This is a genomic window from Acinetobacter sp. RW6 (genome assembly GCF_041956835.1).
Classification (GTDB): domain Bacteria; phylum Pseudomonadota; class Gammaproteobacteria; order Pseudomonadales; family Moraxellaceae; genus Acinetobacter; species Acinetobacter calcoaceticus.
Window position 1 is genome coordinate 2,937,493 of the sequence record NZ_CP167121.1, and the last position, 115,343, is coordinate 3,052,835.

The window sequence follows — 115,343 nt, forward strand, 5'->3', positions numbered from 1 at the left end:
ACGCAAGTCCCAACATTTAAAAAACTAGTGATTTTAATTATTACGCTGCTTATTTGTATTGCGCTATATCAATACCAACCACTGCCGTTAGATACGATTTTGATGTTTACTGGAACTGGCGTTATTTTTTTAATCTGTCGTTACTTTAAATTTCACTTTGCTCAAAGCAACCCAACTGGTTTACTCTACCGTCTATTTACTTGGATCCCTATTGCCCTTTTGTTTGCTCTTATTTTTGTTAAAGCGATGCCGAACTTGCTGATCTGGGGTGTGCAAGGAATTGCTTTTATGGCACTTGCTGCTTTTATTTTTTCACCTCAATCGCTTTTTAAGAAATAGGTTTGGTTTTCATGTTGGCTTATTGGTACAACGCTCCGCGCCATATCAAACTCATCTTCATTGTTGCCGTTTGTGTGGCAGTTTACGTCGCTAATCAAGTTCAGCCCCTATCTCCTGTTTATACTGTACTCAGCCTTATTTTCGGTTTTGGTTTACATGCTGGACATTACTTAAATAGCAAAATTTCAAATAACAAATCATATAAATCGAGCTTTAGACTTTTAAGCAGCATCTACCCTATTTTTATCGTTGTTATTTTGATGTATCTGCTTCCTGCTCAGGACAAATGGATTCTTGCGATGCAAGCTTTAGGCTTTGTACTGGTTGGCTTTTTTCTTGTTTCGATTTATCAAAATCGTGCCAAGCGATTTGATTAATTACACCCATTGAAATGTCATAGAACCATTTTTAGATTTTCATCTTGAGCTACAACAGGTATCATCTTCAGTGGTTCATGATGAAGCAGCTCTATTGCGTAATTATTTATCGTTGAGCTATCTCCCCCTTTATTTTATGGAATTAATCCGAACTCGAGAGTGTTATGCGTGCATATTTAGACCTACTACAACATATCCTTGATAATGGCGGTGACAAAGGCGACCGTACAGGCACAGGAACCCGTTCTGTATTTGGTCATCAAATGCGTTTTGATCTCTCTAAAGGTTTTCCTTTACTCACCACAAAAAAAGTTCACTTCCGTTCTATTGTGATTGAGTTACTTTGGTTTTTAAAAGGCGATACCAACGTCCAATATCTAAAAGATAATAAAGTATCAATTTGGGATGAATGGGCGACAGCAGAACAAACTGCCCGTTTTGGCCGCCCAGAACATGAACTTGGCCCAGTTTATGGTCATCAATGGCGTAATTTCGGCGCAACCAAAAATGCCGATGGCACTTATAACCAAGATGGTTTTGACCAAATTAAATGGTTAATTAATGAAATTAAAACCAATCCGAATTCACGCCGTTTAATTATTTCTGGTTGGAACCCGAATGAAGCTGGACAAGTAGCCTTACCACCTTGCCACACGCTTTTTCAATTTTTCGTACAAGATAACAAATTGTCATGCCAGCTTTATCAACGTAGTGCAGACGTGTTTTTAGGCGTGCCTTTTAACATTGCCAGTTATGCCTTACTCACCCATATGATTGCTCAAGTGTGCGGTTTAGGAGTCGGTGACTTTGTTTGGACAGGCGGTGATACGCATCTTTATGTCAATCATTTTGAACAAGCACAACTTCAATTGACACGTGAACCTTTACCACTATGCCAATTGAAACTGAATCCAGAAGTAAAAGACTTATTTGATTTCAAATTTGAAGATGTTGAAATTGTAGGGTATGAGTCACATCCTGCAATTAAAGCACCAGTTGCAGTATAACGACGACTCAAATTTCATTAGGTTACGGTTTAGAGAATAAGATTATGGCATGGCAAAATGTAGAAGTTGTTCACGTTGTGGCAATGGACAAAAACCACTGTATTGGTAAAGGCAATGCGTTGCCATGGCATATTTCTGCCGACTTAAAACACTTTAAAGAAATCACACAAGGTGGCGTGGTCGTGATGGGCCGTAAAACCCTTGAGTCTATGGGCCGTGCTCTACCAAACCGTGTAAACTGGGTAATTACCCGTGACATTAACTGGCAATTTGACGGTGTTAAAGTTGCCTATTCAATTGAAGATGCTTTAAACGCAGCATTAGAAGATGTAAAAAATACTGAAAAGCAGGCATTGTTCATCATTGGTGGCGGTGAGATATTTAAGCAAACTTTGTCGATTGCAGACCGTCTTGAACTCACTCATGTTGACTTAGATGTGCAAGGTGATGCACATTATCCAACAATACCGAGTGAATTTCATAAAACTGCGAGTGAACAGCAAGTTGATGAAAAATCAGGAACTTCATTCGAATTTGCCACATATAAAAAATAATTCTATGGATGCCTATGCACAATATCGGAACACGTGAATTTATTACTGCCCTACTTTTGGGGCTATTACATAGTCTATTCACGCTGTTTATTGTGCTCTCCAGCATTTGGATATGTGTAGCGCTCTGGGTCCAACAACCTTTTGGCTGGTTAGGCAGCCGCATACTCATTGGCATCTGGATTGCTTTTGCGCTCAGTATGGCTGGCTTATATGTTGAAGGCCATATTATTAGTCGCCGTACAGACATCCTGATTTATCTTTTGGCATTTGCCTGCTCTCTTGTTTGGTATTTTTCGATTACTGCACGCCAAGACCGCGACTGGAACCCTGAAGTTGCCAATATGCTGAGCTACGAAAAGCATGGCGATGTGATTACCCTGCATAATGTTCGTAACTTCAACTGGCATCCCGATGGTACTTATGATGTGCGGTGGGAAACTCGAACTTTTGACCTTAACCAGTTGAATGGCATAAACATCATTGCCTCTTACTGGATGGGACCACAAATTGCTCATACATTGGTCAGCTTTGAATTTACCAATCAGCAACCTTTAGTCTTCTCAATCGAGATTCGTAAAGAAAAAACCGAAGAATTTTCGGCAATTGGTGGATTTTTTAGGAAATATGAACTTAGTCTAATTGCTTCTGATGAAAAAGATATTGTGTACACGCGCAGTAACATCCGCAAAGAGCAAGTTTATAATTTCCCTATCAACATGCCACGTCGCGAGCAAAAAGCTTTATTTTTAGAATATCTAAAGAAATCAGATGAACTTCGCGCAGAGCCTAAGTGGTACAACACCCTCACCAGTAACTGCACCACCTTAATTTTTGATATGGTTCAAGCCATTAACCCATATCAGCTTCCTAAAGATTATCGTCTAATCGCTTCAGGTTACTTACCTAATTATTTATATGATCTTAAAGCCCTTAATCAAACTATCAGTTTAAAACAGTGGTATCAAATTGCACACATCAACCCACGTACTGAAAATTTTGAACAGCTTTCAGATCAGAGTAGCGAACATTTCTCTCAAATCGTTCGACAAGGTTTACCAAAACCGAAATAAGTAATGCACTTTTCTTTACTTTTTTATACATGCTTTACTTTGTATTTTAAATACATAACCCCTATTGTAATAGGCAGGAAATAGAGGAAAAAACAATGCAACAAGCCTTATTTGGCGGCGGCTGCTTTTGGTGCGTCGAAGCCGTTTTTTTACAAATTCGTGGTGTAGAAAAAGTAACTAGTGGTTATGCGGGTGGGCATACAACTCATCCAACTTATGAGCAAGTCTGCCAAGGAGATACTCAGCATGCTGAGGTGATCTTGGTTGATTTTGATGAAGAGCAAGTAACATACTCCCAGTTACTCGATGTGTTCTTTGCGACTCACGATCCAACGACTTTAAATCGCCAAGGTAATGATATTGGCACGCAATACCGCTCTGTTATTTACTATTATAATGAAGAGCAAAAGCAGGCAGCAGAACATACGATTCAAACTCTAAAAGATGACGAGCTTGATATTGTGACTGAGTTGTCTCCTGTCCCGACATTCTATCCAGCCGAAGAATATCATCAGAATTACTATGCAAAGAATCCTTCACAAGGTTATTGCAACTTTGCGATTCCACCTAAGTTGCTCAAGCTATATAGTAAATTCCAACATCTTATGAAAGATCAATAAATTAGAGCAATAAAAAAGCAACCGATTTGGTTGCTTTTTTATTAGGTAAACTAAATTTTAGTTTTCACTGACAAAGGCAATATCGCTCAGTCCGGCTTCACTTGCGCGAGACATTACCTGTGCAACAGTATCGTACTTCGACTCTTTATCAGCACGAAGTTGAACTGTTGGTTTAACATCACCTTGACCTGCTTCTTGAAAACGTTTTTGAAGCTCATCTAGGCTAATTATTTGAGTATCCCAAGCCACTTCACCATTTGCATTAATACTAATCGTAATTGCTTTTGGTGGTGGATCAATAATTTCAGCAGTTGTTTTAGGAAGCGTTAATGGAATCGATGGGTTGGCAACTGTTGCTGTGACCAAAAAGATGATCATTAACACCAACATAATGTCGATTAGCGGAATGAGGTTCATCTCATTTATGCCACTATCGTGGTCTTCACCCAATTGAAAAGCCATTAAGCTTGACCTCCAACATAACTTTGCTGTGCAGTTTTAACATCAGACTTTACAGTAGAATCTTGCTGCAACATCGTGTCAATTAACAAGCTGTGTGCTTGATCTTGTAAATCATGAGCAAGACCACGGTTAGCACGTACACAGATGTTGTAAGCCAATACCGCAGGAATCGCAACTGCAAGACCAAGGCCCGTCATAATAAGCGCTTCACCTACTGGTGTAGCCACTTGAGCCAAACCTGCTTGTCCACTTTTACCTACGGCAACAAGTGCATGGAAAATACCCCATACCGTACCAAACAAACCAACGAATGGTGCAATTGAAGCAATTGTTCCTAAAACAGAAATACCTTTCTCAGCATTGACTTTTTCAGCAGAAATTTGACGAAGTAGCGCCTGCTCTGCAACCGCTTTACGTTGCTCAAAACTTAATGGTTGTAACTTTGCTTTTAGCGAAGTAATAGCCTGAGAAAGTTGAGCATAAGCTTGTTGCTTTAATTGGCGAGTCCCCATCAAACGTAAGATGAAAACTGTCCAAGTAGCAATCGACATTGCCAATAAGATGAAATACAGGGTTTTACTCACTGCATCTGCATGTTGCCAATAGATTGAAAAGTTCATATGAACTCCTGATTAAGGTTAGCCGTTGGGACTCAAATTCATTTAAGGGGTTAAATCAAAAGGTTGCTCTGCTTTTATTGGGTAAGCAACCCCGTTTTCCATATAAGGTTTAAATTTCGCACCGCGAACAGCACGGACAACTTTGTCATCTAGACTTGAAATACCACTACTTCTGGTCACTCGCACATTAATAATCTTGCCTTTTTCATCGGCTTCAATCAGTACCATGATAGAGCGTGCTTCGCCTTGTAAATCTTTTGAAGAAACTGTTAATCGTGGTGAACGACTCCACTGTACACCCGAACCACCAATCGAAACTCGTTTTGGTGATGGATCTGGAGCAGGTTGAGCTTTAGGCGCTTCTTGTACCACTGGCTTTGGTTTTTCAACGACTTTTTCAGTGACTGTTGTGGTCGTTGTCACCACTTTGGTTTCAACTTTAGGTTCTGTCTTTACCGTTTGTTTTGGTGTCTCAGCCTTTTTCACCTGTTGAATCTTTTCCACTTTTTTAGGTGGAGTCACAGGTTTTTCAACAACTTTAACTTCTTTTACCTCTTTCTTAGGTTCCGGTTTTTTTGGCGGTTCCTTTGGTTTAGGAGGTAAAGGTTTTGGCTGATCTTGAATTTTTACAAAACGTACCTGTAAAGGTTTTTTCTCGATTGGCTTTAATTCAGCAGGCTTAATATGGCTAACTGCCCATAAGACCCCGATATGACCAATTGCAACCGCAATTAGTGCTGTGATGACTTTCTTTTTCATCGGATTGGGAGCGTTTAAGGCTGCGGAAGATTGACTCATAAGAATCTAATTACCTAATGGATGATGATTTCAGCTTTCTATTTATAGAAACGATTTCAAACATCGGATAGAACAATAAAGTGCCACAATAATAAATGAGAAGTGTTTTCATTTGCAACTATTTTTTGAGAAAAACATTTACTCTGTGTCATAGCTTTGTGCCTGCTGAGTGTCTTTGCTTTAGTTTTCTCATAGTTACATGAATAGATACCTCCTGTTCACAATTTGTTTAGTCAAACTTAAATAGTTAGACTAATTACACTATGAACAGATTGAATCCTATCATGAATTCACTCAATAATGATATGTTATATCATTTCAATCACATTTTAGATATAAAAAAACACGCAAGAAGCGTGCTTTTTTAGAATACGTGTTATTTAAAAAACAACCGTCTTATTACCATCAACAATAATACGGTCTTCTAAATGCCACTTCACTGCGCGAGCCAATACATTGCGCTCTACATCTTCACCAAGCTCACGTAATTGCTCAACATTATAGTCATGACTCACACGCTCAACGTCTTGCTCAATAATTGGGCCTTGATCAAGGTCAGCAGTCACATAGTGAGCTGTCGCACCAATCAACTTCACACCTTTTTCATAAGCTTGCTTATATGGATTGGCACCCACAAAAGCTGGCAAGAAAGAATGGTGAATATTGATGATTTTCATTTCCCATTTCGCAACAAAATCTTCGCTTAAAATCTGCATGTAACGTGCAAGAACTAATAAATCATTGCCTTGCATCATTTCATCAATTTGCGCATAAGCTTCAGCTTTATTGTCTTTAGTGACTTTAATTACAGAAAATGGAATACCGAAGTTTTCGACAGATTCACGTAAATCTTCATGATTTGAAATGACATGAGTAATTTCACAAGGTAACGAACCGCGTGCATGACGCCATAACAACTCAAGCAATGCATGGTCAACTTTAGAAACTAAAATACCAACTTTTTTAACATCCCCTACGAAAGCAAGACGCCATTGCATGCTATAACGCTCCGCAACGTTCGCAGCAAAAGTTTGAATTAATGCATCTTTACGCGACTGTAAATGATCAAGTTCAAATTCAACACGCATGAAATAACGTCCGCCCTGAGCTTCCGTCGCATACTGATCAAGCGCGGTAATGTTTGCACCTTGATGATACAAAAAGCTCGATACCGCTTGTACGATCCCTGGCTTGTCTTCACAAGTAATCAGTAAACGGGCTGTATTGGCAGTGGTCATATTCATTTGGTTAATATCACTTAATTGAGATAAATTTTTTAATAGGCCGAGTATTCTAGCGCCCTAAATAAACAAGCACAACTATTCGTCTTTTAAGGACGATAAGCTAGCAAATAGATCTGAAGGTCCAAGAGATTCAAGCAACTGCTCATAAGTTGCTCGGCTTTCACCCATAAGATAAGGGCCTTCAAGGAAAACCATTTGACGTAATGCTTGCCAAACCCATTTTTCTTCTAAATGGTTATTGTCACTAATATGACCAGACATATACAAAAAGTTTGTCCAGTTTGTTAATACAATCCAGAGGTTAATAATAAGTGCTTCAATTTCCGATGGCGTCATTTTCATAAGGCCTGCATCTACAAAGGCTTGATAAATTCTTTGCCCCTGCTGCATGACTTGCCCTGCAAAACGTGGATAAATCTTTTTAAAGTCTTCGTTACTTTCAACTAAATGATAAACATCACGATGAATAAAACGGTAACTCCATAACTGGCCACTTAACACTTGAAAATAGTTGATTTTATCATTAGTTGTTAATGGTCTATCGTCAGGTAAAGAAAGTACTTCCAAAGTCTCGGCCTGATATTGATACATTAATTCCTTAATGATTTCATGCTTATTCCGGAAATGATAATACAAGTTTCCGGGACTGATACCTAACTCCGCAGCAATATGATTGGTTGTAACCGACCGTTCACCTCGCTCGTTAAAAAGCTGCAAACTGATTTGTAAAATCCGGTCTTTTGTCTTCAGAGCTTTAGGTTGAGACATTTTAATAACCTTTAATAATTCAAATGGTTAAGACTTGAACACATAAACTGACTTGACTATTTAGAGTATTTACTCTAAAAAATAAACATATCAATGTATTTGGTAAGTACCGATGAACAGTCAAACAAAAACAAATCCAGAGACTCAGCTTCCTTATGATGTTAAGCATTTACATGACTTGCTTGAACATCAAAAGCTTGCTTATTTACGTCATCCGGTACCCACTGCTAAAGAGCGTATTGATCGTTTAGCTCGTCTTAAAAGAGTCTTGGTAAAATATCAAGATCAGATTGCCGACGCAATTAACCTTGATTATGGCAATCGTGCAGTTATGGAAACAAAAATTGGTGAGTTACTCACCAGTTTGGAACAAATCAAATATTATAGTAAACATCTGACAGCGTGGATGAAACCTTCAAAACGCCATATCAGTGTATTACATCAACCAGCAAAAGGTTGGGTACAATATCAACCTATGGGTGTAATTGGTATTATTACACCATGGAACTACCCATTGCTGCTTTCAGTTGGACCATTAATCTGTGCGCTGGCAGCAGGCAACCATGCCATGATCAAGATTTCTAGTGCCTCTCCAAATTTTGGGCGAGTCCTTGAAAGTGTATTAGCAGAAGCCTTTCCACAAGAATTAGTTGCTGTGGTGAATGGTGGTGGCGTTATTTCAGACGCTTTTAGTCACTTGCCTTTTGACAAAATGATTTTCACAGGCTCAACCTCTGTTGGTAAAACAGTGATGGCAGCCGCAGCTCAAAATCTGGTTCCTGTTATTCTTGAGTTAGGTGGGAAATCTCCTGCACTTGTGCATGCATCTATGGATATGAAAGATGTGGCTCAACGTATTGCTGTAGGTAAATTATGGAATGCAGGACAAACTTGTGTTGCACCTGACCATATTTTCTTACCACGCGGGAAAACTGCTGAGTTCATCGAAAACTTTAAATTGATTGTGGCTGGTATGTACCCACATTTCCGCAATAATCAAGATTACACTTCTATTATTAATGACAAGCAATACAACCGCATTCAGGGCTATCTTGAAAATGCCCGCGATCAAGGTGCTCGTATTGTTGAAATTAACCCTCAAAATGAAATTTTAGATGATGTACGCAAAATTCCACCAACTTTAGTGACTGGAGTCACTACGGCAATGGATATTATGCAAAATGAAATTTTTGGTCCCGTTCTACCAATTTTAGAATATGACCAAATAGAAGAAGTCATCGAATTTATTAATAGTCGTCCACGTCCTTTAGCTATGTATTATTTCGACTATGATCAGGCGCGTGCTGATTATGTTGCACAGCACACCCACTCAGGGCATTTCGGAATCAACATGGTCATTACCCATGTGGCTCAGGATGATTTACCCTTTGGAGGGATTGGGGCATCAGGTATGGGTAAATATCACGGACCAGAGGGCTTTTTTAGCCTTTCTCATGAACGTTCGGTGATGTCAAATCCAAAACTTTATAGTCTTAAATACATTCTTCCACCGTTCAATAAGCCCATTCATCGTTTCATTTCGAAAACCTTGTTGCGCTAACTGATCAAGGCATGATCTGTTATACTAAATCATGCCTCGTTTTTACCAATTCCGCTTGTCTTTTAATCGTATTTTTGGTATAAAACGCCCCTTGAATGAATTCATCCGTTTACATTTAGTATGACTGGCCACAGATTTGCTGTTGGCTGAATCAATGGAGTTACACCATGTCTAAGGTTTGCCAAGTTACCGGCAAGCGTCCAGTCGTTGGTAACAACGTCTCACACGCCAACAACAAAACCAAGCGCCGGTTCGAGCCGAACCTGCACCACCACCGTTTCTGGTTAGAAAGCGAAAAACGTTTTGTACGTCTTCGTTTAACCACTAAAGGTATGCGTATTATTGACAAATTGGGTATCGAAAAGGTTGTTGCAGACCTTCGTGCTCAAGGTCAAAAGATCTAAGGAGTCTGAACAATGCGTGATAAGATTCGTCTCGTTTCTACAGCTGGTACAGGTTATTTCTATACCACGACTAAAAACAAACGTACTATGCCGGAAAAAATGGAAATCAAAAAATTTGATCCAAAAATCCGTCAACACGTGATTTTCAAAGAAGCTAAAATCAAATAATTTTAGCCTCGAAAAAAACGACTTCACAATGAGGTCGTTTTTTTTTGCATTTTTTTTATACCTGGCTTTTTTTTGTTAAACTTTCCACATATTTCGCCTTGGCATTTTTTATGCTTGTCTTTAGCCTAACTCACGTAAAAGGAGTTTTTAGTGCCGCATGACGTAGATTTAATTGTTTTACTTGCTGTTGGTTTCGGTGTTGCCCTCTTCTTTGGTTATCTTGCAGCCCGATTACGACTTCCCCCTCTTATCGGCTATTTAATTGCCGGAATTATTATTAGTCCAAATACACCCGGCATAGAAGCTGATATGCATCTTGCTAACCAGCTTGCAGAACTCGGGGTCATGTTTCTGATGTTTGGTGTAGGAATGCACTTTTCATTAAATGACTTATTGCTCGTTCGCCGTATTGCTGTACCAGGCGCGATTTTACAAATTGCGGTCGCTACCCTATTAGGAGTTGGCGTATCCATGCTATGGGGATGGAGCTTTGGTTCTGCACTCGTTTTTGGCTTAAGTCTGTCATGTGCAAGTACTGTTGTATTATTAAAAGCTTTAGGAGACCGAGGTCTTTTAGATTCAGTCAACGGTAAAATTGCTGTAGGTTGGCTGTTAGTCGAAGATTTAGTCATGGTACTTGTTTTAGTACTCCTTCCAGCTACAGCAGTTTTACTCGGCGGAAAAGCACCAGAAGGTGCAGATGGTAATATCTGGTTAACCCTTGGGCTCACTTTATTAAAAGTAGTTGGCTTTATTGCCTTTATGCTGATTGTAGGTAAACGCGTTGTTCCTATTATTATGCAGTTTGTTGCTCGTTTAGGTTCAAGAGAGTTATTCACCCTCACCGTTGTTGCGGCTGCTGTTTCAATTGCCTACGGGTCTTATGCCATTTTTGGGGTTTCCATGGCATTAGGAGCTTTCTTTGCGGGGATGGTTGTTAAAGAGTCAGACTTTAGCCACCGCGCAGAAGAAGAAACGCTTCCATTACGCGAAATTTTCTCAATTCTGTTTTTTGTCTCTGTGGGAATGCTTTTTGACCCAAGTATTCTTGTAGAACGTCCACTACATATTTTGGCCGTTATCGCCATTATTATGGTGGGGAAAACAATAGCGGCAATGGCTTTGGTTTTATTCTTTCGTTACCCCATCAATACAGCCCTTACAGTTGGCGCGAGTTTGGCCCAAATTGGTGAGTTCTCATTTATTTTAGCAACTCTCGGTGTCTCATTAGGTTTATTAACTTTAGAAGCACAAAACCTAATTCTAGCTGGTGCTTTATTTTCAATTACGCTGAACTCTTTTATATTCTCTGCAATTGAACCAGTACAACGCTGGATTCGTGAGCGCTCTCACTTAGCTCGTCTTCTTGAACGTAGTGGTGACCCATTAGCAATGTTACCTGATGAAGTCGATCAGGCTTACTTACGCGATCAAGTCGTCATTGTGGGGTACGGCGGTGTGGGGCGACGTATCACTGAAAATTTAATTAATGAGAATATTAAGGTCGTTATTGCCGAAGAGAATCGTGAAATCGTAGAAAAGCTACGTCATTCGAATATTGCAGCAGTTAGTGGTGTTGCGACTGAACCAAGTGTTTTAATTCAAGCACATATCATGCATGCAAGACTCTTGGTGATTTCACCTATGGATATTCTAGATATTCACCGTATTGTGGCGATTGCTAAGCAATTAAACCCTCAAATTCAGGTGTTAATTTGCGCAGAAAGTAAAGAAGAAGCGGCTATCATTCGAGATGAGAATATTGGTGAAGTGTTCTATGCTAAAGAGGAAATGGCAAAGAATATGAGCCATCATATAGTAAATCAGATCGAGCTTGCCCATCAGTCAACTATTCATTAACTGATATAAAAAGCGTACTCAAGAGTACGCTTTTTATTAGCTCAAGAATTTAGGCTGTTCGTCTACTACCTCAGCCTGCCACTCATTTACCTGCTTCTCAAGCAGTCCAAACAATGCAGCCTGAATCATATGTTGGGCAACCACAGGTGTTTGTTCACCTAAGATTGCTTTTACTTCATCGCTAAATTGAATTTTGACCAAGGGTTCATTCTCAGAACCGGCATTACGCAAGGCAAGTTCACCACCTTCGAGTTGGACTAATTCCAACACTGCTTCTTGATTTCCAAATAACTCTTTCAATTGCTGTATAGACATATACTTCCTCCATGTTTCAACATGGTGGCAAAGCACCCTTGCACTTTGCATCTCTTGTCTTATTTATATAGGCACATCCACACCAAATTTCAAGCACTAGGGCAGTTTAATTTTAGAACTCGACCATTTCATTACGAAAACCATCAATTAAATGGGTTAATTCTCGATGCCATTCACGCAAAATTTTGACATCAGGCAACCAAGATTGAGGACCTTGAGTTACTTTGATAATCAGGTTAGACGATGTCTCTTCTTCAGGGGTCGGCTCTTTTGGTTCCGGCGCATATTGGCACATACGATAAGCTCGCTTTAACTCAGCAACAAAACCATCTTTTGCCAATTGCTGCAAAACAGAGACTTCAGGAGAAACCTGCCCTTTTGCCGCCATATGTTCCTCAATAGATTTTAAGGTAGGTTGTAAATCATTTAAACGATAATAACGTACCAATTCTTGCAAGAAAGCTAACATTGCACCATGTAGGTGGAATACAGCTGCTTCACGGTGAGCTTGTATCTGCTGCACATGATCGGTCTGTTCAGCCTGTTGACACGCTAAGCGCGCAAAATAGAGCTTCTGATTGGTACGATCGGCATGATAACGAGCAACACGTGACATAACTAAACTTTCCTGTTTTTAAATCGCCATTTCAACGGCTATTCTTAGCTTAACGGCTCCATTGATAAAATCAACGTTATTTATGGTAAATCCAGCTCAACTTGATAAATTTTACGTTTAGCTAAAGTTTTTAATGGCTGCCTTATAGGACGAACATTACTTAAAACCCAAGCAAAATATCCCTCACTCCAAGCAGTTGCACATGCGGGCTCAATTTCATCATTTCGCCAAGCATGAATAGAGTCGATATCAACCAAAGCGACAGCAACTCCCTGTTCTTCAACAGTATCTTTGACCAAAAAATTTTGGTTCTCGACAATTAATAGATCTTTGATTGGCAGTTTTGTAGGTACCCATGAACGCACTTCAAGTGTTTTTATACCTTCAGCGATACGAGTACCATTTGGCGCGACAATCGAAAGAGCTAAAAACTGTCTTTTCACACTGAAGACTTATTCTTCAGCTGCTTTAACGCGAATTCCATTGCCTTTAACTTTAAGCAGGTTTAAGCCTTTAATTGCCTTAATTGCTTCACGTGGGTTAGGCATTTCAACAAAACCAAAACCTTTCGATTTACCTGTGTCTTTATCAGTAACAAGAACACACGTTTCAACTTTACCAAATGCTTTGAATAACTCTAAAATTTCAGTTTCACTCACAGCACGATCTAAATTACGAACTAATATCTTCATTTTCTAACCTTAATTGGCAATAAAAGGGAGCAGCCAATATATTTAAGTAATCACAATGTCTTATACAGTAGTTTAATCCAGATCGATACCAAAACCTAAATTTACTGTTGGGGAACGGTTCCATTGCTTTTTAGCAAATGGCTGAGGTACTTGCCTATGAATCTTTGCCTGAACCAAATGTGCAGGAAGATCATTTAGGAAATAACTTTCGATTTTACGACCTTGCTCATCGTAATTGTTTTCTGACCATGTATTGAGGTTTTGCTTGGTCAAAATTAATTCATTTTCTGCACGTGTTAATGCAACATACAATACGCGGCGCTCTTCTTCGACATCATCAAAATCGCCCTGTGCCCTTGCATAAGGATATTGATTTGGCGATACATGAGGTACATAGCAGACTTTCTGTTCAGCACCTTTAGCTGAATGGATCGTAATTAAAGTGACTAAATCCTGATCAGCTGCTTTTTCAATTTCAGAAACTGAAATAGGTTCAAGAACATACTCTTCAAGGAACTCACCTAACGATGCATGTTTACGCGCAAGTTGCTTGACCAAATCAAAGTCTTTTAAGCGGCGTGACCAATCTTTAGTTTTATAATTTTGCTCTAGCTGTTCACCTAAAGCATCGAGTGCTAAGCCAATACTTGCTTCAACATGCTGTTGTAATACATCTAGCTGTTTTAAAATTAGAATCGCTTGTAAAGGTACTTTGCCATGACGTTCTAGACGATTGCAGCGCTCCTCAACATCAGCAATTCCCATCAGATCTTGAGCGAGCTTACTTGCACCAACATCACCAATACCATCCCACAAGGTTAAAAAACGCATCCACGCCAAATCATCGTGAGGATTGCTCACAATACGTAGCAGGCTAAGTACGTCTTTCACATGAGCAGACTCAAGAAGTTTTACCCCACCAATAAAACGGTAAGGTAATTCAGCAGCAATAAAAGCCCCTTCCAGATATCGTGCACTATAGCCAGAACGCACTAAAATCATATGGTCGTGCCAGCTTGCACCTTGCTGATGTCGCGTTATTAAATCCTGTGCAATCCAATTTGCTTCTTCATACTCATTACCAAACAAATGTAGCTGTGGCTTTTGGCCTTGACCACGATGTGCTTGTAACTGTTTTTGATAATCAATTGGACTGTGTTCCAATAACCAGTTTGATAAATCCAGAATTTCTTGAGTCGAGCGGTAATTTAAATCCAGTGTATGAATGACTGCGTCAGGTATCCGCTCTTTAAAAGAATGGATATTTTCAAAGTCTGCACCGCGAAAACCATAAATCGACTGGGCATCATCGCCAACACAAAACAACTTCACTTTGCCAATTAACGGCTGCAATAAAGCCCATTGTAAAGGGTTGGTATCTTGCATTTCATCAACCAGCAATGCCTGACAAAAGCCTGCCACCCAGTTGGTGAGTGCTTCAGAATTTTGCAAATGGACAGCTACAATTGAGAGAATATCGTCGTAATCCAAAAAATTACGTTCTCTTTTACGCTGCTCATACGTTTTCATCAAATCTGCAATTTGAGTCTTATGCTCATAGGCTTCTGGAAGCTGTTTGATTAATGCTTCAGAAAGTTTTGTTTGAGTATTTCGGGCATAAGAATATAAATCACACAGCTCTGCGGCTTTAGGCAAGACATTATCTTTATCTTTGCCTCTTAATAAACGAAACATGAGCAACTGATCATCACGATCAATAATACTAAATTGATTTAAGCCAAAAGCTTGTGGATTACGGCGCAGTAAATACATACAAAAAGTATGAAAAGTTGAAGCTCTCAGACCCTTTGCCTGTGCTCCGACGTGCTGTTCTACTCTTGCAACAATTTCACTCGCAGCACGTCGAGTAAACGTTAAAATCTGAATTTGGTTCGCTGGCAAGCCTTGATCAATTAAATAGGCTGCACGCGCAACAATCGTTTTAGTCTTGCCACAACCAGCACCCGCCAAAACTAAACAGTTCTGCGCAGACGTTGTTGCTGCTTTTTTTTGCTGAGCATTTAGTTCATTAATTAATTTTGCAAGACTCATAACACATATCGCTAACACACCAAGGCATAGTTTAACAGAGCCCAGCAAAGATGGGTCTGCCCGTCCTAAAAACAAAAAGAGCACTTAAAGTGCTCTTTGAGTCGATATTATTTTTTAAGATACTGTTTCTGAACTAGATGGAAGATGTTTGATGGCTGAAGCTAGGCCAAGGAAATTAATTCCCTGAAATAAGATATCAACAGCAAGGAACATTCCCAGCACCCAAAAAGGTGAATCTTTAGAAACCAAAATTAGAATACCAGTAAATAAGGTGAGCAGTCCTGAAAACAAGGTCCAGCCCCACCCTGTAATGGGCTTAAGTAAAATTGCATTTATAGTACGTATAGCACCCGCAATGATAAGCGCTATAGATAATAGGCTTGTTAAAACCACAGCTGTAGTGACTGGAGTAGAAAAAGCGTAATAGCCTGCCATGAGATAAAGCACACCAAACAGTGCCCATAACCATCGGCTTGCACCTTTAAAAACACTCATAGCTGCGACGAGATGCAAGACACCACCGACCATCATAAGTATTCCAAATAAAAAAACGACAGAAAAAGTCGCAAATGGCAAGGAACTAAATAAAATCAGCCCAAAACCAATAAGTACAAAGCCTAATATCAAATACCATTTACGGTCAGCATGTAACTGATTACGTACCAAATCATTACCTACAGTTTTCATCATGGCTACTCTTATTATCAGGTATTAGAATTTCATCTACCTAATAATAGTGATGCATTTCACATTTTTTGTCTGTATAAAATCTGCATCGTTTTTTAACAATTGATGTGGATAAAGCAGTATTTATCCACAGTTTTATTTCACCCAGCCAATTTCTCGGGCAGTAGGTAAACCTATGATCGTTTCTTGTAAATTATTGGGCATTTTACTACTCTGCTCGAATAAGGCAGTACGGCCTCCCATAATTTCAGCTTGAGTTTGCGGATAAAGAGGAATTTTTTCTGGTTGAGCAAAACCTAGGGGATAAACTGGCTGTCCTGTTTTTAAATCATATTTGTCCTGTGCTCCAAAGCCATGCAATAACTCATGAACGATGACGACTTGATTTTGTGAAGCTTGTGTTTTGGTCGCAAATAAATTAACACTACCAATACGACCCTTTTCTAAAGCAGTCGAGTGAATCAAGACTTTCTGATAATTTGGATCATAATAATTTAAGTAAAGTTTGAGTGATGCTCCACTATCCCCGGGTTGTGTTTGTCGCCATGCATAAAAACGAAACTTTAGACTCCACCACATAACATGCAAGATATTGGCATTTTCAGGAACCTCAGGTGGTCGTTGCTGTAACTGTTGTCCTAAGCGGATTACAAAGTTTCCTGTTTGCCCGCGATAATGCTGTGACCATTCATCTAGATAGTTTTTAATTGCCCAAAAATCTTCGTTTTTCAACTGATGAATATAGCTCTGCGTTGATTGTAAACCATCAGCATTCACTGGATGTAGAACGACTACAACTGTGTGATTCCAATCTTGATTCTGATCTCGCCATGCCTGAACAGCAACAATCAACAAAATAATTAATAAGCATAAGACCCGAATGTTTTTCCACATTCTTATTCCCCGTAAAATTAAAATTTTCTTTTATTGTTTTAGACATAAAAAATGCTAGCTGAGCTAGCATTTTTTATAGTGGGCTTGTTTAACCCTCAACCCATTTACCATCTTGATAAATCAGGCTCCATTTGGTTTGTTTACCCTCTGGTGTTTCCGAGCCTACATATTGTGATTGATTCTTACGACTGAATTTCACAACTGCTGGATTACCTTCTGGATCTACATCGGGTGCTTGCAAAATAAATTGATATTTTGGATCAAGCTGAGCTGCAACACTACGTAACTCAGCAACTTTTGGTGCGCGTGTTTCACGAATTTTCGGGAATTTACTCGCTGCCAAGAATAAACCTGCTGCGCCATCACGTAACACAAAGAAGTCATCATGTTTCGCTGAACGTAGGTGTTCCATCTTGATTGGCTCTACACGTGGAGGTGCAGGTTGGCCGCTCTTCAAGACTTTACGTGTATTGTCACAACTGGTACAAGCGAAATATGGACCAAAACGACCCGTCTTAAGCTGCATTTCACCATCACATTTATCACATGGGATCGTTGGGCCATCATAACCTTTAATCTTGAACTCACCTTCTTCAAGCTCAAAACCATCACAGTCTGGGTTATTACCACATACGTGCAGTTTACGACCACCATCAATCACATAGCTGTCCATGGCTGTGCCACATTTCTCACAGCGATGCTTTGACATCAAGTCTGCTGTTTCTGCACCATCATCATCAGATAGCGCAGCTAACGACTCAACAGGTGTTAAGTTCAGTGTACCTTTACAACGTTCTTTAGGCGGTAGGTTATAGCCAGAACATCCTAAGAATACACCAGTTGTACCCGTACGAATCTGCATTGGACGTGAGCATTCAGGGCAGTGTACTGCTGGTACTTCAACCGGTTGGTTACGGCGCATTCCCTGCTCACCCTGAGCATTAGTTAAACGTTTTTTAAAGTCGCCATAGAAAGCATCCAGCAACTCTTTCCAGTTACGCTCCCCCGTTGCGACTTTATCAAGCTGACCTTCAAGATCTGCCGTAAAGGCATAATTCATCAGGTTATTAAAACTTTCATCAAGACGATCCGTCACAATTTCGCCCATTTTTTCGGCGAAAAGACGACGGTTTTCTAACTTAACGTAACCACGTTCCTGAATGGTAGAAATAATAGCTGCATAGGTCGAAGGACGGCCTATACTACGCTTTTCAAGCTCTTTAACTAAAGATGCTTCAGTAAAACGTGCAGGTGGTTTAGTAAAGTGCTGACTTGGATCTAACTTTTCTAATTTTAAAATTTCGCCTACTTTAATTGCAGGTAAAATAATATCGTCATCTGACTTATTCGCGCCACGTACTTTAGTGAAGCCTTCAAATACAAGCGTACGGCCTTTCGCCTTTAACTCAACATTCGCTGCTTCAACAATCAAAGTAGAAGATAAATATTCTGCTGGTGTCATTTGACACGCAACAAATTGACGCCAGATCAAATCATATAGACGTTGAGCATCACGCTCTACACCCGCAAGCTGATCGCCAGTAAGGGCAACATTTGATGGACGAATCGCCTCATGGGCTTCTTGAGCACCCGCTTTGTTACCATAGCGGTTTGGCTTTGCAGGTATATATTTTTCACCATATTGGCTTTCAATATGTGCACGTACCATGCTTACTGCATCATCACTCAAGAATGTTGAGTCAGTACGCATATAGGTAATAAAACCTGCCTCATACAAACGCTGCGCCAGCATCATGGTTTTCTTTACAGAAAAGCCTAAACGCGTACTTGCAGCTTGCTGTAACGTTGAGGTGATATAAGGTGCACTTGGATTGACCTTAGTCGGTTTATCTTCACGCTGTGCAACTTTATATTCAGCACCTTTTAGAACATCTAATAAAGCATCAGTTTCAGCTTTGTTTTTCAGTTTAAGGGTTTTACCAGCCTGTCTAAATGCTTCAAGACGAATATCATCTTTTTTGGCATGAGTATCTGCAAAAACTTGCCAATATTCTTCTGGAATAAACGCACGAATTTCACGCTCACGCTCTACAACCAGTTTCACTGCTACTGACTGCACACGTCCGGCAGATAAACCACGGGCAATTTTTTCCCAAAGTAATGGCGAAACCATAAAGCCCACTACACGGTCTAAGAAACGGCGTGCTTGCTGAGCATTCACACGATTTAAATCTAGGCGTGTTGGCTGTTTAAATGCTTCTTGAATGGCATTTTTGGTAATTTCGTTAAACACCACGCGGTGATAACGGCTGTCATCACCACCAATAACTTCTCTTAGGTGCCAAGCAATCGCTTCCCCTTCTCTATCCAAGTCCGTTGCGAGATAGATTGCATCGGCATCTTTGGCGAGTTTTTTGAGTTCAGCTACAACATTTTCTTTACCAGGCAGAACTTCGTAATGAGCTTCCCAATCATGTTCAGGATCAACCCCCATACGATTAACTAAAGCCTGACTAGCTTTTTGTTCTTTTTCGACTTCGGTGAGTTTAGTCCGGGCAGCCGGCTTTTTCTCTGTTGATTTACTGCCGCCTGTTGGCAAGTCACGTACGTGACCTACAGAAGACTTTACAATGAATTGCGAACCCAAATATTTATTGATGGTTTTCGCTTTGGCAGGCGACTCCACAATCACTAAGGCACGTTTAGGTGCAGCAGGTGCAGTAGATGCTGTGCTTTGAGATGCAGAGCGCGAGGTATTCGCCATATAAAATGTTATTCCTATACCAATAAATTTAAAAATCAGGCTTTAGCCAAGGCCAACAGATAAGCCTTCATCTCATCTAATTGTGTCGCTCTTAGGTCTGATTCCTCATCCCAATAAAGCCCTACACAGTTTGCCTGCATATCAATAGCATAAATCCCTTTTAATGCAATGGGAGAATCATTAAATTTCTCATCACCCTGAATTACTTTTAACTTGCCGTCTATAACGCGAGCACGCATTAAAGATAAACGGGCATCAGGAATCAATACACTATAATAAGCAACCATGCTGGCACGTTTTTCAGTAGCCATTGGAACATGTGTCCATTCAGGTGCAACAATTACACGTGGATGCAACCCTATTTTACGGGCTTTATCTCGCATAATACCAAGTGCCTTTTCACGTGGGCTCACTCTTAAACCAAAAATGGAGCCTAGTACGAAAAGAACAATGATAACGGTAACCCAAATTCCCATATTGTCCATAGCAAAACCTATTAATCTCTTTTATTAGAGTTGCATAAGCTGACCAGAAAACGCAAGTTACATCATAAAAATAATGCCCGATAAGATCGCAAGGCCCAAAATATCGGTATTTCAAGGTGCAAATTGCCGTGAGATTATTTAAATATGTTTAAGGGTTCTGATCGCTCGCAACCAATGTTAATTTACCGAATTGATCAAGATGGGCATCTCCCCATAGTTTTAAAGCAAACAAAATTTGCTCTAGACTCCGCCCTAAATCAGTTAGAGAGTACTCAACCTTAGGCGGAACTTGAGGATAAACTTCCCGATGGATAATTCCGTCTTGTTCTAACTCACGTAACTGATTTGTCAGCATTCTTTGAGTAATGCTTGGAACACGCTTTCGAATTTCATTAAACCTTAAGGTGCCTTCATTAAATAAATGCCAAAGAATGACGCACTTCCACTTTCCGTCAATCAAACTAATGGCTGCCTCAACTGAACAACCTGGAGAACAATCAAAACTTGAATGCCGTGCTTTTGCCATTTTACAGTATCCTTTTTGACACTATGAGCGTTATTTGTCTGTAGTCACCAAATTTAAGCTTACGTTATGATCAAACTCCCAACAAGAGGAATTATTATTATGAAAGCTGTGGCATATCAAAAAGCAGGTCCCATTACATCACCAGAGGCACTGGTTGACGTCGGACTAGAGACACCTGTTGCAGAAGGTCATGATCTACTTGTCCGTGTCCAAGCGGTCTCTGTGAACCCTGTAGACACAAAAATTCGCAGCAACGTAAGCGCAGATAATAATCAGTGGAAAACTCTTGGTTGGGATGCGGTAGGTATCGTTGAAGCGATTGGAGATCAAGTCTCACAATTTAAAGTCGGAGATGCAGTCTGGTATGCAGGTGCACTCAATCGCCAAGGTAGTAATAGTGAATTACAGTTGGTTGATGAACGCATTGTGGGTCATAAGCCAAAAACCTTAGAACCAAGAGAAGCAGCGGCCCTTCCTTTAACCGCAATCACGGCGTGGGAAATGCTATTTGATCGGTTACAGGTCCCAAAAGTTGCCCCAGAAAATACATCAATATTAGTGATTGGGGGAGCTGGTGGAGTAGGCTCAATCACAATTCAGCTACTCAAACAGTTGACTAATATCACTATTATTTCTACTGCATCACGAACCGAAACTAAAGAATGGGTTAAGCAACTCGGTGCTGATTATGTGTTAGATCATCGTCAACCTTTAACGGCACAAATCAAGCAATTAGGTTTAAATGCACCTTTATATGTGTTCTCGACCACTCAAACAGACCAACATTTATCAGACATCGTAGAGTTGATTGCACCGCAAGGTCATTTTGGCTTAATCGATGATCCGGCACAGTTAGATATTAAACCTTTTAAATCTAAGTCTGTATCAGTGCACTGGGAGTTTATGTTCACTCGTTCTATGTATCAAACCCAAGATATGGTTAAACAAAGTGAATTACTCAGTGAGGTTGCCGAACTTGTTGACGCAGGTAAAATCAAGACAACTGTTTCGCAAGTTTTAAGCCCAATTAATGCTCAAAACCTAAAACTGGCTCACCAACAAATTGAAAGTGGTATGACGAAAGGGAAAATTGTATTGCATGGTTTTTAAGCAAAATTCATAAATATCCCCTAATAAAATGGCAAGTATTGAACTTGCCATTTTATTAATAGTGAGGAGGTTTATTGGTTAATGGGTCAAAAGCGGCAATACCTTCTGATAAATCCGATGATTCCATACGTTGATAAAGAAATTGCATTTGTTTTTTTAAATCAGCTATTTCTTGAGTCTGAATAGCGAGTTGTTGATTTAATTCTTCAACTAAATCATCCAAAAATGTAATTCGCACTTGCAAATCTTCAATGGGTGCGGACAATGACGCTTGATCATCATGATATGGTGGTTTAGTCATTTAAATCCTCATTTGAGATTCTGGAAAACATTATGGCCTATATTACCCTAAGGGATGTCCAACTTGCTTTTGGCGGACCTGCCTTGCTCGATGGCGCGAACTTTAATCTAGAACGTGGCGAACGAGTCTGTTTAATTGGTCGTAATGGTGAAGGTAAGTCTACTTTACTTAAACTGATCGAGGGAAGCCTATTACCAGATTCTGGTGAAGTTTCCATTCAAAATGGTCTAACTGTTTCAATGTTAGCCCAAGACGTTCCCATGGACTCTGGCAAAGTAGCCGACATTGTGGCAGATGGTGCAGGAGAAGCGGCAGAAGTACTCAGAGCTTATCATGAAGCGACAGACGCTTGTATGCTAGGAGATATGGAAGCCTGTGACCGTATGGGCAACCTACAGCATAAGCTAGACCAACTAGACGGTTGGGCACTCGAAAATAAAGTAAATGCTCTTCTAAGCAAAATGGGTCTCGATCCAAATGCCGACTTGGCAGACCTGTCTGGTGGACGTAAACGCCGTGTTTTATTAGCTCGCGCTCTTTTGACACAACCAGATGTATTACTTCTAGACGAACCAACGAACCATTTAGATGTTGAAAGTATTGAATGGTTAGAAAAATTTTTACTAGATCAAAATAATTTAACGCTTCTGTTTATCTCGCATGACCGTTCTTTTGTAGATAGCATTGCAACTCGAATTGTAGAACTCGATCGTGGCATTTTACGAGGCTATGAAGGAAATTATTCACGTTATTTAGAGCTAAAAGCTCAGCAAATGGAAGCCGAAGAAAAACAGAATGCTTTATTTGATAAAAAACTAGCTGAAGAAGAGGCTTGGATTCGCCAAGGTATCAAGGCACGTCGTACGCGTAATGAAGGCCGTGTTCGCGCCCTAAAAGCTTTACGAGAAGAATCTAAAGCACGCCGCTCACAACAAGGCAAAGTGAGTATGGCAACTCAAGATGCAAATCGTTCTGGTAAATTAGTATTCGATATCGAACATTTAAGCGTCGCTTATGATGACAATTTACTCATTAAAGATTTTTCTGCCCTTGTCATGCGCGGTGACCGTATTGGTTTAGTCGGCGATAATGGTGTTGGTAAAACGACATTGATTAAAGCTATTTTAGGTACAATCGAACATGGCGGATCAGTTAAAACAGGCACACAGTTAGAAGTTGCTTATTTTGACCAGTTGCGTAATGCTTTAGACCTTGAAAAAACGGTCATGGCCAACGTTTCAGAAGGCTCTGACTTCGTTGATGTGAATGGCAACCGTCGTCATATCTACAGCTATCTACAAGACTTCTTATTTTCACCTGAACGTGCACGTACTCCAGTAAAAGCACTTTCTGGTGGTGAACGAAATCGTATCTTACTGGCTAAATTGCTGCTCAAACCGTCAAATCTGATTGTAATGGATGAGCCAACCAATGACTTGGATATGGTAACCCTTGAGCTACTTGAAGAAATGTTAGCTGAATACAAAGGCACTTTGCTTCTCATTAGCCATGACCGTGCGTTTATGGATAACGTAGTAACATCGACGTGGGTATTTGATGGTAAAGGTAACATTGCAGAGTACATCGGTGGCTATCAAGACTATTTACAACAGCGTCCAGATGACAAAGTAGTAGATCAGAAATCTGATGTAAAAAAAGCTCAGGCAAAAGCTGAAGCTGAAAAAGCCGCAGCTCAGAACAGTGCTAAAAAAGTCAAACTTAGTTATAAAGATCAGCGTGAACTTGAACAATTACCCGCTGAAATTGAAAACTTAGAAAAGGAGCAAGCAGAACTTTCTGAGAAACTTGCAGATGGTTCATGGTTTGTTAAAGATGCTGACGCAGCAACAAAAGCGAGCCAACGTCTTACAGAAATTGACGAGTTATTACTTGAAAAATTGGAACGTTGGGACGTGCTTGAACAAATGAGCAAAGGAAACTAATCAGCTTTACTTTGCTAAAAAGAACGTAAAAAAAGAGCCTCCTTAAATTAAGGGGGCTCTTTTTTATATTGCGAATATTAAGCTTTTTAAAAATCAAAGCTTATACATCACATAAAGGTAATCGATTATATCGTAGCTATTTTTCGTATTTTAAAAATAGCCTTGTGCTTGAATATAAGACTTCTAAAAATAATTATGTTATACCTAACAACATAATAATATTGGAGTGTTTTCGCATGCTAGAGCTTTCTCAAATTTTGGCATTTGGACTAATTTGTTTGGCGATGGTACTCACTCCTGGTCCCAATATGATTTACCTTATTTCTCGTTCGATTTGCCAAGGAAAAACAGCAGGATTTATCTCTTTAGGTGGGGTAGCTGTAGGCTTTATCTTTTATATGCTTTGCGCATCTTTTGGTATTACGGCGTTAATTGTAGCTGTTCCCTACGCCTATGACACTATTCGTATTGCGGGTGCAATTTATTTACTCTGGCTTGCATGGAAAGCATTACGCCCAAACGCCTCCCCTATTTTTAATGTAAAAGATTTATCAGTAGACTCTCCAGCTAAACTTTTTTTAATGGGTTTTGCTACAAATTTGCTTAATCCTAAAATTGCCATTATGTATTTATCTTTACTGCCACAGTTTATTCACCCACAACAAGGCAGTATTTTATGGCAATCAATCCAACTTGGTACGATCCAAATTTTTGTAAGCGTTTCAGTAAATGCTCTTATTGTACTTTCTGCGGGTAGCATTGCACTTTTTCTACAAGAAAAGCCTCTTTGGGCAAATATACAACGCTGGCTCATGGGAACTGTATTAGCCGGACTCGCTGTTAAAATTCTTTTAGAAAATCGCCGATAACCCAGCCTTCTTATTTCAAAACCTCTTAACACTCAATTGAACAGTGTATTACGACGATAAATTCAGTTCGTGATACACTTTTGCCAGTTTTAATTTTTTGAAATCTTTATATCGTTATGAGCAAAAAGCAGCCCTATACGCCCGGTGAATTTCAATGGTCCTTTTTATTGCCTAAATATTGGGGTGTTTGGATTGCTATTGTCTTTTTAATGCTTTTGGCCATTTTACCTTGGACCATACAATGGCGTCTGGCGCACAGCGTAGCTCATCTGGCTTGGAAATATCTAAAATCACGTCGTAAAACGACTATTCGTAATTTAGAAGTCTGCTTTCCTGAATGGTCTGCCGATAAAGTTCAACAGCAAGCTCAACAAGTTTTTGTCGATATGATGCTTGGCGTGTTTGAAACCTTAAATGCATGGTACAACCCGCGCTGGTTTAAAAACCGAGTCACTATTGAAGGTTTAGAGCACATTACCAATGCCCAGTCTCAAGGCAAAGGTGTTTTATTACTGGGGACTCATAGCACGCTTCTTGATGCAGGCGGCTATCTTTGTGCTCAATATTTTGAACCTGATGTTGTCTATCGCCCTCAAAATAATCCATTACTCGATATGCTTATTTATCGTTGCCGTGCCACCATCTATAAAGCACAAATCGATCATGATGATATGCGTGGTTTAATTCGTCATCTTAAAGATGGCGATGCAATTTGGTATAGCCCAGATCAAGACTTCGGACTCAAACAAGGTGTTATGGCACCTTTCTTTGGTGTACCTGCTGCCACAGTCACTGCACACCGCCGCTTATTAAAAATTTCAAAAGCAGTCGCCGTGCCTTTATATTTTTACCGTCATGGGGACATTAAAAACCCCAAATATCATGTTCTGATTGAACCCGCAGTCGACAATATGCCAAGTGATGATGAAGTCGATGATGCAACACGCGTCAATAAAATTATTGAAAATCAACTTCGAATCGCACCGACTCAATATATGTGGTTCCACCGCAGATTTAAGACACGTCCTGAAGGATATGAAGAAATCTATTAAATAATCTTCTGTAATTACCGCATCATAGTTATAAACATCTAAATAATATCCAGTATGTACTATCGTGCGAAGGCGACAAGGATGTCGCCCGTTGGACTACGACATCATGGATGTGTCGTTAGTCCAACAAATGGTTTTGTTACTTTTGCCAAAACAAAAGTAAGGAGTAAACTCCAAATATTGAATGAATAAACTGCAAGACTCCGCTTTGCTACAACCTAAAGGCAAAAAATAATGAAAGTGATGCAACTTCTCCCAGAACTCAACAGCGGTGGCGTAGAACGCGGCACACTGGAAATTGCACGTGCGCTTGTTGCACAAGGACATCAGTCTTTAGTTGTGTCTAATGGCGGGCGCTTAGTCTCACAGCTCGAAGCTGAAGGTTCTACTCACTTAACGCTACCGATTCATAAAAAATCACTTTCAAGCTTGTGGCAGATCCGGCCTTTACGCCAGCTTATTGAACAGCATCAACCTGACATTGTTCATGTACGCTCTCGTGTACCTGCATGGTTAACTCATTTTGCTTTAAGAAAAATACCTACACATAAACGCCCTCACCTCATTAGCACGGTACATGGCTTCTACTCAGTCAATCGTTATAGCGCAATTATGACTCAAGCCGAGAAAGTTATTGCTGTTTCTGATAGCGTGGTCAAATACATCACTGACCATTATAAAAATTGCCCACCACAAGATATTGTGCGGATTTATCGAGGGATTGACCCAGCTGCTTTCCCGCATAACTATCACCCTCCAGCACAATGGTTTAATCAAGTTTTTAATGATTTTCCTGAGCTCGAAAATAAGTTTTTACTTTGCTTACCTGGCCGTATTACGCGTTTAAAGGGCCATGAAAGTTTAATTGAACTGATGCAACAGCTTCAGTCACAATATCCTCAACTACATGCGGTTGTTGTCGGCGGTGCTGATACAAAAAAACAGGCCTATTTAAATGAACTGCAAAGCACCATTCAAAGTAAAGGTCTCGCAGATAAAATTACCTTTGTAGGACATCGCTCAGATATACGTGAATGGCTCGCTTTTAGCGATATTGTGCTCTCTCTATCCAATCAGGCAGAAACATTTGGCAGAACAGCCTTAGAAGCGCTCTCAGTAGGTACGCCAGTCATTGGCTGGAACCGTGGAGGTGTTGCCGAGATTTTATCTAATGTGTATCCACAAGGTCTTGTTGAAGTAGGAAATGAAAAGATTTTACTGGAAACTGTTGAACAGCATATTGAACAGCCTCAAGTCGTTGCCCCAGTCACCATGTTTAGCTTGAAAGACATGTGTGATCAGACACTGGCACTATATGAATCTATACTGAAATAACCTCATAAAAAAACCCGCGATCAACGCGGGTTTTTACTACAATAACAAGGCAGATTATTTATAAGTTGCCTCATAAGCTGCTGCTTTCTCGCTGTCGTATTGTTTTTCCCATTTACTAATCACAAGTACTGCAAGTGCATTACCTACAACGTTCAATGCGGTACGCGCCATATCCATGATACGGTCAACACCAGCAATAAATGCTAAGCCTTCAAGTGGAATACCAACTGTATGTAACGTAGCTAATAACACCACGAATGATACACCAGGAACACCAGCAATACCTTTAGAAGTAATCATTAAGGTTACAACTAAAAGAACTTGTTGACCAATTGACATGTCAATACCATAAAGCTGTGCAATAAAGATAGCTGCAATACTTTGGTAAAGTGTTGAACCGTCAAGGTTAAATGAATAACCCGTTGGAATTACAAAACTAGAAATTGCTTTTGGTGCACCGTAGTCTTCCATTTTTTGCATAATACGCGGTAGAACAGTTTCCGAGCTCGCTGTTGAGTAAGCTAAGATCAGTTCATCTTTCAATATTTTCATTAGAATAAGGATATTGATACCGAACATTTTTGCAGTGATTCCTAAAACCACAAAAGCAAAGAATAAGATAGCTACGTAAACTAATACCACTAATTTAGCTAATGGAATTAATGATGCGAAACCGAAGTTCGCAACAGTTACAGCGATCAAACCAAACACACCAAATGGTGCATATTTCATAATGATGTGTGTCACACGGAACATTGTTTCTGACACAGCATGAAATACGCTTAACAATGGATCTTTGGTCTTCTCTGGCAATGAAGATAAACCAATACCAAATAACACGGCGAAGAAAATCACTGGCAACATTTCGCCATGTGCCATCGAGTTAATAATATTGGTTGGAATCATTGACAAAACTGTCTGTACCAAACCATGCGATTGAGAACCAACTTCTTCAGCTGTACTCTTATATTGAGAAATATCGGTTTGAACCAGTTGAGACATATCAATGCCTGAACCAGGATGGAAGATATTTGCCGCAACCAAACCAACTAAAATGGCAATCGTGGTAATAATTTCAAAATAGAGAATGGTTTTAAAACCAAGACGCCCTAAACTTTTCGTACTGCCAACACCTGCAATACCTAAAATTAAGGTAGAGAAAACGATTGGAATAACAATCATTTTGATCAGGCTAATAAAGATCTTACCCATTGGCGTAAGAACATTATTCACAATACTATCTTTTATTTCAGGCTGATTATGTAAAACAGCCCCTACAGCTATCCCTAGGACTAAAGCAATTAAAATTTGCCAAGCAAGGCTAAATTTAAAATTCTTCATAAGACAATCCTTATGCACCGCAAAGTATCAAATATGAGAGGGAGAAGACCACTAACTAAGAGTGAAACCTCAATATGTACAATAATTTCCAAACAGAAATTTAAATGCACAAACAAATCACAACTCGCCGATCCGGCGAAATAAACAACAATGCCTGTTGACGATCCAACATGTCAACGATCGGCACATTCTATTGAGATTTGCCAATTAAACAACCCCAATTTATATCTAAATAGATCAAAGCCTATATTTATTCATCAATAATCTATAAAAACAAAAACTTATCAAAAAAAAATTTTTATCTATTTTTCATTTAAAATTGCTCAGATATATAAAGAACTTATGAACTATTACCTATGGTTAAATAGATTTTTAAATTAAGATTAACTTAACAATATTTCTTATATTTGCAATGAACTAAATAGGGTATATATAAAATATTAACCCGAGTTCTGCGTCCTGCAAAACTCGGGTAAATGAGGTTGTGCTTTCAGGTTAATCGTTATTTTTATCGTTTCCGTTCCAACATCTGATCCGTGATGCTATTCCATATCAGCTTAGTGTATCCTTACGTGGGATCGTCCATTCCCGTTTCCGTGTGCCGATGAATGTAGAATAAGGTTTTTGTAACCCTCTGCCTATTCGCCCTAGACTCAAATCTTTGTACGATATTGCTTACATTTAATCTTTATATACTTTTCTCTTTATAAGGCTGTACGATTTCATCAGTCACTATTTTTTCTTCTTTTTCAGCCTTTGCAATTCCTTCTTGTATAGCACTTTGGGCCTCTTCTTCATCGTTTTGAGTTTGTTCCAATTCTTCTTGAATTTGTTCAAATACCCGACCGGTCTGCAAAACGACATATACTGGAAAATGATCCGATCCAATATGTGGCAACCGTTTCATTTTGACCAGACCAAAATCGGTACTATGAAAAATATGGTCTAAAGACCACCGCAATAATGGATAATTGGCATGAAAAGTATTAATAAAATGACGACCAACGCGTGGATCAAGTAATCCGCTAATACGTTGAAATAAACGTGTAGTACGTGACCATGCTACATCGTTTAAATCCCCCATCACAATACAGCTTTCATCTAAGTCTTTAATCTGATCTCCAACAATTAAAAGCTCTGCATCACGTAAAGTCGAATCTTTCGCCTCAGTTGGACTTGGTGGCTTGGGGTGCAGGCAATATAGCTGAACTGGCATGCCTGAACGTAAAGTTACAGTGGTGTGAATTGATGGAATTTCATCACTCAAAATAAATTTAACTTCGGTATTTGATAGAGGTAAGCGACTATAAAGATGCATTCCATATAAGTTATCTAAAGGCACAGGAACACGATGAGGATAATCTTCTTCAATTTCTTTTAAAGCATTTTCCCATGTCTTGTCACTTTCCAATGTAAGCAATAAATCTGGTTTCAATGTATTGATCTGTTCAAGAAGTAAATGATATTTATCATTAGGGGTTAGAACATTCGATACAATTAATGAAATTTGCTTTTGCGGGTCTAATTGAGATGATTTCACCTGTTTAACCTGTTTTTTCCAGAACAAGGTATAAGGCAAAACCATTTTAAGCTGATAGGCGATGGCAGCAATGAGCACAGCAAGCAATATTTCACGCCATAGATTCCATTCGGTAGGCCAAAACAGCATACCTACAAAGGCTAATAGTCCAACAAATAGAATCTGCAAACGGGGGAAATCAGCACCTCGAAACCACCACTCATCACGAGGAATAAGTGACCAGAAACTTAACCAAATCACCAGACCGGCTAGAACTTCGATATAAATCATTGAATTTTCTCTTTTAAGATGATTTGGTTTTTAAAGTTTTTGTCATCTTTATCAATTTTGTATGTAACATAAACAAGATATTCTACTCAATAAACATGGTGTTTTGTTTCTGTAACGCTTGCAGTTGTGGACACTTTTGATACACTCAACTCCCCCTAACAATTTTAACGCACCGAGGCAAAATGACATGAAAGTAGGTCTGGTCGGTTGGCGCGGGATGGTCGGTTCCGTCCTTATGCAACGTATGGTTGAAGAGAATGATTTTGCTCATATTGAGCCATTTTATTTCTCTACCAGTAATGCAGGTGGTGAAGCTCCTTCATTTGGTGGTAAGACTGCCCCAGCACTTATGGAAGCTACAGACATTAATAGTCTGAAGCAAATGGATGTCATTATTACCTGTCAAGGTGGTGACTATACGTCTGAAGTTTTCCCACAGTTAAAAGCAACTGGCTGGAATGGCTACTGGATTGATGCAGCCTCTACTTTACGTATGTCAGATGATGCAATCATCGTTCTTGACCCAGTAAACCTTAACGTTATCAAAGATGGTTTGGCTAACGGCACCAAAACTTTCGTAGGCGGTAACTGTACTGTATCGCTTATGTTGATGGGTTTAGGTTCACTTTTCCAAAACAATTTGGTGGAGTGGATGACTGCTATGACTTATCAAGCAGCATCAGGCGCTGGCGCACAAAACATGCGTGAGCTAATTACTGGTATGGGCTACTTATATAACAATACCAAAACGTTGCTAGATGACCCTAAATCTGCAATTTTGGATATTGACCGTCAAGTTGCCGAGTTACAACGTGGCGAAGGTTTCCCATCTGCTAACTTTGGCGTGCCATTAGCTGGATCGTTGATTCCTTACATTGATAAGCAACTTGAAAGCGGTCAGTCAAAAGAAGAATGGAAAGGTCAGGTTGAAACCAACAAGATCTTGGGTAATTCACAAATTGTTCCTATCGATGGCCACTGTGTCCGTATTGGAGCGATGCGTTGTCATTCTCAAGCATTGACGATCAAGTTGAAAAAAGATGTCCCACTTGATGAAATCGAAGATATGATTCGTACTTCAAACCAATGGGCGAAAGTTGTACCAAACACTCGTGAAGCGTCTATGACTGACCTTACACCTGTTGCTGTAACAGGCACCTTAACTGTACCTGTTGGCCGTTTGCGTAAACTTAACATGGGTAAAGAATATTTAGGCGCATTCACAGTAGGTGATCAGTTACTTTGGGGTGCTGCTGAACCTTTACGTCGTATGTTACGTATCTTAGTAGAATACAAAAGCTCATAATTTGGTCTGAATTATTCAGTCAAAACAAAAAGCCGATCACATTAGATCGGCTTTTTCGTAACTGGTTTGTGAAAAATTTACAATTTATTTACATTTCATTATTGTATAATTTTGAACGACTTTACGACTTATTAGGTCATGGATTGAGATGACTGTTTATAACAAATTAAAAATTGCCATTTTCACCATTATGTCTTCGCCATCTCTTTATGCGATTACATTAGACCCTATACAAATTCAGTCCGCACCCGGCGATTTGTTATATGCAGAAATGAACTTCCAGCAAGCTGATCCCAACTCTACCTTGCAAGTCAGTTTAGCAACGCCAGAAGATTTAAGTGCTTTGGGTGTAACTCATCAACCTCCAGGAAATCTTAATTTTTATACACGCCAAAATGGTCAAGGCTCTGGGGTTATTGTTATTACCTCATCCCGTCCTGTTAATGATTCTGAGCTCAATATTGTTGTAAAAATCAGTGAAGGTTCTGCAACTCGTTTACAGCATATCAAGACTGTAATTAAGCCTTCTACTATAAAAAAGACCGAAAATAACGAAAGTACTTTATCGCCTCAGCTTATTGTGAATGAAAAAGATATTGCTTTAAATCTGCCGGAAAGTACCCGATATACTTCATCTGCTCCTGCCCTAGCTACCACTAACTCGAATAGTGAACAAAACCTGAATATCAAGTCTGGGACTGTCCCAGCGATAAATACAAATTCATCTGCCCCACTTAGCAAAAACTCTTCGGCTCAACAAGTTGTAACAAGCACTATTCCTGATCAGGCAGCAACAAAAAATCAAATTACATCTACTATTAATAAGTCAGATGCAAATAATTCGCCAAAAACACCAGTTAAAAAGTTAGCAGTACAAAAGAAATCTGTTCCATCCAAAAATCTCAGTCAAAATGCTGCAAAGAAACAAACCCTAAGTCCGTCTAGAGGACCAGTAACTTCAGGTAAATATGTAGTACAACACAATGAGTCTCTATGGAGCATTGCTAATCGTATTGCAGCGAAAACCAAACAGCCAGTTGCGAAAGTCATGCACGATATCCAAAAACAAAACCAGCATGCTTTTATCCAAGGTGATGTAAACCGTCTACGTCAGGGAATTGCTCTAAAACTCGCCCATACTCCTGTCTCTAAATCTCAGCAAAATAAATCAAAAACAGAAATAACGCATACTGCAAAATCACCTTCTGGCAAAGCTAAATACCGTTTGCAACAAGCAGAAATGAGTATCGTGGCTGAAAACAGCCAAAATTCTACACATGGAAGTGCTAAAAAGAGCACACAACAAAGTCAAAACAATACTGAGTTAGCAGTAAAAGTTATGACAAAAAGAGAAAAAACCGTTACATTACAAAGGAATGTAACCAAATTAAATCAAACTTTACGGTTAAAAGACCAACGTATTCAACTTTTGAATGCGCGTTTGGCAGAGTTACAACAGCAGTTACAAGCACAGCAAAACACTCACAAGCAAAAACATTAAGTTAAAACCAGAGTTAGCTCGCTTTATATTGCAAATATTTATTTTTTAAGGGGAAAGTAATGTTATATGTGATTCCGTTCATCATATTGCTCGTGGTCGCTTTTATTTTAAAAAAACGCGAGAATAGCCAGAAACAAGAGGCCACCTCCCCTAAAACGGTAAATAAAAAAACCAATAAAAAGGCAAACTCTAAATCGAGTAAAAACTCGCGTGAAAAAAGTAAAGTAAATGTGGTAGAAGAAACTCTTCCACCTATTCCACAAAGCACCCCTGTTCCAGAAGCTGTACGTCAAAAAATCAAACAGCTCATTCAAGAAAAGCAATATTCAGCCGCTGAAGCTCAAGTAAATCAGGCGCTAAAAAAAGATAATACTCAACATGAGCTTTATTTATTATTGCTTGAAGTCCATATTGCACAGAAAGATGAATTTGCCATAACACAACTGATTAGTCATATTCGAAGTCTGGCATTACATGAAATCGCGACTCAAGCTGAAACTAGACAAAAAGAATATGAGTCATCAAGACAACCTGATGCTATCGATTTCCCTCAAGCTCAAACATACGAAGAGCAAAAAAATACACCAGACACAACAGCTCAGTTTGACCAGTTAACAACAAGTTCTTCTGAAGCTTCTTTTGATGACTTGCAGAAAGACTATACACCTGTAAAGCAAGAACCTGCTGTTGAAGTTGAGCCTCTGGAATTTAATTTCTCATTTGAGCAAAAAACAACAGAAGTCGATTCTGCTAAACCTGAAGATAAAATTAACACTGAAACAGCCAGTAAAACAAATGACTTAAATACTTTAGAGTTTTCATTTGATTTAGAGTCTATCCCAAATAAAACAGAAAAGTCTCTTGAGACTAGCTCTGAATTGACTGTTGAAACAATCAAAATTGATACAACCGCTACGCCAGACATTGATCTTGATTTTAGTAATTTTTCAATAGACAAAGACTCTGCTTCACAAAGCAATAACTCTCATGAAATCGACTTAGAAGAAAATATTCAAACTCAACCGTTATCAGTTGAAACCCTTGAGTTTTCTTTAAATCCTATAGAGGCTGAAGATAATCAACCGAATTTAAATGAATCAGAACTTAGCCTTGAAAACAACGATCCACTTGTTCAGGCTTTTCCAGAATTAAAACAGTTAGATGAAAATGAACTCGACTTAAAACTTGCAGAGCAATATATCAGGTTAGGTGCTTACCCAGCAGCGCACGCCTTGTTGGCAAGTAATGAGCGAAAATTCAACACAGAGCAACAACAACGCGCGAAAAATCTACTAAATCGCATAGCTTCTTAAGGCTGATCGTTTTACCATAAGCAGTCAAAGATGACTGCTTTTGTGCCTGAAAAAGATGAAAAAAATAGCCTTATTTTATATGGGTGGTACTTTTGGCTGTGTAGGTGAACCTTTAGCACCTATGCCATATGACCAATTCTTACCTCAACTTGAAAAAGTTATACCACCTCACTTAACGGTCGACTGTTTTGCTGCCCCAAATATTGTAGATAGCAGTGCTTGTACAGCGCCCGACTGGCTACGTCTTATTCAACGCATACAACAACTACAACTTGAAGGCTATCAGCACTTCGTCGTTATTCATGGTACAGATACTCTCAGTTATGCTGCTGCGACTCTAGCTCGTTTTCTAGGACAAAGTTGCCATGTGGTTATTACTGGTAGTCAATATCCTCTCCTTAATATTCAAGGGAATGATACCCGTGAGTTTACTGATGCAATTGATAATTTATATCTTGCATTAGAACAGGTGATTAGCTTACCTGTGGGTGCTTATCTTGCGTTTCATCATCAAGTATTTCATGCTCAAACTGTTTTAAAGACACATACGACTGAACTTGACGCTTTTTCTGGCCTTAAAGCTGAGTCTGAATTTACACCTCAGCAAAACGGGTTAATTCTGCAAGATACGCAAATCGAACGTGCAGCATCTTTTCAAATTTTGAATTGGATGATGCAACCTATTGCGACTACTCAGCTCGTTCAACAATTACGAAATTTACTGCCAGCCCCACCTCAATTTTTAGTATTGCAAGGTTTTGGTACTGGAAATATAGCTGTTAATCAGGAACTACTCGCAACATTAGATGAGCTCTATACACATGGCTGCGTTCCGATTCTTACGACTCAAGTTACGTTTGGTGCTATTGATCAACGCTATGCAATTAGTGAGTGGACGAAAACTGCAAAAATTGTTATTAGTGATGCACACAGTCATGCAGATCTCTATGCAAAAGCACTTCAAATCTATTTAAAATACTCAACCCCAGAACAGTGGCTCAGCCATTGGAACGAAAATTTGCATTAAATAGAGGTAAAGCCATGCAACGTTATGCAGTCGGTATTGAATTTAGCGGAGTTCAATATCGAGGTTGGCAAACACAACAGCCAGGCGTTGCCAGCGTACAAGAAACCATTGAACGTGTGCTTAGCAAAGTCGCAAATGAGCCTATAGCACTTCATGGTGCTGGTCGTACCGATGCAGGAGTACATGCGACAAATATGGTGGCACACTTCGACACGCATGCCATTCGCCCAGAAACAGGGTGGTTAAGAGGGGCAAACAGCCAGCTACCTAAAGATATTTCCATTCAGTGGATTAAACTGATGGATGAAAGTTTTCATGCTCGTTTTAAAGCGACTGCTCGACGTTACCGCTATATTATATATAACACTCCTCATCGCCCTGCACTATTGCATAAACAGGTTACTCACATTTACCAACAGTTAGATGTGAAAAAGATGATTGAAGCTGCTAGTAAATTTGAAGGTACTCATAACTTTGAAAGCTTCCGTGCAGCGGCCTGCCAGTCAAATCAGCCTGTTCGACATGTAAAACATTGCCGTTTATTTGAACATGGACGCTATTTGGTTTTAGATATTCAAGCAGATGGTTTTTTACACCATATGGTTCGCAACATTGTTGGATGTTTACTCGAAATTGGTCAAGGCATGTATGAAGTTGATCATATCGATGCAATGTTTGCTGCACAAGATCGTAAAGCGGCAGGAGTCACCGCCCCACCCGACGGTCTTTATTTTATTCAGTGTAACTATCCTGAGCAGTTTGATTTGCCTCAGCCGCCACTTGGGCCACATTGGCTAAACTTACCTGAGTAAGCTTAGCCTGTTCTATATATACTTATTTAGCGATGCTGTTTACGTTTCCGGTATTCAACAGGTGTCTCATTTGTCCAGCGTTTGAATGCGCGATAGAAAGTACTCGGTTCAGAGAAGCCTGTTAAATACACAATACGTTCAACACTTTCATTGGTATTTGCCAAAAGTTTTTTAGCTAAACGGCAACGATAGTCAGAAAGTATTTGCTGAAAACTGGTATTCGCCTCACTTAGCTGAGTGCGTAAGCGACGTGGGGTAATATTCAACTGAGCAGCAACCGTTTCCAAGGTTGTTTCTCCGCTTTCTAACGTTGAACCAATTGCTCTACGAACTTCACCCACTAAATCATAACGCGCTAATTCCTGTAGTTTTTCAATCGCAAGCTGCTCATGCAATTGCAATAACTCAGGCTCTGCTTGCCAAAGCTGAAAATCTAGAATAGCGGGATCAAAATATAAACGTGTTTCTTTTTGACCTAAACTAACCGGACAGCCATATACGCGGAAATATTCATCCTCAGCTGCTCCTTCGCTGAAGTTAAAATCGATAAAGATTGGATGAAATTGCCCTTCGGTAATAAATTTAAAAAATCTAAGTATCCCTGAAATTGCACATTCAGAGAAATGGCGATTAACAAGATTATCAGCACCGATCTGCTCGCCATTGGTTAAATAACAACGCCCTTCTTCAATCACTAGCTTTGCATCAAAGGCATCACTAATGAGTCGCTGATAAGCCAAAGCCCGCTTTAGGCCTTCACCAAAGGTATCACTACTAATAAATAGATGTTCAATGACCTGACCACGATACAAAGGCAAATGCTCGCCTAAATGCAGACCGATATCTGGATCTTTACTGACTTCCTGAGCGGCAGTCCAAAAGGCATACTGTGCACTTAACGGTGTACGTGCATTCGTATCAACCTGATTTAAAGCAACTCCCGCTTTGGTTAATATTTCTTCTGTTGGCAATCCCGCACGACGAATCGCTTGATAGCCAAAGCGTAATACAACTGATGCATCTGTTAGCTGACCCACGCAGTGCCCTTCCATGTAGATACTTCATTGATATTTAGGGCCGTTGACTTTTACGCAATTAACAGTCCCTAATAACTATGATTTTAGATTAGCGTTGATTGACCAAACTGACAACAGAATTACACTTCTTTTGTGAAAAAAATTACATCTTTTTTTATTAGTCATACTTTAACCAGATGCTTGAGTAGAAGTATGTCTATCTTGTTTTTTTTAAATAAATTGACTATAATTTGCGCCTTTCCAATTTGATCATCAGGTAGGCTATGGCCAATAAAGAGGAACTCATTGAGTTCGAAGGCGTTGTCACCGAAACGCTTCCTAATACGATGTTCCGTGTACGTCTTGAAAACGGTCACGAAGTTATTGCACACATTTCTGGTAAAATGCGTAAACACTATATTCGTATTCTTACTGGCGACAGTGTAAAAGTCGAAATGACTCCATATGACCTCACTAAAGGTCGTATCACGTACCGTGCTCGCTAATTAGTGAATGCAAAAAAGCCACTTCATGATGTGGCTTTTTTATTGCGTTGTTTATTCACTTAAGCGACTGGTTTTACATCCCACCGTTTGGCATTCACGCAATCTTTCTTGCAGCCAATGGTTTCTTTCCTGCGTTGTCTGTAAACGGCATTGCACGTCTACACTATTTCTATTTGAATCTGTACACTCAGCATCACGTTGACGTATCCATGCGAGCTGAGATTTCTTAAGAATATTTTTTTGCGTGGTATTTAACTTTACTCGCAATGCTTGATAATTCTTATTCAGATCCGCATCAGCACTCGCATAGATTTTATTTGTACAGTAAATATCATCATAAGTATTGCGGGCACTATCACAGTTATCTGCATAGACGACAGTCATTCCTAAACTGCATAAAAATGCAAAAGCAATTTTTCTCATCGTATTTTCCCTTCGTTTTCTACAAAATTATTATTAGAACGGTTTGAATGTAAGAATAAGTCTAAAGGTAAGTTCACCTTTCATTTATCATAATCTTCCTTTTTTACTTTACAAGTATTCAAATCCAACCTATTGTTCTTTAATAATAAATATAATTTTTTATTGAGATAAAAATGAATATAGATACCCGATGTAAAATTGGCCTACTTTGTTTGATCATAATGAATGTGAACGGTTGCACTAGCCATCCACGCCAATCTATAGATTTACAAGAGTATTTAAAGAGCTTTCTAGGCAAATCTTCTGCGACCATTCGACAAGACATCAATCTACGTAGTCTTGGTTTTCAAGTCGCTAATGCTCCACAGAAAACACCCAATCAACTCATCTATACGATTTTACGTCCATTAAACATCCCAATCCCGATGGTGACTAATGTCGATATGAGAGGTAACTCTGTCGCTATACAGTCAGGTAATCTGGGTGGCAATTCTTACGATGTGAATTTCAACTGCAAAGTTATTTTTCAGCTTAAAAATGATATTGCCGAATCTATTCAATATGAAGGCAAAGCCTGCTAAAACATAACCATAAAAAAACGCAGCTTAAAGCTGCGTTTTTTAGCGAAGTATTTTTTAAGCAAGCACAGCAACAACTGCTTCGCCCATCTCGGCTGTACCCACTTTTGTCATACCTTCAGACATAATATCTGCTGTACGTAAGCCTTGATCAAGTACTTGACCTACAGCGTCTTCAATTGCTTTTGCAGCAGCTTCTTCACGGAATGTATAACGAAGCATCATTGCAACAGAAAGAATAGTTGCTAATGGATTGGCAACATTTTGGCCAGCAATGTCAGGTGCAGAACCATGACAAGGTTCATACATACCTTTGCCATTTTCATCTAAAGAAGCTGATGGCAACATGCCGATTGAGCCTGTAAGCATTGCCGCTTCATCAGATAAAATATCGCCAAACAAGTTACCTGTTACGATCACGTCAAACTGTTTTGGTGCACGCACAAGCTGCATTGCAGCATTATCCACATACATATGTGAAAGCTGAATGTTTGAATAACTCGCTTGCTGCAAGTCAGTAACTGTTTGCTTCCAAAGTTCTGTTACTTCTAAAACATTCGCTTTATCGACTGAACAGACTTTACCACCACGCAAACCTGCAAGTTCAAAAGCAACTTTTGCAATGCGCTTAATTTCACTTTCAGAATAAACGTCAGTGTTATAGCCTTGTTTTTCGCCGTTTTCGAGTTCACGAATACCACGTGGCTGACCGAAATAGATACCGCCAGTAAGCTCACGAACAATCAGAATATCTAAACCAGCAACAATTTCAGGTTTTAAGCTAGAAGCATCTGCCAATTGCGGATATAAAATCGCTGGGCGTAAGTTAGCAAACAAGTTGAGTTCACTACGAATTTTTAAAAGACCACGTTCAGGACGGATAGAACGCTCAATCGCATCCCATTTTGGTCCGCCTACTGCACCCAGTAAAATTGCATCAGCTTTTTTTGCCTGTTCACTCGTTACAGCTGGATACGGTTCGCCATGTGCATCAATTGCCGCACCACCCAATAGGCCATGTTCCCAAGTCAACGATAAATTAAATTTTTCATTTACTGTATTTAATACTTTTTCTGCTGCCCCAACAATTTCAGGACCAATACCATCACCAGCTAAAATTAAAATCTGTTTAGACATGAACTTTTTCCATTTTCCAAAAACAAGCAGTGTTATGACGACCGCGGTGTTAGTTTTTTCTGTTCAAGGAACTCGCCTAGCCCTGTTGTTACATCAAATGGTCGACAAAAACGGCGAATAACACGCTCATCTTGCTCTAAGTCGACACATAATGGATCTGGTACAGAAACATTCAGCAAACTACCCGAACGGTTAGTTTTGTCTCGGTACATTTTAAATGTATAGCGATGGTTAGCATTAAACTGGTGAATCACATGGATTGTTTCGGCCCGATCTGGAGAAATCGGATAGAAACGGATCACCACTTCATATTGTTTCGCAGGCACAGATAAATATAAACTGTTGGTTTGCCCGAGCACTGAACCGTGCAACCGTACAATTCCTTGATGAATTGCTTGATTACTAATTCGTCGTGTTTGCGCATCCACTACAGTAATATCATTTAGTCGTTCAAATTCACAACTCTTCGCGCCCGAACAATATATTGCTGCATTCTGCCCCAAATTTTCCTGTTCAGCCTGCTTAATACGGACAGTATCCACTACATTGTACGTGCTCTGACAAGCACTGAGTGTTATTGCGCACAGGCTCAACAAAAAGCTATGAGTAACGTTCCTCTTCATTGTTCAAGCCCAATCCTCATCTAGTGCATAATTTTAAGGTGTTTTTATGCTTTAGCATGTTAGCAAGAGTTTGAACACTACGCCATGGCTATGTTTAAAATGTACCAAAAGGTTAATTTAACTCTTGGAATACCCAAGGACGAACCTGTTTAGTTTTTTCTTCATAAGCGCGAATTGCATCCGCATTTTGAAGCGTTAAACCAATATCATCCAAGCCATTTAACAAGCAATGCTTGCGAAATGGGTCAACTTCAAACTTAAAAGCTTCACCTGTTGGGGTACGCACTTCCTGAGCCGCTAAATCAATTGTTAATTGATATCCTTCATTGGCAGCACATTCTTTAAATAACTGATCAACAATTTCTTCTGACAAAATGACAGGTAACATGCCATTTTTGAAACAGTTATTAAAGAAAATATCAGCAAAACTTGGCGCAATAACAGTACGGAAACCGTATTCATTCAATGCCCAAGGTGCATGCTCACGACTTGAACCACAACCAAAGTTAGTACGAGCAATTAAAACATTTGCTCCTTGATAACGTGGTTGATTCAAAACGAAATCCGGATTTTTTGGACGAACTGAATTATCTTGTCCCGGATAGCCTTCATCTAAATAACGAAGTTCATCAAATAAGTTATCGCCAAAACCAGTACGTTTGATTGATTTCAAAAACTGTTTTGGAATAATTAAATCTGTATCAACATTGGCACGATCTAATGGTGCAACGATACCTTGTTCAACTGTATAAGCTTTCATGGTTTGCTCCAGACCGAATTAAAATGAACGAACATCAACAAAGTGACCTGCGATTGCAGCCGCTGCCGCCATTGCTGGGCTCACCAAGTGAGTGCGACCACCATTGCCTTGACGACCTTCAAAGTTACGGTTAGACGTCGATGCACAGTGTTCACCTGGTTGTAATTTATCTGCATTCATTGCTAAACACATTGAACAACCTGGTTCACGCCATTCAAAACCAGCTTCCAAGAAGATTTTATCTAAGCCTTCTTTTTCTGCCTGTTGTTTAACTAAACCTGAACCCGGAACAATCATGGCTTGCTTAATGCTAGATGCCACTTTACGGCCTTTAACCACCTCAGCCGCAGCACGGATATCTTCAATACGAGAGTTAGTACAAGAACCAATAAAAACACGGTCAAGTTGAATATCAGCTAATGCTTGACCTGCGTTTAAGCCCATATATTGATAAGCACGCGTCCAGTCATTACGTTGAACATCATCTTTGGCTTGTTCTAAGGTTGGAACAGCTTCTGTGACCGGAATAACCATCTCAGGTGAAGTTCCCCAAGACACTTGTGGTTCGATCTCTGCACCATTTAATTCAACTACAGCATCAAAGGTAGCATCTTCATCTGAATGCAAAGTGTCCCAGTAAGCAACTGCTTGTTCCCATTGCTCGCCTTTTGGTGCATAGCTACGGCCTTTCACGTATTCAACGGTTTTGTCATCGACAGCAACCATGCCTACACGAGCACCCGCTTCAATCGCCATGTTACATACCGTCATACGTCCTTCAATCGACATATCACGGAACACCTGACCACCAAATTCAATGGCATAACCCGTACCACCTGCGGTACCAATTTTAGCAATAATTGCCAACACCACATCTTTTGGTGTCACACCTTTGCCTAATACGCCATCTACACGGATTAACATATTTTTAGATTTTTTCTGAATCAAACATTGTGTTGCTAACACATGTTCAACTTCAGAAGTTCCAATACCATGTGCCAAACAACCAAAAGCACCGTGTGTTGCTGTATGTGAATCACCACAAACTACGGTCATGCCAGGTAAAGTTAAGCCTTGTTCTGGGCCAACGACATGCACAATACCCTGACGGATATCATTAATATTAAATTCAACAATATTAAAGGCTTTACAATTATCATCTAAAGTTTGAACCTGAATACGAGATGTATCATCTTCAATACCCGCGATGCCTTGCTCACGTTCCTTTTTAGATGTTGGAACGTTATGGTCTGGTGTAGCAACGTTTGCACTTAGACGCCATGGTTGACGACCAGCAAGTTGCAAACCTTCAAATGCTTGTGGACTAGTCACTTCATGCAATAAATGACGGTCAATATAAAGTAAACATGAGCCATCATCACGCTGTGAAACAACGTGGTCATCCCACAATTTGTCATATAAAGTTTTGCCTGCCATGTCGTCTTGCTCCATTGGACTGGGTAATTCTAATCTTTCTTCGATTATAGCCAGAGTTTCACATAAATCTAATTTATCATTTTTATAAATTAGAAAACTTTTTGGAATTAATCATAATCCCTTCTATACACATCAAATTTAATAAATCGTTTTTGTTAATGATTATCATTTGCATAATCAATTTTTAATCTTATACTCTCATCTCTATACTAAAAATATCTAAAGTGGCTAAAGAGAATGATCATGGCTAATATTCAAAAATTCGTTGTAAATAATCAACGTACCTTAAAGAAAACCTTCAGCTATTACATTATGCATATTAGCGTAGCTATGATAGTTGCCTACTTTGTAACAGGTAATATCTGGATGGCTTTAACATTAAGTATGCTTGAACCAACCGTACAAGCTTTTGCTTTTTTCTTTCATGAAAAAGTATGGGCTGCTAAAGACCGCCGCATTTCAGCCTTAGCTGAGAAAGAGACAACGGCTTAGGCGAAGATTAGTGCGGTAATTCATAACTTTCTAACTCGTTTTGCTGCAAGCATGATACGATTTTGGCTTGGCAACTTTAGCCCCTCGATTTTTTATTCCAAGTTGAGTTGTATTATGAATCTTGCAGCCTTTGAAGCTTTTGTAAAAGTTATGGAAACAGGGTCTATCTCTGTGGCAGCAGATCAATTATTTATTACTCAACCTGCTGTAACCAAACGGATTCACAGCTTAGAAGAATATTTTGGTGTCAAACTATTTGAGTCCGCAGGCCGAGGCGTTCAAGCAACACATGCTGCTCATTCATTATTACCCAAAGTTAAAAACTGGCTAAATGAGCTTGGAGATATCCATCACACCCTAAGCCATGAGCAGACACAGATACAAGGCCGTTTAAAAATTGGAACCAGTCACCACATTGGTTTGCATCATTTACCCGCGCCCCTTAAACACTTTGTTCAGCAATTTCCGCAAGTCACTTTAGATGTGCATTTTGTTGACTCAGAGCAAGCGCATGAAAAAGTGCTTGCCGGTGATTTAGAGTTAGCATTTTTAACACTTCCCCCTTCAGGTGATGAGCGCCTTAACTACATTACCATCTGGAATGATCCTTTAGTTTTTGTTGCTGCCCCTTTTCATCCATTGGCACAAAAAAAGAATCTGACCTTACAAGATTTAATTGAATATCCGAGCTTGTTACCCGCTGCACAAACTTACACTGCTCAAATCACTTTAGCCGAGTTTGAAAAACAAGGGCTTAAACCAAAAATCACCATGAGCAATAACCCACTTGAGTCTATTCGTATGCTGGTGTCTATTGGTTTAGGTTGGTCAGTTTTACCAAAAACTCTGTTGAATCAGGATATGCAGCAGCTTGATTTAGATGTAAAAATGAATCGTCAATTAGGCATGGTATGGCATCCTGCGCGCACTCAATCTAGAGCTATGCAGGAACTAATTAAAATGATGCAAGAGTAGTTGAATGATTAGCGACTATATTTTTTAAAAAGGATATAAACCAGGACAGCAAAAGGTAATAGTAAAAATAATACGCCCCAACCAAAGAAAATAGCGGCAAAGATAATACCGAGTAAAGTGCCTGAAAATAATAAAAAAATAATGTAAATAAAGAGTTCACCAATGAGTGTGATGAAACCGTCAATCAGTTGCCCACCAAATTCTTCAAGAAGATTGCCACTACGGGTCTTCTTTTCTTCGGTCTCATTCTGATTATCCATCATATCCTCCACACATCATCACGACCGATTTAAATCGCCCTCACTCTCAATGCAGCAAAGGCGATTTAAATATAAGGCTCTTTTCAAGTTGATAAAAAAACTCTCATTTGATGCGCAGAATTTAAATTATACAAGCTGCAATAGGCTTCGAATTTGTTGCACAATTTGATTTTCATCAAGCATATGATGCGGAATAGTCATCGTTAAGAGTTGATCTGATCGAAAATGACGGTCAACTTCAAGCATAACGTGAGTTTGATTAGGTTCAGCCACGAAAGAAACCTCAACCTCATTAAATCCACTAAACATATGTGAAGAGACAAATTCAAGCTCTTGGTAACAACCAATTGTTGATCTAAAGTTTCGTGCAGTAAGTTGACCTTTTTCTACATCAACTGTTGATAAAATAAAGCTACATCGCTGCATGGCCTGTAAAAACATTTGCATAGCGGGAGTTGGCAGCACCTTTAGATAATCACGATCAGTTGCATCTAATCCCCAATCAACATCCATATGAGTTTGAATCCAAACACGTGTACCATTTCGTCGACAGGCAACTTCGGTAATCGGTGTCTCAAATGGTAATTGAATACTGAAAGGGAAAGAATGAGCTTGATGTGCTGGCAATAAAAAACGAGAATTTACTAACCACTCTTGTAAGACCAAAGGTTGATTAAACTCATGGTCACTAGATTCAACTTCTGCCATTGTCATCAATTTCAAATAAAGACCATTAATCTCTTTATCAGATGATCCCCCCTTGAAGCTAATTTCCCCATGCAGTGTCTCACCTGCTTGCAAGTTTGGATTGTGTAAAACGGTTTCTACCGTTACGCCTTGAAGGCCCAAACCAGACATAATTTTATTAAACATTTTCTCTCTAACCTTTCGAATTATTTCATGTCATCTGTAGCAGCATACTTATTCTTAAAGTGCATCATCTCCAGCGAGCTGAATATTACCCTCTGCAACTTCATTCATAAATTGCTGATAGTCATTTAGATTGCGCTCTGCATACCCCTCTGCATATGTTTGCAATACTTCTACGATCGTACAGCCCTCTCCCAGATATCCCATAAGTACATCAGCATTTCCAGACTTAGCATGGGCATGAGCTAAAGCCAAACCACAACTTTCAGCATACTCATAGAAATACTCATCATCCATATCACTAAGATCAACCGAGATTTTCATATCACGTAACTGACGTACATGAAAATGTTGATTGGGGGTTGAAGAAAATCCAAGGAAGATGTCACTGGCGGCTTGCATAAGTTGCTGGCCGTGTATCACGCGCTCGCCTTCATGTTTTACTTTTTCTACAAATAACGGACTAAGAATCGATGGATTCGCTTCTTTCATTTGTAAAATTAACGGTTCCCGATCTGCGTCCTGAAATAATGCAATCGCGGATCGCGTACCCACACTTCCGACACCAACCACTTTCAAAGCCACATCGGTCCGTTGATAACGATCAAAAAGTACTTGGCGATCATATTTCAAAGAATCACGATATTGCTGAAAGAATACATCAACATCTTTACTGAACGGTTCATCTGCCTTGGGATGCCATAATAACGGCGCATCATCCACAAAATGGCGAGATCCCGTATCTTGATCTTGCTGTGTGAGCTTCGGTAAAACAGAATATGCATTTCTCTTTTGTGCTGAATCAAGATGCTTCGCGCGTTTCTTTCTCAGTTTTCGGCATTCAGTGTTTTCTAATAAGGTACTGGCATCAACTTTTTCATACCAAACTTGTAGAGGCGAAAGTTTCGTATTTTCTAATAAGTGCTGACGATAACTATTCAACATCGTTTTAATTGCTTTTAAACCCACTTTATCTGCAAGATCAATATCACGAGCCGCAATCAAAAAACTGGTTGCTAAACGCTTTAAATCCCATTCAAATGGGGCAACCAAAGTCTCATCAAAATCATTGATTCCAAACAATAGATTACGCTCTGGACTAGCAAACCCACCAAAATTACTTAAATGACAATCACCACAAATCTGTTGAAATAAACCTGAGTTTACCTGCTCCCAAACCTGATCAAACAGCATCAAAGAAGGCATACCACGATAAAACGTAAACGGTGAAACGCTCATTCGTTTTGCACGAATCGGTTTAAGCTGCTCTAAACGCCCTTGATTACTCCAATCATAGATTGTTAAAGCAGTTATACCTTTGGGTCGCTCAGAAAGCTCTGACAGTTGTTCTCGTGGAACTTTTTTACGTTGAGCCTTACCTAATTTGAAGCCTTCGCTTTTATTAAGTAATTTCCCCTGATAGCTATGACGTGTTAAATCAATACTTTCACCATTCCAAAGTTGTTTTGGTAATTTAATTTGTGTTGTTTTTGGCATTATTCCCTCATTTTTAAATTAGAATTTTTTATATTCTTAAACCTTTACCAAGATAAAATTTATTTTTTATTAGACATACTCATATCTACTTTTGGAACAAGATTTATAAAAAACATTCAAAAAATGATTTTTAAATATAATTAATTAAGAGTTGGAAGACCTCAAAGCTTTGCAAGCTACTCTTCCAACTCCACAATCTTAAATCGACCAGTCTTGAATTTCCCAGCTATTTTCTTGAGCCAGCTTTTCAAGGCGATCATCAGGATTTACAGCAATCGCATGGGTTGCATATTCAAGCAAAAAGCGATCGTTGATTGAGTCTGAATATGCCCAAGATTCAGATACGCTGCGTCCAGCCAACCAGTCGTCGAGACGTGCAAGTTTACCTTTTTGATAACATGCCAAGCCCGCAACTTTACCTGTGTATTTCCCATCTGCAACTTCAGCATTCGTTGCCAAAATTTCGGTAATGCCAAATTCACGGAAAATTGGCGCAGTAATAAAATCACTTGTTGCCGTAATCCCCACAATTGTATGTCCAAGGTCCTGATGCTTTTTGATTGCATCAAAACCTTTTGGACGCATTTGTGGACGAATCACTTTTTGCATGAACAATTGGTGAAGCTCAGTTAAGTAGTTATTGTCGTGCTTTGTTAAAAATCCAAAGACAAATTCATTATAAGCATATGGGTCAAGTTGCCCTGCTTTGTAATCTTCATAAAATTTATCATTCATCTGACGATGATGAACCGGATCAACCAAACCTTCATTGACTAAAAATTCACCCCACGAGTGGTCTGAATCCGTATTTAACAAGGTATGGTCTAAATCAAACAACGCCAGTTTCATGAAAATTCTCGTTTAAACTGAAATTTAAGAAAAAAAATGTAAATCTATCTCCGCTAGTCGATAGAAATTCGTTAAGATCGTAGCAATTTAAACATTTTACTTTGATCTTTTCGAGCTGGACATAAAAAAGTGTTTGTCCCCGCGATTAAAGTCAACGATATAGACAATATTTAGGTAGCCAAATGATCGATTCAGAAGGTTTCCGACCGAATGTCGGGATCATTTTGGCAAACGATGATGGACAGGTTTTATGGGCAAAGCGCATTGGTCACAATGCTTGGCAGTTTCCACAAGGAGGCATTCAGTTTGGAGAAACCCCTGAACAGGCACTTTTTCGAGAACTGAGAGAAGAAATCGGCTTATTGCCCGAACATGTCCAGATTATTGCGCAAACCAAAGGATGGCTGCGTTATCGTTTGCCACATAGGTACATTCGGTCAGACTCTGATCCCGTATGTATCGGACAGAAACAAAAATGGTTTTTACTGAAATTAACTGCGCATGCAAGAAATATTCAGTTAGACCTCTCTGACCCACCCGAATTCGATGAATGGCAGTGGGTTAGCTATTGGTATCCTCTTGGACAAGTGGTGAACTTCAAGCGTGATGTTTATCGCAAAGCCATGGTGGAGTTGTGTACACAGTTGCCGATGCAACAATTACCCTAAAAATCATTTATCTAGCAAATGATTTTTATTGAAAGTGCTGTTATAAATACATTCATAGTCTAAAAAAATACTGGAGTATACATCCATGTCAAACATGCAACTCGACACTCTACGGCGCATTGTCCAAGAAGTTAATGCGTCCGTCAGTTTGCATGAATCATTAGACACCATGGTCAATCAGGTTGCTGAGGCCATGAAAGTGGATGTTTGCTCTATTTATTTACTCGATGAACGCAATCAGCGCTATGTATTGATGGCCTCTAAAGGCTTAAATCCAGAATCTGTAGGCCATGTTTCACTGCAACTCGGTGAAGGCTTGGTCGGTCTGGTCGGGCAACGTGAAGAAATAGTTAACCTTGACAATGCCCCAAAACATGAGCGTTTCTTGTATTTACCTGAAACTGGCGAAGAAATTTATAACTCCTTCCTTGGCGTACCTGTCATGTATCGCCGTAAGGTTATGGGTGTTTTGGTTGTACAAAACAAACTTCCTCAAGATTTTAGCGAAGCAGCCGAGTCATTTTTAGTTACTTTGTGTGCCCAGCTTTCCGGTGTTATTGCCCACGCTCACGCAGTTGGAAATATTGACGTATTTCGTAAACCAAGCAATGGACCTGCCTATAAAACCTTTCAAGGTGCTTCAGGTGCAGGCGGTGTTGCTTTAGGTCGCGCTATTATTTTATATCCACCTGCAGATTTAGCTTCAGTACCTGACCGTGAAGCAGAAGATATTAGTCATGAACTTCGACTTTTAGATCAAGCTATTTCATCAGTTCGTTCAGAGATTCGCTCTCTGGATGAAAAAATGCATGATTCATTAATGGCAGAAGAACGCGCTTTATTTAGTGTTTTCTTAAGAATGTTAGATGAAAATGCATTGCCGGCAGAAATTAAAGAACTCATTCGTGACGGGCATTGGGCACAGGGTGCAGTACGTCGTGTGATTGAAAAGCACACTGCCCTGTTTGCACAAATGGAAGATGACTATCTTCGTGAGCGAGTTTCTGATCTTAAAGATTTAGGCCGACGTATTTTAGCCTCTTTGCAAGAAGAAGACTCTAGCCACCGTGAACTCAGTCCAGACAGTATTTTAATTGGTGAAGAAATTAGTACTGCGGCACTAGTCGAACTGCCTGTAGACAATATTGCAGCGATTGTGACCTCAGAAGGTGCAGCAAATTCACACATGGTGATTGTGGCTCGAGCATTAGGAATTCCAACTGTGGTTGGCGTAACTGAACTGCCAGTTAACACACTTGATGATGCAGAAATGATTGTGGATGCCTATCAAGGCCGTATTTTTGTAAATCCTCCACGTCGTTTACGCCAACGTTATAAAGAAATTCAAAAAGAAGATGAGCAGATCGCAAAAGATCTCAAACAATATGAGACAAGAGAAGCGATTACTCCAGATGGAGTGTCTGTTCCACTTTATGTAAACACAGGCCTCATGATTGATGTGGTTCGCGGTGTACAACGCGGAGCTCAAGGTGTGGGTCTATACCGAAGTGAAATTCCATTCATGTTAAGGGAACGTTTCCCGGGTGAAGAAGAACAACGTGCAATCTATCGTCAACAATTGAGTCACTTTGCCAACAAACCTGTGGTGATGCGAACTCTGGATATTGGTGCTGACAAAGACTTACCTTATTTCAGTATCGAAGAAGAAAACTCGGCATTAGGATGGCGTGGTATTCGTTTCACGCTCGATCATCCCGAGATTTTTTCGTCACAAATTCGCGCAATGCTCAAAGCAAGTATTGGTTTAAATAATTTGCATATTTTATTGCCAATGGTGACTACAGTAAGTGAAGTCGAAGAAGTACTTTATTTACTTGAGCGTGACTGGATGGCAGTGCAAGAAGAAGAGCAAGTTAAAATTACCAAGCCAAAAATTGGAATTATGGTTGAGGTACCAAGTGTACTACTACAAATTGATGAGTTTGCTGAACTTGTCGATTTCTTCTCGGTCGGTTCAAATGACTTAACTCAATATTTACTTGCAGTTGACCGTAATAATCCACATGTGGCAAACGTTTACTCGCACTTCCACCCATCCGTTCTACGTGCTTTAACTCGCTTAGTTAAAGAATGTCATGAATACAAAAAACCTATTAGTATTTGTGGTGAAATGGCAGGAGATCCATTATCTGCAATTTTGCTCATGGCGATGGGCTTTAACACCCTTTCAATGAGTTCGAGTAACATTTTGCGAGTACGAAAAGCAATTTGTCATGTACCTATGACAGATGCACAAAAACTACTTGATGATGTCATGAAAATGAATAATCCACTCATTGTGAAAAGCTGGCTTGAGTACTACTTTAAAACTCACGGTTTAGCAGATATGGTCAAATCAAATCGAATCGTAAATGTTTAATATATAAAAAATAAAGGAGAGCAATGCTCTCCTTTATTTATTTTAGATAGCTTCTACAATCACTGAATATAAAAATTTCTTTTCACTCTCAGTTCTACACTACTTTTTAAATTAAACAAAAACACAATCGGTTTTTCAAATCAATACTGACAGTTTAATCCATTTGAAAAATAAGACTTCTACTTCTAGTATATTTAAAGAGCGTTATTAAAAGATCTTACGTTGTTCCAACAATTGAAGAGGTAATTCTATGCATCATTATTTACAGCCTTCAGCTTATTTTTCCTCTTGTTTTTTCACCTTCATACAGTAAATTGGAGGAATAACAATTAAAGGAATCTGATGCATTATTAAATAAAAAATAATGAGCTAACATCTCAGTGAAAAGAATTTTTAAACGGTTTCTCTCACCATTTGTTCACTCATTTCTTTATTTGATAAACATGAGTTTTTAACCCAGAAGTCCAGGAAAATGAGCCCTACTAGTTTATCAAGAGCTCAATAATTATTACCCAGAGAGAATATAGCCATGTCAGACGAATCAAAATGTCCTTTTTCAGGTCATAACTCAAAACCGGAAGTAACGGTCGGTGGTGGTACACCTAGTTTACATTGGTGGCCAAAACAATTACGCGTTGACTTGCTCAATCAACATTCAGAACGCTCTAATCCACTTGGTAAAGATTTTAATTACCGCGAAGAATTTAAAAAAATTGACTACTACGCACTCAAAGCTGATATCAAAAATGTGTTAACCGATTCCCAAGATTGGTGGCCAGCCGATTGGGGAAATTATACAGGCTTATTTATTCGTTTAGCATGGCATGCTGCTGGTACATATCGTATGGGTGATGGCCGTGGTGGCGCTGGTCGCGGCCAACAACGTTTTGCACCATTAAATAGTTGGCCTGACAATGCGAGCTTAGATAAAGCACGCCGCTTGCTATGGCCAGTTAAACAAAAATATGGTCAAAAAATATCGTGGGCAGATTTATTTATTCTTGCGGGTAACATTGCGCTTGAATCTTCTGGCTTCCGCACCTTTGGTTTTGGTGCTGGTCGTGAAGATGTTTGGGAACCAGACAACGATGTAAACTGGGGCGATGAAAAAGAATGGTTAGCTCATCGAAACTCTGAAGCATTGGAAGGCAGCAATCTAGCTGCAACTGAAATGGGTCTAATTTATGTGAACCCTGAAGGTCCACAAGCCAGTGGCGATCCAAAATCGGCTGCACCATTTATTCGTGCGACTTTCGGCAACATGGCAATGGATGATGAAGAAATTGTTGCATTGATTGCTGGCGGTCATACCTTAGGTAAAACTCACGGTGCTGGCTCTGCTGACCATGTTCAGGCTGATCCTGAAGGAGCACCAATTGAACAAATGGGCTTTGGCTGGTCAAATAGCTTTGGCACAGGTGTTGGTAAAGACGCGATCACTTCTGGCTTAGAAGTTATTTGGTCACAAACTCCAACACAATGGAGCAATTACTTCTTTGAAAACCTATTCAAATACGAGTGGGTACAAGAACGTTCACCTGCTGGTGCAATTCAATGGGTAGCAGCAGATGCTGAAGCGATCATCCCAGATCCATTCGACCCATCAATTAAACGTAAGCCAACAATGCTCACTACAGATTTGACCTTACGTTTTGATCCTGAGTTTGAAAAGATCTCTCGTCGCTTTCATAACGACCCACAAGCTTTCGCTAATGCTTTTGCCCGTGCATGGTTTAAATTAACTCACCGCGATATGGGTCCAAAAGCACGTTATTTAGGTCCAGAAATTCCTGCAGAGGACTTAATTTGGCAAGATCCATTACCGACTGCCAGCGCTATACCATCTTCTGCTAGCATTGCTGATGCTAAAGCAAAAATTGTTGCGCTGGGACTATCTGCTGGAGAGTTGGTTTCTCTTGGTTGGGCTTCAGCCTCAACTTTCCGTGGTGGAGACAAACGCGGTGGTGCAAACGGCGCCCGCATTGCTTTATCGCCACAACGTGATTGGGAAGTAAACCAAAAAGCGGTTGAGACTTTAACTAAAATTGAAGAGATCAAAGCATCAACTCAATTGTCATTAGCTGATTTAATTGTTCTTGCAGGTAACGTTGGTGTAGAGCAAGCTGCTCAAGCGGCAGGTTTCAATATTAGCATTCCATTTGCCCCTGGTCGTGTTGATGCTTTACAAAGTCAAACTGATGTTGAATCATTCCAATTACTTCTCGGCCTTGCTGATGGTTTTAGAAATTGGAAAAAAGAGAGAATCAGTGCGCCAACTGAAGCATTATTAATTGATAAAGCACAACAACTGACTTTGACTGCACCAGAGTTAACTGCATTGGTTGGTGGTCTACGTGTACTGGGTACCAACTGGGATGGTTCGCAACACGGCGTATTCACTCATCAAGTTGGTGCACTCAGCACAGACTTCTTTACGAACTTACTCGACATGTCTACGGTATGGGCACCTGTTGATTCGTCAAACGAAGTATTTGAAGGCAAAGACCGTAAAACAGGCGCAGTAAAATTTACTGCAACACGTAATGATTTAGTCTTTGGCTCAAACTCAATCTTGCGTGCCTTAGCAGAAGTTTATGCTCAGGCAGATGGTAAAGAAAAATTTGTTCAAGACTTTGTAGCTGCATGGACTAAAGTCATGAATCTTGACCGTTTTGACTTAGCTTAATTTAAGTCAAAATAATAAAAAGCCAGTTCAATTTGAACTGGCTTTTTAAATTTAAATATAAAATTATCTGGTAGTTACACAGTTAATTTATGCCCTTCACGAATGCAGTAAAAAGGATTAGCAAGCTTCGATGAAGCTTTGATCGCGTGTCCTAAAGCATGTTCCGGATCTTCCCGACCTTCATCAGTCAACTGAAAAGTCCGATAATGAATCGCAACAGAACGGTGGGCCTGTAAATCAAAGTGTGCATGTAGTGCATCTTGTGGATTCATGTGGACATAGCTCATCAAGGCCCGTGGCTCATAAGCACCTATTGGAAGCAAAGCAACACGTGGCGCCCCATAACGTGCATGTATTTGTTTGAAATGCCCTGCATAACCAGTGTCCCCAGCAAAGAAACAGTGACCTGTTTTAGCAACAACCGAAAAGCCTCCCCAGAGTGCTTTATTTTGGTCACGTAGACCACGGCCCGATCCATGCTGTGCAGGTGTATAGATTATTCTTAATTCGTGATAGGGAATTTCTTGCCACCAATCCATCTCAATCACATGAAATTCTTTTGGTAGATAAAAACCATTCCCCAAACCCGTATAAATCGGCATTGCAAATTTTTTATGCAACCAATCGAGTGTAGCCAAATCCATATGGTCATAGTGATTATGGCTGAGTAAAACACCATGAATAGTCGGTAATTGCTCTAACGCAAAACCCGCAGGACATACACGGCGTGGTCCACGCCCATGTAAAGGGCTTGCGTAATCACACCATACTGGGTCAGTAATAAAGTTATAAGGTCCGATCTGAATCAATACTGTAGCATGCCCAACAAACCAAACTTGCCAATCATCCAAATCTGCATGTGGTCGATTTTGAGGTAAAGCCACGGCTGTATTTATACGGGTTTCATATTCACTTTGAATATCAACATTCCATGTATAAGACTCACGAGTGGCTAACCAACGTAATAGCTCTTTTGAGCCTCTAGCCGGCAATTTTGGTTGTTGGTTATAAAAACGTGTATCTGATTCACGCCCTGACTCTGGATGATAAAAAGGAGGTTTTATCCATGTATGCGTCCAACAGGACTGAGTCGGCAATTGATATGTTAATGTCGGCTTGTCTTTCATGGGCTTTTCTATGCTTTAGCATCGGCAGAATGGATGTGTTCAGGTTTCTATCTTAACAATTAAAACAAATTAAGCTATGGCACTTACATTTATTTATCATATAAATATCCCTTTTATTGTGGTCACAACCAACATAAGTTGAATTAGCTTGCCATAAAAAATGCATAGATGTGTTGAGTTTATGCGTCGATAATTACCATTCTTATTAAGAGCACTTGTATAACATAACAATAAGTAAGCTACCGAAAGTAGCCATAGAACTACGGTGCTCCACTACCCTAGTCCTAATTTTTTCGGCCTAAAGAGTCTTCAACATATAGAGAAAAAATATTTAGTAACAATTTCAAATTAATAGTTCTAAGAAAAGTACATTTATAAATTTATTTTATTACTCCCCACTTTTGCATAATATGAGAATTACTCATATTAATATTTAAAACATTTAAATATTTCTTTGATTAAGTAAAGATAATGCATTTAACATCTAACAATTAATATATTTTATGAATTATTAAAACCCAGCTTCCCATATTAAATCCTTAATGAAAATTAAAATTCCATTTATTTTATAAATACCTAAAGTATCTTCACGCTATATCCCTTTATGCTTTATACTTCACATAAATCATAGTAAGACATTTTTTGGATTAGTCTTATGGAACTACGCCACCTCCGATATTTCATTACCGTTGCTGAAGAATTAAATTTTAGTAAAGCCGCTCTTAAACTTTTTACCGCACAACCCTCCCTTAGCCAACAGATTAAAGATTTAGAAGAAGATGTTGGTGTACGACTTTTAAATCGCACTAAACGTAAAGTTGAGCTAACCGAAGAAGGCGTAGTATTTTTAGAACATGCTCGCCTCACCCTTGCTCAAGCTGAAAAAGCAGTTGCTCTGGCAAGGCAGGTTTCTAAGGCTAAACAGCAACTGTTGCGTATCGGTTTTGTCCCCATTGCAGAAATGAAAATTTTCCCTTACGTTCTTCCTAATCTGCGACTACAACACCCCGATCTCATCATTGAATTATCTAACCTAAACAATACTGAACAACTTAAAGCCTTAAAAAAAGGTGAGTTGGACATTACCTTTACCCGAGAAAATACAGATAGTGATGATATCCAAAGCCAATTTGTTTTGACTGAACCCTTGATTTTTTTACTTCCTAAAAATCATCCACTTACACAATATGACCGAATTCCTGTCCATGCCTTACACGGCGTTGATTTTATTATTCCTGCTGCCGAGCAGTCACAAACATTACATAACACTATTCTAGACTTTGCCAAAACTCACAATATTGACCTCAATATTGTTCAAAAAGCAGATAGCATGTTGTTTAATATTAACTCTCTTGGTTCTGGATTAGGTTGTACAATTTTACCTGCCTACGTGGCACCTTTAGGAATCAAAAATACGGTAGTCCGCCCGCTTGATATCGAGTTACCAACACTAGATTTATTCGTAAATTACCGTAAAAACTCACAGTCTTTAGGCGTCCAAAAATTCATTGACCAACTCACTAAAGTATTTCATCTAGATAAAAACTTAACTCACACTTAATCAGAAAAGCTATATTTTATTTTTAAGCAGATGATTAATAAGAACACCTTTATAAAAAGTATAAGTAAATATTATTTTTATTTATTTTATACTTTTTATAAACATTTTAGCCCATGCTTTTGTTCTATTTTACCTACTCAGCAAAAGTAGATACCTCTTAAATATAATTGAAAATCTTGGAATAAAATCTATATAAAACTAGATATTATTTTCACCATTTAATAAAAAATAATATATTTACCATGTAGTAAAAGGAGATTAGGAAAAATGGTTGCAGTATTTCAACATCTTGGACGTAGTGTACGAAACCGCCCTCACTTCTTTATTGCGTTATTCATGGGATTTATCACAGCAATGATTCTGACATGGTTAACTTCATGGCAATGGTCAACGATTTTATTAGTCAGCTGGAATATTTCCGTTAGCATATATTTACTACATGTTTGGCAACTCATGAAAAGTGCTGATCATTCACAAATGCAACAGCAAGCCAAAAAACAAGATGAAAGCAAATGGGTCATTATGCTGATTGTTTTATTGGCCTTAGCCATGTGTTTAGTTGCTATTTTAATCCAACTCTCGCAGCTTCCTTCTGAGAGTTCTGCAAAGCTAGGGCATGTAGCTTTAGCTTTACTCACAATTGTTTCTGCATGGCTTTTTATGCATAGCGTTTTTGCCCTACATTACGCACATGATTTCTATTTGGCTTTATCTAGAAATGAAGAAAATGGCGGTTTAGATTTCCCTGGAACAGAACACCCTACTTATCCTGACTTTTTATACTTTAGTTATATTATTGGTACCTCGGCTCAAACTGCCGATGTGTCAATTACCACCAAACATATGCGGCTTTTAAACCTATTTCACGCCGTGTTGTCATTTGGTTTTAACACCACAATTTTAGCGATTTGTATTAACGTTGCTGCTGGCTTTCTTACCAACTAAAACTTTTGTTTCGAAAATAAAAAAGTCACCCAAATGGGTGACTCTTAATGGTATTGGTTTACACCAATGTACCCATACTGCTTTGCTTTAAGCCTTCGCGTTGTTTGATGGTCTCAACATAACGCGTAATGGCCGGATGGGATTCAATCGCCCCCATTTTTAATTGCCATAAGAGCATTGCTCCAACACTTACATCTGCTGCGGTAAATTGTTCGCCACATACATACGGATTTGCTTCACTCAAGCCTTGCACTAAAGCTTGATAAGCATCGTTATAATCACCATAGCCAACAAACATTTTTTGCTCAGGAGATACCTCTATTCCGAGGGCTTTATCAACGCCTGCAGCTTCCCATGGACCTGCCATCACAAATAACCAGCGATAGTACAAACCACGTTTAGGATCATCTAATGCCGGAGCCAGCCCCTTGTCGAAAAATTTATCAGCCAGATAAGCACAGATTGCGCCTAGCTCATAAATCACGACATCACCATCCACCAATACTGGCACTTTTCCAAAAGGGTTAATTTTTAGATATTCTGGTGATTTCATTTCAGTCTTATATGCAACTTCAATGCGTTCACATTCAACACCTAATTCGACTAAAAGCCAGTCGATCACAACACCACGCGACTCTTTGTTAGTATAAAGTTTAAGGCTCATTTTTATGGCTCCTTGTTTATCGTGGGTCCTAGTCTACAAAACCTCTTTGTCAGTTTTTGTCAGTAGTCTGCGATTCTTGTGCCCACCACTGCTGAAATAGTTGTTGCTTAAATGATGGGTATAATTCTTGGCTTAAACTCAGTTGTTGAATACGATCGAGTCGAAAATGTCGAAAATCCTGCCTGAGTTCACACCACGCGGCCAACACAATTTTGTCATTAAAGTATCCCAAAGCAAAAGGCCACAAGGTTCGAACACTACTTCGTTGCTGCTCATCATGATAATGCATCGAAATTTTGACTTGCTGCCGAATAGCTAAACGTACCTGTTCGACTCGATTTTCATCCACAGGCAGCCATGTATTAAACGCTCTTAAAGTCGTTTGCTGTAATAAATATTGCCGATGTTCAGGTAAAACAGAATTCAATTTAGCTAATACTGATGTAGATGCCGATTGTAACGATTGATCTGGCACACTCTTCAACCAATACAATGCCAAAAAAATAGCTTCGACTTCATTTTCATTGAGCGTCATTGGTGGTAATACAATATCTTCTTTAAGCTGAAAACCTATACCTGCCGATGCTTCAATTTCTACGCCCTGCTCACGTAAACTATCTATATCTCGATATATACTTCGCACACTAATTCCCATACGCTCAGCGAGAACTTGTGCTGTGATTGGATAACGCGCTTCACGAAGTTGTTGTAAAAGGTTTAATAGGCGAATAGAACGACTCATTTTTCTCTTCTTATTGTTTTTTAAATTCAAATAAGGGGGAATAAATCCCCCTCGTACCGCTTTAAATTACACTAAATCTATAGCAGGTAACTGAGCATAACCGTTTAGGAAGCGATGAAGCTCTTGAACATCTTTAGCAATCGTTAAAGGCTTAAATTGCTGTAGCACTTCAATCGAATGAACCCCATAACCAACACCAATTCGTGGCATGTCTAACCGCTGAGCCATCTCAAGGTCATAGCTACTATCACCAACCATTACAGCACGCTCAACACTCACCCCAGTGACTGTTAATATTTCTTGCAACATGAGTGGATCTGGTTTTGATCGAGTTTCATTAGCTGCTCGAGTCACATCAAAAAGATGAGTACTTTGTGTTTTTGCGATTACACGATCCAACCCACGACGGTTTTTACCCGTTGCGACTGCAAGTTTTAAACCTTGAGCTTTTAAGTCATGTAAGAGCTCTGCAATACCATCGAACCATGCATCATTTGTAGAGTTCGCAATATAGTGATCACCATACGCTTTTAAAATTGAATCATGCAACTCAGGTGCTTCTGGGAATAAGGTTTGCATGACTTCAGGCAAGCCTAAACCAATAATACTTTTTGCGGCTTCATCGGTTAAAGGTAATTCATGCTGCTCTGCCGCATGCTGCAAGCTCGCAACAATCTGTCCAACAGAATTATATAAAGTCCCATCCCAGTCAAAAATAACTAATTCGGTTTTTAGACTCATTTTGCCACTCTCAAAGCCTTTAATAACTGGGTCATGTCTTCTGGTAACGGTGCTTCAATCGGTGGATAACCCGGAATATCTAAACGCATCGCATGTAAGCATAGACGACGTGCTTCAGGCCCAGTGTACGCAGTAGTGTGCCCATATTTATCATCGCCAATCAACGGGTGGCCAATGCTTAAACCATGCACACGGATCTGATGAGTACGGCCTGACAAAGGTGATGCATGAATTAATGTTGCATTTTTAAAGCGCTCTGCTACAACCCATTCAGTTTTACTTGGTTTACCATCTTTAGTTACACGTACACGACGCTCGCCATTTGCCAGTTCATATCGCAATAAAGGCGCATCAATCAGTTGTTTATCTAGGCTCACTTGACCTTTAACAATCGCAGCATAGGTCTTACGAATTTTGTGCTCACGCAACATATCTTGTAGTAGTTTTAAAGTGCTACGTTTTTTACTAATCATGACCAGACCTGAAGTATCACGGTCAATACGATGAATAAGTTCTAAATATTTTTTGCCAGTCGCTGCGCGTAATGCCTCAATCAAACCATATGCCATACCACTGCCACCATGGACAGCAATACCTGAAGGCTTATTGACAACTAATAGACCTTCATCTTCATAGACAATACGGCTTAATAAGCTTTGTGCTACATTGTCACTGACAGGAGCGGCTGTTTCATCTTTTTGTTCATAACGAATTGGAGCAACACGAATCTGATCGCCAATCTCAAGTTTAGTCTCAGCTTTAACACGTTTTTTATTTACTCGAACCTGACTTTCACGAATCAAACGATAAATACGACTTTTAGGTACACCTTTTAAACGCGAGAACAGGAAATTATCAATTCGCTGTCCTGCTTGATGTTCATCCACCTCAAACCAAGTGACACTTTGCCATTGCTGTGTAGAATTCATACTAATATTTAAACCTGAAATTTTGCTAAATTTGATTAATAAATGACCGTTTAGCTTAGTTTTTTCACAAGAAATCTAAGCTTAGCCCATAGGCAGATGCTGCAAGGTTTGATATAGTCAGCGCACGGATACCGCCGTAAGTGAACATCTAATAGGGAATTTCCCTGATTGAAACCTCAATCAAAATGATGCTTTCACCATCAGCTCGGATAGGTCCTAAAGAATTATGCCGACGCCGAAGGCTTATTATATCGGCAAAATGACAAACTGTTGCGTTTAATTCAGTTTGTTCAAAAAAATATGTTACCAACTCTAGTTGGTTATGGAACGTAAACTGATACACATCAGACAAATCGCTCCTTAATGTTGCCTTCAGGCTAAAGCGTTGATGCATTGGAACTGCCGAAAGCACCGATACGATGAACATTCCGTATCAAACTTCTAAAAAGAAGTCACTTCGCGCTCAATGACAGTGAAAGTCATTAACCAATGTACCGCTCACCCGCCAGTGAAGCACTAAGGAAGTCCGATTTAAAGGTTGAAGCAGTATTGCCTACATCACAGACGAGAATCGAAGTTCAGGCTAAATGTAGCCGGTAACAGATGACTCAGACCACAAATATTTTGAGATCTGGGAAATGATCCGTCATGTTCGATGTTCGTTCAGAACCTTTAAGTTTGTGCGATATGTTTGTGTGGGTCACTATTAGGTGTCACACCCATGAAACGTATGTTGATTAATGCAACTCACGCAGAAGAAGTCCGCGTTGCACTTATCACTGGTAATCGTCTTTACGATTTTGATTTAGAAAATCGTACCCGAGAACAGAAAAAATCCAATATCTATAAAGGCCATGTAACCCGCGTAGAACCTTCTTTAGAAGCTGTGTTTGTTGAATATGGCGCAGGCCGTCAAGGCTTCTTGTCTATGCGTGAAATTGCGAACAGCTATTTCCAAGCAGACCCACGACAAACTTCAAACATTCGTGAACTCATCACTGAAGGTACTGAATTACTTGTTCAGGTTGAAAAAGAAGAACGTGGTAACAAAGGCGCTGCCCTTTCTACATTCATTTCACTTGCAGGACGTTATTTGGTTCTTATGCCAAACAACCCGAAAGGCGGTGGCATTAGCCGTCAAATTTCAGGTTCTGTACGTGAAGAATTAAAAGAAATTTTAGCTTCTTTAAATTTACCTCGCGGCATGAGTGTTATTGTGCGTACCGCAGGTATTGGCCGTACTCAAGAAGAATTACAGTTAGATTTACAGCATTTGCTCGACCTTTGGGCACAAATCCAAGGCACAGCAAGTTCTGGCCCGTCTCCAATGCTTGTTCACCAAGAAGCTGGTGTAGTGACTCGTGCTATCCGTGATTACTTACGTGATGACGTTGCAGAAATTTTAATTGATAGCGAACAGGCTTATAACGAAGCTTATAACTTTGTTAAAGCAGTAATGCCTCGTCAATTAGACAAACTCAAAACTTATACTTTAAACGAGCCATTGTTTGCTCATTTTGGTATTGAAAGCCAAATTCAAACTGCTTACGAGCGTGAAGTAAAACTTCCTTCTGGTGGTTCAATCGTAATTGACCAGACTGAAGCTTTAGTTTCAATCGACATTAACTCTGCGAAATCGACTCGTGGACATGACGTTGAAGAAACTGCGCTTAATACAAACCTAGAAGCAGCAGAAGAAATTGCTCGCCAACTTCGTCTTCGTGACATTGGCGGTTTAGTTGTGATCGACTTTATTGACATGACTAAAGAACGCAACCAACGCATGGTTGAAGCAAAACTTCGTGAAGCAACACAAAGCGACCGTGCACGCATCCAGTTTGGCCAATTATCTCGTTTTGGCTTAATGGAAATGAGCCGTCAACGTTTACGTCCATCACTTGAAGAAGCAACTGGATATGTTTGCCCACGCTGTCATGGCACAGGTATGGTCCGTGACTTACGCTCACTTTCGCTTTCAATTATGCGTAAAGTAGAAGAAATTGCACTTCGTGAACGTCATGGTGAAGTACAAGTAGAAGTTCCTGTTGAAATTGCAGCGTTCTTACTCAATGAAAAACGCCATAGCCTTGTTTATTTAGAACAAACTTCTAGTGTTCGTGTGACTATTTTACCTCACCCACACTTAGAAACACCTCATTATGAAATTCAGTACAATCCAGATGGATTTGCACCATCTAGCTACGAACGTACTGAAGCAACTCGTTCAAGCGAGAAAGAGTTAGGTTATGAATCTTCTGAATGGCATTTAGAAGAAGCAGATCATGGCCATACTCATGCAGCTCCTGCTGCAAACAACACAGCCGGTCAAAAGAAAGTAAATCAACCAGCTCAACCTTCTGCTGCTCAACCAAGCACTCAAAAAGCAGCGAGCCCTTGTGCATGGTTAGAGAACCTTTTTGTTCAAAAACAAGCTAAAACTGTTGACCAATCTCGTTCGGCACAAAATGCTGCTGCGACAATTGAACAAATGGTGAATACTGGCGCTGTAAGCCGTGGCCAGTTTGGACAAGTCGTAGTACCAGCAGTTGCTGAAGTTGTTTCTGCACCATCTAACAATGCTTATATTTCGCAATCTCCTGCTAAACAGGAAGTTCGTGAGAATGTTGAAAAAGACGAGAAAGTACAACAACGTCCAAACAACAAAAAACGTAAGCACAAAGAGCAACGTGAACAACATCACCATACTCAAGAGCCACAACAACAGCAGCAACAACCACAACAGGTTCATGAAGAAGTTGTACAGTTATCACGTCAAGAACAACGTGAGTTAAAACGTCAACAAAAACGTCCGCACCCTGATCAGCCACATCCACAACATCAAAATGATGGACAACAAACTGAAAATGCCGTGCCGCGTCGTGACCGTAACAATCAACAACGTCCGAACCGTCCAAATCGTCACCGCGATCCAAGCGTATTAAATGAAAATCAAAATGCGCCGACACCAGTAGTTGTTGATGAGAAACAAATTAAGGTTGATTTGATTGATGCTCCAAAGCATGAAGTCATGAATACAGCCTTAGTGATCAATGTTGATCAGGCACAAAGCGAAATTATCGCTTTAACTCCTGAGCAGCCTGTTAAACGTACTGAAATAGCACCTGTTGTTGAAGTCGTTCAAGAGTCAGCTCCAGCACCTGTTGCTGTTGTAGAAGAGGCTGTAACTGCTGAAGCAGAAGAAACTACTCCTCCTTCAGCACACAACAAGAATCAACCGCAAATTCAACGTGCGAGTAATGATCCTCGTATGCGTCGCCGTGAACAACGCAACGCAAAACGTGCTAAAGCTGCGGTACCGTCTATTGCCCCATCGCAAATTCCAACTTTGGCGCAATACACAATTGGTAGCTTGATTCGTCATGTTTATGGTGAAGACTGCACAGTATTGATTGAACAGTTTGGTTTAGTTCCAACGTTTAATCGTGCATTGCTAAAATTTGCAGAACAGTACGCAAGTACTCTAGTAACAGAAGTCGCGTCTGATGCTGAAGACAAGAAGCCTGTTACTCGTGATGCAGAGCTTCCAAGCAACAAACCATCACAAGAAGCAGAGCCTGCGCCTGTACTTGCATTGACGCCACAAAAAGAGTCGACACCACGTGTTGCTAATGATCCACGTGAACGTCGTCGTTTAGCAAAACTTGCTGCTGAACAAGCTTTTGAGCAAGTTAAACAACAACACTCTGCACCAGAAGAAGCTGCTCCTGTAGCTCCGGTTGTTGAAGAAACTGTTGTTGCTCCTGTTGCTGAAACGCAAGCACCTGTTGAGTCAAAACAACAACCGCTTGAGCTTGATCAGGTGACTGAAGTAGCGCAAAGTGAAACAAACGCAGAAGAAGCACCAGCGACAACGGTGGTTGAAGCTCCGGCTGTGAAACAACCGAGAGCAAAAGCCAAAGCAGCCACTGAACAAGCTGTAGCACCCGTAGAAGCTAATGCAGAGGCTGAATCAGAAGATTCTAAGGCAGATCTGGACAAACCAAATCGTCCTCCTCGTCGTCCTCGTGGTCGTCCACCAAAGAAAGCAAATCCTGTAGCTGAGTAAATCATTTGCTCAATTGCAGCTAATTTAAACAAACCTAGTCATTTCGATGACTAGGTTTTTTTTGTTATTTTTAACCAATTAGGTTGATTGCACTAGAAGAAAAGTTTTAAAAGCATGGTGAACCATGAAAAACACTGTACTTTTGCCAACGCAACCTTTTTTGGATTGATCGAAAAATAAATAGGATTGATATGAGCCAGACAACACAGACCGATATCATTACGCTTGGTGATGTTGCAACAAGACTTCCTAGCTTCATCCCCAAAGTACCCCATATCCTGAATGGTCTTAAACAGGCTTACTTAAGAACAGCAAATACACCAACGGGATTAGGTGTAGCTTTTGAAAAAGCTGTTAAACGAAATCCGCAAGGTATTGCGTTATTATTTGAAGATCAAAGTTACTCATATGAAGCTTTAAACGAATGGGCTAACCAGATTTCTCATTACTATCTCTCTCTCGGTGCACGTAAAGGTGACGTGATTGCAGTAATGGTTGAGAACCGTTCTGAACTTATTGCCACTATTGTAGGCTTAGCTAAAATTGGGGTAACTATTGCGCTTGTTAATACCTCTCAAGTAGGTAAAGTCCTCGCTCATAGTATCAATCTTGTCAAACCAATTGCCGTCATTGCAGGTGAAGAAGTTCGCGCAGTAATTGATGAAATTCGTCAGGACCTAAATGTTCCTAAAGACCGTTTCCATTGGTTTGCAGATCAGGCTACACGTCAAGATGCGGGAACAGCACCTCAAGGTTATGCCAATCTTGCAATAGAAATTGATCAATTTCCAAAATTTAACCCATCGACTACGCAGTCGGTTCATGGAAATGATGGCCTGTTTTATATTTATACCTCGGGAACTACAGGCTTACCAAAGGCTGTTATTTTCAAACACAGTCGCTGGACGCTCGCATATGGCACCTATGGTCACATTTTAAACCTTGGTCCAGATGATGTGATGTATGTAACTTTACCGCTTTACCATGCAACGGGTGTCGTAGTTTGCTGGTGTGGGGTGATTGCTGGAAGTTCTACCCTTGCAATCCGACGTAAATATTCAACCAGTGCGTTCTGGAAAGATGTTCAGAAATTTAATGCATCTGCAATTGGATACGTAGGAGAACTTTGCCGCTACCTAATGGACGCCCCTACTACAGAAATTGACCGTGCCCACCGTGTAACCAAAATGATTGGTAATGGCATGCGTCCAAACATCTGGGATAAGTTCAAACAACGTTTTGGTGTCCAAGAAGTTCTTGAGCTTTATGCATCAAGTGAGGGCAATGTCGGGTTTAGTAATATTTTTAACTTTGACAACACAGTGGGCTTCTCTCCTACGCCATACGCGATTATTGAGTTTGATAAAGAGAAAAACGAACCTGTACGCGATAAAAATGGTTGGTGTAAAAAAGTTAAAGCAGGTGAAATCGGTTTGCTCGTTGGTAAAATTACCAGTCGCTCGCCTTTTGACGGCTATACAGACCCAGAAAAGAATAAATCTGTGATTATGAAAGATGTCTTTAAAAAAGGTGATTCATATTTCAACACAGGTGACCTTGTTCGTAATATTGGTTTCCGTCATGCCCAGTTTGTTGACCGTTTAGGAGATACTTTCCGCTGGAAAGGCGAAAATGTATCTACGACTGAAGTTGAGAACATGGTTTGTGAATACGACAAGATCGCTGAAGCAGTGGTCTATGGTGTAGAAATTCCAAATACCAATGGTCGTGCTGGTATGGCAGCAATCACACTTGCTGATGGGGCCGAGTTAAATGAGTCTGATTTAACAGAAATGGTAACGATATTTAAAAAATGCCTACCGGCTTACGCAGTACCCGTGTTTTTACGTGTGCAAGCTAAAGTTGAAACAACAGGTACTTTTAAATATCAAAAGAATAAATTGAAGGAAGATTCGTTTAATCCAGGCAAAACTTCTGAACGTTTACTCGCGTTATTACCTGGTGCGAACAGTTATTGTGACGTCACAACTGAAATTTTTGACAATATTCAGGCATATAAATACCGTTTTTAGTTCATTTTTTAGCTAAACAAGAGGAAATCGTGCTTTTTATAGGCAATCATGCAAATGTTTTTGATTTACCTCTTGTGTTAGTTGAATAACTTGCTAAAATACGCGACATCAAAACGATACGGGTCGTTAGCTCAGTTGGTAGAGCAGCGGACTTTTAATCCGTTGGTCCCGCGTTCGAGTCGCGGACGACCCACCACTTATCTGTTTTGACCTATTTGGGTCGTTAGCTCAGCTGGTAGAGCAGCGGACTTTTAATCCGTTGGTCCCGCGTTCGAATCGCGGACGACCCACCAAATTCTAAAAAGCCTCTCACTGCGAGAGGCTTTTTTTATTGTTATCGTATTTTAGTTTCATGACTAAAAGATGACGATGCATTTCTTATATAGAACATCTTTAACCCATTCCATAAAAATTTCTAACCGTTTAGGAATATAACTTCGGTTCGGATATAAAATATTAAGTGGCAAAGATTGAGCAGTATATGCACTTAGCACTTCAACCAGAGTTCCTTGCTCAATTTTATCCTGAACATCATAGTAAGGTAGTTGAATAATCCCTAAGCCCGCACAAGCCGCAGTAATATAGGCTTCGGTATTATTTACACTTAAAGCACTGTCCATCATCACTGTTCCATCTTGATATAAAAATACGCCTTGTTTTTCCCCTACCGCTCCTGCGTAGTTAATGAGTTTGTGCTGAGATAGATGTTCTAATTGTTCAGGAATACCATAATGTTCCAGATAATCGGGACTTGCACAGTTCACCATAATCAAGTTGCCAACAAACTTCGCGATCAAACTACTGTTGTCTAGCTGCCCCACCCGAACAACGCAATCAATCCCTTTCTCGATCAAGTCAGTAATGTCATCTGAGCTATTCAGTTGTAAATGGATATCTGGATAGCGGCTATAAAAATTGGGAAGTTCAGGAATAATGACTTGGTGCACGATTCGGCTGGGCATTGAAACTTTTAATGTGCCACGGTAATGCTGCTTTTGCGTCTGTATGAGTTGCTCAAGCTGTTCATAGTCAAATAGTAGATTTTGACATTCGGGCAATATCCTTTGCCCATCTTGCGTAAGACTTACTTTACGGGTGGTGCGATGAAATAGCCGAACACCATAGTGAGTTTCCAACTGTTGAATTGCACTCGTCACTGTCGAGCGAGGTAAATCGAGCTGATTTGCCACTTCACTAAAGCTTTGTCGTTTAGCAACTTCTGCAAAAATAAAAAACTGCTGCAACCGATCCATTTAATTGTTCGTATTTTCTGAATAGTTAAACCAAACTAGCATAATTGATCAAAAATTACCGCCAATCTAGACTAAAAATACATTAGAACAAGTCATCATAGGAACAATCATCATGGCAACTCATACTCTTAAAGATAAAGTTGTACTGATTACAGGCGGTGCAAAAAACTTAGGTGGACTCATTAGCCGTAAATTTGCAGAACAAGGTGCAAAAATCGCAATTCACTACAACAGCGCTGAAACTCAAGCTGATGCAGAGCAAACGCTCGCAGATGTAACAGCTTTAGGTGTAGATGCCGTTTTAATTCAGGCAGACTTAACGCATATTGATAATATCGAAAGACTCTTTATCGACACCAAACAGCATTTTGGTGGAATTGATATTGCGATTAATACGGTTGGAAAGGTTTTGAAAAAATCCTTCTTGGAAACCACAGAACAAGAGTTTGATAGCATGAGCGATATCAACTCCAAAATTGCCTATTTCTTTATTCAGTCGGCTGGTCGGCATTTAAATGACGGCGGAAAAATCTGCTCAATCGTTACTTCGCTTCTTGCAGCCTACACTGGGCTGTACTCAACCTATGAAGGCTTAAAAGCGCCTGTTGAGCATTACACCCGAGCTGCATCAAAAGAATTTGGAGACCGTCACATTTCTGTGACTGCTGTTGCACCTGGACCCATGGATACACCGTTCTTTTATGGTCAGGAATCTGCCGAAGCAGTGGCTTATCATAAATCAGCTTCAGCTTTAGGTGGGCTTACTAAAATTGAAGATATTGAGCCATTAGTTCGCTTTTTGGTGACCGATGGTTGGTGGATTACGGGTCAAACTATTTTTGCAAATGGTGGTTATACCACTCGCTAAAATAAAAAAAGCCGCATCTGACGACGCGGCTTTTAGTTTGTTTAATTATAAAAACTCTTCAAGCACTGAGTTTAAAAAAATATGGCCTTGCTCTGTACAGGCTAAACGGGAAACATCATCTACCAGTAGTTTTCTAGCTCGTAGAGAAGTGAGTACATCATTTAGGCCATCCAAGCTTAAACCTGTACGCTGTTCATATAACTCAGCTTTGACACCATCATTTAAACGCAAAGCATTCATCATAAACTCAAATGGTAGCTCTTCTGCCTCAATCTTTTTCATTTGCAAATGTTCAGCAGGAACCTTAGCTAAATAGTCTTTTGGCAAACGCGTCTTTTGGAAACGGTACACACCATCTGGTCGTGTCACTTTGCCATGTGCACCCGCACCAATCGCAAGATAATCGCCAAATTCCCAATAATTTAAGTTGTGTGTTGAAGGCAGCTCTTTACGCCATGCCGAAACTTCATAATTTATAAAACCATTTGCCTTAAGATATGCTTCACCCTGCTCTTGAATATCTTCAAGCATTTCATCTTGCGGTAGAACGGGTTGGGTACGAAAGAAAACGGTATTAGGTTCAATGGTGAGTTGATACCAACTAATATGTGTTGCGCCACTTTCTACAGCTAACTGTAGATCGTAAAGCGCCTGTTCTAGCGTTTGCTCAGGTAAACCATGCATTAAGTCTACATTCACTCGCTTAAAGCCAGCCTGTTTTGCTTGTTGAATCGCTTCAATTGCATTATTTGCAGAATGAATACGTCCAAGCTTTTGCAAATGATTGGTATCAAAGCTCTGGACTCCAATAGACAAACGGTTAATGCCTGCCTCTAAATATCCTGCAAACGGGTCATGCTCTACCGTTCCTGGATTTGCCTCTAAGGTAATTTCACAGCCATCTTCAAACTTAAGCAATGACTTAAGCTCTGCAAATAACCACACATAACCCTGTGCCGAAATCAGTGAAGGTGTTCCACCACCAATAAACACACTGTGAATCGAACGCCCCTGTGCCATCTCTAGTTGAGTTTCAAAGTCGGCTACCAACGCTTTTAAATAGGTTTGCTCGAGTTCTGAAGAAAGTGCACCGTCGGGTACGGCATGCGAGTTAAAGTCACAATATGGACATTTACGCACACACCAAGGCATGTGGATATACAAAGATAAAGGGATAGAAGCAGGGTTTAATACAGCCAAGGAACAGGTCCAATTTACACAATATTTCTATTTTAACATGACTGCATCAATGGGCTTATGAAAACATACCTTAATTGCTTTAGACTGTTTTTAAACATACTTAAATACTGATAAAAATGATGAAATTTTCTAGCCAATTTTTCCTATTTTTGCCCTTAGCTCTGGGAATCGGTATTGCCATGGCTTTTCAAACCGCCATCAATGCACAATTGAGAGAACAATTACACACCCCTTTACAAGCAGCCCTCTTATCCTTTCTTGTAGGAACTATTGTTTTAGCAATCATGGTTTTCTTTCAAAGTGCTGAAAAGCCAACTTTAAGTGAAATATCAAATATTCCATGGATTCTATGGACCGGAGGATTTCTTGGGGTTTATGCAATTAGCATGAGCATTTATACTGCACCTAAACTTGGTTTTTTAACCTTTTCAGGTTTAGTCATTTTTGGGCAAATAGTTATTTCTATGTTACTTGATCATTTTGGTTGGTTGGGCACAGAAAAGACACCTGTTACATGGCAACGGTTTCTTGGTGGAGTCATCATCTTTGTCGGTGTGGTACTCACTTTGCAGCGTTAGCTTCATTTTTATATTTATAAAGAGTACCTTTTGTGTCGAATGTCACATCTTTTCGGTCTGAATTAAAACAACTCTTCCACTTAATGCTACCGATTTTAATTACCCAGTTTGCTCAAGCAGGCTTTGGACTAATTGATACTATTATGGCTGGGCATTTATCTGCAACCGATTTAGCAGCAATTGCTGTAGGGGTCGGTTTATGGGTTCCAATCATGCTCCTGTTCAGCGGCATTATGATTGCAACTACACCCTTGGTAGCCGAAGCAAAAGGCGCAAGAAATACAGAGCAGATCCCTGTCGTTGTTCGTCAGTCATTGTGGGTTGCCGTCATTTTAGGTGTACTTGCAATGCTGATTTTGCAGCTTATGCCGTTTTTCTTGCATGTGTTCGGTGTACCAGAGAGCTTACGACCTAAAGCAAGTCTATTCTTGCATGCAATTGGTTTGGGTATGCCAGCTGTGACCATGTACGCAGCGCTACGTGGCTATTCAGAAGCATTAGGCCATCCACGCCCTGTCACAGCTATTAGCATGTTAGCTTTAGTTGTATTGATCCCTCTTAACATGATTTTTATGCATGGATTAGGACCAATACCTGCATTAGGTAGCGCGGGCTGTGGTTTTGCAACATCCATTTTACAGTGGCTAATGCTGATTACTTTAGCTGGCTATATTTATAAAGCCTCAGCTTATCGAAACACGTCTATTTTTGGCCGATTTGATAAAATTAATATGGCTTGGGTTAAAAGAATTTTACAGCTTGGTCTACCAATCGGTTTAGCTGTGTTCTTTGAGATTAGTATTTTTAGTACAGGTGCATTGGTACTTAGCCCACTTGGTGAAGTGTTTATTGCTGCACATCAAGTGGCAATTTCCGTTACCTCTGTGCTGTTTATGATTCCGCTTTCACTTGCGATTGCCCTGACCATTCGTGTGGGAACGTATTATGGTGAAAAGAACTGGGCTTCAATGTACCAAGTTCAAAAGATTGGTTTGAGCACAGCAATATTTTTTGCCATATTAACCATGACTTTTATTGCTCTAGGCCGTGAACAAATTATCTCGATTTATACTCAAGACTTAACCGTAGCTCCTGTTGCGATGTATTTACTCTGGTTTGCAATGGCATATCAGTTGATGGATGCGTTACAAGTAAGTGCCGCAGGCTGTTTAAGAGGTATGCAAGATACTCAAGCACCGATGTGGATTACCCTCATGGCATATTGGGTGATTGCTTTTCCTATTGGGCTTTATTTAGCTCGCTATACCCATTGGGGCGTAGCTGGTGTGTGGCTAGGCTTAATTATTGGTTTAAGCATTGCCTGTGTCTTATTACTTTCGCGGTTGTACATCAACACCAAACGCTTAAGCCAAACCTAATAAAAAGAGCCGATAAAATATCGGCTCTTTTTCACTATGCAGATTTTGCTCTAGGGCTTGCTCCAATTTGCCAGACAAAAGGCAAATCAGTACGGTTCACTTCCCAATCTCCAATCACTTTTTCTTTATAGATAAGTGGATTATGTGAAGATACCGTTCGGGCATTTCGCCAGAAACGGTCGAGTTGCTTGACCTGACTACTTGCCGATGCGCCTAAAGCATTAAATAATTGGCTGGTTAAATCCAGTACCAAATTAGAAATCACTACTTGCCCTTGTGCGGACTCAAGCTCGGCATCTACATTAAACTGATGTTCTTTCACCTCTAAATCTTTAAAGTGACTCTCATAAGCTTTTTGTAATGCTTCTGCCGTTTTAATAGTAATTGCTTGGCTTGCGTAGGCTTGAGCAGAGGCTTTACCCACCACTTGTAAAACTTGTGGATCGTGACGAACCAGATCACCATTACCATGACTAAAAATACGTTTTCGCTCACGAATTTCTTGGCTAAAAGTTTCTACAGCTGCCTGCGCAATCCCGGTTAAGGTTGCAAGGTGTACCACCTGATAAAAAGCGGTTTGATATTTAAAACGCTGATCAAATGGAATGAGATGTGAAGCTGGCAAATGAACCTGATGTACTTTTAAGGTGCCACTGCCCGTTGTCTTTTGACCAAAACCATCCCAATCATCAATCACACTTACCCCTGTTTCATGGCGATAAATAGCAGCAATTACATGGCGGTCATTCACTTCATCATAAGCAAATAGGTCTATCCAGTCTGCAAAGATACTTCCAGTTGAATAATACTTTTCACCATTCACCACCAAGTTGCCCGAAGCATCTTTAGTTACTCGTGTAACGACATCACCGATCTGTACATTTCCAACTTCGGTCCATGCATTCCCGACTAAATCACCTTGTACAAAACGCTGAAACCAAACTTCCTGTGAATGCTCTTTATGTGCAACTAAGCGGTCTTCAACAAAAGCGAAGTGTCCACGCAAAGCTTGCACAATATTCGAATCTGCTTGCGCCAATTCTGCTAAAAGCTGGAAAAGTTGAGGTAATGACACCCCATCTCCACCATATTTAACAGGTACACGTACCGCACCTAATTTCAGTTCTTTTAACCACTGAATAGGTTCAAAAGGTAAGATTCGTTCTTTTTCTCGTTGAATTGCGCCTTGTGCAATTTTTTCAAAAACTGGACGAAATCTACTCGCTACCTTTTCATAATCAGCGCCTACAGACAGTTCTTCTAATTCAATTTGGGTAATCGTCATCTTTATTCTCCTAATCTTATTTTTTCTTCAATTTAACTCCATGCATGACGGGGCGGATGTACTCCATTGAGGTAGTAGTTACCGACAATGTGATATTTCCAGCGCACCGGATCATGCAAGGTATGGGTACGTGCATTACGCCAATGGCGATCCAGATTAAGCTCAGATAAAGTGGAACGTGTTCCCGATAATTCAAAAAGCTTATTCGCTGCTAAAATCGCAACTTCTGTGGTTAATACTTTTGCTTCGGCAACCAGTAAGGTGGCTTGGTTTACATGTTCTTCGGAAGTGTCGGCAATTGCTTGATCAATCGCATCGCCTGCCAAATCCAATACGGCTTCTGCTGCACGCAGTTTTATTTTTAAATCACCAATGTTCGCAATCGTATAAGGATCATCACTGGCTTTTTCTAGACCAGAATCAACCCATGCGCGGCTATGATTTTTGACATAGTGAATAGTTTCTTCAATTGCACCACGTGCAATACCTGCATCGACAGCAGCTTGAATAAACTGTGAAATTGCTCCCGCTGGTGTTGGTCGCTCGAAAGCCTGATAAATCGGAACTAAGTATTCTTCACGTACTGGAACCTGATTAAGTTCAACAGTGCCACTGGCCGTAGTTCTTTGCCCAAAACCAGACCAGTCATTAATAATATTCACCCCTGACGTTTCCCGAGGAACTAGTGCTGCATAAGGCTGGCCTTGTTCATTCACCGCGACAATCGGAATCCAATGTGCTAGTAAGGCACCAGTTGCAAAGAATTTCTTGCCATTAATTTCATAACCATGCTCAGTCTTTCGTAATGTTGTAGTGAGGTCAGCAACCGTTTTACTATGTTTTTCCGAAAAGGCATTTCCAAAACGAATCCCTCTCAACACTAAATTAAAGAAGAACTGTTGTTGTTCTGGGCCTGCATCAAGACGTAAATGTTCAATAAAAGCCAAATGATTTTGAGGAAGCTGCGCAAGAGAAGGGTCAACACTGGCAATGGTTTTTATGACCTCAGCCAAAGTTCGATATTTGACTTGTGCACCACCAAACTGCTTAGGAACTGTAATGGCCCATAAGCCACTTTGTGAGAACTGTTGAATTTCATTTAAGGGTAAACGGCGCTCTCTGTCTCGCTCGGATGCCTCTTGTGCAAACTCTTGGGCAAGTTGTTTTGCAATCTGGATTGCCTCTTCATCGGAGCGAATAATATGTGCATCTTTCGACTGCTCAAATACAGATAAAGGAACCGCTTGAGATCGTCCATGGGCCGAATTTAAACTTGTCATCGCTTTTGTTATCTCTATATTTATTTAACCTGTCATTCACATTAGCACTAAAAAAATAGAGACTTTATAGATATTAAAGCTTTGTTTATGAAATGGATTTTCACAAGCTTTTCATATTTTTTACTATAAAAATAACATTTTGTTTTTCGAAAATTTTCTTACATGAGATAAACAATTTCGTATAGGCTTTTTAAGCTTTGTCACCTATGATCAAAACTAGGTAATATTATGTTGTAGTCAATGAGGTATCGAAGATATGGCAAAGAATGCAAGTTCACCAGGCAAACGTTTTATGAAACTTGCAGGAATGACCGCGAGCATTGCAACGAAAACCGTTTCTAACTCGATTCGAAACTTGACCGCAGATGAAGAACAAAAGCTGGCTTCAAAAACCAAATTATTTCAGGATATTGGTTTGCAAATTGCCGACACCTTAGGAGAAATGAAAGGTGCCGTCATGAAAGTCGGGCAAATTGCTTCGCAATATAAAGATATCTTCCCACCAGAAGTCGCTAAAGCAATTTCAAAGTTACAACGCCAAGCCCCAGCCATGCCTTTTGCCGCGATTCAACAGCAAATTGAACGAGAGCTTGGAAAACCACTTAATGTGGCTTTTAAATCTTTTGATAGTGAACCTTTTGCTGCTGCATCGATTGGACAAGTTCACAAAGCTACTCTGCCTAGCGGCGAACAAGTCGTGGTTAAAGTGCAATATCCGGGTGTTGATGAAGCCTGTGAAAGTGACTTAAAACAAGTACGTTTAGCCCTTCGCTTAATGGGCGTACTTAAAATTGATAAAAAGCTACAAGATCAGCTTTTTGCAGAAATTCAGGATAGTCTTTCAGCAGAGCTCAATTATGAAATTGAGGCTCAAAATCTTGAGGTCTTTAAAACATTCCATAGCCAGTTAGATGACAAAATTATCATTCCGACTGTTTATAAAGATTACTCTTCAAGACGTATTTTGACCCTAAGTCTCGAACAAGGTGACAGCATTGAAACAGCAAGCTCGTGGCCACTCGAAATTCGAAATACAATTGGAAACCGCCTAATACGTGCTTTAGGCCAAGAAATGTTCTTTTTAAAACGTTTTCACTGCGATCCTCACCCTGGAAATTTCGCTTTCCGCCAAGACGGCAGTGTAATTATTTATGACTACGGCAGTGTTAAAACACTTTCAAATGAAATCGTTCAGCACTTCAAGCGTTTAGTGAATGCAGCTCGCCATGAAAATATTGATCTGATTGAAACAGAGCTACTCGAACTACACTCCCTTGCTGAAAAAGGCAAGTTCCCAAGTGATCTGTATAAGCTATGGATTGAAGTATTATTACGCCCGCTTAATACCACTTATGATTTTGCCGAGAACTCATCACATCATGATGGCATGTTGCTCGTGAAAAAATCTTTGAAATATTGGGATGTCTTTAAACCTTCACCAGATACGCTGATGGTCAATAGAACCATTTCAGGACACTACTGGAACCTGATTCACTTAAAAGTACATGACAATCTCAGTGATTTATTTGAAGAACTAGTCCCGCCATCTAGCTAATTAAATTTTAAGTCAGTGTAACCTTTAGGGGGTACATTGACTTTTTATTTGTTATGTTATAACATTTCTTTAATCAAAAATAATTTAGGACAATCTCTCATGCGTAAAGATATTCATCCTGCTTATCAACAAGTGTTATTTCATGATACCAATGCAGATGTGTACTTCTTAATTGGCAGTACTCTCCAGACGAAACAAACTAAAGAATATCAAGGACAAGTCTATCCTTATGTCACCCTTGATATTTCAAGTGCGTCACACCCTTTCTACACAGGTGAAGTACGTCAAGCAAGTAACGAAGGCCGTGTTGCAACCTTTAATAAACGTTTCGCTCGCTTTAATCGTAAGAGTTAATCTTACGTTAAGGTTTGATCAATACACTTAAATCATTGGAAGCCTAAGACTATCTCCTCCACTTAGGCTTCTTTTTTTATGTCCGTTTTTTTGATCTTTTTATGTTGTGTATAAAAGAGAACTTATCCACAACTTATGTAAAAACTATTCTTATTTTTTCCACAACTCATCATTTTTTTTGTATTCGCCAAGCTTTCAAAGCTTCTATTCGATGCTATGCTTAAACCCTCATTTGATAGGAAGTTTAAGATAATGGCACAAGAGTTACTTGCCCAATTACAAGCAGGCACAGCAAAATTTTCAGACGTTTTAGCTCATATTGAAGCACGCTACCAACATACTCCAACAGCTTTTCAAAATGGCGCACAGCATAACGCTGCTACTGAAAATCAAGGCAGTGCAAAAGTTTTCTCTTTTGCCAAATTACAAGATTTAGACCAAGCACAAACTTTAAGTTTATTTGCAGAACACTATGCATCTGTATTGGCTACCCCAGAGGGAACGGACCATCAAAATATTCGTCAATTTATGCAAAATGGTTGGGATGGTGTGAAGTTTGAAGGTCAGGCTTTAGCTGAAAAATAATAGAAGCGTCGTAATTCTTATTATTAGCACTGCCCTAGGTGGAAGTGATATCCAAATAATGGATTGTATAGGCTAACCTTACTTTTCAAGGATGAAAAGTAACAAAAATCCTTTGTTCCGCTGATGCTACATCCATGTAGCACAGCAAAACGACGGCATCCATGCCGTCTGTCACGATAGTAAATCTCCAATTGTTATTTAAATTATTTGATCAAGCTCTTCTATTTGATACTCGGGAAGTCATCAACAGCCTGACTCAAATCAGCAATATAATGTTTTTGCGACATATTTGATAAGTGTAAACAGATAACAGGTTCTGTTGATGAAAATGGTTTTGCCTACTTTTGCCGAAACAAAAGTAGGTCGAGCCGACGGCTAATCCAGACATAAAACCTTATTGAAAAGACTCCACAGTAAACATTTCAACTGAAACAAATACTCAGTTGCCTGCTACCCAATAATAAGTCGCCAACCCCAAACACGTAAAAATTAACGACCCAATTAAATGGATAGAAATCCCCAAAATTGCCATTCCTAACTTACCACTTTGCAATAAAGTGACGATCTCAATTGAGAACGTTGAAAACGTAGTTAAAGCCCCACAAAAACCAGTAATCACAAAAAGTTTATAATTCGGACTTAAATCACTATGAGCAAAGTAGGCAATCGCAAAACCAATAATAAACCCACCGACCAAGTTAACAGTAACGGTACCTAGTGGAATTTGCGGATAGATCGGATTGAGTTTTAAGCCTAGAAACCAACGTAACCACGCCCCTAGAACGGAGCCTAAAGCAATTGAAATTAGAGAGTAATACATAGAGCCACCCCTTTAGATAGATGCTAAAAGAGTAAAAAAGCATGAAGGTAAATGTGACATCGCATACTCCAAAATAAGCAAAGTACGCAATAACCTACGTACCCAGCGATATAAATACATGAGGGTAACGTAGGCATCATTAGCCAATACGGCGGTTTTTCAAGGGAAGAATGCCATCTCCCTATTTTGATTATATTAGTGCATCTAAAAGTTGATTGAAATATACTTTTTTAAATCATGGACGTTCAGCATACTGCGGCAAATCATCCTGAATACATTCCCACTCTGCTTTTGAAGCAGCAAAAATATGCATCGTTGGTTTTTGATCTAATAGTGTATCAAGAGTACCAATTCTTAAACGATATAGTTCAGGCTGTCCATCACGCGAGCTAATCAGAGGTGAACCACATTCGCTACAGAACCAGCGGTACACGCCTTCTACAGCAAATTTTTTGACTAATTCTTCACCTTGGGTAATTTTAAAATCTGTACTTTTAACAGGAGCATTCGTGGCAAATGCTGTTCCATTGGCTTTTCGGCATCGTTGGCAGTGGCACTGAATAATATCTCCGATATCGCCTTTAATTTCATAGCGAATACCTTGGCATAAACAACTTCCCTGATAGACTGGTGATGCTTGAGACATGTGATCGTAAGTCCTATTATTATTGATCGCTCAAAAATAACACTTTTCACCTATCAAACATAGCGCCAAATGAAGCACTTATCGCTCCAAGAATGAATGCACACCCTCTCCCGCGGCTCGCCCTGTGGCAAAGCATGCTGTAAGTAAATAACCACCTGTAGGTGCATCCCAATCCAGCATTTCACCGCAGCAAAACACCCCTGATATTTCTTTGAGATTTAAACTTTCGGACAGTGCTTCTTGCTTAATGCCTCCCGCACAACTAATTGCTTCTTCAATGGGTCTAAAGCCCTCTAACTTGATTTGAAGCGCTTTGATTTGCTGAGCCATGGCATCTGGTTGGTTCCATAGCGCTTTATCAACCACTTCTCTGATTAAGTTAATCTTGGCTGTGTCTAAGCCTGCTTTACGCCAGATATTGGTTAGAGATTGTTTTTTGCCAGCCTGCAATTTTTTAATTAACTGTGACAACTCTATATCAGGCAATAAATCTAAAAATAGATTTAAGCTTTTCCCTTGTTTTTGTTGTTCTCGTAAGGCACGCCCGAGTTTATAAATGACCCCACTTTCTAAACCATAGTGAGTAATGACAATATCACCCTGTGTAATTTGACTAGGATTGACCCATGCATGGACGCGTTTTAAGGGTTCACCAAAACAACTTTCCATAAAAGTAGACCAAACATGCAACACCCCTGCATTGCTTGGCTGGAAAGGCTCAATATTAGATTGATTAATCCATTGCTGCCATGCACCATCACTACCTAATTGTGACCATGACACAGCCCCACATGCCAATACTACAGCATCATATTGCTGGGTAAAAGTTTCAGTGTTTTGATTATTCTGATTTTGCAAAATCACTGTTGTACCTTGCAAATCAATACAACGATGACGATAAAAGAATTTAACTTGCTGCTCTGCCAAGCGTTTTAGCCAAGCACGCAGTAAAGGCGCTGCTTTCATTTCGACAGGAAAAATACGACCAGAGCTGCCCACATAAGACTCAATTCCAAGACTTTTCATCCAGTCTTGAATCCAGGTTGCATCCCACTTTTCAATCCAAGGTTTTAGCCATTCTGAACGGTCATAACGCTCAATAAACTGTGCCAATGGTTCCGCGTGTGAGATATTTAACCCTGTTTTACCCGCCATAAGAAACTTACGCGCAGCAGATGGCTTTTGCTCATACACATCAATATCATAAGCATATTGGGTTAATACTTCAGCAGCCATAAGACCTGCTGGGCCTGCCCCAATAATGGCAACCCGCTTATTCGCCATGTGTTTGCCCTTGCAGCGGCGCAAAATCATCAAAACGTGTACTATAGCCTTCAGGCTTGGTCATAATGAGTTGCTGACAAAGCTCTCCACGTTCCAAATACTTAATTTCGAAATGAGTACGTGCAGAGGTTTGAGCAATTTTTTCTTTTTGATAAGGCAGCTTCCACACATGAATTAACTGCTGTTCTGCTTCTTCAATATATTCAGGAATATTACTTGCCAATGTAATGGTTCCACCTGTTTGCAGGCGTGAGATTAGGAACTCAAAAAATGGCATATTCAACCAGCGCTGTGCCGGATTATGTGGTTCTGGGTTTGGATAGAGTATAAAGAAATGTTCAACTTGAGCAGGGTGTAAAGCGTGTACAACCCAAGGTAAAGCATCTGCATGTACAGGTACCAAATTATCTCTTGGTTCCAAACCATGCTGTTTTTGCATTGCCAAGAATTTTTCTCGGGTTCGTTCAATTGCATATAACGTATGCTGTGGCTGTTGGCCGCTAAAGAGCAAAGCATGTTTACCCTTGCCAGCACCAATTTCAACACAAATCGGTGTATTTTCAATTGGGGTAAAATCACGAGGCGCTTGCATACGTTGTGCTTGAAATTGACGAATCGGCATAATCACATCAAACTAAATAAAAATCGGCATAAGTCTAACAACTCACCTGACTTTTGCCTAATCTATTTCTCTTCACTTTGAGGATATCGCTATATGCCACGTACATTTCCCTGCCCACGTTGTGGTGGACCAAGTGTTTGGGAAGGTAATGAGTTTCGTCCGTTTTGCTCAGAACGCTGTAAATTAATTGATTTAGGCGCTTGGGCAAACGATGAATATAAATTGCCTACCCAAGATGCTCCTCAGCAAAACAAGGGTAGTCAAAATGAAGATGATTATGAGGATTAACCTGCTTTACCAGCGACAAACGGGTTAAATTGTTTTTCATAGCCAATGGTACTCATCGGACCATGTCCAGAAATAAACTGAGTATCATCTGGCAAACTAAAACATTCACGTTTAATCGATTCAATTAACTGATCATGATTGCCACGCGGAAAGTCTGTTCGTCCAATCGAACCTTTAAACAGAACATCACCCGTCCAAAGTAAGCCATGATTTTTATTATAGAAAACAACATGGCCTGGTGTATGCCCCGGTGCAAAGCGCACTTCAAACTCATCTTCACCAAGTTTTAGCACTTCGCCACCTTCAAGCCATTGATCGACTTTAACGGGCTGCGGAATTGGGAAACCATACCGTGCTGAAACTTCCTGAATCATGTCTAACCAGAACTGATCTTCTTTATGTGGACCAATAACTGGAACGCTCCATTCTTTAGCAAGCTCACCCACCGCTCCAGCATGATCTAAATGCCCATGAGTCAGCCACAGAGCCTTCACTTTTAGACCCAAGGCTTCTACTTCTTTTTTCAACACAGCAGCGTCGCCACCTGCATCAATCAAAACTGCTTCTTTCGTTTCACTGTCCCAAACAAGGGAACAATTTTGGGCAAATGCAGTAACGGGAACAATTTTGACTTGCAGCATAAAAACCTCTGGCTAAAACACAATTAACGGTGGGCTAAGGTATAGGTAAGGGCATCAAGATTAGCCTGAACTAAACCTGCAAGCAAATCAATATGAGCCTGATCGCTATTTAAAGCTGGAATATAAGCATAGCTACCACCGCCTGCTTGTTGAAATAGTTCAGCATTTTGAATCGCTAACTCTTCAAGCGTTTCTAGACAGTCCGCAGAAAAAGCAGGACTTAACACCTGAACAGACTTAACACCTTGCTGCGCCCAATCTTGTAACAGCTGGTCTGTATAAGGTTTCACCCATTCTTGTTTTCCAAAACGTGACTGGAAGCTAATCGCCCATTCATCATCATTTAAATGTAAGGCTTCGGCCACCAGCTTTGCTGTGATGCGACAACGATCTGCGTAAGGGTCACCTTTGTCTGCATATGGCTGTGGAATTCCATGAAATGACATCAATAGTTTTTCAGGTTTACCATGCTGCTCTTGGTAGGCTAAAACACTCTCTGCCAATGCCTGAATAAACATTGGATGCTGATAATAGTCTTTAATAATCGTCAGCCCCGGCAAATTCCGCTGTTTAGGAATCCATTTGGCAAACGCGTCGTATAACGGCGCTGTAGATGTTGCGGAATACTGAGGAAACAAAGGCAATAAAATAACATGCTCTTGTGGGTTAGCCGCTAATTTTTCCAACACTGCATCAATACCCGGATTTCCATAAGTCATTGCAGGTAAAACAGTTAAATCAAACTGTTTATTTTCACGCTCTAAATAAGCCTGCACACGTTGAGTTTGCTCAAACACAATTTCACGCATTGGCGAATCTGCGGACCATACCGAAGCATAGGCATGCGCCACTCTTTTCGGGCGAAAAGGCAAAACAAACAGATTTAAAATAACCCACCAGATCAGTTTCGGTATTTCAATCACGCGTGAATCAGATAAAAACTGTTTTAAAAAACGGCGCACCGCAGGCACAGTCGCCTCATCTGGTGTGCCTAAATTCGCTAAAATGACAGTAACTTTCGGTTTTTGTTCAAACGACATGTGTAAATGCCTTTCAGTTCATCTTATGACACTAATGTAACAGTTTTCATTGTCATATATAAATTGAATCGCTCTAAGCTTTTAATCGAATGCCTCGATGATTCCATTTATAGCTCAGCAATATCTTTTGAGCTTTAGTGGTTAGTTTCCATAGGCCATATGATTGTTCGGTTTGAGTTGGAACAATCCAGCCTTGTGATTGCATTTGATTTTTAATTCGGAACAGTGCCTTATGATTAATCTGTGCACAGGCAACCGCATGCGCACGAGGTAATTCCTGACGAGCATCTTCTAAGCCAGCCTGATTTAAATATTCATTCAGACAAGCTGCAAAATTCTCTTCTGGCATCGCTGTTTCAAAGCGCTTTGCCAGCACGCTTAACAACTGAGACCAAGTCATTTGTCGTTGACGTTTAAGCTCTTTAAAGTTGCCATCCTGAAATGCTCGAATCTGATATTCAAATGCAAAAATATCTTGCGGTGCAACTTCATTTAACTGTGTAGATGGCTCGGTTACTCGCTGCTCTAACTGCGAAATTTTACTTTTTAATAGCTTAATTTCATCTTCTAAGTGATGAGCTTGATGTGTAGGAACCCAGCCTTGTCCCCCATATTGCTCAACCATTAAAGGGATATTTAAACGAACAGCCAACTCCAGTTCACGTGGAGTTTTAAAGTAAAAAATATGCTCTGCTTCGTGTAATAATTTTTTTCTAAATGCGAGAAATTTATCTTTAAGTTGTGGATGTGTTTCTTGTAAATCTATTTCACGGTTTTCAGGCTGTTCATGCATGAACACAATAATAGGTTTAGCCTGACTTAACGCATATTCATATTCTAAAGACAGATAACTCACACCAGAAATCGCTTGTTCCCCATACTGGCTGCCTAAAAGTAGGATTACATAATCACATTCATCAATCTGTCGACGTGCAAGTGTAGTGGTTAAAGGTGTTCGATGTTCTAGTCCCCAAGCAAAGAAACTCATCCCCACCAAGGTTTGAGACAAAACCATTCGCTCTGGCTGCATATCGCGGCCAGACGTTGAAATAAAAATCTGATAGCGTGTATCGAGCATAACAATACCCTTTCGCTCCATGACCTGTACTTGACTTAATATCAGCCAAGATCATGAACCGCCCCAAATAAAATAATAAATCTAAAAAACACTACTTTCTAAACGATGCCAAAAAATTAGTTCAGATTATGAAGTGTCCAAGTTAACTCTTGTGGAATCATATGTTGTAAAACAGGTTGCAGTGCCTCGGCATTATTTCCGCTGACATAACATTCAATACGTGCAACATTCTGACCTATTTGGTCACATAATAACGCATTTTTTATTAAAATACGGGCTGTTTGTCGGGCTACTGCTAATCCCGAATCAACCAGTGTGAATTGGTTATCAAAAAGATGATGAATTGCTTCATTTAAGAAAGGATAATGAGTACAACCGAGCACTAAATAGTCTGCACCTCGCTCAGCGGCAGGCTGTAAAACCTCTTTTAATGCGTTTAAACATGCCTCCCCCATTTGCTGCCCTGCTTCCACACAAGGAACAAGTTCGAGGTTGGTTAAAGTCATCACTTTAACACCCGCTGGAATAGCAAACTTTTCAACAACATCTTTAATGAGTTGTCCTCGAAAAGTAGCAGGTGTCGCCAACACGGCAACCACTTTAGAGCGTGTTTGCAATACGGCTGGTTTTAATGCTGGAACTAACCCAACAATTGGAAAGTGCTCACCATAATGATCGCGTAAATGGTCAAGACTAAATGCTGAAGCGGTATTACAGGCAACCACTGCAATTTTGCAACCCTGACGATATAACCAATCAACAGCACGAGCAGTGAGTTCTCTTATTTCGTCATCAGAACGTGGACCATAAGGAACGTAGGCAGTATCGGCATAATAGACAATACGTTCGTTTGGCAAATATCTGGCAATTTCTGCTGCAACTGACATTCCTCCAATTCCCGAATCAAAAATACCAATTGGAGCATCAGCAGATGCGTTAGGCATAGGTTCTAGATCGGTAAATAGAGGTTGTATGGCTGTCATGGCTGTACTGAAGTGTCGGAAATTTTCACTTCCTAAAGCTTAAACCTCAAGTGCCTAATTGCAAGAGCAAATTACCACTTTTTAACTCTAAAATGGTTTCACCATTCTCTTTTTCAATGAGTGTTCCATAGTTCACTAAATGATAAAAAGACTGACGTTGAATAAGGGCGTTAATTCCAAAACGTACATGCACATAAGGACGCAATTCCCCATCATATTCACGCATAAAAATTGGATGTTCAGCATCGACCAAAATCACATCTTGATTCGTCGTGGTCAGTTGTAAAAATTGATCACCTGAAATTTCAACCTGATCTACCTGATTGACTAATAAAGGTTCATCTTCGACCTCAATTTCAATTTGTTCTACGGGGGTTTTCAGGTAGAATTTACCCTCTTCTTTCCATAGGACTTTGGTAAATAGATCTAATAGGGCTTGGCGCTTAATCAATTGACCTTCGTGCCACCATTCTCCATTGGCTTTAACCGTCAAATCCATTTTGCCGCAATGCTTTGGATGCCACTGCTCTAAAGGTGGAATTGACCTTTTGTGACTTTGCTGTACACCTTTTAAGTATTGTGCAATGTTCATTAAGTTTTTATCATCAGATAACGGTATTTTTCCCATATCCGATGGGGAATTATTTTGATTTACCATAGTTTATGCCTTGCTGACGAAAAAATATGACGACTCAGCCAATTGGCTAGATCATGGTTTAAAACTATACTAGCCAAAACGATAAAAGGCACAATAGCATATTTGCGCCTATGGATTAAAACACTCACGGCAGCACCGAATTTCTGAATATGACGGTTGCCACCTTTAAGTATTGAGGAGTCCTACATGGAACACATCGAACGTGAATCGATGGAGTTTGACGTTGTCATCGTAGGTGCAGGACCTGCAGGTCTATCTGCTGCGATTAAGATCCGTCAATTAGCGATTGAAAATAACTTACCCGATCTTTCTGTTTGTGTAGTTGAAAAAGGCTCTGAAGTAGGTGCGCATATCTTGTCTGGTGCTGTGCTTGAGCCACGTGCCATCAACGAACTTTTCCCGAACTGGAAGGAAGAAGGTGCGCCTTTAAATGTACCTGTAACTGAAGACAAAACTTTCTTCTTGTTATCAGACACCACATCTAAAGAAGTGCCTCACTGGATGGTTCCTAAAACCATGCATAACGATGGCAACTATGTTATTTCTTTAGGTAACGTGGTTCGCTGGTTAGGCCAAAAAGCTGAAGAATTAGAAGTATCTATCTTCCCTGGCTTTGCTGCATCTGAAGTACTTTACCACGAAGACGGTACTGTAAAAGGTATTCAAACTGGTGACATGGGTATTGGTAAAGATGGCGAACCAACGCATAACTTTACACCAGGCTATGAACTTCACGCTAAATACACCCTCTTTGCTGAAGGTTGCCGTGGTCACTTAGGTAAACGCCTGATTGCAAAATATAACCTCGATAAAAATGTTGATCCTCAGCATTACGGTATCGGGATTAAAGAGCTTTGGGAAATCGACCCTGCAAAACATAAACCGGGCTTAGTCATGCACGGTGCAGGTTGGCCATTGGCTGAAACAGCTTCTTCAGGTGGTTGGTGGTTATACCACGCTGAAAACAACCAAGTAACTTTGGGTATGATCGTGGACTTGTCTTATGAAAATCCACACATGTATCCATTTATGGAAATGCAGCGCTGGAAAACTCACCCACTGATTAAGCAGTTTTTAGAAGGTGGGAAGCGTATTTCTTACGGCGCACGTGCCGTAGTGAAAGGCGGTTTCAACTCATTGCCTAAATTGACTTTCCCAGGCGGTTGCTTGATTGGTGATGATGCAGGTTTCTTAAACTTTGCAAAAATCAAAGGCTCACACACTGCCATGAAATCAGGCATGTTATGTGGTGAAGCTGTATTTGAAGCAATTGCTGCTGGTGTAGAAAAAGGCGGTGACCTTGCCATTGCACGTGTTACCGAAGGCGAAGATTTATTCACTAAAGAATTAACGTCATACACTGACAAATTCAACAACAGCTGGTTAAAAGAAGAGCTTTACAACTCTCGTAACTTTGGTCCAGCAATGCATAAATTTGGTCAGTGGATTGGTGGTGCATTTAACTTTATTGATCAGAATGTCTTTAAAGTTCCATTTACTTTGCATGACTTGAAGCAAGACTTCGCTGCATTGAAAACGGTTGATGCAATCAGCTTCAAGCCAAACTATCCAAAACCAGATGGCAAGTTGACTTTTGACCGCTTATCTTCTGTGTTTATTTCAAACACGGTTCATGAAGAAAACCAGCCAGCTCACTTGAAGTTGACTGATGCTTCAATTCCAGTGAATGTGAACTTACCGAAATGGGATGAGCCTGCACAGCGCTACTGCCCAGCTGGTGTTTACGAAATCATGGAAGACAATGATGGCTCTAAACGCTTCCAGATTAACGCAGCGAACTGTGTTCACTGTAAGACCTGTGATATTAAAGACCCATCCCAGAACATCACATGGGTAACGCCTGAAGGTGGTGGTGGTCCAAACTATCCGAACATGTAATACAAAAAAGCCCCGATTATTCGGGGCTTTTTACTGGAATTCGCTTATTGAAAAGGCGGTATTTTTGCTACGTTTAAATTAAGATTCTTTTTATAAAAAATAAATGTGCCTAATAAAAATAGGCCAAGAAAACCAAAGTTTCGCGCTAAATCGAAGTACCAATCCGATTTACCAAAAAATAAATCAATAATTAACATAAGCCCCATAAAGCTTGTATGTAAAATCAGACTCATCTTTATTTTTGGTTCGGGAGCAAAATATGTATTTCTATAACCCAATAGAATTGAGCCAAAAATAACAACAGTAACTAAAATAATGGTAGCAACAGTTTCAGATAACCAAGAAGTTTCTATATGTAATAAACCAGCAATAGAGAAAAACCAAAGAAAAATAAATAAGCTTCGTTTCACAAAATATTCATTCATTTTTATGCTTCATTTTTATGCTTCATTTTTATGCTTCATTTTTATGCTTCATTTATATACATCATTTTATAGATTATATAATGATTCTTATTTGTAAAAAATTATCATTTCAAATTAAATTTGAATTATTAATGGCTTCTAATAGTCTTTATTAGAAGCCTTATTATTCTATTACCCTTTCTTCACTAAGTAATGAAATTCTTTATGACCATTTTCATCTAAGCGCTCTTCTTGCAAAAGCAACTCATGGCCTAAATGCATACAAAATTTAGGAATATCCCACGAGGTCGAGTTGTCTGTTGCGAAGACTTCAACCACATCGCCAGATTTAGATTTTCGGATGGCTTGATGCAACATCATGACAGGTTCAGGACAACGTAAACCACGTGTATTAATTTGGACAGTAGGTGAAATGGATTGTTCCGACATAACAAACTCGAACAAATAGAATTTTCACATTTTAGCATAAACAAATTACTGACCTGTTAACTGTAACTGGCTTTTACATAACAATATGCGTTTTGTCTTTTAGCTGGTTTTATAGATGCATATGCATCTTTTCTTCGGTATGATTCAAAGTATTCATTTGATAGATTGAGTCTTTAGGAAAGATCATGCAAGAGGAACCAAGTCCATCGTGGGGAATGCGAGGCTTACGTAAATGGTTAGGTACAGCACCAGAAACCCGTGATGAATTATTAAAATTAGTCCAAAATTCACGCCGCTTTTTAGAACCAGATACTGTTGCCATGCTTGAAGGTGTTCTTGACCTTCCTGCTACAAAAATTCGTGAAGTCATGACACCACGAACAGCAATGATCAGTTTGCAAGAAGATGATCAGTTACTTGATATTCTTGATGTACTGGTCGAGTCTGCTCACTCACGCTTTCCAGTCTTCTCTTCTGATCAGCCTGATAATGTTGTCGGGATTTTGCTCGCAAAAGATTTATTGCCGTTTCTAACCGAACCGAATACCAAAGTCGATATTCGAGTTCTTATGCGTCAACCCTTATTTGTTCCAGAAAGTGCGCGTTCCGATCAGGTACTACGCATGTTGAAACATACTCAGACTCACATTGCGATTGTGATTGATGAATATGGTTCAACGGCTGGTCTTGTTACGCTCGAAGATATTCTTGAAGAGATCGTTGGCGAAATCGAAGACGAACATGACACTGCTGATGAAGATGCTCAGTACATTGTTCCGGACAATGACCATACGGTAGCAAATGCATGGATGGTGCAAGCACTTACACCAATCGAACATTTCAATACTGTTTTAGATGCTGATTTTTCTGACGATGAAGTAGAAACTGTCGGCGGTTTATTGCTTCAAGAGATTGGTCTGGTAAGTGATTTACAAGGTCAAACTGTTGAGCTTGGAAATTGGTTATTTACAATTGTTGAAGCAGATGCCCGCACTATTCATCTGATTCGAGCTGTACGTCAATGAGAGCATACTTTGAAAAGCTGTTAGATTCTTCGCAACAACAAAAACAGCTTCCTTTAATTTTTCCTTTACTCATTGCTTTATTTTCAGGTGCCGTATTCAGTTTTTCACTGGCACCTTATTATTGGTGGTGGTTGGCAATATTATCTCCTGCCCTACTCTATGCATCATTACATAAACGCTCAGCCAAACAAGCTTTTGCTATTGGCTGGAGTTATGGCTTTGGTTTATGGTTTGTGGGAGCTTTCTGGCTCTACACGTCCATCCATGTATATGGCGATACCAATGCGTTTCTAAGCGTTTGTATGATTGCCATTATGGCCCTTGTGATGGGCCTGTTTACCGCATTTCAGACTTGGGTTTACCGACGTTTCTTCCCTGAAACACCACTGACTTTTGCACCACTCTGGATTGTTTTTGAGTGGGCAAAAACTTGGGTATTTACAGGTTTTCCATGGCTGTTTGTAGGTTATGCTTTTACCGAACGTTTACTCGATGGTTATGCGCCTCTATTCGGTATTTATGCAATTTCCTTCGTCGTCATTGTATTAGCCTGTGCTTTAGTTGAAGTTCTACGTAAGCGTATTTTCTGGGTTATCCCTTCTGCCCTGTTGGTTTTAGGTGCGTGGGGAGCATCATATATACAGTTTGTAAAACCTAAAGCTACCAAGCCGCTTAGTGTTTCACTCATTCAAGGTAACATTCCACAAGATTTAAAATGGCTAACCGAATATCAAGTTAGAACATTAGAAATTTATGCTGGTTTGACTCAATCTGAATGGGGCCGTGACCTCATTGTATGGCCTGAATCTTCAATTCCACTCTTCCAAACCGATATCGAACCGTTTTTGGATGCAATGGATGCACAAGCTAAAAAGAACCACACTGCATGGGTAACCGGAATTCCTTACTGGGATGTTACCAAATCACATGAAGTCGGTAGTCCACTGTATTACAACAGCATTATGGCTTCTGGAAGCGATGCCAGTGGCCTATATAAAAAGCAGCGTCTTGTTCCGTTTGGTGAATATATTCCACTCTCAGGTTTACTCTCTTGGGTACTACCAGCCATGCAAAATGATATTAGCATGAGCGGTTTTTCACGCGGTGAAAGGGACCAGAAACCACTTATGATTAAAGGGCACGCGCTTGCTGCTGCGATTTGTTATGAAGTGGCTTATCCGAACCTTACCCGACGTAATGCACAAGACAGCGACTTTTTAGTGACTGTATCTAATGACGCTTGGTTTACTGGCACTGCTGGACCATTGCAACATTTACAAATGGTACAAATGCGAGCTAAAGAAAATGGCCGCTGGTTTATCCGTGCAACCAATACAGGTGTAACTGCCTTTATTGATCAAAATGGTCATATCACTGAACAAGCACCAATCGATAAAGAGTTTGTCTTGAGAGGCGATTTACCAGTGATGCAAGGTCAAACCCTTTATAACCGTTTAGGTGATTATCCAGTTTTAGGATTTGCAGTATTACTGCTGGTTTTAGGTTGGGTTTATCGTCCACGTAAAGTTGACGTTTCTTTTAAATCCCGCCGCTAACTTACAATAACTTTGTACCCAGAGGCACTTCAAACTCTGGGATACAAAGTGCTACATCACCATCTGCATTGTGAAATCCTGTCACCAAACATTCTGACTGAATAGGTCCAATTTGTTTTTTGGGAAAATTCACTACAGCAACCACCAACTTACCAACTAAATCTTGTGGCTGATAGAGTTTAGTAATCTGCGCACTCGATTTACGCACCCCTAACTCTTCACCAAAATCTACATGCAAAATATAAGCAGGTTTACGTGCCTTTTCGAAAACTTCAGCTTCAATAATTTTACCCACGCGAAGCTCTACTTTTAAAAAATCATTCCACTCGATTTGTTCCATTTACTTTTTCTCATGTTCTTAAACATCTGATTTGAAGCATATAATATGTACAAATAAAGAAATACCCTCTTTTTATTTCCAGTTTGAAAAATTCATGCTAAATTAAATCTGCTGATATAAAAGCCGTAAACGTTTACGTCAATCAACGTGCCAACATACCTCCAACAATGCTTGGAGCTATTTGTTCAAAATATTTTTATATTTTGAATGGCACTGGCGTTTGTTGGTTTACGGAGTCAAAAATGCAAAACTCAAAATCTTTGTTTAGTTTTAAAAAACTTCCAAATCGCTATACATCTATCATTTTACCGTTTCTTCTATCGATCATTATGACGTTTGTGGTTTCAATGATTAGTACATTACGAAGTTTGGGATTAGAAGAATTTTCCATTTATGTATGGATGTCTGCATGGGCTATTTCTTGGTTAATTGCTTTCCCAACGCTACTTTTCATCCTGCCTATCGTTCGTAAAATTACAGCAATGCTAGTACAACAGCCTGCTTAAATTAAAAAAATAAAACGTAGATATTCAGTCTACGTTTTATCTAAAAGTTTGGTTCAAATTATAATTAAAAAGCGATCGATAATTGCAAAGATAAATAAGCAACTAAACTCGATAGAAAGACCATTGGTACATAACGATAGGCTTTAAAAAGCAATTGCTCATATTTAGTGGATATTTGTTTAGCTTGCCAGACACTCGCTTTTAATGCAGTAAAGAAGCTTACCATTAACCATGCACTCACAATACTTAATGCGAAGAAACCAATCATAATTTGGCTACTTCCCTCGGTATTAAGCCATAGCTTTAAAAAAACTTCGGCAATCGGCAATAAACCCAAAATCAACAGGACAGACTTCAGCATTACCCAATGAAACTGAGTCAGTTCATCTACTATGAGAAATGCTTTCATTTAATCTCTCCTTTTAATGTAATAAAGTGCTTTTTATTTATTATGCAAAGCTTTTATTTAAATATATAGCTTATTTTCCTATACATTTTAACTTTCTTGTAACTATTAAATATGGGAATAATTCTTATTATAAGTCTCAAATATGAATATTAACTTTATTTTATATTTTTCAAAAACTTACTATATTTCTGTGATTAAGAAAGATTATCAATTCGTATTTATCGGTTTATCTTTTCAAACGAATTGATAATCTCTATTATATTTTTAATTAAGGTTGGTAATAAATATCTGCATCATTACCTTCACCGCCCTCTTTGCCATCTGCTCCAAATGAGTACAAATCAAAAGCTCGGTTATCTGCACCTGGAATTACATATTGAACATCATTTTTCCAACTATCTTTAGGATAACCACCTTTAACATATCCACCCGGCATCCAGTTTTTTGCTGTAGCAGGCTGATTCACTAAAGCATCTAGTCCACCTTCTTGCATTGTTGGGAAATGACCGTTATCGAGCTTGTACTGATCTAAAGCACCAGCCACACCTTTTAATGTAATTTGGGTGGTATCAATTTTAGCTTTTTCACTACGCCCCATGACATTTGGTACGATGAGCGCTGCTAACACGCCTAAAATTACAATCACGACCATGACTTCAATGAGGGTAAAGCCTGAGTGAGGATTAGCAAAGCGAAGCTTTGCCCGAACGCAAGATGGAGAGCTATGCTCGGAATGGCACGATTGTGCAATTTTTAAAGCTACACTTGAGGTATGTTTATCAGAACACTGCTCAAACTGATTTGAAACCGCAGATTCACTATGTTGTTCCATCGCTGTTTCGCTTTGAATATTTTTTACTTTCATCATTATCTCTAATATCAAAGTTATTAAATCATATTGTTCATATTTACGATTGGCAGCATAACCGCGATTACAATAACCAGTACAATGCTTGCCATTAAAACCAGCATAAGCGGTTCAAGTAATGCCAGTAAGGTTGAAATAAATGTTGTAACCTCACGGTCTTGCATGGTCGATGCTCGTTCTAACATGCGGTCGAGCTCACCTGATGCCTCACCACTTCGAATCATTTGTACCATCATTGGTGGGAAATAACCACTGCGCTCAAGCTGCGTACCCAAGTTACCACCTTCTGTAACACGCTCAGCAGCTTGGGCAATTGAATCACGAATGACCCAGTTATTGGTGACGGCTGCACCAATTTTTAATGCGTCCACCAACGGCACGCCTGAACGGGTCAAAATAGATAAGGTACTGGCAAATCGTGCAGAATTAATACCACGTGACAGTTTACCGAATAATGGCAATTTGAGTGTTAATCGATCAAAAGCATAATGCCCAGCTGTTGTTTTTAAAAACCGTACAAATGCCACAATTCCGACAACTGCAAAAATAATAATAAACACCCATGCATGGCGAATAAAATCGCTGGCTTTCATTAAAGCGACCGTAATCCAAGGCAGTGCATCTTTGTTTTGATCAAAAGTTTTAACAATTTCTGGCACAACAAAAGTCATTAAGCCCATGACAATAGCAAATGACATCAGCATTAAAATGATCGGGTAAATCATGGCGCCCTGAACTTTCTTTTGCATGGCAAAACGGTTTTCGGTGTAATCCGAGAGCTGATCTAAAATCAGATCTAAATGTCCAGAACGTTCACCTGCAGCGACTGTTGCAATATAGAGGTCCGGAAAACGTCCAGATTGCTGCATACCTTGAGCCAATGAGTGTCCTTCCATGACTCGCGAACGAACAGACGATAAAAGATTTTGCACATGCGCTTTTTCACTTTGCTTGCTCACCGCACGTAAAGCTTCTTCTAAAGGAATTGCAGCTGCAACCAAAACAGAAAGTTGTCTGGTCATGAGTGCCAAATCATAGGCACTGAACTTTTTTTGAAATAACCCCTGACTTTGATGCTTATCTTTTTGTTCAACAGGGTCAACGCTAATTGGTGTCCATGCTTTATCGCGTAATTGTTGGCGAATCTGGCGTGCTGAGTCTCCCTCAAGCACTCCTTTTTGCTGCTTCCCTGAAGCATCAATGGCAGTAAATTGATATGCAGGCATGGTAATGTTCTAATTTTCCAAAAATAATAGTCGCTGCTGTTGCATCTATGCTACGCAATCATTCATATTCATTCTATAGCCTGTGTAGAATACCCAAGTCCTCTTCACGACGCTATGCCGTTTTTTAAAATTGACGAAATGAGCCTCTATGACCATAACGCCAAAGCCTGATTCAGTTGTTTATCGTGTGCGTGTTGCCGTACCTGTGCATCTGTACGACACTTTTGACTATACACTCACCGAAGCACAATATGAACGGGCTCAAGTAGGCTCACGCGTCGCTATTTCATTTGGGCGACAAAACCTAATTGGTATCATCACTGAAAAAGTGAATCCACATGAGCCATTTACAGGCAACTTTCAGCTTAAAGCCATTTCTGAACTTTTAGATGAACAACCTATTTTAGATGAACAAGTTTTAAGTTTATTGACATGGTCCGCACAATATTACCAATTTCCAGTTGGCGAGGTCATGCAAACCGCCCTTCCGGCTATACTACGTCAGGGCAAACCGATGGACGTTTTGTTCCATCTCTGGAAAATTACTCCATGCGACAATGTTGAGGCACTGCTTAAACGTTCAGTAAAGCAACAAGATGCTTATCAGATTTTAAAGTTACATCCGGCTGGAACAACAGAGAACATTCTCAATTTAAGTGGCGTAGAAACTGCAACACTTAAAGCGCTAGAAAAGAAAGGTTTGGTTGAATGTACGCTTGAACCACACGACTTTAGCCCTACACCTGTTCAATTGGCACAAATGCCGCTCACGCTAAATGAAGACCAAAAGCAAGCAACCCAACAGGTTATTAAAGCACAGCATCAATACCAAGCATTTTTGCTAGATGGCTTAACGGGGAGCGGTAAAACCGAAGTTTATCTACACATCATGCATGAGGTGCTAAAGCAAGGTAAACAAGTACTGGTTTTGGTGCCAGAAATTGGTTTAACCCCTCAAACCATTTCTCGTTTTAAGTCTCGTTTTAATTGTGATATTGCACTGTTACATTCAGGCTTAAACGACTCCAAACGCTTACAAGCATGGCAACAGGCACAGACTGGAAAAGCATCTATTATTTTAGGGACACGCTCAGCGATCTATACACCGCTGCCACGTTTGGGCTTAATCATTTTAGATGAAGAGCATGACCTGTCTTATAAACAACAAGAAGGCTTCCGTTACCATGCGCGTGATGTCGCACTGTACCGAGGGCACTTACAAAGCTGCCCTGTTATTTTAGGTTCGGCAACACCAAGTATCGATAGTTATTATTTGGTCGAAACTGGCAAGTTAACTTCACTGCAACTCAACAAACGTGCTGGACATGCACTTTTGCCTAAAATGCATTTGATTGATCTTAAAATTGTCAAAAAACAGCATGGAATTAGCCAGCCTCTTATTGAACAAATCAAACATACATTAGCGAGAAAAGAACAGGTTTTAATCTTTTTAAACCGTCGTGGCTATGCACCCGTACTGGTCTGCGAAAGCTGTGGATGGCAAGCCAATTGTCCACATTGTGATGCACATTTTACTCTGCACACCCAACCTTATTCTTATTTACATTGCCATCACTGCGGAACCATTCATCGCTTACCGGATCATTGCCCTGAATGTCAGCAAAAGAGTTTAAAAACTTTAGGTGCAGGAACAGCTAAGGTCGAAGAACACTTACAAGAATTATTTCCTGATCATGACGTAATTCGGGTTGATCGTGATAGTACCAGTCGTGTCGGAAGCTGGCAAAAAATCTATGATCGTATTCATCAAAACAAACCAACAATTTTGCTCGGCACTCAAATGTTGGCAAAAGGTCACCATTTCCCACATGTGACTTTGGTTGCCATTTTAGATATTGATGCAGGGTTACTTAGTGTCGATATCCGTGCACCAGAACGTACTGCGCAATTGATTGTTCAAGTGGCTGGCCGTGCAGGCCGTGGTGAACACAAAGGCCATGTTTATTTACAAACCTTAAGACCCGATCACCCACTCCTAACCACACTCATCGAAAAAGACTATCGCGCGGTTGCCAAACAAACATTGGCTGAACGTAAAGTTGCTTTGCTACCGCCTTATCGCTATGCCGTACTCATACGTGCAGAGTCGAAAGATCGAGACTATACCTTGCATTTTTTAAATGAAGCTGCTGAGCAACTTCGCCAAGTTGCAGGTGAGATTGTTGATATTTGGGGACCAATCCCAGCACCGATGGAACGTAAAGCAGGACGCTATCGTGCACACATGGTGATTTTATCTGCCGACCGCGCTCGTCTACATTTTTACTTAAGACAGTGGTGGTCTCAATTGGTTCATGCACCAAGGCAGCATCAACTCAGGCTATCAATTGATGTTGATCCGCAAGAATTTAATTAGATGATTTGAATATCATGGTGTGAAGACGTCTTTTTCGTTTTACACTTAAAAGAGACTAATACATTCGAGGCAATGGATGTCATTCCTACTGCAAGCAACTATCTTTCTTGGAGCTTCTCTGATTTTAGTCCCTCTTGGCAAACGCCTAGGGATTGCAACAGTTTTAGGTTATTTATTTACAGGAATACTTCTGGGTTCTAGTGTTTTAAATATTGCTCATGACCCTGAAGCAATTATGGAACTTGCCGAATTCGGTGTCATTTTATTGATGTTCCTGATTGGCTTAGAATTAAGACCACAGCGTTTGTGGGAAATGCGTGACTCTATTTTTGTAATGGGAAGTCTGCAAGTTCTTATTAGCGGTGGCATTCTTATGCTGATCGTACTCTTCCTATTTCAACAGCAACTTGCTGTCAGTTTTGTGATTGGTTTTGCGCTGGCACTGTCTTCTACAGCCTTTGTATTACAGCTTCTGACTGAAAAACAGCAACTCAACACGACCTATGGTCAGCAGTCTTTCTCAATTTTATTATTTCAAGATATTGCTGCGATTCCGTTACTTGCAATTATTCCATTACTCGCAGGAACAGAATCAACCCATCATGGAATCGCTTATTTTGCGGCTATCATCGCAACATTCACTGGCCTATTTCTATTTAGTCGTTATGTGATGCGTCCATTTTTCCGTTTTGTTGCCAAAAGTGGAGCAACTGAACTCATTACGGCGGTAGGGTTATTTATTATTCTTGCTGTTGTTTTACTCATGGATACATTAGGAATTAGCACCACATTAGGTGCTTTCCTCACAGGCGTATTATTAGCAGATTCCGAATTTCGTCACGAAGTTGAAGCCAGTATTGCACCCTTTAAAGGCTTACTACTTGGCTTATTCTTTATGACCGTGGGTATGACCACTCAACTGTCACTACTCATTGAAATGCCTTGGCTTATTATTGGTGGAGCAATCGGCTTACTGGTCATCAAAACGCTGATATTGACCGCCATTGCACGCTATAAAAAGTACAGTTGGAATAACAGCCTACTATTAGGAAGTTGTTTAGCTCAAGGCGGTGAGTTTGCTTTCGTCATTTTAAGCTTAGCTAAAAGTGAAAAGATTTTAACTCAAGCTTTATTAGAACCTGTGACTCTTATTGTGACTTTGTCGATGGTACTCACACCAGTGATTTACTGGTTTATGGCATACAAGGTCATTCCACTGTTTAATAAAGAACGCCCGCCTGAGTATGATAAAATTCCTCAGCAAGAAAACCCGATTATCATTGCCGGTTTTGGTCGATTTGGACAAATTATTGCGCGTATTGCCCGCCTGCAACATCTAGGGTTCACTGCAATTGACAACAATCTTCATCAAGTCGACTTTGTCAGACGATATGGTGGATCACTTTATTATGGTGATGTGACCCAACCAGATTTACTGCGCTCTGCGGGCATTGAAAAAGCCAAAGTATTTATTTTAGCGATTGATGATGTTGAAGACTCTATGAATGTAGCACGTCATCTCAGATTAAATTATCCAAACTTAAGGATATTGGCTCGCGCTCGTGACCGCCATCATGTGCATCTTTTAAGAGATGTAGGTGTTGAATATATTTGGCGTGAGACGTATTTATCTTCATTAGGAATGGCTTATCGTGCCTTACGCGAACTCGGGATTTCTGACGAGCAAGCCTATAACAATATCGAAATCTTTCGGGATTATGATGAGAAATTGCTCATACAACAGCAAAGTATTTATACTGATGAACAAAAGATCTTTGAGACGCATCGTAACGCTTTAGCCGAACTTGAACATCTATTTGAAAGTGATGCTCAACAACAGGCTACGTCAAAGCACGATGTGAATTTAAAGCGTCATTTACAGCCAAATCGCATCGACATTACACGAGATCATCTAGAATAACTTGAGATTTCGAAGAATGACTATATTAAGGACTTATTCACATTGCCTAAATAATTGCGACAATGGACACCAAGCTGTCCTTTGTCCTACTTGCGGCTTCGCTGCATTCCCTAAGCTTGCTTAAAACGAAATTGTTATAATCTGCTTAGGGCCCTGGAGAATATTATGTCTGATTTACGCCAACGCTTTTATATAGAGAACTTTCCAGTTCGTGGGGAAGTAGTTCATCTAGAAGAAGCACTACAAACTATCTTAGCTCAACGTGACTATATGCCTGCGGTTAAAATTCTGCTAGGTGAAATGTTGAGTGCGACTGCATTACTTGCAAGTACACTAAAAATCAAAGGCCGTATCAGCTTGCAAATCCAGGCTAGCGGCACCTTTAAGTGGGCAATGGCTGAATGTAATCATTTAGGTGAAGTTCGTGCTTTAGCCGATTATGAAACTGATCCACGCTTCATTGAAGCAACAGACAGCAGCACAGTTCTCGGCGCTTTAGTTAATCCCGTTTTATTTATCAATATTGAACCGGAATTTGGCGAGCGTTATCAAGGTATTGTACCTCTTGATCAGGCAAATTTAGCGGGTTGCCTCATGCAGTATTACGACTTATCTGCACAAATTCCAACTCGAATTGTGCTAGCGAGTACTGCTAAGCGCTCTGGTGGTTTACTCATTCAGCTTTTACCACGTCATGATGACGAAGAGCAAAAGCTGGTTGATGAAGATTTATGGCCACGCTTGACCATGTTGACCGAAACATTAAAAGCTGAAGAGCTCACCAATTTAGATGCAACCGAGATCTTATATCGTTTATATAACGAAGAAGAGGTCCGTTTACCAGAAATTGAAGCACTCAAATTTGGCTGTACATGTTCAAAAGAACGCTGTGCAAATGCGCTGATTCAAATTGGTGTAGACGCTGTTCATGAAACATTAGAAGACCAGAACCCTATTCGTATGGATTGTCAGTTCTGTAACACGCAATATACCTTTACCGCTGAAGAAGCTTTAGCGTTATTTGGTGAGCATTTGAGTTAGTAGTTAAACTTTATAAAAAGGCGGATATACCGCCTTTTTATTTATCCTTATTTTTTTTGATGATCATTTTCAATATCTTATTTTAAATAAGATAATATAAGATTACTTTATAGCCTGATAAATAAGATACTTATATTCCATGAATTATTTTGATTATTTTCTATTTATTTTTAGCGTCATTATTATGATTGCTACCCCCGGCCCTGTCATGATTTTAGTTGCAAGCGCTGGACTTAAAGGTGGATATAGAAAAGCACTTGAAACGATTTTTGGGACCAATTTAGCCTCACTTATTTTAATTTTTATTTCGGTACTCGTTTTAAAGGGAGTACTGAGTGTTAACGATAGTTATCTCAATATTATCCGTATCTTAGGCTGTCTATATATTGGATATTTAGGTTTCACTATTCTTAAAGAAGTCATTCAGGCACCTCATCCCGAAGCAATACAAACAGTTTCGGCACAAAATGGGGGCTTCAAAAAGGGCTTTTTTGTCGGAATCTCCAACCCGAAAGATATTATTTTCTTCTCAGCATTCTTCCCGCAATTTGTTTCTATTACCCCCCAGCTAGATTTCAGCTTAACGATACTCACGCTGACATGGATTGTTTTAGACTTCTTAACTTTATCTCTAGTTTATGTATTTTTCCGCCGTCTTTCTAATAGCCATTTATATCCAAAAATATTAGGACTTTGCGGTTTATTACTTTTACTTATTGCCCTGTATGGCTTATATCAAAGTTTCATCTAAATCATGAAAGGTATAGGTCTCATTTGCCTATACCTTTTTCTATCAATTTCATTTTGGAATAGAACAACTCTTATACAATCTAGCTTATTGAAAACTCTAAAAATCGTTTCATAATGAAATAAACCACACCATCCTGATAAAACATTATGGCTAAAAATTATTATGAAGAATTAGGGGTTACACGCAAAGCCTCTGCTGATGAAATTAAGAAAGCTTATCGAAAATTAGCTCGTAAATATCATCCTGACATCAGCAAAGAAAAAGATGCCGAAGAAAAGATGCAGGCAATTAATGTTGCCTACGACACGTTAAGCAATGCAGAAAAAAAAGCTGAATATGATCAGATGTTAGATCATCCACAAGGTTTTAATAACTTTGGTCAAGGCGCTGCTCAAGGTGGTTTTGATGGAGCACAGTTTTATCGCCAAGGTTTTACAGGTGGTGAACAAGCAGACTTTAGCGGTTTTGAAGATTTATTTGGTCGCTTTGGTGCAGGATTTGGTGGTGGTCAACAGCAACATCAGAGACAACAGCGTAGTTATCGCGGTGAAGATCAACATGCCAGCATAGAGGTCGATCTTGATATTGCCTATCATGGATCAACGCAACAAATTACCCTACAAATTCCGACCGTGAATGCTTATGGCGAACCTGAAGTTCAACGTAAAACCCTTCAAGTCAAAATACCAGAAGGTATGAAAGAAGGTCAGCAAATCCGATTAAGTGGACAAGGACAAAGTGGTATCAATGGCGGTGCTAACGGCGATCTCTATATTGAAATCCAGTATAAAGATACAGACCGCGTTCATGTCGAAGGCAGTGATGTATATTTGACTGTAGATGTAGCTCCGTGGGAAGCAGCGTTAGGTCAAGGTATTGAAGTAAAAACACCAGCTGGATCTTTGCATGTCAATTTACCTCACAATGCAAAACAAGGACAACAGCTACGTTTAAAAGACAAAGGGATACCTAATAAAACACCAGGGCATCTATACTTAATCTTAAATATTGTATTTCCACCTGCACATTCTGAAAAAGAAAAACAAGCCTATCAGCAACTGGCAGAAGCCTTTGCTTCATTCGAACCTCGTTCATCTCATTAGGGAGCAAGATTATGACAACCATTCATTATCGAGAAATTGTATATGACGGCCATACCTTTAGTGCTGAGGTCGTTGATGAACAATCCACATTTGATCTACAACAATTCGCTCAAGCTTGTGGTCAAAGTCCCGACTGGATTATTCAGCTAATTGAATATGATATTTTATCGGTCAATACCGCACCTGAAACCCATCAGTTTATGGGCGAAGATGTCTCTCGTGCACGTAAAGCCTATCGTCTACAACGTGACTTTGATGCAAGTTTGGCGGCAGTTGCAGTGATGTTAGATTTGATTGATGAAGTACAGCAATTAAGGAAAGAGTTAAAGCATTTTCATTAAGATTTTTTGAAGCATAGCTTGAGCTAAAGGTCATCCTTAGCCTGCCCATTATCTAAATAATATTGTTTTTGCAATAAAATTAGTTAGATGCTGGTAGTGAACAGGTTCTAAGGATGACAAATGCCTTTGGTTACTTTGGGCGAAACCAAAGTAACGAATTAGCTATAACTATTTGATATATTAATGAGAAGACTCCGTCGTGCAAAAATAAAAAATTATTTCAACCGAGTAATCTTCTCCACTTCCTTCAAAGTCTGCTTAATCGGTTCATATTCCAAAAACCAAAATAAATTCATCCGATCTTGACGGTGTTGCTGAGCTAATAAATCAATGACGCTTCGTTCACCTCGCCCCACCAAATGCTGCCGATAGAAATAGTACAACAGAAAAATCGTACTAAGCAGCATGACCCCGAGCATAATCCAGAAACCAACTGGCGATTTAAGACCAGGAATAAACTCAAAATTCATTCCATAAATCCCCGTTAAAAGGGTAAGAGGTGCAAAAACGGCGGTAATAATGGCAAGAATCCGCATGTTTTCATTGGTCTGGTTCGCAATGGCTGAAAAATGCAGATCAATTGCGGACTGAATTGCGCTACGCAATCGTAATGTATGTTTTTGAATACGTTCAACATGACTCATCAAATCATTTAAACGCACCAGTAAAATATCTTGTGAATTGTGGATATGCTTGCCAATCACATGGTGGTAATTTTCTACGATTTCATCTCTAAACTCTTGCAAGCTTTCAATTTGCTCCTCGCATAGATTTTCCACTTGCTGAAATGCCATATTCTCATGAAATAGTTGATGCCATTGTTTAAAACGGCGATTACCCTGAAGTAATTGCTGTTGCCAATGCTCGACTCTTCTCGTCAATGGCGAGCGGATATCAAGATAGCCATCAATCATACTGTTTAACAGCCGTAACGATAAATCGATCGGTGAATTTGGTAATTTACGGGTTTTATTTTGCTCTTCTAAAGTTCTACATAAAATGTTATCAAGACGTTGAACATAATTTTCAATCGACTTATTTCCCTGCTCACGCACACTAATCAGCACATCTGGCGTCAAAATAAAGCTAATTGGTGTAGTCGCCAAACCAAAAACACTGTCTTGCGATTCAGCATGTTTAATTTCATCATCAGGCGTAACCAGCTTTTTAAAAATCAGTAAGTCATATTCTTCAAGCGTGTCAAATGCACAAGGATGTTCAATATTCGAGATATCCCGCATATGAAACTCATTAATAACTACGCCTGAAAGCTTTTGAATCTCTTGCTGCCATTCTTCATTATGATTGACCACATCCGTTCTGAGACTATCAATCCAGAAAAACTCTAGAACATGTTCACTATGCTGTTCACGGCTTAAAAAGACATAGCCGTCGCTTTGATGGCGATAAAAGTAATAAACCTGCATACCACAACGATCTGTTTTTGTATTACTTGCATCATGCCATAAAAAAAGTCCGCATCAAGCGGACTTTTTCATGTCACTAGAACAATTATGCTTGTTCAATGTCTTTCATAGTCAATTTAATACGACCACGATTATCAACATCAGCAACTTGTACTTTCACTTCCTGACCTTCTTTAAGAACATCAGTTACGTTCGCAATACGTTCATTTGAAATTTGCGAAATGTGAAGAAGGCCATCAGTACCTGGCATGATGTTTACAAACGCACCGAATTCTACAATACGGATTACTTTACCGTCATAGATCTTACCTGGTTCAACTTCAGCAGTAAGTGCTTGAATTTTTGCAATCGCAGCACGAGCAGCAGCTTTAGTTTCACCAAATACGCGAACTGTACCATTGTCTTCAATATCAATTGCAGCTTTAGTTTCTTCAGTAATGGCACGAATCGTTGCACCACCTTTACCAATAACATCACGGATCTTGTCTGGATTGATGTTAATGACTTCAAATGTCGGTGCATGAGCGCTGATTTCAGGACGAGCACGTGAAATGACTTTATTCATTTCGTTAAGGATGTGCATACGACCAGCAAATGCTTGGTTTAATGCAGCTTCCATAATTTCTTCAGTAATACCTTCAATCTTGATGTCCATTTGAAGTGCCGTAATACCGTTTGCAGAACCTGCTACTTTAAAGTCCATATCACCTAAGTGATCTTCGTCACCTAAGATGTCAGAAAGTACTGCAAAACGCTCACCTTCTTTCACTAAGCCCATTGCGATACCAGCAACTGGTGCTTTAAGTGGAACACCCGCATCCATAAGTGATAATGATGCACCACATACAGAAGCCATTGAAGATGAACCGTTAGATTCAGTAATGTCAGATACAATACGAATAACATATGGGAAGCGGTCAGCAGCAGGAAGAACTGCTTGAACACCACGACGTGCTAAACGGCCATGACCAATTTCACGACGCTTAGGACCAGATTCACGACCTGTTTCACCTACAGAATATGCAGGGAAGTTGTAGTGCAACATGAAATTGTCAGTTTTAGTACCTGACAATGTATCAACCATGAGTGCATCACGAGTATTACCCAAAGTTGTTGTTACCAACGCTTGAGTTTCACCACGTGTAAATAATGCAGAACCGTGAGCACGGTCTAATACACCAACTTGAACGTCGATACCACGAACAGTTTTAGTATCACGGCCATCAATACGTGGTTTACCTGACAAGATGTTGTCACGTACTGTACGGTATTTAAGGTCTTCAAATAATTCGTTTACTTCGTCAGCAATACCAGTTTCGTCATTTTCAGGAACGAACTGAGCTACAGCTTCTGCATAAAGTGCATCAAGTGCTGCATAACGATCTTGTTTAACCGCAATCGTATATGCTTCAGAAATTTTAGCTTCGAAAGCTGCTTTTAATTGCTCAAGAAGAGCTTCGTTTTTGCTTGGAGCAACCCAAGTTGATTCAACTGCACCAGCAGCAGCAGCAAATTCTTTAATTGCTTGAACAGCAATTTGCATTTCGTCATGACCAAAAAGTACAGCACCTAACATTTGGTCTTCTGAAAGTTCTTTCGCTTCAGATTCAACCATTAGTACCGCAGATTCAGTACCCGCAACCACAAGATCAAGATCACTTTCTTTCAATTGTTCGTGGGTTGGGTTAAGAATGTATTCGCCGTTGATTAAACCAACACGTGCGCCTGCAATTGGACCACGGAATGGAACAGCTGCAATTGACATTGCAGCTGAAGCACCGATCATTGCAGCAATGTCAGCATCCATAGTCTTATCAGAAGAAACAACAGTCGCTGTCACTTGGATTTCGTTATAGAAACCTTCTGGGAACAATGGACGAATTGGACGGTCAATAAGACGTGAAATTAAAGTTTCAGCTTCAGACTGACGACCTTCACGTTTACCATAACCACCAGGGATACGACCCGCAGCATATTGTTTTTCTTGATAGTTAACTGTTAAGGGGAAGAAGTCTTGACCCGCTTTTGCTTTAGGTTGAGCAACTACTGCAACTAAAACAGTTACGCCGCCCATTGTAACTAAAACTGTATTTGCTTGACGTGCAACACGACCTGTTTCTAAAACAACAGTGTGTTGACCATATTGGAATTCTTTACGAACGATATTAAACATTGACATGTATTGTATTTTCCTAATTTTATTCTAGTGAGACCCCTAAGGTTTGGCATTCAGACTACACCGATTGGTAGATAAATGACAAAGCTTAGAAGCCATCACACTAGGCCAAAAATTTTAAATAATGTTAAAAGTTAAACGCAAAGAAGGAGCGCACAAGCGCCCCTTCTAAAAATCACTTAATCTAAAATTAAGTGAAACTCTCTTTTCAGCGATAAAGCATTGCGACATGCGAAATAGCGAAAACAAAGTGAAAATCGAATTAACGACGTAAACCTAAAGCACCGATCAAAGCAGTGTAACGACCGTGGTCTTTACCATTTAAATAGTCAAGCAATTTACGACGTTGGTTAACCATACGAATCAAACCACGACGGCTATGATGGTCGTGTTTGTGAGCTTTAAAGTGACCTTGTAAATCATTGATTTGAGCAGTCAATAGAGCTACTTGTACTTCTGGTGAACCAGTGTCATTTTCAGCGCGAGCAAATTTAGCAATGATCTCTGCGCGGTCTGCATTAGTTAAAGCCATTCGATTTCTCCGAGATGCTTAAAAAAAGTAAACGATATGAATCAGTTGAGGCAACTGACTGCCGTGCATCACTACAGCAAGTCGCCTATTTTAAGGTATCTATAGGTGGATTGCAAAATAGTTTTCAGTAACTTGTCATTTTAGACACTGACATGAGCATATTAACGCTGCACACTACCCTTGAATAAAAAGAAATAAGCGCGAGGAACGTGTGAAAATTTTTTCAACCAACACTTGTCCAGTACCGGACAATATTGAGCAAGTTATTCGTCGTAAAGATGAGGTTGCTGCTGAACAGGGTGGAATGACTGAACGCCAGATTCAAAAAATCTGGAACAGTGTAGAAGCATTATATAAAACCGGAAATTATCCACTCATTACTTTTTGTCTACGCAGACAAGGTAAAGTTCTACTGAACAGAAGCATTGGATATGCTCAGGGGAACTCTCCAGCAGGACTTCAAGAAAACGCTCTGATTGCGACTCCAGATACACCTGTTTGCCTGTTTTCAGCATCAAAGATGATCACCGCCATGTTAATTCATCTATTAGATGAAAAAGGCGAAATCAATTTGCTTGATCCTGTGAGCTACTATATTCCGGAATATGGCGTAAATGGTAAACGCCGTGCGACTATCTTTCATTTATTAGCACATCGTGGCGGCATTCCCTATATAGACGGCGATGTCACACCAGAATTACTCTTTGATAAAGATCAAATTTTAAAACGTTTATATGCTGCCAAGCCTGTATCCCCTGCTGGTAACCACCTTGCCTATCATGCTGTTACAGCGGGTTATATTTTAGGAGAAGTGATTGAGCGGGTGACTGGACAAGATTTACGTGAATTTGTGCATCAAACTATCGAAAAACCGATGGGAATGCCTTATTTCAACTATGGTTTAAAACCAGAGTACCGCTCAGAGGTTGCTTTAAATTGTGCAACGGGCCTACACCCTCGCCTTGGTACCGACCACTACCTGAACCATGTGTTAGGTGGAGGGTTGCAACTTGCAGTTGATGTCACTAACGACAATCGTTTTATGGACACAATTTGCCCAGCCGGAAACATCTATACCAGCGCAGAACAAGCTGGACGTTTCTTTGAAATGCTTTTAAGTGGAGGAAGCTATGGCGGTCAGCAAATCTTCAGTGAGAAAACGATTTTCAGGGCAACACTGCCGACTACAGGCGTTAACATTGATCGTACTTTATTAATTCCAATGCGCTATGCTTTAGGACCAATGTTAGGTAGTAACCCTGTAGGTCTTTTTGGTCCAATGACAGGACAAGCTTTTGGCCATTTAGGGTTCTCCAATATTCTATGTTGGGCCGACCCTGAAAGAGATATTAGTGTGTCTCTGTTAACAACGGGCAAATCTGTAGTTGGAACACACCTTCCAGCTTTAGCCAACGTGCTTTATCAGATTTCAACACAATGTCCACGCATCCCTAGAGACCAGCGCCGATCTTTGTTTGGTAGCGACTCACACGAAACTAACTTAGTGTAAAAGCAAATAAAAAACCCAAGCATTTCTGCTTGGGTTTTTTGCGCTGTAGTTTTTGTTTATCGTGTTATTTCTGTTTTTATTATCGTTGGTGAGATGCTAGTCACATCCTTCTTGTTGTTTTAACTCACTTCCAATGTCTTTGTTTCTATTTCCTTATGTGATGTATTGTGACACATCCAATTATGAAGAAAAGTAGTATTTTTCTTATCATCATGTAAGTAAAAACGTACAGGTCTGTATAATATTTAGTAAATAACCATTTTTAACATTTAACGTACAGTTCTGTATAACATATAACTTAACAATTCACAGGAAAAATGGCTGTTTAAAAAACATATTACAGATAAATATATTGATATTATTGATATTAATTTTTAAAAGAAAACATATTAAATAGAGGTCTAAAACAGATCTTTTTTGATAATTTTTTAGAAGTAAATTAAAACGTGAATATAAAAAAGCCCTGTAGTCTCTCCCAAAACTACAAGGCTTAGCGGCTGTAAGTTTCCTCTTTATACACCTACTTCATTGTAAGTTCGCAGTCTCTCGACTTAAGCTATTATTATTGTGCGATTTTGCCCGACATTCCGTGCCAAGCTCGTTGTGTGTTTATAATCTCAAAAACGTGGAGTGTACTCTAGCAGCAAATATCTCGAATCTATGTAAGCTTTTTCTTACAAGGGTAAAAATATTAAGTTTGTCTTAACGAACTAACCGATTAACTTTCTGAACTAAACCACTTTTTCGTGTAGTACGAACTGTAAATGCCTGAACTAAAGCTTCTGGATGAACCAAAAGACTCACTACTTTTTTAGCTCGTGTAATCGCAGTGTAAATAAGCTCTTGGCTTAATAAATTCTTTGCAGCCTGATCAAGAACCACAGCAGTATGTGTAAATTCAGACCCTTGCGACTTATGAATTGTTAAAGCAAATGCACTTTGAATACTTTTAGGTAATCGGTTTGCCGCCACCCACTTATTTAAACTTGGAAAATATACTTCAAATTGCTGTGGCTGGGTTCTATGCTCAAAACATAAACCAATGTCTCCATTTGAAATACCAAGTTGATAGTCGTTATAAGTCATCATCACTGGACGACCTACATACCATCCACCCACTGTAACTATTGATAACTGTTGTTGTAACCAGCGCTGCGCATACTGGTTTAACTGTTGTAAGCCAAATGGGCCATGACGGACCGCCGTTAAAATACGGTAGTCATCGAATGCTCTTACTACGTTTTGAACCTGTTCAATCGAGCGTTCTTCTTTTAAATAATTTTTTAGGCTCTTTACATAGCCTTGGAAACCTAACATGAGTTTCTGATAATAAATTTCGACTTCTGTGTGATTCCCTTCCGGTAAATACTCAAGCTGAACCACATCTGGCATGTCATTTTGTAAAACTATAGGCTTTAATTCAGAAACCTCAACAATATCAATCTCAAACTGCTGCAAAACCACTTCATGATTTTGTTGATAGGTTTGTGCCTGAATAAATTTAGCAACTTGCCCAATCAACGCCCCTTCAGCAAAACGACGACTGGTTTGTAATTGTACTCTGTTGTCGGCTAGTGCCTGTATTTGTTGCAAGTCAGCAAGTACTGCACCTACATCAACGGAAGCAAGCTGATTTGCATCCCCTAATAAAATAATTCGACAAGACTCTGGCACAGCCTCAAATAGAAGAGTGGCTAGATTTAAATCCAGCATGGAGGCCTCATCCACCACTATTACATCGTAAGGAAGCGGTTGTTTTTGATTAAACCGTGGTGTTTGGCTATGCCCCATTCCCAATAAACGATGAATCGTTTGTGTTCCCTGATTTCTGAGCTCTTCACTCATTAATCCGGACTCAAGCAATTTAGGGTCATTAAATGAGTTTTGTAGCGCTTCTTGCATGCGCTGTGCTGCTTTACCCGTTGGAGCAGCCATCGCCACACGAATATGCGGAATTGCTTGGCTAAGCACAGCAATAATACGTGCAAGTGTATAGGTCTTACCTGTACCCGGCCCACCCGTAATAATACTGAGGCTCTGCCGAGCAACCATTTGTAAAGCTGCCTGCTGATGAGGGTCTGTGAGTAAGCTTATATAGTCATCACAAGATACAGGCTGAATTAATTGTTGCTTTAATCGACAAATTTGTTCTGCGAGGCGTTGCTCTAGGTGCCAATATCGGTATAATGCCAACCCCTGCTCATCGTAGACGCATGGTGCAACTTTTGAAGTCGCTTGATCGGCTGATATAGCAAGTTGACCAAGTGCTGCAATTTGCTCTGGACTGACATCGATACAGCTATCACCTTGCAAGCTAGCTTCAATAAGCTGCTGTAAATAAGAAGCGGTATCTGGCACTTGTGATTGCTCAGTAAATGGAGCCTGATTTAAGAAGTTACTCCACGTTGTTAACCAGCTTAAATCGGCTTGTTCAGGGCTATTTAGATTGTCCACACACTTATCCACCTAGTTTTCCACACGCTTGTCCACATGGTTATAGACAGGCTTATCCACATGTCAAGTATTTGTTAATCTTAAAATTACCTAACTTATCAGCATTTTTCATGCGATTTTATCCTCAGCAAAATACCCCAAAATGGCATCAAGACGCAGAATAAACTCAATACTAGGTTGCCAGTAATAATACCCCTGCTCTGCTTCACCATTCATACCACGCAAATAAAGATAAGTCGCCCCACCTAAATGTTGCTCAATTTGGTAATTCTGCATTTTGACTTGCAAATAGCGATGTAATGCCACCAAGTATAGACCTGCCTGTAGCCAGTAACTTGCCAAAGACATGCTTTGTGCAATGTTATCGCTACGATAATCAGCAAGATCATCTCCTAAATAATTACTTTTATAATCGGCAATGTGATAGCGCTGCCCATCAAAATAAACCAAATCGATAGAACCATTGAGATAACGGGCCGAACGTGCTTCAAGTAACTCCGGCATATTCAGGCCATATTCAGCAAAGAGTTGCTGAACACGTGTCATGGCTAAAACCCGATCCGACAATGCCAAATAAAAAGGAAACTCCGACAAATGCTGCTCTGGTTGGAGTTGGTTCAATCGGAAGCCCTGATAAAGTGGCGTTCGTAAAATATCTTGCAACCACTGTGCAACTGACTGATAAAGCAGATTCTCGGCGTCTTCTTCCTCTGGAAAGCTCTCTTTATATGTACTAAGTAAATCTAGCCAGAGACTACTATAGTCATTTTTAAAACGACGACGTATTTCTATGACCCAGTCATCTGAACATTGAAAATCGATATGCTCAAAAATTTCATGCAGGAAATTACCAGCAAGCGTTCCTCGCGGAAAATTATTCTTTATCCAGTCAATCGGCTGAGCACTGATTGTTTCAACAGTGTTGACCAAGTCCAGCTCATCTTCTGCTAATACAGCATTATTGCTCTGACTCGCCAATAAATCTGTGCCAACCTTATGTTTTAAATGCTGCGCCAAGTAACTGAAACTGGTTTTACCACGAGAATAAAAACGTTGTTCAGGAAACCGTTGTGCTTGTAGTTCAATAATACTGGTTTGCTTAGCTAAATGAATTGCTTGAGGCATCTGCTCCAAAACCATTTCATCTGTACAGCAATGGTGCTGAAAAGGCTCATTCCTATTTTTCCAGAAAGCTAAGCCTGAAACTGATTTACCATCAGCATCTTGTAAAACAGCATAGACGCGGTGGCTTGCTCGCGTTAAAGCGACATACCAAAGACGATTCTGTTCAGCGAGCGCTCTTTCTTCGTGTTGTTTAAGTTCAATTTCATTCAAATAAGTCTTATCAGCAATCGCAACTACACGTTGAGTTAACGTCTGGCTTGAGTCTGGCTGGACTACATCTTGGGTCGAAAAATTCAGAGTTTTATTATTTTCTCGAAACGGCTTGTCTGCACCTAATAAGAAAACAATCTTAAATTCCAGTCCTTTTGACTGGTGAATTGTCATGAGCTGAACGCCAGCTTCGCTCGACAATTTACGTTCTAGCTCCCAATCACGGTCAAGAGGAGAACGCAACTGTTTCAGATACCAATGATAAAGGTTTTGTGCCCCTGAGTATTTCTCACTGTGCTGACTCAAAATTTCAGTTAAATGACGCAAGTTCACCACAACCCGTTCATTATCTTTGCTTTGAGCAGCCACCAAATTTTGCCAGATATCAAACTGGCTTAAACATTGTTGCCATGCAACTAAAAAGCCCTGACTAGACCACAGCTCTCTAACGCTATCAAAACCAGTCATGAACAGGCTTAAGCCTTCTGCGGTTTGTTCAAGTTGCAACAGTTGCTTCAAGTCCATGGCAAACAGGCGGCTAATTAAAGCCCGTTTCACTTTTGCCTCATCGTAAGGATGAAGTATTGCTGTCAGTAAAGCACCGACGTCTTGAGCAATCGTGCAATCAAAAACACTTCGTTTCGATGGACGATTAACCCGAACTCCTAAACGCTCTAGTTCATATTGAACTTTATCAAGCCCATCATGATTACGAGACAATACCGCAATATCATCTTCGTTTAAGGTTTGAGTCTGAGAATCTTTTTGAAAATATAAATGACCCTCATGAGAACGGTTGAGTAAATCCCGAATCTTCCATGCAACTTGCTGAGCCTCTGTTTCTTTGTCTTTGAGCATCAACCAGCGTAAAGGATGAGGATTATGATTGTTGTGTTCAATCAGCGCAGGATGAGGCCGAGTACCTGCCCGAATTGGGTCATATTGAACCTGTTCACCAAAATCCATTTGCCGTTGAAATAACGCATCAACAACTTCAACCAGATCAGCTACCGAACGGTGGTTATGAATTAACTTATATTCGCGCCCATGTTTGACTTGAATATCTTTATAGGCATTTAAGAAGGTGAGCATATCCCCACCTCGGAAACCGTAAATTGCCTGTTTCCGGTCACCCACCATAATCATGCAGCCTTTTTGATAACGCTGCGGATGACGCCAAATACTGGCGAGCATGTCGTCTTGATCTTGGTTAGTGTCCTGAAATTCATCGACCAAAATTAAGGGATAGCGCGCCTGAACAAATACTGCAAAACGTTGCCCCTGCTCGCCCTTTAAAGCGTCAGACAGTGTACGGATTTGCTGAGAAAAGGTCGTTTCACCTTTATTTTGTAAAACCTGTGGTAGTCGTTTTTTAACTTCGACACATAAATAGGCTTTTAAATAAATATGAAGCTGGTCGAACTGCTCAGCATAGTTTTTAAGCACGCTAAAGAGTTGCTGGATCTGCTGAACTGTAGGGTGTTGATAGAATCCATCTGAAATTTCGGCCGGACATTTTTTAAAAACTTTCTGATCGGCAATTTGACCTAAAAACTTAAAAACAAGTTCACGCTGTGCTGATAGCGATCCATCAAAAACTAAAATACTGTCGCTTTGCGTTAAAACTTGCAGTATCTGCGGTAAACATTCACTAAATAATTTATTAAAAGCGCCGTTTCGAAATACCGTACCGCTCACATGCTTATAATGTTCGCCATCGAGCTGGTAATACGAGTCTAAAAGGCCTAAGTCAATTTCTGTAGCTAACTGCTTGAGCTGCGCAAATTGTTCAAACTGAATTGTTGGTTTTTCAGGAAGCTTAAAATGAGCCGAACTAAAATTAAGTGAGTCTTCGACGAGTTTGACAAAACTATCTACACTCTTAAGTTCACCTGCCAGATATAAGGCATCAATCACGGTTTGAGGCTGAGACTGTATCCATTCACGTAGTACATCATGAATGAGTTGTCGGCTATAAGTTTTGGCATCATCAGTAATTTGAGCACGTTCAATTTTGCCACTCTCAAAAGCAAACTCACGCAATAGTTTTTGGCTAAAGCTATCGAGTGTTCCAACAAATAGCTCATCGAACTGATCTATAACTAATTTTAAACGCTCACACGCATAGGCAATACGCGTCGCGAAGCTTTTTAAAATGTGTTGGAGTAACAAATCAGGCTCTTGCTCAGCCTGCATAATTAATTCGTGTTCTGTAAAACTACGCTTCGTCTCTAAATAACGATACGTTTCGACCAAACGGGCACGAATACGACTTTTTAGTTCGGCAGCGGCAGCACGCGTAAATGTGGTCGCAATCACTTGTCGAGGCAAGTACTTTTCAAGAAAAATACGAACCATCAAGCTCGATAAAGTATAAGTTTTTCCTGTACCTGCTGAAGCTTCAATTAAGTGTAATCCACTAAAATCAATATCAATAATAGGTTGATAAGACACCTGTACTCTTGAGTTCATGTCTTACTCCGAATGTTGAAATTGAAAAACTGGATGATACAGATCATACGCAAATTCATCGCAAGCATGTTGAAGCAAAGCTTGCGCATCTTGTTCTTGTAAAATAAAGCTCCAATCTTTATGCAGCTTACAAGCTTCATTTTGAGTCATATCCATCGTGGTAAATGACCCTGTTTCATTCCAGTATTTTAACAGCTCAGCATAGCTCTTCTCATCCAGTTTTACTTTTTCAGCCTGATCTGCTGTTTCCCACTGATATGCTTTGGCTTTTTCTAGTGGCTTTAATAATAAGGCAGCTGGTAGAACCAATGGTTGTTGTTGTGCATAACGCCAGATTTTAAACCACGGTTGTAAATATTGCCGAGCCTGTTCAGAGCTCACACCACTACAAATCACGATTTGATCACTAAAAACCACAATGCGGCGCTTTTCAGCTCCTGCACTTCCCTCATTAAGATACGCCAACCAGAGTAGATGTTCTAACCAGACTTTCGCACGTCTTTTTGCCCGAGCGCTTGAAGGCTCCATGCTGATCCAATCCTGAGTTTCAGACTTTGGAACAGTAATATTCATATGAAGCTGTTTAGCAATTCGCCAAACTCGCTGAGTCGTTTGTGTGACTGCTGGCGCGTATTGATGGAGGCGTTCAAGCAGGCACTCTTGTTCAAAAACACCTTGTTGCCATGCACTATATTTGACTTTGCCTACAGGCAATTGATCAAGCAAAGCTTCAGGTTGTGCTTGTTGATCAGATTGCTGTAAAAAATCTCGAATCGCATAACGCCCTAAACCGTCTAGTAACAAGGGTTCATTTTGGTCGAGCAGTCCAACACTTCCTAAGTTTTCGACACCCAAGGTTTTCAAATATAGTCGTGCGGGGAACGTCACATCCTGTATCCATTGCTGGCTATCTAAAACCAACATGTCAGGCGCTTGCAGCGGATAGGTCGTATTCGCCCAAGGTTGACGGTTTCCTGAGACTTGCTGAATTTGTGAAGCAACCTTAAACCAATGATCTTGGTAACGAACACCTCTTTTTTCTACAGTAAAACCTTTCGGATCGAAGGGCTGTAAATGGTGGAGGTGATACAGTTGTTTTAACTGGGATGGAATCTCGATCCCTTCAATAACTACATTTTCAGGTACATCGTCTTCGGCTTTTACAATCAAGGCAAGGTGTTCACGGAACTCTTGAAGAATACTGGAAGGTTCTCTCACCTCGCCATCGTTCACATCAAACCCGTTATAAAACAGCCATAAATTTTCTTGGGCTAATAATAATGCATCTAAAAAAGCGCCCTGATCATCTTCAAGACGAGAGCGGTCTCCTAACTGTTGGCGTAATGCATCCATTAAATCAAATGGAACGTGTGTATCACGGTTTGGGAATTGCCCTGCATCAAGATTTAACATCACTATTAAGCGATAAGGTAGCGGCCGAATATGTCCAATTTGGGCAAAGGTAATCTGCCCAGTCGGTTCCGCTTGTGCACTTTGGCTTTCTAAGGTCCGTTGAATTTCTTCAATAATATAAGGTAGAGGCAACGTAATTTTGCGCAAAGTTCCCGTTTCTGTCTCTGCGTAATAGCTTGCGAGCGTCAACATTCGCTCTTGTTTTTTTACAATTTCCCGAACAGCTTTTAAAGCAGCAACACCCACCTGCTCAAATTCGACAATATCTTTACCCAGTACTTGGAGCCAATATTCAACCGTATAGACTTGCCCCTGTTCATGTAGGGTTAACCAATCACGGCGCTCATTCAAATCTTGATAAATCTGAATGAGTGTACCAATCAACTCAAAATCACCTGGTTGAACTTTGGCATAACTCAGCACCTGATTAAATGTTTCATGTACAGGCACAGCAATGCCTAGAGCCAGTCGTTCTAAAGCAAATTTAAAGCTATATCGATAATCGTCATCACCCTCACACAAACTGCGCTTGAGATGCTCTGCATCAAGCCCTCGTTTAAAGCCTGCATCGGCAAGTAAATTTAAAATTCGCTCAACCTGAACATATTCAAGTTCGTATCGTTGCTGGGTCGCATGCAAGCTTAACCAATCAGCAAAATCATCAAAGCTAAAACGTCCTTGCATCAGCTGAATACGCCCAATCACGGCACGCCAAGCATTAAGTGCATCGAGTGAGGCAACACCTGCAATTTTCACTGGCAAATGCACACCCTGCTCAGTGGCAGCTGCAGGAAATACACTCCGAATTAAAGGCTCTATGTCGGTCAAATTAGGAACTAAAACCAAAATATCATTTGGACGACGCGGCTGCTCATATGTTT

106 protein-coding genes, 2 tRNA genes, 2 pseudogenes and 1 riboswitch (2 of these 111 only partly in view) are annotated in these 115,343 nt (G+C 39.9%); of the genes and pseudogenes, 51 read left to right on the top strand and 59 right to left on the bottom strand.

Features of this window, described 5'->3' with window-relative positions:
- From ACB088_RS13880 to msrA, 6 genes and pseudogenes are all read left to right on the top strand, one after another.
- Positions 1 to 339: the 3' portion of a hypothetical protein gene (locus ACB088_RS13880; protein ID WP_375037246.1), read on the top strand. The gene continues 21 nt to the left of window position 1, outside the view; only the last 339 of its 360 coding nucleotides appear in the window; its start codon lies off the left edge, out of view; the stop codon is at positions 337 to 339.
- A gap of 11 nt (positions 340 to 350) precedes the next feature.
- Positions 351 to 720: pseudogene (locus ACB088_RS13885) on the top strand (hypothetical protein); the annotation flags it as partial.
- Between the two features lie 160 nt (positions 721 to 880).
- Entirely contained in the window at positions 881 to 1,723 is an 843-nt protein-coding gene (gene thyA, locus ACB088_RS13890; protein WP_003654809.1) for a thymidylate synthase, read from the top strand.
- Between the two features lie 44 nt (positions 1,724 to 1,767).
- Positions 1,768 to 2,277, top strand: coding sequence for a dihydrofolate reductase (locus ACB088_RS13895; protein ID WP_003654807.1), 510 nt, complete (start codon positions 1,768 to 1,770; stop codon positions 2,275 to 2,277).
- Positions 2,278 to 2,291: 14 nt separating this feature from the next.
- On the top strand, positions 2,292 to 3,347 hold the full coding sequence (locus tag ACB088_RS13900) for a DUF4105 domain-containing protein (protein ID WP_307011891.1): 1,056 nt from the start codon (positions 2,292 to 2,294) through the stop codon (positions 3,345 to 3,347).
- Between the two features lie 95 nt (positions 3,348 to 3,442).
- A complete protein-coding gene (msrA, locus tag ACB088_RS13905) occupies positions 3,443 to 3,967 on the top strand; it encodes a peptide-methionine (S)-S-oxide reductase MsrA (protein WP_199990042.1) in 525 nt (174 codons plus the stop codon).
- Positions 3,968 to 4,024: 57 nt separating this feature from the next.
- On the opposite strand, the gene ACB088_RS13910 is transcribed toward msrA, so the two are convergent.
- From ACB088_RS13910 to ACB088_RS13930, 5 genes are all read right to left on the bottom strand, one after another.
- Complete coding sequence (locus ACB088_RS13910) at positions 4,025 to 4,429, bottom strand: ExbD/TolR family protein (RefSeq protein ID WP_375037247.1); 405 nt, start codon at positions 4,427 to 4,429, stop codon at positions 4,025 to 4,027.
- Positions 4,429 to 5,049: a MotA/TolQ/ExbB proton channel family protein gene (locus tag ACB088_RS13915; RefSeq protein WP_004641039.1), complete on the bottom strand. Its 621-nt coding sequence runs from the start codon at positions 5,047 to 5,049 to the stop codon at positions 4,429 to 4,431. The genes ACB088_RS13910 and ACB088_RS13915 overlap by 1 nt, the downstream gene beginning before the upstream one ends.
- 42 nt (positions 5,050 to 5,091) lie before the next feature.
- Positions 5,092 to 5,847, bottom strand: coding sequence for a TonB family protein (locus tag ACB088_RS13920; RefSeq protein ID WP_375037248.1), 756 nt, complete (start codon positions 5,845 to 5,847; stop codon positions 5,092 to 5,094).
- Between the two features lie 380 nt (positions 5,848 to 6,227).
- Complete coding sequence (gene purU, locus ACB088_RS13925; protein WP_004641036.1) at positions 6,228 to 7,091, bottom strand: formyltetrahydrofolate deformylase; 864 nt, start codon at positions 7,089 to 7,091, stop codon at positions 6,228 to 6,230.
- 75 nt (positions 7,092 to 7,166) lie between these two features.
- Positions 7,167 to 7,859, bottom strand: a complete 693-nt coding sequence (locus ACB088_RS13930; protein ID WP_004641034.1) for a TetR/AcrR family transcriptional regulator — start codon at positions 7,857 to 7,859, stop codon at positions 7,167 to 7,169.
- Positions 7,860 to 7,971: 112 nt separating this feature from the next.
- On the opposite strand from ACB088_RS13930, the gene ACB088_RS13935 reads away from it, so the two are divergent.
- From ACB088_RS13935 to ACB088_RS13950, 4 genes are all read left to right on the top strand, one after another.
- A complete protein-coding gene (locus ACB088_RS13935; RefSeq protein WP_209831519.1) occupies positions 7,972 to 9,420 on the top strand; it encodes a coniferyl aldehyde dehydrogenase in 1,449 nt (482 codons plus the stop codon).
- A 167-nt stretch (positions 9,421 to 9,587) separates the two neighbouring features.
- Positions 9,588 to 9,824, top strand: coding sequence for a 50S ribosomal protein L28 (gene rpmB, locus ACB088_RS13940; protein WP_000048256.1), 237 nt, complete (start codon positions 9,588 to 9,590; stop codon positions 9,822 to 9,824).
- A 12-nt stretch (positions 9,825 to 9,836) separates the two neighbouring features.
- Positions 9,837 to 9,992, top strand: coding sequence for a 50S ribosomal protein L33 (gene rpmG, locus ACB088_RS13945; RefSeq protein WP_003654787.1), 156 nt, complete (start codon positions 9,837 to 9,839; stop codon positions 9,990 to 9,992).
- Between the two features lie 150 nt (positions 9,993 to 10,142).
- Complete coding sequence (locus ACB088_RS13950; RefSeq protein ID WP_375037249.1) at positions 10,143 to 11,852, top strand: cation:proton antiporter; 1,710 nt, start codon at positions 10,143 to 10,145, stop codon at positions 11,850 to 11,852.
- A 36-nt stretch (positions 11,853 to 11,888) separates the two neighbouring features.
- Here ACB088_RS13950 and ACB088_RS13955 read toward each other — a convergent pair whose 3' ends face one another.
- The 10 genes from ACB088_RS13955 to ACB088_RS14000 all read right to left on the bottom strand — a co-directional run bounded on the left by ACB088_RS13955 (position 11,889) and on the right by ACB088_RS14000 (position 20,844).
- Positions 11,889 to 12,167 (bottom strand): hypothetical protein, encoded by a 279-nt coding sequence (locus ACB088_RS13955; protein WP_003654767.1) that lies wholly within the window; start codon positions 12,165 to 12,167, stop codon positions 11,889 to 11,891.
- 112 nt (positions 12,168 to 12,279) lie between these two features.
- Positions 12,280 to 12,783, bottom strand: coding sequence for a DUF6586 family protein (locus ACB088_RS13960; RefSeq protein ID WP_003654765.1), 504 nt, complete (start codon positions 12,781 to 12,783; stop codon positions 12,280 to 12,282).
- 80 nt (positions 12,784 to 12,863) lie between these two features.
- Positions 12,864 to 13,226 (bottom strand): ASCH domain-containing protein, encoded by a 363-nt coding sequence (locus ACB088_RS13965; RefSeq protein WP_375037250.1) that lies wholly within the window; start codon positions 13,224 to 13,226, stop codon positions 12,864 to 12,866.
- 9 nt (positions 13,227 to 13,235) lie between these two features.
- The gene (locus tag ACB088_RS13970; RefSeq protein ID WP_003654760.1) at positions 13,236 to 13,475 is read right to left on the bottom strand and encodes an RNA-binding protein; all 240 of its coding nucleotides are present in this window, start codon (positions 13,473 to 13,475) and stop codon (positions 13,236 to 13,238) included.
- Between the two features lie 72 nt (positions 13,476 to 13,547).
- Positions 13,548 to 15,527, bottom strand: a complete 1,980-nt coding sequence (locus ACB088_RS13975; RefSeq protein WP_375037251.1) for an ATP-dependent helicase — start codon at positions 15,525 to 15,527, stop codon at positions 13,548 to 13,550.
- A gap of 114 nt (positions 15,528 to 15,641) precedes the next feature.
- Entirely contained in the window at positions 15,642 to 16,214 is a 573-nt protein-coding gene (locus tag ACB088_RS13980) for an HdeD family acid-resistance protein (protein WP_003654755.1), read from the bottom strand.
- 135 nt (positions 16,215 to 16,349) lie between these two features.
- Complete coding sequence (locus ACB088_RS13985) at positions 16,350 to 17,108, bottom strand: hypothetical protein (RefSeq protein ID WP_375037252.1); 759 nt, start codon at positions 17,106 to 17,108, stop codon at positions 16,350 to 16,352.
- Between the two features lie 88 nt (positions 17,109 to 17,196).
- On the bottom strand, positions 17,197 to 19,833 hold the full coding sequence (gene topA, locus ACB088_RS13990; RefSeq protein ID WP_375037253.1) for a type I DNA topoisomerase: 2,637 nt from the start codon (positions 19,831 to 19,833) through the stop codon (positions 17,197 to 17,199).
- Positions 19,834 to 19,868: 35 nt separating this feature from the next.
- Complete coding sequence (locus ACB088_RS13995) at positions 19,869 to 20,318, bottom strand: hypothetical protein (protein ID WP_003654749.1); 450 nt, start codon at positions 20,316 to 20,318, stop codon at positions 19,869 to 19,871.
- Positions 20,319 to 20,466: 148 nt separating this feature from the next.
- The gene (locus ACB088_RS14000; RefSeq protein WP_003654748.1) at positions 20,467 to 20,844 is read right to left on the bottom strand and encodes a helix-turn-helix domain-containing protein; all 378 of its coding nucleotides are present in this window, start codon (positions 20,842 to 20,844) and stop codon (positions 20,467 to 20,469) included.
- Positions 20,845 to 20,943: 99 nt separating this feature from the next.
- Here ACB088_RS14000 and ACB088_RS14005 point away from each other — a divergent pair, with 99 nt between their 5' ends.
- Positions 20,944 to 21,954 (top strand): zinc-binding alcohol dehydrogenase family protein, encoded by a 1,011-nt coding sequence (locus tag ACB088_RS14005; protein WP_375037254.1) that lies wholly within the window; start codon positions 20,944 to 20,946, stop codon positions 21,952 to 21,954.
- A 55-nt stretch (positions 21,955 to 22,009) separates the two neighbouring features.
- Here ACB088_RS14005 and ACB088_RS14010 read toward each other — a convergent pair whose 3' ends face one another.
- Entirely contained in the window at positions 22,010 to 22,255 is a 246-nt protein-coding gene (locus tag ACB088_RS14010; RefSeq protein WP_003654743.1) for a SlyX family protein, read from the bottom strand.
- A 32-nt stretch (positions 22,256 to 22,287) separates the two neighbouring features.
- On the opposite strand from ACB088_RS14010, the gene ACB088_RS14015 reads away from it, so the two are divergent.
- The 4 genes from ACB088_RS14015 (at position 22,288) to ACB088_RS14030 (ending at position 27,454) form a co-directional block, all read left to right on the top strand.
- Complete coding sequence (locus tag ACB088_RS14015) at positions 22,288 to 24,198, top strand: ATP-binding cassette domain-containing protein (protein ID WP_133747593.1); 1,911 nt, start codon at positions 22,288 to 22,290, stop codon at positions 24,196 to 24,198.
- A gap of 236 nt (positions 24,199 to 24,434) precedes the next feature.
- Positions 24,435 to 25,067, top strand: coding sequence for a LysE family translocator (locus ACB088_RS14020; RefSeq protein WP_017388434.1), 633 nt, complete (start codon positions 24,435 to 24,437; stop codon positions 25,065 to 25,067).
- A gap of 116 nt (positions 25,068 to 25,183) precedes the next feature.
- Positions 25,184 to 26,119 carry an LpxL/LpxP family Kdo(2)-lipid IV(A) lauroyl/palmitoleoyl acyltransferase gene (gene lpxL / locus ACB088_RS14025; protein ID WP_375037255.1) on the top strand — a complete coding sequence of 312 codons (936 nt, stop codon included), beginning with the start codon at positions 25,184 to 25,186 and terminating at the stop codon, positions 26,117 to 26,119.
- 234 nt (positions 26,120 to 26,353) lie between these two features.
- Entirely contained in the window at positions 26,354 to 27,454 is a 1,101-nt protein-coding gene (locus tag ACB088_RS14030) for a glycosyltransferase family 4 protein (protein ID WP_375037256.1), read from the top strand.
- Between the two features lie 54 nt (positions 27,455 to 27,508).
- Here ACB088_RS14030 and gltP read toward each other — a convergent pair whose 3' ends face one another.
- Positions 27,509 to 28,795, bottom strand: a complete 1,287-nt coding sequence (gene gltP, locus ACB088_RS14035) for a glutamate/aspartate:proton symporter GltP (RefSeq protein WP_092707243.1) — start codon at positions 28,793 to 28,795, stop codon at positions 27,509 to 27,511.
- 688 nt (positions 28,796 to 29,483) lie between these two features.
- Positions 29,484 to 30,605 carry an endonuclease/exonuclease/phosphatase family protein gene (locus ACB088_RS14040; protein WP_375037257.1) on the bottom strand — a complete coding sequence of 374 codons (1,122 nt, stop codon included), beginning with the start codon at positions 30,603 to 30,605 and terminating at the stop codon, positions 29,484 to 29,486.
- A gap of 187 nt (positions 30,606 to 30,792) precedes the next feature.
- Between ACB088_RS14040 and asd the strand changes: the two genes are divergently transcribed.
- The 5 genes from asd to truA all read left to right on the top strand — a co-directional run bounded on the left by asd (position 30,793) and on the right by truA (position 36,564).
- On the top strand, positions 30,793 to 31,911 hold the full coding sequence (gene asd, locus ACB088_RS14045; RefSeq protein WP_003654731.1) for an aspartate-semialdehyde dehydrogenase: 1,119 nt from the start codon (positions 30,793 to 30,795) through the stop codon (positions 31,909 to 31,911).
- A 148-nt stretch (positions 31,912 to 32,059) separates the two neighbouring features.
- Positions 32,060 to 33,412 (top strand): FimV family protein, encoded by a 1,353-nt coding sequence (locus ACB088_RS14050; RefSeq protein ID WP_375037258.1) that lies wholly within the window; start codon positions 32,060 to 32,062, stop codon positions 33,410 to 33,412.
- Between the two features lie 59 nt (positions 33,413 to 33,471).
- Positions 33,472 to 34,725, top strand: a complete 1,254-nt coding sequence (locus ACB088_RS14055; protein WP_375037259.1) for a hypothetical protein — start codon at positions 33,472 to 33,474, stop codon at positions 34,723 to 34,725.
- Between the two features lie 55 nt (positions 34,726 to 34,780).
- Positions 34,781 to 35,752, top strand: a complete 972-nt coding sequence (locus ACB088_RS14060; RefSeq protein ID WP_375037260.1) for an asparaginase — start codon at positions 34,781 to 34,783, stop codon at positions 35,750 to 35,752.
- Positions 35,753 to 35,766: 14 nt separating this feature from the next.
- The gene (gene truA, locus ACB088_RS14065; RefSeq protein WP_004640993.1) at positions 35,767 to 36,564 is read left to right on the top strand and encodes a tRNA pseudouridine(38-40) synthase TruA; all 798 of its coding nucleotides are present in this window, start codon (positions 35,767 to 35,769) and stop codon (positions 36,562 to 36,564) included.
- Between the two features lie 26 nt (positions 36,565 to 36,590).
- On the opposite strand, the gene ACB088_RS14070 is transcribed toward truA, so the two are convergent.
- Positions 36,591 to 37,601, bottom strand: a complete 1,011-nt coding sequence (locus tag ACB088_RS14070) for an AraC family transcriptional regulator (RefSeq protein ID WP_005037036.1) — start codon at positions 37,599 to 37,601, stop codon at positions 36,591 to 36,593.
- Between the two features lie 263 nt (positions 37,602 to 37,864).
- Here ACB088_RS14070 and infA point away from each other — a divergent pair, with 263 nt between their 5' ends.
- The gene (gene infA / locus ACB088_RS14075) at positions 37,865 to 38,086 is read left to right on the top strand and encodes a translation initiation factor IF-1 (RefSeq protein WP_001284370.1); all 222 of its coding nucleotides are present in this window, start codon (positions 37,865 to 37,867) and stop codon (positions 38,084 to 38,086) included.
- A gap of 51 nt (positions 38,087 to 38,137) precedes the next feature.
- On the opposite strand, the gene ACB088_RS14080 is transcribed toward infA, so the two are convergent.
- Positions 38,138 to 38,509 (bottom strand): lysozyme inhibitor LprI family protein, encoded by a 372-nt coding sequence (locus ACB088_RS14080; RefSeq protein ID WP_133747584.1) that lies wholly within the window; start codon positions 38,507 to 38,509, stop codon positions 38,138 to 38,140.
- A 173-nt stretch (positions 38,510 to 38,682) separates the two neighbouring features.
- Here ACB088_RS14080 and ACB088_RS14085 point away from each other — a divergent pair, with 173 nt between their 5' ends.
- On the top strand, positions 38,683 to 39,090 hold the full coding sequence (locus ACB088_RS14085; protein WP_045434880.1) for a hypothetical protein: 408 nt from the start codon (positions 38,683 to 38,685) through the stop codon (positions 39,088 to 39,090).
- A gap of 54 nt (positions 39,091 to 39,144) precedes the next feature.
- Here the strand turns inward: ACB088_RS14085 and leuB are convergent, their stop codons facing one another.
- The 4 genes from leuB to leuC form a co-directional block, all read right to left on the bottom strand.
- Positions 39,145 to 40,224, bottom strand: a complete 1,080-nt coding sequence (gene leuB / locus ACB088_RS14090) for a 3-isopropylmalate dehydrogenase (protein WP_003654715.1) — start codon at positions 40,222 to 40,224, stop codon at positions 39,145 to 39,147.
- Positions 40,225 to 40,256: 32 nt separating this feature from the next.
- A complete protein-coding gene (locus ACB088_RS14095; RefSeq protein WP_003654712.1) occupies positions 40,257 to 40,847 on the bottom strand; it encodes a hypothetical protein in 591 nt (196 codons plus the stop codon).
- 112 nt (positions 40,848 to 40,959) lie between these two features.
- Positions 40,960 to 41,607 (bottom strand): 3-isopropylmalate dehydratase small subunit, encoded by a 648-nt coding sequence (gene leuD / locus ACB088_RS14100; RefSeq protein WP_003654711.1) that lies wholly within the window; start codon positions 41,605 to 41,607, stop codon positions 40,960 to 40,962.
- Positions 41,608 to 41,625: 18 nt separating this feature from the next.
- Positions 41,626 to 43,044, bottom strand: coding sequence for a 3-isopropylmalate dehydratase large subunit (gene leuC, locus ACB088_RS14105; RefSeq protein WP_005037045.1), 1,419 nt, complete (start codon positions 43,042 to 43,044; stop codon positions 41,626 to 41,628).
- Positions 43,045 to 43,281: 237 nt separating this feature from the next.
- Here leuC and ACB088_RS14110 point away from each other — a divergent pair, with 237 nt between their 5' ends.
- Complete coding sequence (locus ACB088_RS14110; protein ID WP_003654707.1) at positions 43,282 to 43,536, top strand: DUF2061 domain-containing protein; 255 nt, start codon at positions 43,282 to 43,284, stop codon at positions 43,534 to 43,536.
- Positions 43,537 to 43,650: 114 nt separating this feature from the next.
- Positions 43,651 to 44,511: a LysR family transcriptional regulator gene (locus tag ACB088_RS14115; RefSeq protein WP_003654705.1), complete on the top strand. Its 861-nt coding sequence runs from the start codon at positions 43,651 to 43,653 to the stop codon at positions 44,509 to 44,511.
- Positions 44,512 to 44,519: 8 nt separating this feature from the next.
- Here ACB088_RS14115 and ACB088_RS14120 read toward each other — a convergent pair whose 3' ends face one another.
- The 4 genes from ACB088_RS14120 to ACB088_RS14135 form a co-directional block, all read right to left on the bottom strand.
- On the bottom strand, positions 44,520 to 44,771 hold the full coding sequence (locus tag ACB088_RS14120; RefSeq protein ID WP_005044977.1) for a hypothetical protein: 252 nt from the start codon (positions 44,769 to 44,771) through the stop codon (positions 44,520 to 44,522).
- A gap of 126 nt (positions 44,772 to 44,897) precedes the next feature.
- Positions 44,898 to 45,644, bottom strand: coding sequence for a sporulation protein (locus ACB088_RS14125; RefSeq protein WP_375037261.1), 747 nt, complete (start codon positions 45,642 to 45,644; stop codon positions 44,898 to 44,900).
- A gap of 54 nt (positions 45,645 to 45,698) precedes the next feature.
- Positions 45,699 to 47,138, bottom strand: a complete 1,440-nt coding sequence (locus ACB088_RS14130) for a DUF2252 domain-containing protein (protein WP_375037262.1) — start codon at positions 47,136 to 47,138, stop codon at positions 45,699 to 45,701.
- Between the two features lie 198 nt (positions 47,139 to 47,336).
- Positions 47,337 to 47,987 (bottom strand): HAD family phosphatase, encoded by a 651-nt coding sequence (locus ACB088_RS14135; RefSeq protein ID WP_045126237.1) that lies wholly within the window; start codon positions 47,985 to 47,987, stop codon positions 47,337 to 47,339.
- A 182-nt stretch (positions 47,988 to 48,169) separates the two neighbouring features.
- On the opposite strand from ACB088_RS14135, the gene ACB088_RS14140 reads away from it, so the two are divergent.
- From ACB088_RS14140 to katG, 3 genes are all read left to right on the top strand, one after another.
- A complete protein-coding gene (locus ACB088_RS14140) occupies positions 48,170 to 48,655 on the top strand; it encodes an RNA pyrophosphohydrolase (protein ID WP_003654696.1) in 486 nt (161 codons plus the stop codon).
- 85 nt (positions 48,656 to 48,740) lie between these two features.
- Positions 48,741 to 51,035: a phosphoenolpyruvate--protein phosphotransferase gene (gene ptsP, locus ACB088_RS14145; protein WP_092707223.1), complete on the top strand. Its 2,295-nt coding sequence runs from the start codon at positions 48,741 to 48,743 to the stop codon at positions 51,033 to 51,035.
- A 529-nt stretch (positions 51,036 to 51,564) separates the two neighbouring features.
- On the top strand, positions 51,565 to 53,721 hold the full coding sequence (gene katG, locus ACB088_RS14150; protein WP_375037263.1) for a catalase/peroxidase HPI: 2,157 nt from the start codon (positions 51,565 to 51,567) through the stop codon (positions 53,719 to 53,721).
- 74 nt (positions 53,722 to 53,795) lie between these two features.
- Here katG and ACB088_RS14155 read toward each other — a convergent pair whose 3' ends face one another.
- Positions 53,796 to 54,848, bottom strand: a complete 1,053-nt coding sequence (locus tag ACB088_RS14155) for an MBL fold metallo-hydrolase (RefSeq protein ID WP_375037264.1) — start codon at positions 54,846 to 54,848, stop codon at positions 53,796 to 53,798.
- A gap of 655 nt (positions 54,849 to 55,503) precedes the next feature.
- On the opposite strand from ACB088_RS14155, the gene hcaR reads away from it, so the two are divergent.
- Entirely contained in the window at positions 55,504 to 56,409 is a 906-nt protein-coding gene (gene hcaR, locus ACB088_RS14160; protein WP_133747578.1) for a DNA-binding transcriptional regulator HcaR, read from the top strand.
- Between the two features lie 267 nt (positions 56,410 to 56,676).
- Positions 56,677 to 57,354 carry a DUF1345 domain-containing protein gene (locus tag ACB088_RS14165; RefSeq protein WP_375037265.1) on the top strand — a complete coding sequence of 226 codons (678 nt, stop codon included), beginning with the start codon at positions 56,677 to 56,679 and terminating at the stop codon, positions 57,352 to 57,354.
- A 58-nt stretch (positions 57,355 to 57,412) separates the two neighbouring features.
- Here ACB088_RS14165 and ACB088_RS14170 read toward each other — a convergent pair whose 3' ends face one another.
- The 4 genes from ACB088_RS14170 to ACB088_RS14185 form a co-directional block, all read right to left on the bottom strand.
- Entirely contained in the window at positions 57,413 to 58,018 is a 606-nt protein-coding gene (locus ACB088_RS14170; RefSeq protein ID WP_375037266.1) for a glutathione S-transferase family protein, read from the bottom strand.
- Positions 58,019 to 58,067: 49 nt separating this feature from the next.
- The gene (locus ACB088_RS14175; RefSeq protein WP_092707211.1) at positions 58,068 to 58,760 is read right to left on the bottom strand and encodes a YafY family protein; all 693 of its coding nucleotides are present in this window, start codon (positions 58,758 to 58,760) and stop codon (positions 58,068 to 58,070) included.
- 66 nt (positions 58,761 to 58,826) lie between these two features.
- Complete coding sequence (locus ACB088_RS14180; protein ID WP_375037267.1) at positions 58,827 to 59,501, bottom strand: HAD-IA family hydrolase; 675 nt, start codon at positions 59,499 to 59,501, stop codon at positions 58,827 to 58,829.
- Entirely contained in the window at positions 59,498 to 60,430 is a 933-nt protein-coding gene (locus tag ACB088_RS14185; protein ID WP_133747573.1) for an RluA family pseudouridine synthase, read from the bottom strand. The genes ACB088_RS14180 and ACB088_RS14185 overlap by 4 nt, the downstream gene beginning before the upstream one ends.
- A gap of 721 nt (positions 60,431 to 61,151) precedes the next feature.
- Between ACB088_RS14185 and ACB088_RS14190 the strand changes: the two genes are divergently transcribed.
- From ACB088_RS14190 to ACB088_RS14205, 4 genes are all read left to right on the top strand, one after another.
- On the top strand, positions 61,152 to 64,496 hold the full coding sequence (locus ACB088_RS14190; protein ID WP_375037268.1) for an Rne/Rng family ribonuclease: 3,345 nt from the start codon (positions 61,152 to 61,154) through the stop codon (positions 64,494 to 64,496).
- A 191-nt stretch (positions 64,497 to 64,687) separates the two neighbouring features.
- Positions 64,688 to 66,529 carry a long-chain-acyl-CoA synthetase gene (locus tag ACB088_RS14195; protein ID WP_198079076.1) on the top strand — a complete coding sequence of 614 codons (1,842 nt, stop codon included), beginning with the start codon at positions 64,688 to 64,690 and terminating at the stop codon, positions 66,527 to 66,529.
- Positions 66,530 to 66,649: 120 nt separating this feature from the next.
- A tRNA-Lys gene (locus ACB088_RS14200) sits at positions 66,650 to 66,725 on the top strand.
- Positions 66,726 to 66,746: 21 nt separating this feature from the next.
- Positions 66,747 to 66,822: transfer RNA gene (locus ACB088_RS14205), tRNA-Lys, on the top strand.
- A 63-nt stretch (positions 66,823 to 66,885) separates the two neighbouring features.
- Here the strand turns inward: ACB088_RS14205 and ACB088_RS14210 are convergent.
- Positions 66,886 to 67,782, bottom strand: coding sequence for a LysR family transcriptional regulator (locus ACB088_RS14210; RefSeq protein WP_375037269.1), 897 nt, complete (start codon positions 67,780 to 67,782; stop codon positions 66,886 to 66,888).
- A 112-nt stretch (positions 67,783 to 67,894) separates the two neighbouring features.
- Here ACB088_RS14210 and ACB088_RS14215 point away from each other — a divergent pair, with 112 nt between their 5' ends.
- On the top strand, positions 67,895 to 68,650 hold the full coding sequence (locus ACB088_RS14215) for an SDR family oxidoreductase (protein WP_375037270.1): 756 nt from the start codon (positions 67,895 to 67,897) through the stop codon (positions 68,648 to 68,650).
- Positions 68,651 to 68,695: 45 nt separating this feature from the next.
- Here the strand turns inward: ACB088_RS14215 and hemW are convergent, their stop codons facing one another.
- The gene (gene hemW / locus ACB088_RS14220) at positions 68,696 to 69,850 is read right to left on the bottom strand and encodes a radical SAM family heme chaperone HemW (protein WP_231762010.1); all 1,155 of its coding nucleotides are present in this window, start codon (positions 69,848 to 69,850) and stop codon (positions 68,696 to 68,698) included.
- A gap of 116 nt (positions 69,851 to 69,966) precedes the next feature.
- Between hemW and ACB088_RS14225 the strand changes: the two genes are divergently transcribed.
- Positions 69,967 to 70,428: a DMT family transporter gene (locus tag ACB088_RS14225; protein ID WP_005045006.1), complete on the top strand. Its 462-nt coding sequence runs from the start codon at positions 69,967 to 69,969 to the stop codon at positions 70,426 to 70,428.
- 32 nt (positions 70,429 to 70,460) lie between these two features.
- Positions 70,461 to 71,807, top strand: a complete 1,347-nt coding sequence (gene abeM, locus ACB088_RS14230; RefSeq protein ID WP_375037271.1) for a multidrug efflux MATE transporter AbeM — start codon at positions 70,461 to 70,463, stop codon at positions 71,805 to 71,807.
- A gap of 34 nt (positions 71,808 to 71,841) precedes the next feature.
- On the opposite strand, the gene ACB088_RS14235 is transcribed toward abeM, so the two are convergent.
- Positions 71,842 to 73,092, bottom strand: coding sequence for an acyl-CoA dehydrogenase family protein (locus ACB088_RS14235; RefSeq protein ID WP_307011965.1), 1,251 nt, complete (start codon positions 73,090 to 73,092; stop codon positions 71,842 to 71,844).
- Between the two features lie 32 nt (positions 73,093 to 73,124).
- Positions 73,125 to 74,372, bottom strand: a complete 1,248-nt coding sequence (locus tag ACB088_RS14240; RefSeq protein WP_045434839.1) for an SfnB family sulfur acquisition oxidoreductase — start codon at positions 74,370 to 74,372, stop codon at positions 73,125 to 73,127.
- Between the two features lie 256 nt (positions 74,373 to 74,628).
- Between ACB088_RS14240 and ACB088_RS14245 the strand changes: the two genes are divergently transcribed.
- The 3 genes from ACB088_RS14245 to ACB088_RS14255 all read left to right on the top strand — a co-directional run bounded on the left by ACB088_RS14245 (position 74,629) and on the right by ACB088_RS14255 (position 76,866).
- On the top strand, positions 74,629 to 75,927 hold the full coding sequence (locus ACB088_RS14245) for an AarF/ABC1/UbiB kinase family protein (RefSeq protein ID WP_004640943.1): 1,299 nt from the start codon (positions 74,629 to 74,631) through the stop codon (positions 75,925 to 75,927).
- A 99-nt stretch (positions 75,928 to 76,026) separates the two neighbouring features.
- On the top strand, positions 76,027 to 76,281 hold the full coding sequence (locus ACB088_RS14250) for a type B 50S ribosomal protein L31 (RefSeq protein WP_004640941.1): 255 nt from the start codon (positions 76,027 to 76,029) through the stop codon (positions 76,279 to 76,281).
- Between the two features lie 252 nt (positions 76,282 to 76,533).
- Positions 76,534 to 76,866 carry a HopJ type III effector protein gene (locus ACB088_RS14255; RefSeq protein ID WP_004640939.1) on the top strand — a complete coding sequence of 111 codons (333 nt, stop codon included), beginning with the start codon at positions 76,534 to 76,536 and terminating at the stop codon, positions 76,864 to 76,866.
- A gap of 439 nt (positions 76,867 to 77,305) precedes the next feature.
- On the opposite strand, the gene crcB is transcribed toward ACB088_RS14255, so the two are convergent.
- From crcB to ACB088_RS14275, 4 genes are all read right to left on the bottom strand, one after another.
- The gene (gene crcB, locus ACB088_RS14260) at positions 77,306 to 77,686 is read right to left on the bottom strand and encodes a fluoride efflux transporter CrcB (protein ID WP_199990010.1); all 381 of its coding nucleotides are present in this window, start codon (positions 77,684 to 77,686) and stop codon (positions 77,306 to 77,308) included.
- Between the two features lie 123 nt (positions 77,687 to 77,809).
- Positions 77,810 to 77,876, bottom strand: a riboswitch (Fluoride riboswitch).
- A 45-nt stretch (positions 77,877 to 77,921) separates the two neighbouring features.
- The gene (locus tag ACB088_RS14265) at positions 77,922 to 78,332 is read right to left on the bottom strand and encodes a GFA family protein (protein WP_199990009.1); all 411 of its coding nucleotides are present in this window, start codon (positions 78,330 to 78,332) and stop codon (positions 77,922 to 77,924) included.
- 78 nt (positions 78,333 to 78,410) lie between these two features.
- Entirely contained in the window at positions 78,411 to 79,616 is a 1,206-nt protein-coding gene (locus ACB088_RS14270) for a TIGR03862 family flavoprotein (RefSeq protein WP_375037272.1), read from the bottom strand.
- Entirely contained in the window at positions 79,606 to 80,244 is a 639-nt protein-coding gene (locus tag ACB088_RS14275; RefSeq protein ID WP_080595440.1) for an SAM-dependent methyltransferase, read from the bottom strand. Before ACB088_RS14275 ends, ACB088_RS14270 begins: the two co-directional genes overlap by 11 nt.
- An 87-nt stretch (positions 80,245 to 80,331) precedes the next feature.
- On the opposite strand from ACB088_RS14275, the gene ACB088_RS14280 reads away from it, so the two are divergent.
- Positions 80,332 to 80,526, top strand: a complete 195-nt coding sequence (locus ACB088_RS14280; protein WP_003654666.1) for a DNA gyrase inhibitor YacG — start codon at positions 80,332 to 80,334, stop codon at positions 80,524 to 80,526.
- Here ACB088_RS14280 and ACB088_RS14285 read toward each other — a convergent pair.
- The 5 genes from ACB088_RS14285 to ACB088_RS14305 all read right to left on the bottom strand — a co-directional run bounded on the left by ACB088_RS14285 (position 80,523) and on the right by ACB088_RS14305 (position 84,926).
- A complete protein-coding gene (locus ACB088_RS14285; protein WP_005045031.1) occupies positions 80,523 to 81,167 on the bottom strand; it encodes an MBL fold metallo-hydrolase in 645 nt (214 codons plus the stop codon). The genes ACB088_RS14280 and ACB088_RS14285 overlap by 4 nt on opposite strands.
- A gap of 23 nt (positions 81,168 to 81,190) precedes the next feature.
- Entirely contained in the window at positions 81,191 to 82,207 is a 1,017-nt protein-coding gene (hemH, locus tag ACB088_RS14290) for a ferrochelatase (protein WP_375037273.1), read from the bottom strand.
- A 73-nt stretch (positions 82,208 to 82,280) separates the two neighbouring features.
- Entirely contained in the window at positions 82,281 to 83,285 is a 1,005-nt protein-coding gene (locus ACB088_RS14295) for a DUF4062 domain-containing protein (RefSeq protein ID WP_375037274.1), read from the bottom strand.
- A gap of 116 nt (positions 83,286 to 83,401) precedes the next feature.
- A complete protein-coding gene (gene murI / locus ACB088_RS14300; protein ID WP_375037275.1) occupies positions 83,402 to 84,268 on the bottom strand; it encodes a glutamate racemase in 867 nt (288 codons plus the stop codon).
- A 46-nt stretch (positions 84,269 to 84,314) separates the two neighbouring features.
- Positions 84,315 to 84,926, bottom strand: a complete 612-nt coding sequence (locus tag ACB088_RS14305) for a DUF1285 domain-containing protein (protein ID WP_004640922.1) — start codon at positions 84,924 to 84,926, stop codon at positions 84,315 to 84,317.
- 186 nt (positions 84,927 to 85,112) lie between these two features.
- Here ACB088_RS14305 and ACB088_RS14310 point away from each other — a divergent pair, with 186 nt between their 5' ends.
- Positions 85,113 to 86,825 (top strand): 4Fe-4S dicluster domain-containing protein, encoded by a 1,713-nt coding sequence (locus ACB088_RS14310; RefSeq protein WP_375037276.1) that lies wholly within the window; start codon positions 85,113 to 85,115, stop codon positions 86,823 to 86,825.
- A gap of 44 nt (positions 86,826 to 86,869) precedes the next feature.
- Here ACB088_RS14310 and ACB088_RS14315 read toward each other — a convergent pair whose 3' ends face one another.
- Positions 86,870 to 87,250, bottom strand: coding sequence for a hypothetical protein (locus tag ACB088_RS14315; RefSeq protein ID WP_375037277.1), 381 nt, complete (start codon positions 87,248 to 87,250; stop codon positions 86,870 to 86,872).
- 171 nt (positions 87,251 to 87,421) lie between these two features.
- Positions 87,422 to 87,679 (bottom strand): sulfurtransferase TusA, encoded by a 258-nt coding sequence (gene tusA, locus ACB088_RS14320; protein WP_005037115.1) that lies wholly within the window; start codon positions 87,677 to 87,679, stop codon positions 87,422 to 87,424.
- A 185-nt stretch (positions 87,680 to 87,864) separates the two neighbouring features.
- On the opposite strand from tusA, the gene ACB088_RS14325 reads away from it, so the two are divergent.
- Positions 87,865 to 88,704 (top strand): HlyC/CorC family transporter, encoded by an 840-nt coding sequence (locus tag ACB088_RS14325; protein WP_004794939.1) that lies wholly within the window; start codon positions 87,865 to 87,867, stop codon positions 88,702 to 88,704.
- Entirely contained in the window at positions 88,701 to 90,260 is a 1,560-nt protein-coding gene (gene lnt / locus ACB088_RS14330) for an apolipoprotein N-acyltransferase (RefSeq protein WP_375037278.1), read from the top strand. The genes ACB088_RS14325 and lnt overlap by 4 nt, the downstream gene beginning before the upstream one ends.
- A gap of 1 nt (position 90,261) precedes the next feature.
- Here lnt and ACB088_RS14335 read toward each other — a convergent pair whose 3' ends face one another.
- A complete protein-coding gene (locus ACB088_RS14335) occupies positions 90,262 to 90,600 on the bottom strand; it encodes a tRNA-binding protein (RefSeq protein WP_003654647.1) in 339 nt (112 codons plus the stop codon).
- Positions 90,601 to 90,842: 242 nt separating this feature from the next.
- Here ACB088_RS14335 and ACB088_RS14340 point away from each other — a divergent pair, with 242 nt between their 5' ends.
- Positions 90,843 to 91,106: a DUF2798 domain-containing protein gene (locus tag ACB088_RS14340; protein ID WP_375037279.1), complete on the top strand. Its 264-nt coding sequence runs from the start codon at positions 90,843 to 90,845 to the stop codon at positions 91,104 to 91,106.
- Between the two features lie 64 nt (positions 91,107 to 91,170).
- Here ACB088_RS14340 and ACB088_RS14345 read toward each other — a convergent pair whose 3' ends face one another.
- The 4 genes and pseudogenes from ACB088_RS14345 to gspF all read right to left on the bottom strand — a co-directional run bounded on the left by ACB088_RS14345 (position 91,171) and on the right by gspF (position 93,609).
- Positions 91,171 to 91,515 carry a hypothetical protein gene (locus ACB088_RS14345; RefSeq protein ID WP_003654643.1) on the bottom strand — a complete coding sequence of 115 codons (345 nt, stop codon included), beginning with the start codon at positions 91,513 to 91,515 and terminating at the stop codon, positions 91,171 to 91,173.
- A gap of 268 nt (positions 91,516 to 91,783) precedes the next feature.
- Positions 91,784 to 92,266 (bottom strand): type II secretion system major pseudopilin GspG, encoded by a 483-nt coding sequence (gene gspG, locus ACB088_RS14350; RefSeq protein ID WP_373456848.1) that lies wholly within the window; start codon positions 92,264 to 92,266, stop codon positions 91,784 to 91,786.
- 35 nt (positions 92,267 to 92,301) lie between these two features.
- A pseudogene (locus tag ACB088_RS14355) lies at positions 92,302 to 92,380 on the bottom strand (type II secretion system protein GspG); the annotation flags it as partial.
- Positions 92,381 to 92,403: 23 nt separating this feature from the next.
- Entirely contained in the window at positions 92,404 to 93,609 is a 1,206-nt protein-coding gene (gspF, locus tag ACB088_RS14360; RefSeq protein ID WP_133747558.1) for a type II secretion system inner membrane protein GspF, read from the bottom strand.
- A gap of 148 nt (positions 93,610 to 93,757) precedes the next feature.
- On the opposite strand from gspF, the gene ACB088_RS14365 reads away from it, so the two are divergent.
- From ACB088_RS14365 to ACB088_RS14390, 6 genes are all read left to right on the top strand, one after another.
- Positions 93,758 to 95,986: a primosomal protein N' gene (locus tag ACB088_RS14365; protein WP_375037280.1), complete on the top strand. Its 2,229-nt coding sequence runs from the start codon at positions 93,758 to 93,760 to the stop codon at positions 95,984 to 95,986.
- A gap of 76 nt (positions 95,987 to 96,062) precedes the next feature.
- The gene (locus ACB088_RS14370) at positions 96,063 to 97,907 is read left to right on the top strand and encodes a monovalent cation:proton antiporter-2 (CPA2) family protein (RefSeq protein WP_375037281.1); all 1,845 of its coding nucleotides are present in this window, start codon (positions 96,063 to 96,065) and stop codon (positions 97,905 to 97,907) included.
- 165 nt (positions 97,908 to 98,072) lie between these two features.
- Positions 98,073 to 98,948 carry an Hsp33 family molecular chaperone HslO gene (locus ACB088_RS14375; RefSeq protein ID WP_003654635.1) on the top strand — a complete coding sequence of 292 codons (876 nt, stop codon included), beginning with the start codon at positions 98,073 to 98,075 and terminating at the stop codon, positions 98,946 to 98,948.
- 139 nt (positions 98,949 to 99,087) lie between these two features.
- Entirely contained in the window at positions 99,088 to 99,699 is a 612-nt protein-coding gene (locus ACB088_RS14380; RefSeq protein ID WP_375037282.1) for a LysE family translocator, read from the top strand.
- Between the two features lie 146 nt (positions 99,700 to 99,845).
- Positions 99,846 to 100,802, top strand: coding sequence for a DnaJ C-terminal domain-containing protein (locus ACB088_RS14385; protein WP_375037283.1), 957 nt, complete (start codon positions 99,846 to 99,848; stop codon positions 100,800 to 100,802).
- 11 nt (positions 100,803 to 100,813) lie between these two features.
- Positions 100,814 to 101,143: a chaperone modulator CbpM gene (locus tag ACB088_RS14390; RefSeq protein WP_003654629.1), complete on the top strand. Its 330-nt coding sequence runs from the start codon at positions 100,814 to 100,816 to the stop codon at positions 101,141 to 101,143.
- A 215-nt stretch (positions 101,144 to 101,358) separates the two neighbouring features.
- Here ACB088_RS14390 and ACB088_RS14395 read toward each other — a convergent pair whose 3' ends face one another.
- The 3 genes from ACB088_RS14395 to rpsO form a co-directional block, all read right to left on the bottom strand.
- Positions 101,359 to 102,570, bottom strand: coding sequence for a magnesium transporter CorA family protein (locus tag ACB088_RS14395; protein ID WP_375037284.1), 1,212 nt, complete (start codon positions 102,568 to 102,570; stop codon positions 101,359 to 101,361).
- 85 nt (positions 102,571 to 102,655) lie between these two features.
- Positions 102,656 to 104,743, bottom strand: coding sequence for a polyribonucleotide nucleotidyltransferase (pnp, locus tag ACB088_RS14400; RefSeq protein WP_170834090.1), 2,088 nt, complete (start codon positions 104,741 to 104,743; stop codon positions 102,656 to 102,658).
- 265 nt (positions 104,744 to 105,008) lie between these two features.
- Positions 105,009 to 105,278 carry a 30S ribosomal protein S15 gene (gene rpsO, locus ACB088_RS14405; protein WP_002114951.1) on the bottom strand — a complete coding sequence of 90 codons (270 nt, stop codon included), beginning with the start codon at positions 105,276 to 105,278 and terminating at the stop codon, positions 105,009 to 105,011.
- A gap of 211 nt (positions 105,279 to 105,489) precedes the next feature.
- On the opposite strand from rpsO, the gene ACB088_RS14410 reads away from it, so the two are divergent.
- The gene (locus ACB088_RS14410) at positions 105,490 to 106,788 is read left to right on the top strand and encodes a serine hydrolase (protein WP_075431253.1); all 1,299 of its coding nucleotides are present in this window, start codon (positions 105,490 to 105,492) and stop codon (positions 106,786 to 106,788) included.
- A 702-nt stretch (positions 106,789 to 107,490) separates the two neighbouring features.
- Here ACB088_RS14410 and recD read toward each other — a convergent pair.
- From recD to ACB088_RS14425, 3 genes are all read right to left on the bottom strand, one after another.
- Positions 107,491 to 109,242 (bottom strand): exodeoxyribonuclease V subunit alpha, encoded by a 1,752-nt coding sequence (recD, locus tag ACB088_RS14415; RefSeq protein ID WP_017391361.1) that lies wholly within the window; start codon positions 109,240 to 109,242, stop codon positions 107,491 to 107,493.
- A gap of 108 nt (positions 109,243 to 109,350) precedes the next feature.
- Positions 109,351 to 113,049: a UvrD-helicase domain-containing protein gene (locus tag ACB088_RS14420; protein WP_375037285.1), complete on the bottom strand. Its 3,699-nt coding sequence runs from the start codon at positions 113,047 to 113,049 to the stop codon at positions 109,351 to 109,353.
- Between the two features lie 3 nt (positions 113,050 to 113,052).
- A protein-coding gene (locus ACB088_RS14425; protein ID WP_375037286.1) for an exodeoxyribonuclease V subunit gamma crosses the window boundary here: on the bottom strand, positions 113,053 to 115,343 show its 3' portion. It continues 1,345 nt past the right edge of the window; the window shows 2,291 of its 3,636 coding nt (coding positions 1,346-3,636); the start codon falls outside the window, past its right edge — the gene reads right to left on this strand; the stop codon is at positions 113,053 to 113,055.

Bases quoted from the DNA above. Each gene is read 5' to 3' on its own strand.
- ACB088_RS14120 (WP_005044977.1), bottom strand. From the start codon at position 44,771: ATGGATAATCAGAATGAGACCGAAGAAAAGAAGACCCGTAGTGGCAAT.
- ACB088_RS14040 (WP_375037257.1), bottom strand. From the start codon at position 30,605: ATGATTTATATCGAAGTTCTAGCCGGTCTGGTGATTTGGTTAAGTTTC.
- ACB088_RS13980 (WP_003654755.1), bottom strand. From the start codon at position 16,214: ATGAAAACTGTAGGTAATGATTTGGTACGTAATCAGTTACATGCTGAC.
- katG (WP_375037263.1), top strand. From the start codon at position 51,565: ATGTCAGACGAATCAAAATGTCCTTTTTCAGGTCATAACTCAAAACCG.
- ACB088_RS14000 (WP_003654748.1), bottom strand. From the start codon at position 20,844: ATGGCAAAAGCACGGCATTCAAGTTTTGATTGTTCTCCAGGTTGTTCA.
- ACB088_RS14195 (WP_198079076.1), top strand. From the start codon at position 64,688: ATGAGCCAGACAACACAGACCGATATCATTACGCTTGGTGATGTTGCA.
- ACB088_RS14115 (WP_003654705.1), top strand. From the start codon at position 43,651: ATGAATCTTGCAGCCTTTGAAGCTTTTGTAAAAGTTATGGAAACAGGG.
- ACB088_RS14185 (WP_133747573.1), bottom strand. From the start codon at position 60,430: ATGAATTCTACACAGCAATGGCAAAGTGTCACTTGGTTTGAGGTGGAT.
- ACB088_RS13920 (WP_375037248.1), bottom strand. From the start codon at position 5,847: ATGAGTCAATCTTCCGCAGCCTTAAACGCTCCCAATCCGATGAAAAAG.
- thyA (WP_003654809.1), top strand. From the start codon at position 881: ATGCGTGCATATTTAGACCTACTACAACATATCCTTGATAATGGCGGT.
- topA (WP_375037253.1), bottom strand. From the start codon at position 19,833: ATGGCGAATACCTCGCGCTCTGCATCTCAAAGCACAGCATCTACTGCA.
- ACB088_RS13955 (WP_003654767.1), bottom strand. From the start codon at position 12,167: ATGTCTATACAGCAATTGAAAGAGTTATTTGGAAATCAAGAAGCAGTG.
- ACB088_RS14020 (WP_017388434.1), top strand. From the start codon at position 24,435: ATGCTAGAGCTTTCTCAAATTTTGGCATTTGGACTAATTTGTTTGGCG.
- leuC (WP_005037045.1), bottom strand. From the start codon at position 43,044: ATGGCAGGCAAAACTTTATATGACAAATTGTGGGATGACCACGTTGTT.
- ACB088_RS14210 (WP_375037269.1), bottom strand. From the start codon at position 67,782: ATGGATCGGTTGCAGCAGTTTTTTATTTTTGCAGAAGTTGCTAAACGA.
- ACB088_RS14315 (WP_375037277.1), bottom strand. From the start codon at position 87,250: ATGAATGAATATTTTGTGAAACGAAGCTTATTTATTTTTCTTTGGTTT.
- ACB088_RS14250 (WP_004640941.1), top strand. From the start codon at position 76,027: ATGCGTAAAGATATTCATCCTGCTTATCAACAAGTGTTATTTCATGAT.
- msrA (WP_199990042.1), top strand. From the start codon at position 3,443: ATGCAACAAGCCTTATTTGGCGGCGGCTGCTTTTGGTGCGTCGAAGCC.
- ACB088_RS14060 (WP_375037260.1), top strand. From the start codon at position 34,781: ATGAAAAAAATAGCCTTATTTTATATGGGTGGTACTTTTGGCTGTGTA.
- ACB088_RS13970 (WP_003654760.1), bottom strand. From the start codon at position 13,475: ATGAAGATATTAGTTCGTAATTTAGATCGTGCTGTGAGTGAAACTGAA.
- ACB088_RS14240 (WP_045434839.1), bottom strand. From the start codon at position 74,372: ATGACAAGTTTAAATTCGGCCCATGGACGATCTCAAGCGGTTCCTTTA.
- ACB088_RS13995 (WP_003654749.1), bottom strand. From the start codon at position 20,318: ATGGACAATATGGGAATTTGGGTTACCGTTATCATTGTTCTTTTCGTA.
- infA (WP_001284370.1), top strand. From the start codon at position 37,865: ATGGCCAATAAAGAGGAACTCATTGAGTTCGAAGGCGTTGTCACCGAA.
- ACB088_RS14135 (WP_045126237.1), bottom strand. From the start codon at position 47,987: ATGAAACTGGCGTTGTTTGATTTAGACCATACCTTGTTAAATACGGAT.
- pnp (WP_170834090.1), bottom strand. From the start codon at position 104,743: ATGTTTAATATCGTTCGTAAAGAATTCCAATATGGTCAACACACTGTT.
- rpmG (WP_003654787.1), top strand. From the start codon at position 9,837: ATGCGTGATAAGATTCGTCTCGTTTCTACAGCTGGTACAGGTTATTTC.
- crcB (WP_199990010.1), bottom strand. From the start codon at position 77,686: ATGTATTACTCTCTAATTTCAATTGCTTTAGGCTCCGTTCTAGGGGCG.
- ACB088_RS13975 (WP_375037251.1), bottom strand. From the start codon at position 15,527: ATGAGTCTTGCAAAATTAATTAATGAACTAAATGCTCAGCAAAAAAAA.
- ACB088_RS14170 (WP_375037266.1), bottom strand. From the start codon at position 58,018: ATGAGCCTTAAACTTTATACTAACAAAGAGTCGCGTGGTGTTGTGATC.
- ACB088_RS14125 (WP_375037261.1), bottom strand. From the start codon at position 45,644: ATGTTTAATAAAATTATGTCTGGTTTGGGCCTTCAAGGCGTAACGGTA.
- ACB088_RS14015 (WP_133747593.1), top strand. From the start codon at position 22,288: ATGGCCTATATTACCCTAAGGGATGTCCAACTTGCTTTTGGCGGACCT.
- ACB088_RS14010 (WP_003654743.1), bottom strand. From the start codon at position 22,255: ATGACTAAACCACCATATCATGATGATCAAGCGTCATTGTCCGCACCC.
- ACB088_RS14055 (WP_375037259.1), top strand. From the start codon at position 33,472: ATGTTATATGTGATTCCGTTCATCATATTGCTCGTGGTCGCTTTTATT.
- ACB088_RS14395 (WP_375037284.1), bottom strand. From the start codon at position 102,570: ATGCAGGTTTATTACTTTTATCGCCATCAAAGCGACGGCTATGTCTTT.
- rpmB (WP_000048256.1), top strand. From the start codon at position 9,588: ATGTCTAAGGTTTGCCAAGTTACCGGCAAGCGTCCAGTCGTTGGTAAC.
- ACB088_RS14235 (WP_307011965.1), bottom strand. From the start codon at position 73,092: ATGACGATTACCCAAATTGAATTAGAAGAACTGTCTGTAGGCGCTGAT.
- ACB088_RS14335 (WP_003654647.1), bottom strand. From the start codon at position 90,600: ATGGAACAAATCGAGTGGAATGATTTTTTAAAAGTAGAGCTTCGCGTG.
- asd (WP_003654731.1), top strand. From the start codon at position 30,793: ATGAAAGTAGGTCTGGTCGGTTGGCGCGGGATGGTCGGTTCCGTCCTT.
- ptsP (WP_092707223.1), top strand. From the start codon at position 48,741: ATGTCAAACATGCAACTCGACACTCTACGGCGCATTGTCCAAGAAGTT.
- ACB088_RS14295 (WP_375037274.1), bottom strand. From the start codon at position 83,285: ATGCTCGATACACGCTATCAGATTTTTATTTCAACGTCTGGCCGCGAT.
- ACB088_RS13930 (WP_004641034.1), bottom strand. From the start codon at position 7,859: ATGTCTCAACCTAAAGCTCTGAAGACAAAAGACCGGATTTTACAAATC.
- ACB088_RS14130 (WP_375037262.1), bottom strand. From the start codon at position 47,138: ATGCCAAAAACAACACAAATTAAATTACCAAAACAACTTTGGAATGGT.
- ACB088_RS13900 (WP_307011891.1), top strand. From the start codon at position 2,292: ATGCACAATATCGGAACACGTGAATTTATTACTGCCCTACTTTTGGGG.
- ACB088_RS14255 (WP_004640939.1), top strand. From the start codon at position 76,534: ATGGCACAAGAGTTACTTGCCCAATTACAAGCAGGCACAGCAAAATTT.
- ACB088_RS14085 (WP_045434880.1), top strand. From the start codon at position 38,683: ATGAATATAGATACCCGATGTAAAATTGGCCTACTTTGTTTGATCATA.
- ACB088_RS14285 (WP_005045031.1), bottom strand. From the start codon at position 81,167: ATGCTGCAAGTCAAAATTGTTCCCGTTACTGCATTTGCCCAAAATTGT.
- gspF (WP_133747558.1), bottom strand. From the start codon at position 93,609: ATGCCTGCATATCAATTTACTGCCATTGATGCTTCAGGGAAGCAGCAA.
- murI (WP_375037275.1), bottom strand. From the start codon at position 84,268: ATGACAGCCATACAACCTCTATTTACCGATCTAGAACCTATGCCTAAC.
- truA (WP_004640993.1), top strand. From the start codon at position 35,767: ATGCAACGTTATGCAGTCGGTATTGAATTTAGCGGAGTTCAATATCGA.
- ACB088_RS14340 (WP_375037279.1), top strand. From the start codon at position 90,843: ATGCAAAACTCAAAATCTTTGTTTAGTTTTAAAAAACTTCCAAATCGC.
- purU (WP_004641036.1), bottom strand. From the start codon at position 7,091: ATGAATATGACCACTGCCAATACAGCCCGTTTACTGATTACTTGTGAA.
- ACB088_RS14005 (WP_375037254.1), top strand. From the start codon at position 20,944: ATGAAAGCTGTGGCATATCAAAAAGCAGGTCCCATTACATCACCAGAG.
- ACB088_RS13960 (WP_003654765.1), bottom strand. From the start codon at position 12,783: ATGTCACGTGTTGCTCGTTATCATGCCGATCGTACCAATCAGAAGCTC.
- gltP (WP_092707243.1), bottom strand. From the start codon at position 28,795: ATGAAGAATTTTAAATTTAGCCTTGCTTGGCAAATTTTAATTGCTTTA.
- ACB088_RS14390 (WP_003654629.1), top strand. From the start codon at position 100,814: ATGACAACCATTCATTATCGAGAAATTGTATATGACGGCCATACCTTT.
- lnt (WP_375037278.1), top strand. From the start codon at position 88,701: ATGAGAGCATACTTTGAAAAGCTGTTAGATTCTTCGCAACAACAAAAA.
- ACB088_RS14325 (WP_004794939.1), top strand. From the start codon at position 87,865: ATGCAAGAGGAACCAAGTCCATCGTGGGGAATGCGAGGCTTACGTAAA.
- ACB088_RS14380 (WP_375037282.1), top strand. From the start codon at position 99,088: ATGAATTATTTTGATTATTTTCTATTTATTTTTAGCGTCATTATTATG.
- hemH (WP_375037273.1), bottom strand. From the start codon at position 82,207: ATGTCGTTTGAACAAAAACCGAAAGTTACTGTCATTTTAGCGAATTTA.
- ACB088_RS13985 (WP_375037252.1), bottom strand. From the start codon at position 17,108: ATGTGGAAAAACATTCGGGTCTTATGCTTATTAATTATTTTGTTGATT.
- ACB088_RS14175 (WP_092707211.1), bottom strand. From the start codon at position 58,760: ATGAGTCGTTCTATTCGCCTATTAAACCTTTTACAACAACTTCGTGAA.
- ACB088_RS14080 (WP_133747584.1), bottom strand. From the start codon at position 38,509: ATGAGAAAAATTGCTTTTGCATTTTTATGCAGTTTAGGAATGACTGTC.
- ACB088_RS13915 (WP_004641039.1), bottom strand. From the start codon at position 5,049: ATGAACTTTTCAATCTATTGGCAACATGCAGATGCAGTGAGTAAAACC.
- ACB088_RS14365 (WP_375037280.1), top strand. From the start codon at position 93,758: ATGACCATAACGCCAAAGCCTGATTCAGTTGTTTATCGTGTGCGTGTT.
- ACB088_RS14385 (WP_375037283.1), top strand. From the start codon at position 99,846: ATGGCTAAAAATTATTATGAAGAATTAGGGGTTACACGCAAAGCCTCT.
- ACB088_RS14375 (WP_003654635.1), top strand. From the start codon at position 98,073: ATGTCTGATTTACGCCAACGCTTTTATATAGAGAACTTTCCAGTTCGT.
- ACB088_RS14110 (WP_003654707.1), top strand. From the start codon at position 43,282: ATGATCATGGCTAATATTCAAAAATTCGTTGTAAATAATCAACGTACC.
- tusA (WP_005037115.1), bottom strand. From the start codon at position 87,679: ATGTCGGAACAATCCATTTCACCTACTGTCCAAATTAATACACGTGGT.
- ACB088_RS14245 (WP_004640943.1), top strand. From the start codon at position 74,629: ATGGCAAAGAATGCAAGTTCACCAGGCAAACGTTTTATGAAACTTGCA.
- ACB088_RS14310 (WP_375037276.1), top strand. From the start codon at position 85,113: ATGGAACACATCGAACGTGAATCGATGGAGTTTGACGTTGTCATCGTA.
- ACB088_RS14280 (WP_003654666.1), top strand. From the start codon at position 80,332: ATGCCACGTACATTTCCCTGCCCACGTTGTGGTGGACCAAGTGTTTGG.
- ACB088_RS14225 (WP_005045006.1), top strand. From the start codon at position 69,967: ATGATGAAATTTTCTAGCCAATTTTTCCTATTTTTGCCCTTAGCTCTG.
- ACB088_RS14345 (WP_003654643.1), bottom strand. From the start codon at position 91,515: ATGAAAGCATTTCTCATAGTAGATGAACTGACTCAGTTTCATTGGGTA.
- leuD (WP_003654711.1), bottom strand. From the start codon at position 41,607: ATGAAAGCTTATACAGTTGAACAAGGTATCGTTGCACCATTAGATCGT.
- ACB088_RS14030 (WP_375037256.1), top strand. From the start codon at position 26,354: ATGAAAGTGATGCAACTTCTCCCAGAACTCAACAGCGGTGGCGTAGAA.
- ACB088_RS14270 (WP_375037272.1), bottom strand. From the start codon at position 79,616: ATGGCGAATAAGCGGGTTGCCATTATTGGGGCAGGCCCAGCAGGTCTT.
- ACB088_RS13910 (WP_375037247.1), bottom strand. From the start codon at position 4,429: ATGGCTTTTCAATTGGGTGAAGACCACGATAGTGGCATAAATGAGATG.
- ACB088_RS14215 (WP_375037270.1), top strand. From the start codon at position 67,895: ATGGCAACTCATACTCTTAAAGATAAAGTTGTACTGATTACAGGCGGT.
- hcaR (WP_133747578.1), top strand. From the start codon at position 55,504: ATGGAACTACGCCACCTCCGATATTTCATTACCGTTGCTGAAGAATTA.
- ACB088_RS14050 (WP_375037258.1), top strand. From the start codon at position 32,060: ATGACTGTTTATAACAAATTAAAAATTGCCATTTTCACCATTATGTCT.
- ACB088_RS14305 (WP_004640922.1), bottom strand. From the start codon at position 84,926: ATGGTAAATCAAAATAATTCCCCATCGGATATGGGAAAAATACCGTTA.
- lpxL (WP_375037255.1), top strand. From the start codon at position 25,184: ATGAGCAAAAAGCAGCCCTATACGCCCGGTGAATTTCAATGGTCCTTT.
- ACB088_RS14180 (WP_375037267.1), bottom strand. From the start codon at position 59,501: ATGAGTCTAAAAACCGAATTAGTTATTTTTGACTGGGATGGGACTTTA.
- ACB088_RS14370 (WP_375037281.1), top strand. From the start codon at position 96,063: ATGTCATTCCTACTGCAAGCAACTATCTTTCTTGGAGCTTCTCTGATT.
- ACB088_RS14155 (WP_375037264.1), bottom strand. From the start codon at position 54,848: ATGAAAGACAAGCCGACATTAACATATCAATTGCCGACTCAGTCCTGT.
- ACB088_RS14165 (WP_375037265.1), top strand. From the start codon at position 56,677: ATGGTTGCAGTATTTCAACATCTTGGACGTAGTGTACGAAACCGCCCT.
- ACB088_RS13895 (WP_003654807.1), top strand. From the start codon at position 1,768: ATGGCATGGCAAAATGTAGAAGTTGTTCACGTTGTGGCAATGGACAAA.
- ACB088_RS14140 (WP_003654696.1), top strand. From the start codon at position 48,170: ATGATCGATTCAGAAGGTTTCCGACCGAATGTCGGGATCATTTTGGCA.
- ACB088_RS14265 (WP_199990009.1), bottom strand. From the start codon at position 78,332: ATGTCTCAAGCATCACCAGTCTATCAGGGAAGTTGTTTATGCCAAGGT.
- ACB088_RS13935 (WP_209831519.1), top strand. From the start codon at position 7,972: ATGAACAGTCAAACAAAAACAAATCCAGAGACTCAGCTTCCTTATGAT.
- rpsO (WP_002114951.1), bottom strand. From the start codon at position 105,278: ATGGCTTTAACTAATGCAGACCGCGCAGAGATCATTGCTAAATTTGCT.
- ACB088_RS14095 (WP_003654712.1), bottom strand. From the start codon at position 40,847: ATGAAGAGGAACGTTACTCATAGCTTTTTGTTGAGCCTGTGCGCAATA.
- ACB088_RS14420 (WP_375037285.1), bottom strand. From the start codon at position 113,049: ATGAACTCAAGAGTACAGGTGTCTTATCAACCTATTATTGATATTGAT.
- ACB088_RS14190 (WP_375037268.1), top strand. From the start codon at position 61,152: ATGAAACGTATGTTGATTAATGCAACTCACGCAGAAGAAGTCCGCGTT.
- leuB (WP_003654715.1), bottom strand. From the start codon at position 40,224: ATGTCTAAACAGATTTTAATTTTAGCTGGTGATGGTATTGGTCCTGAA.